Origin of the sequence: Stenotrophomonas sp. HITSZ_GD, assembly GCF_029543105.1 — a bacterium.
In the GTDB taxonomy this organism is placed as follows: Bacteria; Pseudomonadota; Gammaproteobacteria; order Xanthomonadales; family Xanthomonadaceae; genus Stenotrophomonas_A.
Genome location: NZ_JARQXB010000011.1, coordinates 55,803 through 157,983, shown reverse-complemented (window position 1 = coordinate 157,983; position 102,181 = coordinate 55,803). Strand labels below are relative to the sequence as shown.

Genomic DNA, 102,181 nt, shown 5'->3' with positions numbered 1-102,181 from the left:
TCATCGCCAGGGGCTTTATCCCCAAACCCCCAGCCAATCGGCTGGGGGTTTGTCTTTTGCGGCTCAGAAAAGTGCGGCGTAGCAAACACAGGCGCCGAAAGGAACTCAGCCAGCGAGCCGACTGGCGCGTGTCTCGCTATCGGCAAAAGGCGGCAAAAAGCCTGGGCCACGCGATCCTAGATCGCATGGCCTCGAGAAAACACTGAGGGGTATGCCCCGGCAAAATCACAGGGAAGAATGGCGCGCCCGGAGGGATTCGAACCCCCGACCAATGGCTTCGGAAGCCACTACTCTATCCGGCTGAGCTACGGGCGCGTTGGCCGGTTATTATGCCAGAGCTTCTCTCCGTGCGGGCGATTCGGTGGCAGTGGCGGAGAGTAAAGCGCCTGCGCCACCGCTAGCGCGCGCATCCGCTCATGGCTGGAGTACCGCGCGTCCTCGGATACGCCCATGCCGCAATCGATCATAGACATCGACCGCCTGCTCCAGCGGAAAGACTTCCACATCAGCATGGATGCGTCCTTCTTGAGCGAGCGCGATGACTTCCATCAGTTCGGTGCGAGAGCCCCAGTACGGAATGCTCACTTCGCATCCGTAGGGCGGATTGTTTGCAGAGTAGGCCAGCGTACCGCCGCCCAACCCCACCACGGTGAGGCGGCTCGCGCGCCCCACCACCTTCTGACATAGATCCATCGTGGCCTGTGCGCCCACAAAGTCGAGCGCGACCGTGGCACCGCGTGGGCCCACAAACGAAGCGATCTCCTCGGCGGCCGCCTTGCCATCCCGAGTATTGACGGTGTGTTTGACGCCCAGCTCTCGCGCGTGCGTCAGCTTGTCATCGTCAATGTCGCCGGCGATCAACTTGGCGGGCGTCAAAGCCTGCAACAACTGAACCGCCATATGTCCCAGCCCGCCGATGCCCAGCACAACCACCGTGGCCTCCGGGGTAAGCAGGGGGAGCGCGGCCTTGATCGCGTGGTAAGGCGTCAAGGCCGCATCGCTCAGCGGAGCGGCCTTGACCGGATCGAGCTTGCCCAACGGAACCAGCAGGCGAGGTGATGGCACGATCATGTACTCGGCCATGCCGCCGTCAGAACCCAAGCCACCGCCATAGGTGGGGATGCTGGCGTGGTTCTCGCAATAGTTCTCCGCCGACTGTTGGCAGGCGTGGCATCGTCCGCAGCCCCATGGACCGTATACCGCGACGGGGTCACCCTCTCGCCAGCCTTCGACGCCTTCGCCAAGCGCATCGATCCAGCCGGTATTCTCATGTCCCAGCGTGAAAGGGCCCGGGATACCGATGCCCTCGTCCAGCACGTGCAGGTCGGAGTGACAGACGCCAGCCCCGGCGACGCGAATCCGGATTTGGCCGGGGCCCGCCTCGGGCTTCGGCACGTCGACAATCTCCGGTGGGCGGCCCGTCTCGATGTAACGCACTGCTTTCATCGCATATCTCCCGCGGAAATGGAGCTGCAGTCAGCGTAGTGCGCTGGCGTTTAAACTTGCGTGACAGGCGCATGCGTTGGTTCGCCCGCGCGCGTGCTGCTACGCTTTACGGATGAGTTACGAACGTTTCGGACCCCGCCCCGTAGCACCCGCACCGTCCCGCTGGCGCGAGCGCCTGGGCCAGTATTGGAAGCTGGTCCGTGGCGACCGCCCGATCGGAACCCTTCTCCTACTGTGGCCTACCTGGTGGGCGTTGTGGCTTGCAACGGGGGGCGTGCCCTCCTGGTGGATATTGTTCGTCTTCACCGCCGGGGTGTGGCTCACGCGGTCGGCCGGATGCGTTATCAACGACTACGCTGATCGCTGGCTGGATCCCTATGTCGAACGTACCCGGCAACGCCCGTTGGCAACCGGCGCGGTGTCCGGACGCGAAGCGTTGATCGTCTTTGCCGTGCTGATGCTGATCGCGTTCGCACTTGTGCTGACCTTGAATGCATTGACCATCGGGCTAAGCGTCATCGGCCTGTTCCTCGCCGCGAGCTATCCCTACCTCAAGCGCTACACGCACCTGCCGCAGGTCTACCTCGGGATGGCATTCGGGTGGGGGATCCCGATGGCCTTCGCCGCCGTGCAGGGCGAAGTCCCGGCAATAGGCTGGGTGCTTTATCTGGCCAACATCCTGTGGTCCACCGCCTACGACACCTGGTATGCGATGGTGGATCGGGAGGACGATATCAAGATGGGGTCGCACTCCACGGCGATCCTGTTCGGAGACATGGACCTCGTTGCACAAGGCATTCTGTATGCGTTGACGTTTGCGGCCCTGGCAATGGTCGGCGTGCGGGCCCATCTCGGCGAGCTCTACTGGGCAGGCCTTGCGACTGCGGCGGTTCTGGTCTCCTACGAATTCGTGATTGCCCGCCGTCGCGAGCGAGGCCCATGCTTCCGCGCATTCCTGCACAACAACTGGGTTGGCCTGGCGATCTTCGCGGGCATCGCCGGAGACCTGGCTCTGCGCCCCCACGGCTAGGCACGGGTGGGCGGGCACCCGGAAAGGATGCCCGCCACGGTTCTAGAGTCTGAGCTGATTCAAGCGACGTACCTTGAACGCCGCAATGATCTGCAGCACGCCGTAGACGATGGCGGCCGCGCCGATCCAGATCGTCGTGACCGCGAGCCCGGCGACCGGGTTGAGGACGTAAAGCACGCCGAGCACGATCGCCAGCAAGCCGCTGAGCGCGATCAGCCATTCGCCTTCGATTTCCTTCCGGACCCGGATGGCGAACACGATGCGATAGACGCCAGCCACGATCAGCCAGGCCGCCAGGAACAACAGCAGGATGCCGGCCGTCGCGACCGGGTTGAACACCGTGAGCAGGCCGAACACGATCGAGACGACGGCGTACAGCGCCAGCCAACCTTTCGAAATGGCTACTTGCTTGTCGAACAAGGCCAGCAGGCTCACCAGGCCTTCGGCCAGCGCCATCACGCCTAGCGCCCAAGCCAACGCTGCGGCGGCGGCCACCGGGCGTGTCACCGCGATCAGCCCGAACAGCACACCCAGCAGGCCGTACAGCAACAGGACCCACCAGCTGCGGCCCAGTGACGAAAGCACCCCGACGACGCCGTAGCGTTCTTGCGTGCCCATACGAGTTCTCCTTGATCGCCCGGCCTATCCGCGGGCCATACCGTTCCTTCTGGTGATGCTACGCCGGTGGTATGGACCCGATTTTCACCTGGCCTTCATGGCACCCGGGCGCACACCCAGGCGTCCACACGTGTCGCACCCGCCCGGCGCAACGCGTGCGCCGCGGCCCGGAGCGTCGCGCCGGTCGTCATCACGTCGTCGACGAGTACGACGTGATCGGCGACCGGCGCGACACATTCAAAGGCCCCGCGCACATTGCGCCGGCGGGCCGACGCTTCCAGCGAGGACTGCGCGGCCGTGGCCACGCGGCGGCTCAGGGCGAGTTGGCATCGCAGTCCCATGGACCTGGCGAGTGGGCGAGCCAGTTCCGCCGCCTGGTCATAGCCGCGCTGCCGCAAACGCGTCGCATGCAGGGGCACGGGCACCAGCATGGCGCCCGCATTCGAAACGGCCGCGAGGCGCCCGCGCATCAGCTGCGCCAACACCCGGCCGGCGGCGAGGTCGCCGTGGAACTTGAAGCGGCGCAGGAGGGTGTCGACCGGCCATTGATAGAGGAATGCGGCGCGCGCGGAAGCCAACGGATCGCGATCGCCGTTGCATGCTCCGCACCGCAGGCCCAGGTTTCCATCGGCCAAGGGCAGCGCGCAGTGGATACAGGCGATATCCAGCCAGGGCAGGGCGTCATGGCATGCCGCGCACAGGTCGACGCTGCCGAGCCCCGGCTCCTCGCACAACAGGCAGCGGGAAGGGAGCAGCCACCCCTGCACGAGGTCGAACGTGGCGCGAAGCGGTAGCAGCGTTAGTGGAGACAAGTTCATGCCTCCATGCTGGGCCACCGGCTGGGCGAGCACGATCAGTCGTTCACCTGCGAAGCTGCCCCGTGCCGCCTGCCTGCGTGTCCGAAAACACTGTGTGCCATGGGTCGGCGGCTCCTCTGGTCTATCCTTGACCTATCACGGAATCGGGAGCACGAGGCAGATGATCCGGATCATCCTGTTGCAGGGCGGCGGCCGTTACCAGCGCGAACAGCGCGATGACGCGCCCGACCTGCTCGATTACGACGGCGTCACCTATTCGCTGCGCGCCGGCCCCCGGACGCCGCAGCCCACCGATCATCCCTGGGAAGCCGTCGCCGTGTATGCGCCGGATGAACTCAACGAGGAGGAGTTCCAGGAGATGTACGAGACGGCGCGCCATCAGGTTGAAGAGCTCGGCCTGAAGTACTGATCCGGGGATGCGTCTTTTTTGGCGCACGTGGAGGGCGCCAACGGTCCGCTGCCGTACTATTCGGGGACCGCGCCGCCGCGCCCCATCCGCGTCCCTCGTGTATCCACCTCGCAAGTTTCCCGCCCTCTCCGCCTGGTTGTGCCGGTTCTGGCTGGCCTGCTGCCTTGGCTTGTTGACCGGTGCGGCCTGGGCCCAGGCCCAGCCCGATACGTCGCTGGCTGACGCGCAGAAGGTGCTCGACGGCGCCGAGGATCGGCTGGCCGAGGTCAACAAGCAGCTTCCTGCTACCGAGGCGGTGGAAGATTTCATCCGCCTCAATGAGCAGTTGGCATCCGTCCAGCGCGATACGCAATCGGCCGCGCAAGCGCTGGATGCGCCGCTTGCCGACGTCAAGGCACGCCTGGATCAACTCGGTCCGGTACCCACCGGGACCCGCGAATCCCCGGATATCGCCAGCCAGCGTCGCGAGCTGACGGCCCGTCAGGCCAAGCTCGACGACGCCCGCAAACGCGCGGAGCTGCTGAGCCTGGACGCCAGCCAGGCGGCCGCCAACCTCGAGCGCGCGCGCTCGCAGAAGTTCAACCAGAGCCTGTCCACCCGCACCGCTTCTCCCTTGTCGCCGGCGCTGTGGCGCAACCTGGGCAAGGCGTCGCCCAACGATGCCGACGCGCTACGGGGCGTGGCATCCGGCGCCTGGACCGGTCTGCGGTCGGCGTTGGCCCGCGAAGGCTCCGGCGCCCTCATCGGGAGCCTCGCGATCGCGCTGCTGCTGGCCTTCCCGGTGCGCATCGTGCTTCGCCGTCTCGGGCGTCGCCTCGTTACCTCGCGCGGCCCGGGTGGGCGCCTGCGGCGTTCCGCATTGGCCGTCTGGTTGCTGCTGGTGGGGACCCTGTCGATCGGCCTGGCGGCCTCGGCGCTGATCGGCACGCTGCAATCGATAGGTGCTGTGCCCGACGATCTGCTGCCCCTGGCGGAGAACTTTGTCCGCGCGAGCTTCTTCGCCGCTTTCATCAGCGCACTCAGCGGCGCGTTGATGTCGCGCGGGCAAGCATCGTGGCGGCTGTTCAAGCTGGACGATGCCACTGCCCGCAGGCTGCTCTGGCACTGCCACGCCGCCGCGTGGCTGGTGTGGCTGCATTACCTGGCCATCGAAATCCTGAAGGTCGCGGGCACGAGTGATGCGCTGACCCAGGCGGTCGACGCGCTCAGTGCCCTGCTTTACGTCGCCCTGATCCTGTCCGCGCTGGCCGGCCTCACCCGCTCGCTGCGCCGTACCGAACACGATCCAGCGGCGGATGCCGCCGGCGCTTCCACCGAGGACGATCCGAAAGCCGTCACCAGTACGGCCAAGGCACCGCCGCGGGCCCTCAGCACGCGCGGTGGCGGCGTGGTCGCGCTGGCCCGCATGCTGGGCTATTGCGCGGTACTGCTCGCTTTGCTCGCCACGTTGGTCGGTTACCTCAACATCGCCGTCTTCATCACCCGGCAGATCGTCTGGGTGGCGCTGATCTGGGGCGCGATCGCGTTGATGCTCGCCTTCATCGACGACCTCTGCACGTGGCTCGTGCGCCCGGAAAACCGGCTCAGTCGCGCCCTGGTGGGCATCGGCGTCAGGCCCAGCCTGCTGGCGCAGGCCGGTGCGCTGGTCTCGGCGGGGCTGCGGGTGTGCGTGCTGGTCAGCGGCGTGGCCGCGCTGCTGATGCCTTACGGCTCCAACCTGTCGCTGTTCGGCAATCTCTTCTCCGCCCTTTCGACGGGCCTGAAACTGGGCAACGTGCGTTTCGCGCCGGCAGAAATCTTCGGCGCGCTGGCGACGCTCGCGATCGGCTGGACGCTGCTGCAGGGTGCACAGCAATGGCTCAACAAGACCTACCTGCCGAAGACTGACCTGGACGTCGGCACCCGTGCTTCGGTCAGCGCGGTCGTGCGCTATGTGGGCATCGTGGTGGTGATCCTGTGGGCCCTGGCTGCGTTGGGCATCACCGCCGCCAACCTGGCCCTGGTCGCCAGCGCCCTGTCGGTGGGCATCGGTTTCGGCCTGCAGGCGATCACGCAGAACTTCATTTCCGGCCTGATCCTGATGGCGGAGCGGCCGGTGCGCGTGGGCGACTGGATCCGCCTCGGCGACCAGGAAGGCGACGTCAAGCGAATCAACGTGCGCGCCACCGAGATCCAGATCGGCGACCGCTCCACGCTGATCGTGCCGAACTCCGAGCTCATCACCAAGAGCGTGCGCAACATGACCCTGTCCAATCCACTGGGCCGGGTACAACTGCAGTTCGCCGTTCCCATCGGCACGGACATGGCACGCGTACGCGAACTGCTGCTCACGCTGTATGCCGCGCATCCCAAGGTGCTGTCCACGCCCGCGCCGTCGGTGTTCATCGACGGAATCGCCAATGGGCAGGCCAACTTCAACAGCTTCCTCTACGTCGGCAGCCCGCGCGACGCGTATGGCGTGCGCAGCGAGTTGTTCTTCGGGCTGTTGGCCCGCATGGCGGAAGAGGGCATCGCGCTGAACTCGCCCCAGGACATCCGCGTCGTGGCCGCGCCCGGCCAGCCGACGGCGAGGCCGGACGAGGACGCAGCCCAGTCCCCCGGATAGGCGGGCGGTAGGTGCCGCAAACAAAAAGCCCCGCACGAAGTGCAGGGCTTTTCGGTCTCGTCTATGGTGGCTATGGGTGGACTCGAACCACCGACCCCAGCATTATGAGTGCTGTGCTCTAACCGGCTGAGCTACATAGCCATAGTGAGCCGCAAATTTTCGCGGCATCTGGTCCGGCTGTCAATCTTTTCGTTCTTGGCTTGTGGCCTGGCGGTCGCCATGGCAGAGTCCGGGACAGTAGATTTTTTCAGGAGTCCGCATCGTGATCGATCCGGACGGCTACCGACCGAATGTCGGCATCGTGCTGATGCGGCAGGACGGCCAGGTGTTCTGGGCCCGCAGGGTGCGCCGGGATGGCTGGCAGTTTCCGCAGGGGGGCATGAATTCCGACGAGACCCCGGTCGAAGCCATGTATCGCGAGTTGCGCGAAGAGACCGGGTTGCTGCCCGAGCATGTCGAGCTGCTGGGGGCGACCCCGGGCTGGCTGCGCTATCGGCTGCCCAGCCGGGCCGTGCGGCGGAACGAGCGCCAAGTCTGCATCGGCCAGAAGCAGGTCTGGTTCCTGCTGCGCCTGACCGGCGACGAAACTCATGTTGATCTCACGCTTACTGAGACGCCAGAGTTCGACCACTGGCGCTGGGTCGATTTCTGGTATCCGGTCCAGCACGTGGTGGTGTTCAAGCGCGGTGTCTACGCGCGGGCGTTGCGCCACTTGGCGCCGCTGGCCCGTGGCATCGCGGGCGAAGCGGTCGGTGCCATGCCGGCGAACGCCCAGGAAGCCTGGCTCCCTGGCAGCGCGGCCGGGCACGACCGGCCGCGGAAACGTTCGCGCGGCCGGGGCGGGAGCCGGCGTTCACGCACGGGCAGCGCGGATTAATGAAACAGAATTGACAACAATTCGCATTTGCGATGGAATACATAGGCCCCGACTTGGGGTGTTCCAGACCTTCCGCCTGTGTACGTCTGCATCTGCAACGGTGTTACCGACCATCAGATCCGCGAAGCCGCTGCCAGCGGCTGCACCAGCGTGTCCGAACTGACGATGCGCACCGGCTGCGGTTCCAACTGCGGCTCGTGCCTGGACATGGCCGCCGGTCTGCTCGAACAGGCGCGCATGGCGCGTGATCTGCCGTTGCCAGTGCTCGGCCTGGCCGTCGCCGCCTGATTCGTCGCGCTCACAAAGCGCCAGCCCCGCCCAACTGAACACGATTCGCGTTCCTTCACGGAAGGTACGAAGACGCTAAAGTGCGCCCGCTCAACCAGGGAGACATCGGCATGAAGGGCGACAGCAAGGTCATCGAGTACCTCAACAAGGCGCTCTACAACGAACTGACCGCCATCAACCAGTACTTCCTGCACGCCAAGATGCTGAAGAACTGGGGCCTGAAGGAACTGGCCGAGCACGAGTACAAGGAATCCATCGACGAGATGAAGCATGCCGACAAGCTGTCGGACCGCATCCTCTTCCTCGAAGGCCTTCCGAACTTCCAAGCGCTCGGCAAGCTGCGTATCGGCGAGAACCCGACCGAGATGTTCCGCTGCGACCTGGCACTGGAGCGCGAAGCGGTGGTGCTGCTGCGCGAGGCCATCGCCTACGCCGACTCCATCCACGACTACGTCAGCCGCCAGCTGTTCGTGGACATCCTGGAATCGGAAGAAGAGCACATCGACTGGCTGGAAACGCAGCTCGACCTGGTCGCGCGCATCGGCGAGCCGAACTACCTGCTCACCAAGCTCGAAGACTGATTACTCGCCCGCGGCCAGCGGGCGCTGCAGCCGCGCGATCTGGCCCGTCAGTGCCAGGCGCGCGCGCGCATATTCGGCGATCACCAGCGCGACCATCACCGCCGGCCGTTCGATCGGCCCGGCACGCGCGGCCAGTTCGATGCGCCGTGCCGCATTGGCCAGCGCGATCGCGCCGACATTCGCGCTGGAAGACTTCAACGTGTGGCTGGCCTGGCGCAGCTCCTCGTTGTCGCGCGTGCCCGAGGCGGCTTCCAGGCGTGCGATCAACCGCGGCGCGTCTTCCAGGAACAGGCGGACGATGCTGGCCGTTTCCGCGCCGGCCACCTCGTGCAGCTCATCCAGTACCTCGGTATCGAGGATCGGCAACGCGGCGGACTGCATCGCGGGCGTGGCGATCTCGGCCTGCGGCGCGGCGGCCTGGGCCGTCGGCGGCACGGCATGAGGGCGCGGCAACCAGCGCGCCAGGCAGCTTTCCAACTGCTCGCGCGAGACCGGCTTGGGCAGGTAATCGTCCATGCCCGCTTCCAGGCATCGCTCGCGGTCGCCCGCCATCGCGTTGGCGGTCATGGCCACGATCGGCAGGCGCGGGGCGCCGGTGTCGGCTTCCAGCGCGCGCCACTGCCGCGTGGCCTCGTAGCCATCCAGCACCGGCATCTGGCAATCCATGAACACCAGGTCGTGGTGATGCTGGCGCAGCGAATCCAGCGCGGCCTGGCCATGGGTAGCCACTTCGGCCTCGTAGCCAAGCGTGGCCAGCATCTTCTGCGCGACGATCAGATTCACCGGGTTGTCTTCGACCAACAGGATGCGCGGTTCGGAAGTCTCGGTCTCGCCCGCCGGCGCGGGCAGCGGCTGGCGCGGTGGAATCGCGCTGCCGGCATCCTCGGTCTCGGCAGGTACACGGCGCTCGGGTACCAGCGCGGCGCGTAGTTCCGCATCGCTGGCGTGGCGCGGCAGCCGGTCGAGGTGGCCGTCCAGTTCGTCCGGCAACGGTTCATCGCCCACCAGCCAGATCAGGCGCGTGCCGGCATGCTCCGGTGCGCGCGCGATGCCGCGGTGCAGGGCGCGCGCGCTGTAACGCAGCTGCTCGTGGTCGGCGATGATCACATCGAACGCGGCCGCGCCCATGCGTTGCCCGGCGCTGGCGCGCATGCGCTCCAGCGCTTCCTGCGTGCTGTCCACGCAGTGCAGCCCGATGCCCCAGTTGCGCATCAACAACTGCATGCGCTGGCGCAGCCGGTCGTCGGCGGACACCAGCAGGACGCGCATCGCCTCGCGCAACGCGTGGCCCTGCTGCAGGTCACCGATCACCTTGAGCAGCGGTATCTCGAACCAGAAGGTCGCACCCGCGCCCGGCGAGGATTCCACGCCGATGCGCCCGCCCATCAGGTCGATGATGCGCTTGCAGATCACCAATCCCAGCCCGGTGCCGCCGTACAGGCGGGTGGTCGAGGCATCGGCCTGGGTGAAGGCCCGGAACAGGCGGGCTTGCTGCTCCGGCGCGATGCCGATGCCGCTATCGCGCACCTGGAAGCGCAGCAGGTGCTGCGCCTTGGTCTCGCCGAGCCGGCGCACGCTCACGTCGATGCCGCCGCGCTCAGTGAACTTCAACGCGTTGCCGATCAGGTTGCCCAGCACTTGGCGCAGGCGCACCGGGTCGCCGCGTACCGACAGCCGCACCGCCGGGTCGATCGCCACCTCCAGGCGCAGGTGCTTGTCCTCGGCGGCTCGCTGCATCAGCTGCACCACGCCATCCATCAGTTCGCGCAGGTTGAAGGTGGTGATCTCCAGCTCGAGCTTGTCCGCTTCGAGCTTGGAGTAATCCAGGATGTCGTCCACGATGCGCAGCAGCTGCAGCGAGCTGGCCGTGGCCGTCTGCAGCATCTCGCGCTGGTCCGCCGCCAACGCGCCGCGCGAGACGAGGTCGAGCATCGGGATGATGCCGTTGAGCGGCGTGCGGATCTCGTGGCTCATCGTGGCGAGGAACTCGCCCTTGGCCAGCACGGCGGCTTCGGCCGCCTGCTTGGCCTGCAGCAGCTGCTGTTCGAGTTGGTCGTGGCGCAGCAGGTCCTGGCGCAGGCCTTCGATCTCGCGCCGCGCGCCCTCCAGCCGTTCGCGCAGCAGGGCCTGCTGGCGTCGCGCTTCGGCCAGGCGGCGTCCCTTCACGCCCGCGAAGACCCACGCGGCCAGGCACGCCGCCGCAAGCGCCAGCCAGAGCCACACGCCATGGCCGGACGCCCAGGTCATCTCCCTACAGCACCGCGCTATGGAAGTCGAAATCCAGTTCCTTGCCCACCGACTGCACCAGGTTGCCCTGGATCAGGTCCACGCCGCCCATCCACATCGCCGCGGCGGCCTGCGCGTCCTCGATCTGCTGGCCGATGATCAGCAGGCCATGGCGGTGCGCCAGGTTGATGGCATCGCGCAGCGCGTCGCGCAGTGCCGGGTCGGCGTGTGCCGCCGCATAGCGGCTGTGCATGCGCACGAAGCCCAGCGGCAACTGGCTGAGCAAGGCATTGTTTTCCTCGCTCGGCTCGAACTGGCTCAGGCAGAACTGCACGCCGCTGGCCATCATCCGCTTGCAGAACTGCTGCAGGGTCACGGTGTGGATCAGCGCGTCGTCCAGGCGCACGTCGATCACCAGCGCCGTGCCTGCCACGCCGCGCTGCGCCAGCGATTGTTCGAGCCAGTCGGCGAACGCCTCGCGTGCCAGCGTGCGCGGCGATTGCGACACGAACAGGCGCAGCGGCGGCGTGGCGTGCTGGTAGTGCTGCAGCAGCCCGAGCGCGTGGTCCAGCACCTGCTGGTCGAGGTCGGCGATGCGGCCGGCGGCCTCGGCGGCCGGGATCACCTGGCCGGCTTGCAGCAACGTGCCGTCCGGGCGGCGCAAGCGCAGCAGCACCTGGTACTGCGCCGTATCGCCGCCGGCGACGGCGACGATCGGCTGGTAGGCCAGTTCCAGCTGGCCGTCCACCAGCTCCAGGTGGGCATCGTCCGGCGCGTCGCTGGGCACGTGCATGCGCACGCCGTCCAGATCGAGCCGGGCCTGCAGGGCCGTGCGTTCGGCGGCTTCCAGCGCGCTGCCGGCCTCGCCGAAGCCATGCTCCAGCGTGGCCACGCCGATGGCGCAGCGCAGGTGCACCGACTCGCCTTCGCGGATCTCGAACGCCTGCGCCGAAAGCTGGCGGCGCATCTCCACCGCGAGCTGGTGCTGGGCGGCCGCATCCAGGCCCTCGGCCAGCAGCAGGAAGCTGTTGTCGTTCAACCGGGCCAGCGGAAAGGGAACCCCGGCGCGCGCCAGCCGATGGCCGGCCTGGGTCATCAGCCGCTCGAACGCCGCGTAGCCATAGCGCTCGCGCAGGCCCAGCGCGCTGGCGATCTCGATGAAGAGAATGCCCGCGTCGGCGCGGCCCAGCACGCCGCCCAGCATGTGCATCAGGTGCGCGCGGGTGGGCAGGCCGGTCTCCGGGTTGCTGCGCGCGCTGTCCTCGCCCACCGCAAGCTGCGCCTGCTGGCGCGCGCGGCGGATGCGGTTGGACACCGCGGCGATCAGGTGGCGCGGGCGGATCGGCTTGTTGAGGAAATCGTCGGCACCGCTGTCGAGCACTTCGAACTGGCGCTCCGGGTCCGGGTCGCCGGTGAGGAACACGATCGGCAGCAGTTGGTGCTGCGGATGCTGGCGGATCAGCGTGGTCAGGCGGATGCCGTCCAGGTCCGGCATGTGCAGGTCCATCAGGATCAGGTCCGGCCGGTAATCGGCGATGGACTGCGGCACGGCCGCCGCGCTCATCTCCACCTGCGCGTGCATGCCCGCGCCGTGCAGCACGCTCTGCGCGAACAGTGCCTGCGAACGGTCGTCTTCCACGATGAGGATGCGATACGGGCTGTCGGTGGGGCGCAGCAGCGGTTCGTCGCCTTGCGCGGCCGCGGCCGAAGCCGCGCCGCCGGCCGCGGGCGCACCCTCGGGCGCCGGCGTGGCGGTGCCGCTCGCCGTGGCGGCGCATGCGACGGCGTCCACGATCACGGAAGCGGGCACGGCCGGCGCACTCGTCGGCGCGGGCGTGGCGGCTTGCCTGTCCTCGAACTGCGGACGCGCGCCGCCGATCTGCTCGGGGATATCGTCCCAGCGGCGCCAGTAGTCGGCCGGTGGCGTTTCCGCGCGCACGCCGCGGGCGCGACCGCGTGCGTCGTCGCGGACGTTGGATGCCGGTTGTCGAGCGACCATGGTGACTCCCCTGTCAGCGCCCCTGATTATGCGATGAACTCCGCAGCAGCGGCGACTATCGCGAGGGCAACGGCCCGCCCGGCGGGCGCAGGGGGGCGACCAGGCGCTTCATGCCCCGCCACAGCGTCCGCCACACCCACCACACCAGCAGCGCGCCCAGCACGCTGGCGCCGACCACCACCAGCAGGGCCAGCCAGGGATGGGCCAGGGCCAGCGCGAGCGTGGCGGTCACCACCGCGTCCTCGGCGATGGAGGCCACCCAGTTGCTGGCCGGCTCGGGCGAGGTGTTGAGCAGGGCGCGCGAGCCGGCCTTGAGCACATGGCTGGTGAGCGCCACGCCGGCCCCCGCCGCCAGGGCGCCGGTGCCCAGCTGCCCGTCCGGCGAGAGGGTGGCGGCGGCGAGGAACGCGCCGGCCGGCACGCGGGCCAGGGTCTGCAGCAGGTCCCATACCGAATCCACGCCGGGAATCTTGTCGGCGAAGAATTCGGCCACCGCCAGCGCGCCGGAGGTTCCCAGCACCCACCACGACGTGGTGGCGTGCAGCGCCGGCGGCAGGTCCACCCAGCCGAGCGCACCGGCCAGGCCGATGCCGAACACGGTGAGGTAGACCCGGATGCCGGCCAGCCAGGCCAGCAGGATGCCGATGACGAACAGGTGGGCCTCGTTCATGCCGGGTGCTCCGCGGGAATCGCGGCCACTATCGGCCAAGCGCGCCGGCCGCGCCAGCGCCGCGGCGGCACCATCTGGCACACTAGCCAACCGTTCCCACTGGACGTCCGCGCCGGCCGACGAGGCCACGGCGCATCCTTCCGATGAATCGACCGGTACCCCGCATCCAGATCGTCCGCCACGGTGCTTCCTCGCCAGGCCGCGTGCCGTGGGTCGCGGTGGCGGTAGTCGGCGTGCTGTGGCTGCTGTCGCTGGGCGGCATGTGGCTGCTTGCCAGCCGGCTGGCGGCCCCGGAGCTGGGGCAGGCCCAGACCGAGCTGCGGGCCAGCCAGCGCCAGGTGGCCGAGCTGCAGCGGCAGATCCAGGCCCTGAAGCAGCGCCAGGTCAACCTGGCCGTTTCCGACCAGATCAGCCGCGCCGCCAACAACGAAGTGCAGGCCTCGCTGGCCGAGCGCGACGAGCAGATCGCCGCGCTGCGCGCCGACGTGGCCTTCTACGAGCGGCTGGTCGGGGCGACCAGCCAGCGCAAGGGCTTGAACGCCCACTCCATCGAGTTCTCGCCGGAGGCCGGCGGCACCTGGGCCTACACGGTGGTGCTCACGCAGAACCTCAATCGTGGCGCCATCAGCGAAGGCCAGCTGCGCTTTGCGGTGGAAGGCGTGCGCGCCGGCAAGCTGACCAGCGTCAGCTGGAACGAGCTGCACCAGAAGCCGGACGTGCCGGGGCAGCCCTATTCATTCAGGTATTTCCAGCAATTGACCGGCAGCGTGATCCTGCCCAAGGATTTCACACCGCAACGTGTGCGAATCTCACTGACCGGCGGTGGGGCGCCGGTCAACCAGACATTCGATTGGAAGAGCGCCGCGACCGCGGCCTCAGGGGAGTAGGCATGTTCGGCAATAAATCCAACCGGGGCGACCAGACCGTGGTCGACACCCTGATCGGCCCGCAGGTGGTGATCCGCGGCGACCTGGTCTTCAGTGGCGGGCTGTACATCGAAGGCCGCATCCACGGCAAGGTGATCGCCGAGGACGGCAGCCCGGCCATCGTGACGCTGGCCGAGCAGGGCCGCATCGAGGGCGAAGTGCGCGCCCCGGTGGTCATCATCAACGGCCAGCTGGATGGCGACGTGCATGCCACCGAACGCGTCGAACTGGCGGCCAAGGCGCGCGTGCAGGGCAACGTGCATTACCAGGTGGTGGAGATGAGCGCCGGCGCCCAGCTCACCGGCCGCCTGATCCACGCCACCGCCGCGGCCGCGCTGCCGGCGCCGGGCGAGGAGATCGGCCCGCGCGGCGTCGCGCTGGCGGCCGTCAACGGCTGAACTGGGCGCGGCCGGGGTCGCGGCGTCGAACGCTGCGTCCGGCCGGTCGCCTTGAATCGCGGGCCCGCGGGCCCCATTCTGCGCGCATGACCACGCTTGTCTCCCTTCCGGGCGCCGCGCCCGCCCCGGATTACCAGTCGCTGGACCGGCCGCTGAACTTCACCGGCGCCGCCGCGGCCAAGGTGCGCGAACTGATCCAGGACGAGGGCAACGCCGAGCTGGCGCTGCGCGTGTACATCCAGGGTGGGGGCTGCTCCGGCTTCCAGTATGGCTTCGAGTTCGACGAGAACCGCGCCGAGGACGACCTGGCGGTGGCGACCGACGGCGTCACCCTGCTGGTCGACCCGCTCAGCCTGCAGTACCTGATGGGCGCCGAAGTGGACTACACCGAGAGCCTGACCGGTGCGCAATTCGTGATCCGCAACCCCAACGCCAAGACCACCTGCGGCTGCGGCAGCAGCTTCAGCGTCTGAGCGGGCTGCGCGCGCACCCGCACCCGCACGGGGCCGGCATCGCCGGCCCTTCGTTTTTCCGGCGCGCGCGGTTGCGGTGAAACGGCTTTGGCGGCACGCTTGCGCAGATGCCTGCATCGATTCCTCCCTTTTCCGGTTTCGCCTTCATCGACCAGCCCCTGGACCGCGCCGATCCGCTGCGCGACGACGACCAGGCGCTCGCCCAGCGATGGGCCCAGGCCCGCGTGTTGGTGCTCGATGCCGACGGCCAGGCCTTCACCGACGCGCAGGGCCAGCCGGCCGCATTGACCGGTGCGGATATCGGCCCGGGCCCGGGCACGGCGATCTTCCTGGGCATGGACGGCGAGCAGGCGTGGTTCTGCATCGACGCCGCCCAGGTCACCGTGAGCGCGCCCGGGCGTATCGACTTGCGCCGCGCCGGTGCCGAGTGGCCCGGCGCGTGGTCCACCGCCTTCGCTTATGCACGCGGGATGTCGTGGTGGCAGGCGCGCACGCGCTTTTGCGGTGTCTGCGGCGGTCCCATCGCGTTCCGCCGCGGCGGCTTCATCGGCCATTGCGCGCAATGCGGCAACGACCATTACCCGCGCGTGGACCCGGCGGTGATCGTCGCCGTCAGCGATGGCGCGCGCCTGCTGCTCGGGCGACAGGCCAGCTGGGCGCCGCGCCGGTATTCGGTGATCGCCGGCTTCGTCGAGCCGGGTGAATCGCTGGAGCAGACCGTGGCGCGTGAAGTCCACGAGGAAACCCAGGTCCGCATCCGCGGGTGCCAATACATGGGCGCGCAGCCGTGGCCGTTTCCCGGCGCGCTGATGCTGGGCTTCCGCGCGGACGCCGAGGGTTCGCAGCAGCCGCAGGTCGATGGCGAGCTGGAGGACGCGCGCTGGTTCACCCGCGAGGAGATCGGCGCCGCCCTGGCGCGCGATGGCCAGGACGACGGCACGGGCCTGCTGCTGGCGCCCTCGATCTCCATCGCCCGCGCGCTGATCGAAGACTGGTACCACCGAAGCTGACGCCGGCGGCGCCTTGCCGCATCATCGGCCCAGCCGCACCGGCAGCTCGCTCCAGGAGACCCCCGCCCATGTTCACCGCTCTGGTTGCCGTGATCGTCGCGCTGGCGCTGGGCCACATCGCCCCGCTCCAGGTGGCGCGCCTGCGCCACTTCGGCTGGTTCGAGCACTGGCTGGACTGGCTGGCCGCCGCCTCGCGCGGCAGCGGGCTCTGGCACGGCCGCTATGGGGTGGTGCTGGTGTTGCTGCCGCCGCTGCTGCCGGTGGTGCTGTTGCAGGGGTTGCTGCGCGGCCACGCCTACGGGTTGCTCTCGCTGCTGTATGGCGTGCTGGTGCTGGCCTGGACCTGGGGCCCGCGCGACCTGGACCGCGACGTGGAAGCGGTGATCGACGCCGACGATCCGCCCTCGCGCCGGGCCGCGGTCTCGCACCTGCAGGCCGCCGGCGGCAGCCTGCACGAAGATGCGCCCTCGCTGGTCGAGGCGGTCGTGCTCAACGGCCTGCGGCGCTGGTTCGGCGTGCTGTTCTGGTTCCTGCTGCTCGGCCCGTTCGGTGCGGTGCTCTACCGGCTGCTGGTGCTGATGGTCGAAGGTCCGCTCGCCGGCAAGCTGCCGCCGGCGCACGAACGGGGCGCGCACACGCTGCTGGCGGCGCTGGAGTGGCCGGTAGCGCAGCTGATCGTGCTGTCGATGGCGCTGGTCGGCAATTTCGACACCGTGTACCGCGCGTGGCGCGACGCGCAGGGCAACCGCTGGGCGCTGGAGCCCGCGTTCCTCGGCGCGGTGGCGCGGGCGAGCGTGCGCGCCGAGCTACGCGAGGAAGCCCACGATTACACCGACGCCGGCCTGGTACCGGTCTGGCGCCGCCTGCCCGAGGTGCGCGACGCCATGAGCCTGGTGTGGCGCGTGCTGCTGTTGTGGATGGTGGCGCTGGCGCTGCTCGTCATCGCCGGCTGGGTGGGCTGAGCCGGGCTCAGCCGGGCGCCAGCGCGGTGAACGGGAACCAGGGCAGGTTGCGGGCGATCCAGTAGGCCGGCAGCAGGACCAGCCAGAAGTTCGGGCGCGAGACCACCGCCACCACCGGCGCGAACCAGCGCGCGCGCCAGCCATGCTTCCACGCGACCAGCCCGGGCACCAGCGTCAGGCCGGTCATCACCAGCGGGTTCATGGCGAACGCACGGCCGATATCCAGGTGTACCAGTGCGTGCAGCGCGCGGGTCAGGCCGCAGCCGGGGCAATAGAAGCCGGTCAGCAGGCGGAAGATGCACGGCGGGAATGGATTGCCGGCCACGTTCGGGTCGTAGCGCAGCAGCATCCACACGCCGAAGGCGGCCACCGGGGTGGCCGCCATCAGCATCCATCCGTAACGGGATGGCAGGGCCGTCACGACATCTGCTGCATCTGCTGCATCGCGTCCAGGTAGCCCTGCGCGCCGCCCACCGCCAGCCAGACGACGTTGATCACCAGGCCGATGATGGCCAGCGCGGTGGCGACCCAGCACCAGGTCTTGGCGTTGGCCGAAGCGCGACGGGCGCCGTCCAGGTCGCCGGCGGCCAGCGCGTTGTTGACCTTGGAGGCATACACGATCGCGACGATGCCCAGCAGGCCGATCGGGCAGCACAGGCAGGTCGCCAGGACGGTCGAGATGATCGACCAGGCGAGATAGTTGGGGATCGGCTGCGCCGGGGCCGGCGGCGGGGCGATGGGCGGAACTGCACTCATGGGACGACTCCTTCGGGTGGTGGTGGTTCAGCGCCGGACGGGCCGGCGAGGGCCGGGGAGCGAACCTGCGAGTCCACCGGGAAGGCCTATCCCAGCAGGCGTCCTGCATGCCGCTCCCCTCAAGCGGCTTCCTTTCGACGGCCGCCATGGCGCCCGCACGTGGCCCAAGCGTAGCGGCGCGGCCATGGCTTGGAAAGCGCGAGACGTCGTGCTCACGCCAACTCGCCCCGCAATGCGCGCACCTGCGCCTCGAGCGCCTGCGCGTCCACACCCTGCGGGTCCCGCGGCGGCGCGGCGGCCACCTGCACGTGCGCGCGGAAGCGCCGCGGCACGCGCATGCGCCCCAGGCGCGTATCGCGACGGCTCCACATGCTGCTCCACATGCCGCGCAGCGCCATCGGCACCACCGGCACCGGGCGGCGCTCCAGGATCTTCTCCACGCCGCTCTTGAACGGTGCGATCTCGCCGTCGCGCGTCAGCGCGCCCTCCGGGAAGATGCACACCAGCTCGCCCTCGGCCAGCGCCGCGTCGATCTCGTCGAACGCGCGCTGCATCAGCGCCGGGTCCTCGCGCGCGCCGGCGATCGGGATCGCCTTGGCGGTGCGGAAGATCCAGCGCATCACCGGGATGTTGAAGATCTTGTAGTACATGACGAAGCGCACCGGCCGCGGCACCGTCGCCGCCAGGATCAGCGCGTCCATGTAGCTGACGTGGTTGCACACGATCAGCGCGGCGCCCTCGTCGGGCACGTTCTTCTCGATGCCGTGCAGCTCCAGCCGGTACAGCGTGCGCACCAGCAGCCAGCTGAGGAAGCGCATCAGGAACTCGGGCACGATGGTGAAGATGTAGATCGCCACGATCGTGTTGGCGATCGCCAGCGCCAGGAACACCTGCGGAATCGTCCAGCCCAGCCAGCGCTGCACCGCGATGCCCACCACCGCCGCCACCACGATGAACAGCGAGTTCTGGATGTTGAGCCCGGCGATCACCCGCGAAAGCTCCGCGCGCGGCGTGCGGCTCTGGATCAGCGCGAACAGCGGCACCACGAAGAAGCCGGTGAACACGCCGATGCCGACCAGGTCGAGCATGATGCGCACGCTGCCGGGCTGGTGGACGAAGCCAAGCACGTCCAGCCCGGCCGCCAGCGCCTGGCCGGGCCGTGCGAAATACAGGTCGAGCATGAAGGCGCTGATGCCGAATGCGCCCAGCGGTACCAGGCCGATTTCCACCGTGCGCCCGGAAAGCCGCTCGCACAGCAGCGAACCGCTGCCGGTGCCGATGGAGAACAGCGCCAGGGCGAACACGTACAGCTCCGGCCGCCCGCCCAGGTTGAGCTCGGCATAGCCCGGCAGCTGCGCGGTGATCACGGTGCCGATGAACCAGAACCAGGACACGCCCAGGATCGCGTTGCTCACCGCCAGCTGGCGGCGGGTCAGGCGCATGATCGCCAGCGACTCGGGGATCGGGTTCCAGTTGATCTTCAGGTCCGGCGCGCCGGCTTCCACGCGCGGCACGCGGCGCGCCACCAGGTTGCCGGTCACCGCCAGCGCGATCACCGCCACCGCCGCCACCACCGTGCCGTTCGCGCCGGCGAAGGTGAAGATCAGCCCGCCAAAGATCATGCCGCACAGGATGGAGATCGAGGTGCCCATCTCGACCAGGCCGTTGCCGCCGGTCAGTTCCTCCGGCTTGAGCACCGAGGGCAGGATCGAGTACTTCACCGGCCCGAACAACGTCGATTGCACGCCGGTGCAGAACAGCGCCACCAGCAGCACGACCATGTTCTGGATAAGGAAGCCGACCGCCGCCAGCGACATCACCACGATCTCCATGGTCGTGGTGATCACGATCAGCCGCTGCTTCTCCAGCTTCTCGGCGATCTGCCCGGCGATGGCCGAGAACAGGAAGTAGGGCAGGATGAACAGTGCCGGCGCCAGGTTGGTGTAGATCAGCCGTTGCGACTGCTCCACCGCCAGGTAGCCGAGCAGGCCGATGATGGCCTGCCGGTAGACGTTGTCGTTGAAGGCGCCCAGCGCCTGCACGGTAAAGAAGGGGAGGAAGCGTCGCTGCTTCAACAGCGCGAACTGGCTGTGGCCCGATGACATGCACGACTCCTTGGCGGTCGCGCGCAGCCTAGCAGGCCGATACGCGGCGAAGAAACCTCGACGGCTGCCTCGCGCCCCGCTGCATCCCGGCCGCGGCGGCGACGCTGCCATGTCGCGCGGGCATACTGTGCGCCCCCCGCGCAGGTACCCCCCATGTCCACCGCCACGCACTACCCCCGGATCAAGCACCGCCTGGTGCTGCTGATGGCCGTGGCCACCGGCCTGGCCGTGGCGAGCAACTACTATGCCCAGCCGCTGTTGCAGACCCTCGCCCAGACCTTCGGCGTGGACGCGCGCAGCGCCGGCATGGTGGTTACCGTGGCCCAGCTCTCCTACGCGGCCGGCCTGTTGTTGATCGTGCCGCTGGGCGACCGCCTGGAACGCCGCGGGCTGATCGTGGGCCTGTACGTGGCCTGCGCCGGCGGCCTGCTGATCAGCGCGTTCTCCTCCAGCTTCCCGATGCTGCTGGCCGGCACGTGGGTGACCGGCCTGTGCTCGGTCTCGGCGCAGCTGCTGGTGCCGTATGCCGCCACGCTGGCCGCGCCGCACGAACGCGGGCGGGTGGTCGGCACGGTGATGAGCGGCCTGCTGCTGGGCATCCTGCTGGCGCGCACGATCTCCGGCCTGCTCGCCGGTGCTGGCGGGTGGCATACCGTGTACTGGGTGGCCTCCGGGCTGATGCTGGTCGTCGCCGCGCTGCTGTATCGCGGCCTGCCGCGGCACGACGGCGATCGCACGCTGTCCTATCCGCGCCTGATCGTCTCGGTGCTGACCCTGCTGCGCGACGAGCCGGTACTGCGCGGCCGCGCGGTCCTGGGCGGGTTGATCTTCGCCGGCTTCAGCGTGTTCTGGACCACGCTCGCGTTCCTGCTCGCCGGCCCGGACTACGGCTACGGCACCAGCCTGATCGGCCTGTTCGGGCTGATCGGCGCGGCCGGTGCGCTGGCCGCGAACTTGTCGGGCAAGTTGTCCGACCACGGCCACGGCACGCTGGCCAGCTGGGGTGGCCTGGCGATGCTGGTGGTGTCGTGGGCGCTGCTGTGGGCCGCGCCGCACTCGCTGTGGCTGCTGATCGTCGGCGTGCTGCTGCTCGATATCGCCGTGCAGGGCGTGCACATCAACAACCAGAGCGTGATCTACCAGCTGGACGCCGCCGCGCGCAATCGCATCACCTCGGCCTACATGACCTGCTACTTCATCGGCGGCGCGCTCGGTTCCAGCCTGGGCACCGCCGCCTACGCGCGCGCCGGGTGGGCGGGCGTGGTGATCGCCGGTGCCGCGCTCGCGCTGGCGGCGCTGGCATGGATGGCCATCGGCACGCGCACGCGCATCGCGCGCTGATGTCAGCGCCATTGACCTTTTTCGCAGTGCCAGCCCGGCGCTACATCATCGCGGTTCGTGGGATATATCAAATGGGCCGTTGTTAGCGGCTCTGACACCTTGTGCCTCGCCGCAATTCCGCGGCGATCCACAAGGAAGCGACCATGCGTGAACTCACCCCGCAGGAAATCGAACAGGTAGACGGCGGCTACGTCGAACAGTGCCGCGTGCCCTTCAGCTGGAGCGTTCGCTACGCGATCGACGGCTGGTTCCGGTCCTGGGAACGCGATTTCTGATCGTGCCCGGAGCGCCTCGTCGCGAGGCGCTCCGCTTGTCCCGATGCCATCCGCATCCGCCCGCGCGCTGCTCCGGCGCGCCTCGTCTTTTGGTGGGCTGACACTGCTGTCGCGCTGCACGGGCGTGCTGCGCGACATGGCCATGGCCACCGCGTTCGGCGCAGGCACCGCCTCCGATGCCTTCGTGCTGGCATTCCGCATTCCCAACGCGCTGCGCCGCCTGTTCGCCGAAGGTGCGCTGTCGGCTGCCTTCGTGCCGCTGCTGGTGCGCGAGACCGACGCCGGTGCGCCCGCACTGGCCGGCCTCATCGCGCGCCTGGCCGGCACGCTGGCCGTGGTGGTCACCGGCGTGGCGGCGCTGGGCATGGCGCTTGCCCCGCCGCTGGCGCTGCTCTTCGCGCCGGGCATGGCCCACGCGGGCGAAGGCGCCGGCTTGCTGGTGCCGCTGTTGCGAATCCTGTTTCCTTTCCTGGCCTGCGTTTCGCTGAGCGCGTTGGCCGGCGCCGTGCTGATGAGCCAGGGCCATTTCGCGCGCTGGGCGCTGGCCCCGGCGCTGCTCAATCTCGCCATGGCGGCGAGCGCATGGGCCTGGGCGCCGCACTGGCGGATTCCCATCCTCGCGCTGGCCTGGGCCGTGGTGGTGGGCGGCGTGTTGCAGCTGCTGTGGTGCTGGCGGGGCGTGGCGAAGCTGGGCCTGCTGCGCTGGCCCCGTTGGGGCGCCGGCGATGCGCGCGTGCGCGAGGCGGCGCGGCGGATGCTGCCCACGCTGGCGGGCGCGTCGGTGGCGCAGGTGAACCTGTTGGTCGCCAGCGCGGCGGCCTCGCTGCTGGCCACCGGTTCGCAGACCTGGCTGTTCCAGGCCGATCGCTTCCTCGAACTGCCGCTGGCCCTGTTCGGCGCCTCGCTGGGCATCGTGCTGTTGCCGACGCTGTCGCGCGAATTCGCCGCGCGCGACGACCGCGCCCTGCATACCTTGGCCTGGGCATTGCGCGGGGTCACGCTGTCCAGCGTGCCCGCCACCGTCGGCCTGGTCGTGCTGGCCGAACCGCTGATGCTGACGTTCTTCCACTACGGCCACTACCGCGCCGACGACGCGCGCCTGTCGGCCAGCGCGCTGGCGTGCATGAGCCTGGGCCTGCCCGCGCTGGCCGCGCTGAAGGTGATGCTGCCGGCCTGCTACGCGCGCGGCGACCTCGCCTTGCCGGTGCGCGCGGCCTGCATCGCGCTGGCCTGCAATATCGGGTGCGCGTTGCTGCTGTTTGGCGGCGCGCGCCTGCTGGTGCAAGGGGACGCACGCGGGTGGCTGGCGCGGCCCGGCCTGCACGCGCTGCTGGCCTTGGCCGGCGCGTTGGCCAGCGCCTGCAACGCGTTGGTGCTGTGGCGTGGCCTGCATCGCGCGGGGCTGGTGGGCGTCCACCCGGCCGCGTGGCGGCCGTGGGCGCAGGTGGCGCTGGCCAGCGGCGTCATGGCGCTGGTGCTGGCGTGGCTGCGCACGCACATGGATTTCCGCGCCGCGGAGGCCGCACCGCGCGTCGCGATGCTGGCCGGCCTGCTCGCCGCCGGCGCCGGTGCGTTCGCGAGCGCGTGGTACCTGGCAGGCGGGCGCTTGTCGCGGCTGCGGAGGGCCGGCTAGGCACGCCGCGCCGCTCGCTTTACGCGGGTTGCTCGGCCGGCGCCGGCGCGCTTCGCTGCATCACCACTTCCTGCGCGGCCGCGCGCAGGCGAGGCAGCAGCCGCAGCACCAGCGCCAGTTGGGTGCGCAGCAGGCGCTGCTTGGGCATGGCGTCGGCGGCGTAATCCTCCAGCGCCTCGGCCATCGCCGCTTCCTGGCTTTCGTCCACCGCCGGCAGCGGCTGGCGCCGCGCCAGGTGCTCGGCGATGGCGGCGAGCGCGCGTTGCAGGTAGTCGCCCGCGTCGCGCGTCTGCGTGTCCAGGTCGAGTTTCTCGCGGTGCGCGCCAAGCGCGGAGAGGTAGCCGAGCAGCACGTTGGACAACGCCAGGAAGCGGAAGCCCGCATCCAGGTTGCGGCGCACGTAGCCCGGCTCACGCAGCATGTTCGACAGCGCCATCGACAGCGCCGCGTCGGCGTTGTGCATGTCGCGCCGGGCGATGCGGTAGTTGAGGTCGTCGCGCTGCCCCTCGGTGTACTGGCCCAGCACTTCGCGCAGGTAGCGCGAGGCACTGCCCAGCACGTTGGCGATCACCTGGTGCAGGCGCCGCCCTTGCCAGTCCGGCAGGACCAGGAACGAGGCCAGCGCGGCGATCACGCAGCCCAGCAGCGTGTCCACCAGGCGCGGCCACAGCAGCACGAAGCCATCGCCCAGCAGGTTGAAGCACAGCAGCGCCATCACCGTGATGGCCGCGGTGGCGAGCAGGTAGCGGTCGGTACGGGTGACGAAGAACAGCAGGGCGGCCAGCAACGCCAGCAATAGCTGCATCTCGATGCCAGTGAACAGCTGCATCAGGGCCCAGGTCGCGCCCAGGCCCACCAGCGTGCCGGCGATGCGCTGCACCAGCCGCAGCCGCGTGGCGCCGTAGTGGGGGCGGCACACGAACGCGGTGGTGAGCAGGATCCAGAAGCCGTTGTGCGCATGCATCAGCTTCATCACGCCGTAGCCGGCGAGCAAGGCCACCGCCATGCGCACGCCATGGCGGAACAGCACCGAGCCGGGCGTGAGCTGCGCCAGCAGGCGTTGCCCCATTTCGCGCAGCGTGTGCGGGGAGGAATCGCGCAGGCGGGTGTCGATGCCGTCCAGCGGCGTATCGGACAACGACGATTCGGACAGCCGCCGCTCGATGCCCTGCAGGTTGCTCGCCAGCAGCTCCAGCGAGCCGAGCAGGCGGGCCTGCGCCGGGTCGGCGCGCGCGTGCAGGAAATCGAGCGATTGCCGCAGGTCGTCGGTGGCCTGGCGGCTGCTGTCGCCGTACACGAACGGCTGGCGCAGCCGCAGCGCCTGCCCCAGCGCCACGCACGCCGCGCCTTGCAACGCCAGCAGCCGGCGGCAGCGGTAGAGCACGTCGCTGTGGAAGAAGGCTTCGGTCAGCGCGTCGTAGGGGTAGTGCGAGGAGCTGGCGCGCTCGTGGAAATCCTGCGCCAGGTAATACAGGCGGAAGTACAGGCCCGACTGCACCCCCGGCCGGCCGGAACGACCGAAGCGGCTGAGGATCGCCGCCTTGGCCGCGTTGAGCGCGGCCACCACCTGCGCGTTCTGCTCGGCCAGCGCCAGGCGGCGCGCGTGCAGCCCTTCGCCGCGCACCGGTTCGAACAGGTCCGCCTTGCGCCGCAGGTACTCGCCCAGCACCTCGAACAGCCGCGCCAGCCGCTCGCGCACCGGGCGGTTGGCGAACAGCGCCGACCACAGGATCGACAGCAGGCCGTACCAGGCCGCGCCGATCAGCAGCAACACCGTGCCATGCCAGGCCGCGGCGGGATCGCCGCCGGCGGCATGGTGCTGGTCCAGCCCGATCATCGTGTAGATCGCCAGCGCCACGGTGGCCTGCGCGATGGAGGCATAGCGCTCGCCGAGCGCGCCCAGCAGGGTCAGCGCGAAGGTGGACAGCGCCAGCCCGGTCACGAATGCCCACGGATGCGGGAACAGCCACACCACCGCGGCCGAGGCCAGCGCGAAGCACAGCAGCGACAGCAGGACCGATTTCGTGCGGCCGAGCCAGTTGTCGTCGGTCTCGGCGATGGCGCTGGCGATGATGCCCAGGAAGATCGCCGGCAGCGCGGTCAGTTGGCCGCCGTACCAGCACCCGCCCATCGCCACGCCCAGCGCGATCAGCACCCGCAGCCCGTAACTGGCTTTCTCATGGGCCCACAGGCGGCCCAGGCGGGATTCGAGTGACGGTTTGGGCACGAAGGCGGAGGCGGACGGGGTCCTCGCCATTATGGGCATGCCGTCGTGATCGTGGTGGCGAAAAGCGACGGGCCTCGGCCCCGCCGACGATGCGCCGCCCGCGTGCGGGCGCACGCGGGCGCGTGGCAGCGACGCGTCAGCGCCGCCGGGCGGACGTCGTGGACGCCCTCAAAGGCCTTCTTCGCGCGCGATCGCCCGCCAGCCGATATCGCGGCGATGGAACTCGTGCGTCCAGTGGATGCGGTCCACCGCGCGGTAGGCGCGCTGCTGCGCATCGCGCACGCTGTCACCCAGCGCGGCCACGCACAGCACGCGGCCGCCGGCGCTGAGCACGTGGCCGTGGGCATCGAGCACGGTCCCGGCATGGAACACCACGGCATCGTCGGGCACGGACGCGAGACCCTCGATGACCTCGCCGCTCACCGGCGTGTCGGGGTAGGGGCGCGATGCCATCACCACTCCCAGCGAGGGACGCGGGTCCCACTGCGCCTGCACGGTATCCAGGCGTTCGTCGAGCGCCGCTTCCACCAGGTCCACCAGGTCGGACTGCAGGCGCAGCATCACCGGCTGGGTTTCCGGGTCGCCGAAGCGCACGTTGAACTCGATCACCTTCGGCGCGCCGCTGGCGTCGATCATCAGGCCTGCATAGAGGAAACCCGTGAAGGGAATGCCATCGGCGGCCATGCCGCGCACGGTCGGCTCGACCACCTCGCGCATCACCCGCGCGTGGACCTCGGCGGTGACCACCGGCGCGGGCGAATAGGCGCCCATGCCGCCCGTGTTCGGGCCGGTATCGCCGTCGCCGACGCGCTTGTGGTCCTGGCTGGTGGCCATCGGCAGCGCGGTGGTGCCATCGACCATCGAGATGAAGCTGGCTTCCTCGCCTTCCAGGAACTCCTCGATCACCACGCGCGCGCCGGCGTCGCCGAACGCGTTGCCCGAGAGCATGTCGCGCACCGCCGCCTCGGCCTCGGCCTGGGTCATCGCCACGATCACGCCCTTGCCCGCGGCCAGGCCGTCGGCCTTGACCACGATCGGCGCGCCCTTCTCGCGCACATAGGCCAGCGCGGCGCCGACCTCGTGGTGCACGGCGTAGAACGCGGTGGGAATCTTGTGGCGGGCGAGGAAATCCTTGGCGTAGGCCTTGCTGCCTTCCAACTGCGCGGCCGCGGCGGTGGGCCCGAAGATGCGCAGGCCGGCGGCGCGGAAGCGGTCCACCACGCCGGCCACCAGCGGCACTTCCGGGCCGACCACGGTGAGCGCCACGCCTTCTTCCTGCGCGATCTGCAGCAGGCGCTCGATGTCGCCCACCTTGGCCGCGACGTTGCGGCACTTGGCCTCGGTGGCGGTGCCGGCGTTGCCCGGGGCGACCAGCACTTCGTCCACGCGCGCGGACTGGGCCAGCTTCCAGGCCAGCGCGTGCTCGCGGCCACCGGAACCAATGACGAGGATCTTCATGCGGTAAGGGCTCCTGCGCGGCCGCGACGGCTACGCGATGAAAAAGGCGGGGGAATAGTGGACCCGTGCGTGCGGCGCGTCGCCGTCGCCGATCAGCAGGGCCTGGAAGTGACTGGCCGGCGCGCCGTCCAGGCGCAGCGAGGCGACCGGGCGGAAACCGAAGCGCGCGTACCAGCCGGGCTCGCCGAGCACCACGCAGCCGCGCGCGCCCAGCGCCGGCAGTTCGGCCAGCGCCGCGCGCACCAGCGCGCTGCCCACGCCGCGGCCCTGGTCGGCCGGATCGACCGCGACCGGGCCCAGCCCGAACCAACCGGTGCTGCCGTCATCCAGCCGCACCGGCGAGAGGGCGACGTAGCCGGCGATGCGCCCGTCGATGTCGGCCACGCGCGACACGCGCAGCGCACCGTCGGCACGCAGCGCGGCGACGATGCGCGCCTCGTGGCTGCCCGCGTGTTCGGCCGCGGCGAAGGCGGCGTCGACCACGCGGGCGATCGCGGCGTGGTCGGATGCGTTTTCCTCGCGAATCCACATGGCGCGCCTCGCGTGCGGGGAAGGGGGATCAGTGACGGAAGTGGCGCACGCCGGTGAACACCATCGCCAGGCCGTGCTCGTCGGCGGCGGCGATCACCTCGGCATCGCGCATCGAACCGCCCGGCTGGATCACCGCGGCGATGCCCGCCTCGGCGGCGGCGTCGATGCCGTCGCGGAACGGGAAGAACGCATCGGAGGCCATCACCGAGCCCGGCACCACCAGGTGCGCGTCGGCGGCCTTGATGCCGGCGATGCGCGCCGAGTACACGCGGCTCATCTGCCCGGCGCCGACGCCGATGGTGCGGTTGTCCTTCGCATACACGATCGCGTTGGACTTGACGTACTTGGCCACGCGCCAGGCGAACAGCAGGTCGCGCAACTGCGCCTCGGTCGGGGCCACCTTGGTGACGACCTTCAGCTCCTGCGCGGTCATGCCGCGGTTGTCCGAGGACTGCAACAGCAGGCCCGAGCCGATGCGCTTGCTGTCGTAGTTGTTCAGGCCGGCGCCGTGCGGGATCTGCAGCACGCGCACGTTGGCCTTCTTGGTGGCGTAGTCCAGCGCGCCGGGCTCGTAGTCGGGCGCGATCAGCACCTCGACGAACTGGCGGTCCAGGATCGCCTTGGCGGTGGCCGCGTCCAGCGTGCGGTTGAAGGCGATGATGCCGCCGAACGCGCTGGTCGGGTCGGTGGCATAGGCCAGCTCGTAGGCATCGCCGCACGCCACGCCCACCGCCACGCCGCACGGGTTGGCGTGCTTGACGATCACGCAGGCCGGCGCGTCGAACTGGCGCACGCATTCCCACGCGGCGTCGGCGTCGGCCAGGTTGTTGAAGCTCAGTTCCTTGCCCTGCAGCTGGCGGAACGTGGCCAGCGTGCCCGGCACCGGGTAGAGGTCGCGGTAGAACGCGCCGCTCTGGTGCGGGTTCTCGCCGTAGCGCAGGTCCATCACCTTCACGAAGGTGGAGTTCATTTGCGCCGGGTATTCGGCGCGCTGCGGCACGGCCTGCGTGGCATCGGCCACGGCCGAGAGGTAGTTGCTGATCGCCGCGTCGTACTGCGCCACGCGGTTGAACGCGGCCACCGACAGTGCGAAACGCTGCGCGGCCGAGAGCTGGCCGTCATGTGCGTCCAGCTCGGCGATCAGCGCGGCGTACTGCGAAGGATCGGTCGCCACGGCCACGCGCGCGAAGTTCTTCGCCGCCGAGCGCAGCATCGCCGGGCCGCCGATGTCGATGTTCTCCACCGCGTCGGCCAGCGTGCAATCGGCCTTGGCGGTCACCGATTCGAACGGATACAGGTTCAGCACCAGCAGGTCGATCGGCGCGATGCCGTGTTCGGCCATCACCGCATCGTCGGTGCCGGCGCGGCCGAGCAGGCCGCCGTGGACCATCGGGTGCAGGGTCTTGACGCGCCCGTCCATCATTTCCGGGAAGCCGGTGACGTCGGAGACGTCCTTCACCGGCAGGCCGGCCTCGCGGATGGCCTTGGCGGTGCCGCCGGTGGACAGCAGGTCGACGCCGCGCGCGGCGAGGGCACGGGCCAGGTCGATCAGGCCGGTCTTGTCGGAAACGGAAAGCAGGGCCCGGCGGACGGGCAGCAGGTCGGAGGACATGGAAGCGGGGTGGGGATGCGGAGCGGGCCGATATTGTAAACGGCCTGCCTCCCGCGCGTTTCCCGCGGCCGCCGGCGGCGCGGCGGCAAAGGCTCAGGAGAGCCCGTATTCCTTGAGCTTCTTGCGCAGGGTGGCGCGATGGATGCCCAGCATGGCGGCCGCGCGGCTCTGGTTGCCTTCGCAGTGGTTGAGCACTTCCACGAACAGCGGAATCTCCATCTCGCGCAGGACGATCACGTACATGTCGTCGGCGTCGCTGCCATCCAGGTCACGCAGGTAGCGGCGCACGGACTGCGCAACGTGCTCGCGCAATGGCGACTTGGGAGCACCGCGACTGGCGTCGGGACGGGTAGTGGCAGCGTTCAAGGACATCCCCGGGATGAAGAAGCCGGCGGAGCGGCCGCCGGCGAGGGGGAGTGAGTCTAGCGCGTGCGCCGGGCGCCTGCCATCGGCGGCGGCGGCCTCAATGGAAGTCGAAGGTGAATGCCGACGTGCCGGCGGCGGGCTCGCGCACGCGGAAGTCGATCCGCCCGCTCTGGCCCGGCGCGAGCGTCTCGCCGGCGGGCGGGGCGTGGCCCAGGTACTCGGCCGGCGCGAACACGCGGCTGCCGATCACCCGGCCATCGGCGTCGGAAAGCGACAGCTGCAGGTACGGCCACGCCTGGTCCCAGCGCGCGTCGTTGCGGAAGCTGGCCTGGATGCGCAGCACGCCGGGTTGGTCGGCGGCCGGGCGCACGTCGCGGTCGAGCATGGTGAATGCCGACGGCTCGTGCCACACCGGCAGATCGCAACGCAACGCGCCGCACAGCGTGGAGAGCAGCGGGCGCCAGCGCGCATCGGTGGCCAGCCGCGCGCGGTCGGCCAGCAGGATCTGCACGACCAGCAGCACGGCCAGCACGCACAACGCGACCCACTGCCAGGCCGGCGCGCGCGGCGTGGGGACTTTTGCGCGCGGCTGGGCGAAGGTCGGCGCAGGCGGCGCGGCGATGGGCAACGTGGCCGCGCGCCAGTCGGGCGCCGGTTCGGTGGGCGGTGTCGGCGTCGTGGCCTCTTCGGCCTCGACCTCGTGCGCAAGCGGCGGCGCGCCATCCGCCGCGGTGGGGGGCGTGTCGCCCGCGGGTGGCGCGAGTGCGTCGAGCGGCTCGGCGGGCGCCGCCGGCAGCGGCGATGCCTGCGTCGGTTCGCCCGCCGCGTCCCCGGTCAGCGGCGGCGGGCCGGCGTCCTGCGGCGCGGGCGCATCCGGCACGGCCGGCGGCGCCTCGCCCGGGGTGGGGCGACGCAGGAAAGTGGCCAGGGCGCGACGCGGCGGCGGGGTTTCGGTCATCGGAGACAGCGGCGTCAGGAGATTCCCTATTCAAGCATGCGGAGTGCGCCGGCCGGAACCGCCGCCGTTTCGCGCTTGTCCGGCGCGGCGCCCCGCGCAAGCATGGCTGGCATGGATCGCAGGGAAAGCAGCACTGTCCGGGCCGGCGCGGCCCCTTCCAAGGCGGCGGCGTCAGCGCCGGCCAGGTCGTCGCGCTGGCGCGTGGATCAGCTCGAGCAGGCCGGTTCGCTGGCGCGGCCGCAGCTGTTCGAAGCCGGCCAGCAACTGACGTTGCTGCTCGCTGAGCGGGTGGTAGCTGGCCTCTTCCTCGGTGATCGCCTCGGGCGGGCCGAAGCTCACCTCGCCACGGCCGGTGGCCAGGTACTCGAAGGCCAGGCCGCTGCGCTTGGCCAGCGCAATGAGGTTCTCCACCGAGGGCGCGGTGCCTTCGCTCATCTCCCACTGGGCCACCGCGCTGCGCGAGATGCCCAATTCCGCCGCCAACGTCTCCTGTGTCATCCCGGTCAGGCGCCGGGCCTCGCGAATCCTTTCGTAGAGCTTGCTCACCACATATCCAATCAACGCACTCACAGGTGCGCACATATAGCGTCCAGGGTCGAGGGGCGGGCTCGCTCGCCTGATCGGCCCTTCGGTGTCAGCAATTCTGACCTTGACGGAAAGCTGCAGTACAGCTGCAGGAGAAACGATCGATGCACATAGTGACCGCCGTCGCTTTGGCGCGCCGTCCCGCCGATGTCCCGGGCGTGCGGCGTTATCGCGTGTGGTGGCTGGAAGGCTGCGCGGAAGTCGTGCCCGCCTGCCCGCTCGTCGCCACGCCGTCGCGTGCGGCGTGGCTCGCGGCGCTCGCGTGGGCCGTGGGTATCGGCGGCGCGGGCCTGCCTGCGCATGCCGCCGCGCTGGCGTTCGCCGCCGGCGCCGCGCGTGCGCTGTGGCTGCGCCACCGGGCGCGACAGCTGCGCCGGCGCGGCGCGCGGCCGGGGCCGTGGGTGTGGGCCATCGATGCCGAATCGGCGGCGTGCACGGCGCGCATCCGTGCCGCCGCGCGCATGCCGCGCGCTTAGGCGCGGCGCACGCCCTCGATACGCATCCAGTCGCCGTCCTGCTCGCAGCGCAGGTGGTCGAACCACGCCGCATAGCGTTCCAGCAATTCGCCTTCCTGCCCCTGCAGGATGCCCGACAGCGCGATGCGCCCGCCCGGCGCCACGCGTTCGGCCAGCGTGGCGGCGAGCGCTTCCAGCGCCGAGGCGAGGATGTTGGCCACGACCACCGGATAGGTGCCGGCCGGTTCGTCTTCCGGCAGGTACACCGCGAAACGCGCGCCCACCTCGTTGCGCTCGGCGTTGTCGTGGCTGGCCACCAGCGCCTGCGGATCGTTGTCCACGCCCACCGCCTCGCCAGCGCCGAGCTTCAGGGCGGCCAGCGCCAGGATGCCCGAGCCGCAACCGAAATCCAGCACGCGGCGGCCCTGCAGCAGGCCCTCGCCGGCGAGCGCATCGAGCCAGCGCAGGCACAGCGCGGTGGTGGGGTGGGTGCCGGAGCCGAATGCCAGGCCCGGGTCCAGCCGCACCACCGCCGCCTCCGGCGCGCGCGCCGGCTCGGGCAGCTCGTGGTTCCAGGGCACGATGAAGGTGCGTTCGCCGAACTGCATCGGCTGGAACTGGTCCAGCCAGGCGCGCTCCCAATCCTCGTCGGCCACCTGGCGGAAGGTCACCTGCGCCCAGTCCAGCCCGGGGTCGAAGGCCTCCAGCGCGGCCAGCAGGGCCAGCGCGTCGGTGTCCTCCGGGAACAGGGCAGTCAGCACCAGGCTGTCCCACAGCGGGGTCTGGCCGACGCCGGGTTCGAGGATCGCCTGCTCGTTGGACGTATCGGCATCGGCGTCCAGCAGCGTCACCGCGACCGCGCCCACGTCCTCCAGCGCGTTCTCGTAGCGGGGCTGGGTGGCTTCGGTGCAGCGCATGGTCAATTCGAGGAACGGCATGGGGGCGGCTCATGGGGCGACAGGGCGGGCATCGTAGACCACCCGGGCGGCCCCTGCCCCCCGCGGGTGCCGCCGCGGTGCTTGGGTTAGACTGCGCGCGCCCGCGTGCCTCACGCGCGCCGGACCTCCACAGACCCCATGCCCCAGACCCGCCACCGCATGCTGTTGATCCTGCTCGCGCCTGCCGCGCTGCTGGCAGCCGTGTGGGCGTACCGCATGGGCGGCAAGCCGATCGCCGCGTCCTGGCCGGCCGGCGCGCCGGCGGCCACCGTGGCGGCCAGCGCGCCGCCGCTGCCCCGCCAACTGCAGCGCCCGCAGGCCGAGGCGCGCGCCCAGGTGGCCGCGGGCCTGCCGGTGAACCGCCGCGCCGCCTTCGAAGGCGAGACCGACCTGTACCGCTATGCGCAGCAGCTGGCCGAGGCCGCGCGAGGCGGCGATGCCGAAGCGAGCTGGATGCTCAGCCGCGTGTACGACTACTGCGCCGCCTATGCGCAGAACCCGGCCGGCTATGCCGCCGACAACACCACGCTGGCCCGCCACGCCAACCCGGCGGTGGCGGCGATGATCGATGCCCGCCAGCACCTGCAGACGCGCTGCACGGGCTTCGTCGCCAGCGACGGCCTGACTGCCGCCAGCATCCTGGCCCAGCGCACCCAGGCCGCGCACGCCGGCAACCTCGCCGCCGAGGCCGCGTTGCTCTCGCTGGGCCAGCCGCTCAACGCCACCGCTGCCTACCGGCGCGAGCTGGTGCAGCGCGTGCTGGCCTCGCGCGACCCGGAGGCCTACCTGGCCCTGTCCGGTGCGATGGGCGTATCCGCGCGCGGCGACGACGCCTACCGCGGCTACGTGGCCGGCGACCAGTTCTCGCAGCTTGCCTGGCAGCTGGCCGCGTGCCGGCTCGGGCTGGCCTGCGGTGCGGAGAGCAACCTGATGACGAGCTACTGCGCCAATGGCGGCATCTGCTCGGCCGATGCCTCCCAGGATTTCCCTTCCTTTGTATACGACGCCGCGGTGCCGCGGCAAAGTGCGGACAAGATGGACGAAATGGTCGATACCCTGGTGCGCGGCATGGGAGTGACGTCATGAATTACCGTCGCTTGCTGATCGGTGCGCGTTTCTGGTTCTGGGTGGTGGCGTTTGTCGCCTACTCGGCGGCGGCAGTGGGCATCGTGATGATCGATACCGCCGACATCCGCTACCAGAACCTCTCGCAGGTGCACCTGACGTCGGTGAAGTCCGACGAACAGGCCCGGCGCATGGGCGCGGCGCAGGTCGCGGCGCTGTACCGCGCGCGCAGCGGCATGCCCTTCGACGCGCTGCCGCCGGGCGCGACCTTCCAGATCGTGTGGCCGGATGGCTCCACCGAGACCGTCACCGTGGTGGACCCGACCTCCAGCACCGGCAACGACCTGCAGGCCGGCTCCCAGCAGGACGCGCCCGCCCGCCGCGCGCAGTAACCGCGCCGCGCGCGCAAAGAAAAAGGCGGGGAAATCCCCGCCTTTTTCATGCCTGCCGTTTCGCGCCGTCAGACCAGCGCGATCGACTGGTTCTTGCGCTCGGCCAGCCGCTTCTCCAGGTAGTGGATGTTCTGCCCACCGCCCTGGAAGCCCTTGTCGCGCATGATGCGCTGCTGCAGCGGGATATTGGTCTTGATGCCGTCCACGACCATCTCGCTCAGCGCCACGCGCATGCGCGCGATCGCGGTCTCGCGGTCCGGGCCGTGCACGATCAGCTTGCCGATCATCGAATCGTAGTTCGGCGGGACCTTGTAGCCGCTGTAGATGTGCGTATCCACGCGCACGCCCGGGCCGCCCGGCGGATGGAACGCAGTGATCAGGCCCGGGTTGGGCATGAACGTTTCCGGGTCCTCGGCGTTGATGCGGCACTCGATGGCATGGCCACGCAGCACGATGTCGCTCTGCTTGATGGTCAGCTTCTGGCCGGCAGCGATGCGCAGCTGCTCGCACACCAGGTCGATGCCGGTGATGCGCTCGGTCACCGGATGCTCCACCTGGATGCGGGTGTTCATCTCGATGAAGTAGAAGCGGCCGTTCTCGAACAGGAACTCGAACGTGCCCGCACCGCGATAACCGATGCGCAGGCAGGCTTCCACGCACACCTTGCCGATCTCGTTGCGCAGTTCCTCGGTGATGCCCGGCGCCGGCGCTTCCTCCACCACCTTCTGGTGGCGGCGCTGCATCGAGCAGTCGCGCTCGCCCAGGTGGATCGCGTTGCCCTGGCCATCGGCCAGCACCTGGATCTCGATGTGGCGCGGGTTCTCCAGGAATTTCTCCATGTAGACCTGGTCGTTGCCGAACGCCGCCTTGGCCTCCGACTTCGTGGTCTCGATGGCGGCCTTCAGCGCGCCCTCGGCATGCACCACGCGCATGCCACGCCCGCCGCCGCCGCCGGCGGCCTTGATGATCACCGGGAAGCCGATCTCGCGGGCGATCTTCGTGTTGGCCACGATGTCCTCGCCCAGCGGGCCGCCCGAGCCGGGCACGCACGGCACGCCGGCGGCCTTCATCGCGCGGATCGCTTCCACCTTGTCGCCCATCAGGCGGATGGTGTCGGCCTTGGGACCGATGAAGATGAAACCGGACTGCTCCACGCGCTCGGCGAAGTTGGCGTTCTCCGAGAGGAAGCCGTAGCCCGGGTGGATGGCCTGGGCGTCGGTGACCTCGGCCGCGGCGATCAGCGCCGGGATGTTGAGGTAGCTGTCGGCCGAGGCGGCCGGGCCGATGCAGACCGACTCGTCGGCCATGGCCACGTGCTTGAGGTTGCGGTCGACGGTGGAATGCACCGCGACCGTGCGGATGCCGAGGGTGTGGCACGCGCGCAGGATGCGCAGCGCGATCTCACCCCGGTTGGCAATGACGACTTTATCGAGCATGCGCTGCTCCTCAGCCGATCACGAACAGGGGCTGGTCGAATTCCACGGGCTGGCCGCTTTCGCCGAGGATCGCCACGATCGTGCCCGACACGTCGGCCTCGATCGGGTTGAACATCTTCATCGCCTCGATGATCGCCAGCGTCTCGCCGGCCTTCACCGTCTGGCCCACGCTGACGAACGCCGGCTTGTCCGGCGCCGGGGAGGTGTAGAAGGTGCCGACCATCGGCGCGCGCAGCACGTGGCCTTCCGGCAGCGCGTTGCCCGGCTTGGCGGTACCGCCGGTGGAAGCCTCGGTCGGCGAATGCATCGGCATGGCGGGCGCGGGCGCGGCGGCCGGCGCGGCCATCATCACCGGGGCCGGCGCGGGTGCGGCGTAGCCGCCCTTGGGCGCGCGCGCCAGGCGGACGCTTTCCTCGCCTTCCTTGATTTCGATTTCGGCGAGGTTCGACTCTTCGAGCAGGTCGATCAGCTTCTTGATTTTGCGCAGATCCATGGTGGCCTCTTGGGTAAACGTGGAGGGGCGGCGCGCGGCCGCCGGGTACGGAGAAAGGGGTCAGGCCGGCCCGAGGCGGGCCAGGGCGGCGTCCAGCGCCAGCCTGTAGCTGTCCGCGCCGAAGCCGACGATCACGCCCACCGCCTTGTCGCTGAGGTAGCTGTGGTGGCGGAACGGCTCGCGCGCGTGCGGGTTGGACAGGTGCAGCTCGATGAACGGGATCGCCACGCCCAGCAGCGCGTCGCGCAGCGCGACGGAGGTGTGGGTGAACGCGCCGGCGTTGATCAGGATGAAGGCCACGCCCTCGTCGCGCGCGGCATGGATGCGGTTGACCAGCTCGTGCTCGGCGTTGGACTGGAAGAACGCCAGTTCATGGCCGCTGGCCTGGGTCTTGGCCATCAGGCGGTGGTGGATGTCCGCCAGGGTGTCGTGCCCGTAGATCTCCGGCTCGCGGGTGCCGAGCAGGTTCAAGTTGGGGCCGTGCAACAGCAGCAGTCGGGCCATGGCGCAGACGGAAACCGGAAAGGCCGGAAGTCTGCGCGATGCCGCCGATACTGTCCAGATGGGCGAAGTTGCCGCTGTTTTAAGTGGTCGTTTGAAACTGGCCGCAAACCCGCGCCAGCGCTGGCATCAGGGCGTGGGCGCGCGCTGGGCCTGCACGTACCGGGTCAGGGCGAGGAAGGTATCCACCCAGTACACGTCCCGGTGGGCGGCCAGGTAGCGCAGCAGTTCTTCGTGGGCCTCGCGGGAGACGCTCAGGTAGTCGCCGCCCACGCCATGGAAGGTGAAATTGACCATGGTGCCGCGCCGGCCCGCTTTTTCGACCCGGGCGATCAGCTGCGCCCCGGTCACGCCGACCGGCGCTTCCACCGGCACGGCGTGCAGGTCGAGCGTGGCCATGTCCGGCACCACGGCGCCCTCGCCCAGCTTGATCGCCACGAACTGCGCGGCGACCTGCCGGACATAGTCCTCGCCCTCGGCCATGACATCGCCGCACGGTACCGTCATCGTGCGTTGCTGCTGGCCGTCCAGCGCCTGCAGCATCGTGTTGGCCAGCAGCACCTGGTCGCGCATCTGCGCCGCGCTGGTGTGGTCGAGGTCACGGGCCGGCTCCACCCACTCGTGCCCCTTGGCCGAGCCCGAGCACTGGTGGAACAAGGTGTGGTTGCCGAGTTCGTGCCCGCGGCGGGCGGCCGCGCGCCACGCTTCCATGCGCCGTGCCACGGGTTCGCGCGAGAGCTGCAGGTAGAAGCTGCCCTTGAACCCGTACTGGTCCAGCTGCGGGAGGGCGATGTCGAGCTGGGAGTCCAGCGCATCGTCGTAGGCCAGGCTCACCGCCGCCTTGTGCCCGTCGGGCCAATGGAAAGGCGCCGGCCCGGCGGCCTGCGCGCCGAAGGTGGCCAGCAGCCACAGGCATCCCCACACGCACGTCAGCCTGGTCATCGTGTTCGTCACCTTCCCGGCGCCACGCAAGGGCGTGGCGCATCTTGACGCGAAATCCGCGCGCGGTGGGCGAACCCGGTCACGGGATGCGCGCGGCCGCGCTCAGCGGGCCGCGCGCAGCAGGGCGTCCTCGACGATGGCCTGCGTCAGCACGGTCGGCAGCACGGTCGGCGGGGCGCCGGGGCCGTAGACCACGTACAGCGGCACGCCCACGGCCTGGTGCTGCTTGAGGAAGGCGCTGATGGCCGGGTCCTCGTTGGTCCAGTCGCCGGTCATGTACACCGCATCGACCCGGCGTAGCGTGTCGCGGAATTCGCCGCTGCCCAGCACGTGGCGCTCGTTGGCCTTGCAGGTGACGCACCAGTCGGCGGTCATGTTGACGAACACCACGCGGTTGTCGGCACGCAGGCGGTCCAGCAGCTGCGCCGAGTAGGCCACCTCGCCGGCCTCGGCGGCGGCCGCGCGCGGCGGTGCCAGCCGGGTCACGCCCCAGACCGGCAGCAAGGCCAGCACCAGCATCGCGCTGGATAGTGTCAGCCCCAGGCGGTGGCTGCGCCAGCGGCTGCGCTCGAACCACCACAGGCCCAGCGCCAGCAGCGTCGCGCCCACCAGCACCAGCGCCAGCGCGTCCACGCCGCGCTGCTTGCCCAGTACCCACAGCAGCCAGATCGCGGTGAGGTACATCGGGAACGCCAGCACCTGCTTGAGCGTCTCCATCCACGGCCCCGGCGTGGGCAGGCGCCGCGCCAGCGAGGGCACGAAGCCGATCAGCAGGAACGGCAGCGCCAGGCCCAGGCCCAGCACCACGAACACCAGCATCGCCGGCAGCGCCGGCGCGGCGAAGGCATAAGCCAGCGCGGTACCCATGAACGGCGCGATGCACGGGCTGGCGACCACGCAGGCCAGCACGCCGGTAAAGAAGTCGCCCACCGGGCCGTTGCGCGAGGCCAGCGACTGGCCCAGCCCGCCGGCGCCGCCCAGGGTGAACAGCCCCGACAGGCTCAGGCCGATGGCGAACATCAGGTAGGCCAGCATGGCCACGAACCACGGCTGCTGCAGCTGGAAGCCCCAGCCGGCGGCCTGCCCGGCGGCGCGCAGGCCGATCACCAGCGCACCGATGGCCGAGAACGAGACCAGTACGCCCAGCGAATACCACAGCGCGTGGCTGCGGGCCCGCGCGCGGCTTTCGCCGCTGTGCGCCAGCCCCAGCACCTTGAGCGACAGGATCGGCAGCACACAGGGCATCAGGTTGAGCACCAGCCCGCCGGCCAGCGCGGCGATCAGCACCCACAGCAGGTTCTGTCGCTGCGGCGGCGGCACGCTGCGGTTGTCGTTGTCGGCCGAGGCATCCGGATAGGCCGGCGCCCTGGCGGCCGGCGCTGGCCGCGCGTTGCCGGGAAGCGGCTGGATCGGCAGCGGCGCGGCGCTGGCCTGCTCGGGCGGGGTGAGCTTGCCGGCCGGCAGGGACAGCTTCACCCGCCGGGTCATCGGCGGATAGCAGATGCCATCGGTCTGGCAGCCCTGGAAGGTCGCCACCAGTGTGATGTCCGCCGGCGCGGTCTGCCGGCGCAGCAGCGGCAGGCTGACCTCGGCCTGGTCGAAGTACACGACCACGTCGCCGAAGTGCTCGTCATGGTGCGAACGGCCCGGCGGCCAGCGCGGCACGCCGGTGGCGATGTCCTTGCTGCCTTCCAGCGCCAGCGAGGTGCGGTCGCGATAGAGGTAGTAGCCCGGCGCCGGGGTGAAGCGCAGCAGCAGGGTGTTGCCATCGCCGACGATGGCCTCGAACGCGAACGCCTGCTCGGCCGGCAACGGCAGGGCGTCCAGGCCGCTGCCCGGCAGCCCGGGCAGGCCCGGCCCGGCGCCCGGCAATCCGGCCGGGCGGGGCAGGCCGCCGGTCTTCGCCACGGCGGGGGCGGCCTCGTCGGGCAGCGCCACCTCGATGCGGCGCTTCTGCGGCGGGTAGCACACGCCGGCATCGGCGCAGCCCTGGTAACGCACTTCCAGGGCGACCTCGCGCGCGCCCGGGTCGGCCTCTCCGGCAAGCACCGCGCGCAGCTGGCCGCGATACGTCTCCACGTTGCCGAAGAACTCGTCGTGCTTCTTGTGGCCGTCCGGCAGGGTCAGCGGCCCCGGCGCAAACCCCGGGCCGACCGGGGTGACCGCGATGCGGTGCCGGTACAGGTAGTAGCCCTCGGCGATCTTCCATTGCAGCTCGATGCCGTCGCGGCCATCGGCGCGCGCGCTGAGCGCGAACGCCTGGTCCACCGGCAGCAGGTCGGCTTCGGTGAACGCCAAGGCGGGCAGCGAGGACAACGACAACGCGCACAGCGCGAGGAAACGGTGCAGCCACTTCATCAATCAGGAATCCTCGAAGGTTTGCGCCCGCACCCAGTCCAGATAGGCGGGCAGGCCGGCACTGGCCGGGATCGCCACCGCTTCGGGCAGGTCGTACGGGTGCAGTTCGCACAGCCGGGCGATGGTCGCATCCAGGCGCGCCTGGCGGGTCTTGATCAGCAGCTGGACTTCCTCGGCGCTCTCCACCGCGCCGTTCCAGCGATAGACCGAGTGTGCCCCGGGCAGCCGGGTCACGCACGCCGCCAGCCCCTCGCCGACCAGCGCGCGGGCGATCGCCTCGGCGCTCTCCGCGTCGGGGCAGGTGCTCAGCAGCAGGTGGACCGGGTCGGCGGCGGCAGGCATCGCGCCAGTATAGGCGGCCGCTCCCCCGTGGCGTCCGGTGGCGGCGGAACGGTGTCGTGCGCCCGTGCCGGGCGCGGCCCTCCCCGCCGACCGCCACGGCGAAAAATTTTCCTCCGCCCGGGCCTTGAAAGCCCGCTTCGCAGCTCCATTACTGCCCCGTCCCGCGCTGCGGGTGTTTTTGTGCCGCGTGTTGGCACTCGTCACCGGCGAGTGCTAATATCGCCAGCCTTTTCCAGACCAATCAATCACTTAAGAGGGTCTTTCAATGAGCATCAAGCCGCTTCACGACCGCGTCGTGGTCAAGCCGATCGAAGCCGACGAAATCTCCGCCGGCGGCATCGTGATCCCGGATTCGGCCAAGGAGAAGTCCACCAAGGGTGAAGTCGTGGCCGTGGGCACCGGCAAGCCTCTGGACAACGGCAACGTGCGCGCGCCGGCCGTCAAGGTGGGCGACAAGGTCATCTACGGCCAGTACGCCGGCAGCAGCTACAAGTCCGAAGGCGTCGAGTACAAGGTGCTCCGCGAGGACGACATCCTGGCGATCGTCGGCTGATCGCCGCGCTTCGCATTCCCCCGAATTCCACGAAATCACTGAGGTACTAGCTAATGGCTGCCAAGGATATCCGTTTCGGTGAAGACGCCCGCTCGCGCATGGTGCGCGGCGTGAACGTGCTCGCCAATGCCGTCAAGGCCACCCTGGGCCCGAAGGGCCGCAACGTCGTGCTCGAGAAGAGCTTCGGCGCCCCGACCATCACCAAGGACGGCGTCTCCGTCGCCAAGGAAATCGAACTGGCCGACAAGTTCGAGAACATGGGCGCGCAGATGGTCAAGGAAGTCGCTTCCAAGACCTCCGACAACGCCGGTGACGGCACCACCACCGCGACCGTGCTGGCCCAGGCCTTCATCCGCGAGGGCATGAAGGCGGTGGCCGCCGGCATGAACCCGATGGACCTCAAGCGCGGCATCGACAAGGCGGTCACCGCCGCCGTCGCCGAGCTGAAGAACCTGTCCAAGCCGACCGCCGACGACAACGCCATCGCGCAGGTCGGCACCATCTCGGCCAACTCGGACGAGTCGATCGGCAACATCATCGCCGAGGCGATGAAGAAGGTCGGCAAGGAAGGCGTGATCACCGTCGAGGAAGGCTCGGGCCTGGACAACGAGCTGGACGTGGTCGAGGGCATGCAGTTCGACCGCGGCTACCTGTCGCCGTACTTCATCAACAACCAGCAGAGCCAGTCGGCCGACCTGGACGACCCGTTCATCCTGCTGCACGACAAGAAGATCTCCAACGTGCGTGACCTGCTGCCCGTCCTCGAAGGCGTGGCCAAGGCCGGCAAGCCGCTGCTGATCGTGGCCGAGGAAGTCGAGGGCGAAGCCCTGGCGACCCTGGTCGTCAACACCATCCGCGGCATCGTCAAGGTCGTGGCCGTGAAGGCCCCGGGCTTCGGCGACCGTCGCAAGGCGATGCTGGAAGACATGGCCGTGCTGACCGGCGGCACCGTGATCTCCGAGGAAGTGGGCCTGTCGCTGGAGAAGGCCACCATCAAGGATCTCGGCCGCGCCAAGAAGGTGCAGGTCACCAAGGAAAACAGCACCGTGATCGACGGCGCCGGCGATGCCGATGCCATCCAGGCGCGCATCAAGCAGATCAAGGCGCAGATCGAAGAGACCTCTTCGGACTACGACCGCGAGAAGCTGCAGGAGCGCGTGGCCAAGCTGGCCGGCGGCGTGGCCGTCATCAAGGTCGGCGCTGCCACCGAAGTGGAAATGAAGGAAAAGAAGGCGCGCGTCGAAGACGCCCTGCACGCCACCCGTGCGGCGGTCGAGGAAGGCGTGGTCCCGGGCGGCGGCGTGGCCCTGATCCGTGCGAAGTCGGCGGTTGAAGGCCTGAAGGGCATCAACGAAGACCAGAACCACGGCATCGAGATCGCCCTGCGCGCGATGGAAGCCCCGCTGCGCGAGATCGTCACCAACGCCGGCGAAGAGCCGTCGGTGATCGTCAACAAGGTGAAGGAAGGCTCGGGCAACTACGGCTACAACGCCGCCAACGGCGAGTTCGGCGACATGGTGCAGTTCGGCATCCTGGACCCGACCAAGGTCACCCGCACCGCGCTGCAGAACGCCGCGTCGATCGCCGGCCTGATGATCACCACCGAAGCGATGGTGGCCGAGGCGCCGAAGAAGGACGAGCCGGCCATGCCGGCCGGTGGCATGGGCGGCATGGGCGGCATGGACTTCTAAGTCCGCCGCGGCTCGCGCCGTCACGCATTACCCGAAAACCCCGCCGCGAGGCGGGGTTTTCTTTTTGCGCGGCCCGGGCTGTTGCCAATGAAACGGTTGGCGCGCCGCAAAACCCGTGTTATCAATGATGCCCATGAACGCAAACCGCAGCCGCTTTTACTTTTGGTACTACGGTTTTCCGATGCCGCTGGCGGAGGAAGGATTGCGCTCACCCTGAAGGAACCTTCAGACGCATCCCGAAAGCCGCCAGCATCCCTGGCGGCTTTTTTGTTGCCGCCACGCTGGGGCCCCAAGTACTCGAACCCCCCGGAGAACGCCATGCCCCCCCTCACCGACGACCTGCGCATCCGCAAGATCGAACCGCTGGTCACCCCCGCCGAGCTGATCGGCGAGCTGCCGTGCGACGAAGCCGCCTCGGAAACCGTCGCCCGTTCGCGCAGCGCGCTGCACGCGATCCTGCAAGGCCGCGACGACCGCCTGGCCGTGGTGATCGGCCCGTGCTCGATCCACGACCCCCAGGCCGCGCTGGAGTACGCCGCGCGCCTGCGCCCGCTGCGCGACACGCTGGGCGATGCGCTGGAGATCGTCATGCGCGTGTACTTCGAAAAGCCGCGCACCACGGTGGGCTGGAAGGGGCTCATCAACGACCCGGACCTGGACGGCAGCTTCCAGATCAACAAGGGCTTGGCGGTGGCGCGTGGGCTGCTGCGCGACATCAACCGGCTCGGCCTGCCGGCCGGCGTGGAGTTCCTCGACACGATCTCGCCGCAGTACATCGCCGACCTCGTCGCCTGGGGCGCGATCGGTGCGCGCACCACCGAGAGCCAGGTGCATCGTGAGATGGCTTCGGGGCTGTCGTGCCCGATCGGCTTCAAGAACGGCACCAGCGGCGATGTGAAGATTGCCGCCGACGCGGTGAGCGCCGCGGCGCATCCGCACCATTTCCTGGCCGTGACCAAGCATGGCCAGTCGGCCATCGCGGCGACCGCCGGCAACCCGGATTGCCACGTGATCCTGCGGGGCGGCGCGCAGCCGAACTACGACGCGGCCAGCGTGCAGGCCGCCGGCATGGTGCTGCAGAAGGCGGGGCTGGCGCAGCGGCTGATGATCGACGCCAGCCACGCCAACAGTGGCAAGAACCCGGACAACCAGCCGCGGGTGATCGCCGATATCGCCGCGCAGCTGGCGGCGGGCGAGACGCGCATCGTCGGCGCGATGGTGGAGAGCCATCTGGTAGGCGGCCGGCAGGAACTGGTGGCTGGCCAGCCGCTGGTCTACGGGCAGAGCATCACCGACGGCTGCATCGACTGGGCGACATCGGTGGGCGTGCTGGAACAGTTGGCCGATGCGGTGCGCGTGCGTCGGGCGCGGGTGGCTGCGGCGGCCTGAGGGAATTGGGGCGTAATGCCCCACAGGCTCAGCCTTCCCGCATCGTTCCGGTATCCAGCCAGCGCTGGTGCCAGGACAGCGCTTCCGGCAGCAGGTGCGGCGTGTGCTTGCCGTAGGCATCGCGGCAGGCGCGCGCGAAATAATCCTCCAGCTGCGCCCGGTAGTCCGGGTGCACGCAGCGGTCGATCACCACGCGCGCGCGCTGCTTGGGCGTCAGGCCGCGCAGATCGGCCAGGCCCTGCTCGGTGACCACCACCGCCACGTCGTGCTCGGTGTGGTCCACGTGGCTGACCATCGGCACGATCGAGGAGATCGTGCCGTGCTTCGCCGTCGAAGGGCTCAGGAACGCGGACAGGAACCCGTTGCGCGCGAAGTCGCCCGAGCCGCCGATGCCGTTCATGATCCGCGAACCCATCACGTGGGTGGAGTTGACGTTGCCGTACAGGTCGGCCTCGATCATGCCGTTCATGCCGATGCAGCCCAGCCGGCGCACCAGTTCCGGATGGTTGGAAATCTCCTGCGTGCGCATCACGATGCGCTCGCGGTAGAAGTCGATGTTGTGCTTGAACTCCTCGTTCGCCACCGGGCTCAGCGCAAAGCCGGTGCAGGAGGCATAACGCAGCACGCCGGATTTGAGCAGGTCGAGCATGCCGTCCTGGATCACCTCGGTGAACGCCTCCAGGTCGCGGAAGCCGCTGCTCGCCAGCCCGGCCAGCACCGCATTGGGGATGTTGCCCACGCCCGATTGCAGCGGCAGCAGGTTCGCCGGCAGGCGGCCGCGCGCCACTTCGTGCTTGAGGAATTCGATCAGGTGCCCGGCGATGCGCTCGCTGGTCTCGTCGGCCGGGGTGAACGGGCTGTTGCGGTCCGGGCCGTTGGTGCGCACCACCGCGACCACCTTGTCCAGGTCGCAGTTGAGCGTGGTCTGGCCGATGCGGTCGTCGCCGTGCACCAGCGGGATGGGCTTGCGGTGCGGCGGCAGCGCGGTGCCGTAGTAGATGTCGTGCATGCCGTCGATGCCCGCCGGCTGCCACTCGTTGACCTCGATGATGATCTTCTTCGCCAGGTCCAGCCACGTCTTGTTGTTGCCCACCGAGGTGGAAGGCACCAGGCTGCCGTCCTCGCGGATCGCCGTGACCTCGATCACCGCGGTGTCGATCTCGCCGTAGAAGCCGAACCACACATGCTGGGCCACGTGGCTGAGGTGGATGTCGATGTAGTCCAGCTTGCCGGCGTTGATGCGCGCGCGCGCGTCCGGGTCGGTCTGGAACGGCATGCGCAGGGCGATGCCGTCGGCCTTGGCGAGCGCGCCGTCGAGTTCCGGGGCGGTGGACGCGCCGGTCATCAGCTTGATCTGGAACGGCTGGCCGGCCTGGTGCGCCGCCTCGATCTGCTGCGCCAGCGCGATCGGCACCGCCTTCGGGTAGCCCGAGCCGGTGAAGCCGCTCATGGCCACGGTCTCGCCAGGGGCGATCCAGGCGGCGGCGGCTTCGGCGGACACCACGCGGTCGCGCAGGCGGGGATGAAGGATGCGTTCGGCGGTCATGGCGGGTACGGCTACGGCGTCGGGGGCCTCCATTATCGATCACCCCACGGCGCGCCCGCTTGCGACGAAGGTGGGATGGTGCGCGCGTGGCCGATATGTCCCAGCGCGCATTTCGCGCGCGCCTGCCGCCCGCCGCGGGTAGCATGGGGTGTCCTGCATGCTCATGGAGTCATCGGCCGATGGAATCGCCGCGTTCCTTCTCGCTGCGCGCTTGGTGGGGCGCCCGGCCGCGCTGGCTGCGGCGCATGGGAGGGACGCTGGTGGGGATCTACGCCGCTTACCTGCTGCTGGCCAACCTGTTCCTCAACACGCCGCTCGGTCCGTGGGCGGCCAACCGCAAGCCGGAGAAATTCACCGCGCAGTGGGGGCTGGCGCTGAGCGCCTGGCCGGGCCACGTGCGGGCGTGGGACGTGCATCTGAAGGGCCACGTCATGCATACGCGCTGGGAAGTGCGCGCCGCGCGCGTGCGGGGCCATGTCGCGCTGATGCCGTTGTTCCATCGCCAGGTGCGCGTGCCGCTCGTGGTGGCCGAAGAGGTCAGCGGTGGCGCGCTGCGCGATCCGGGCGTGCCGGTGTTGCCGCCGCGCTACGACCCGAAGGCGCCGCCGGGCTGGACGCTGCGCTTTGACCGCATCGCCAGCGACAGCGTCCGCGACGGCTATTTCGGCGACTTGCGGCTGCAGGGACAGGGGCGCGCGGAAGTGGGCTTCAGCAAGCAGATGCGCGGCGGTGCGATGGCCTTGATGCCTTCGCACGCCTCATTCACCGGCGCCACGCTGCGCCAGCGCGGGCAGGTGCTGTTGCATGACGCACGCCTGGAGGCCAACTTCAGCCTGGACCCGCACCGCCGCGACCAGGCCGCCGGGCTGGACAAGCTGCTCAAGCTCGATGCGCGTTTGCGCCTGCAGGGCAGCACCGCCGCGCTGTCGCTGGCGCGCGACGCCCAGGGCCGGCCCGTACTGCGTGCCGCGCCGGGGCAGGGGACGGCCGATATCGACCTGCATTGGCTGCGTGGCGAACTCGCACCGGCTGGCCGCCTGGCCTGGCGCGCGCCGCTGGCTGGCACGCGGCTCGATGGCCAGCCACTGCAGGGCGAGGTTCGCGTGGACCTCGCCGTGGATCGCGACATCGTTGTGCACGCGCTGATGCCCGAGCAGCCCGGCGCCAACCTCAAGCTGGATGCCGACCTGCGCCTGCAAGGGCGGCGCGTGCCGCTGCGCGACTTCACCACGCTGGTGCCGCGCGCCAACGGCCACGTGTTGATGCAGTGGCGCTTTCCTTCGCTGGGCTGGATCACCGCGATGTTCCCGCAAGCGCAGTGGCTGCAGCTGCGCGGCGAGGGGCAGGTCGATGCGGACGTGCAGGTGCGCGGCGGCCAGCTGGCGCCCGGTAGCCGCGTGAGCGTGCCCCAGGCCAGCGCCAGCGCCGAGGTGATGGGCCACCATATCGAGGGCCAGGCCCAGGCCGAGCTGCGCGTGGAAGGCGAGGCCGGTGCGCTGGTGCCGGCGCTCGACCTGCAGATGCAGCGCTTCGTCATTGCCGATGAAGCGCGGCGCCCGTTCGTGGAGGGCGAGCAACTGCGGCTGGAGGTGCGGGCCGGCGCGGGCGAGCGGACGGCGGCCGGGCTGCGCCAGAGCGCCGCCGCGCGCCTGGTGTTCCGCAACGCGCGCGTGCCCGACCTGCGCGCCTACAACCGCTTCCTCCCCGCGGCCCAACTGCGCTTTGAAGGCGGCGGTGGCACCTTGAGCGGCGACCTCGCGGTGGCGCCCGGCGGCACGATCGCCGAAGGCCGCCTGCAGGTGGCCGCGCGCGGCGCGCGGGCGCATGCGGCGGGCATCGCGCTCAGCACCGACCTGGACGCCGACCTGCGCCTGCGCCAGGCAGACCTGCGCGGGCAGAACTTCACCCTCGACGCGAGCACGGTGGCGCTGCGCAACGTCCGCTTCACCGGGCCGGACGGCCAGCCACGCAGCGGCTGGTGGGCGACGATCGCCCTCCCGCGCGCGCGCATGGATTGGACACGCCCGATCCGCCTGGATGCCGATGCGCGGGTGAAGGTGCGCGACCTCGGCTTCCTGCTGGCGTTGTACTCGCAGAAGCGCGATTTCCCGAGCTGGGTCGGCAAGGTCGTCGATGCCGGGCAGACGCAGGTGAGCGGGCGGGTGTTCTGGCACGCCGACCAGCTGGTGCTCGATCGCGTGCAGGCGGGCAACGATCGCTTCACCGTGCTGGCGCGGTTGAAGCTGCAGGGCAGCCGCCGGGAAGGCGACCTGTTCGCCAACTGGGGCGTGCTCAGCGCCGCGCTGGAAACCGAAGGCGGGCAGCGCAACTGGCACTTGATCCGTGCCCGGCAGTGGTACGACGCGCAGCCTGCGCTGTTGCGGTAAGGGCGCGCTCGCCAGGCGGGCACTGACACCAGCACCACGGCCTGCTCCCTAGCATCTCTGTCCACGCCCTCGTCGATGGACCGCCCGCGCATGACCCTCCGCCCCCTGCGGCCCCGATGGAACGCCCTGCCGCGCTGGCTGCGCGGCTCCCTGCTGGCCGTAGTCAGCCTGTACCTGCTCTACCTGCTCGCCGCCAACCTCTTCCTCAACACGGGCCTGGCGCCGTGGGCGATCAACCGCAAGCCCGAGCGCTTCACCCTGCACTGGGACCGCGCGGTCAGCTGGTGGCCCGGCCGCGTGGACGTGCACGGCGTGCGCCTGCGCGGCCACGTCATGCACGTGCGCTGGCACATCGACGCGGCGCGCGCGCGCGGACAGATCGCATTGCTGCCGCTGCTGCGCCGCGAAGTGCACATGCCGACCATCGAGGCCGATGAAGTCACCGGCGGCACCCGGCGCGACGACGGCCCGCCCATCGAGCCGCAGGCGCCGATTCCCGGCCACCCGGGCTGGCTGCTGCGCTTCGACCGCATCCACAGCGACAGCGTGCGCGGCGGGCAGTTCGGCGACCTGCGCCTGGATGGCAGCGGCAGCGCGCAGTTCGGCTTCTACAAGCGCCTGCGCAGCGGGCCGATGCGCATCTATCCCTCGTGGGGCCACATCGGGCAGGTTCGCCTGCGCATGGGCGAGCACGAATGGCTGCGCGAGGGCCGGCTCGATGCCGATTTCTCCATGGACCCGCATACGCGCGCGCAGGCGCAGGGTGTGCAGAAGCTCGACAAGACGTTGATCCGCCTGCGGCTGCTCGGCAATACCACCGGCCTGGCGCTGCAGCGCGACAGCCGCGGCCGCCCGGTGTTCCGCGCCGCCACCGGCACGGGCAAGGCGGATATCGACGCGCGCTGGGTGCGTGGCGAGCTCGCACCCGGCAGCCGGGCGCAATGGACCGCGCCTCTGCTCGGCGTGGACCCCACCGGCCAGCCGCTGCCCGGCGAACTGGACGTGCGCCTGAATGTCGACCAGGACCTGCACGTGCAGGCCAAGGTGCCGGGTGCGGCGCCCGACGCCCTGTGGCTGGATGCGGACCTGCGTTTCGCGGGCCGGCGCGTGCCCGTGCGCGATTTCGCCAGCCTGGTGCCGCGCGCCTCCGGCCATGTGCAGGGCCGCTGGCGCTTCGCCTCGCTGGACTGGATCACCGGCCTGTTCCCGCGCGCGAAGTGGCTTCAACTGCGCGGCGAAGGCACGGTCGATGCCGACGTGCAGGTGCGCGCGGGCCAGCTCGCCGCCGGCAGCCACGTGCGCGTGCCCGACGTGGCCGCGAGCGCGCAGGTGATGGCCACGCGCTTCCAGGGCAGCGCCAGCGCCGACCTGCACGTCGAAGCGGCCGAGGACGGCACGCAACTGCCCACGCTGGCGATGCAGATGCAGCGCTTCGTGCTCGCCGCGCTCGATGCGCCGGACAAGCCTTACGTCGAGGGCAACGACCTGCGCCTGACGCTGCGCACCTTGCCCGGCAAGCCGAGCGCGGCGCACCTGCGCCAGACCACGCAGGGCCACCTGGTGTTTCGCGACGCGCGCGTGCCCGACCTGCGCGCCTACAACCGCTACCTGCCGCAGCAGCAGCTGCGTTTCGAAGGCGGCAGCGGACGTGCCAGCGGCGACCTCCAGCTGCTGCCCGGCGGCGACATCGGCGAAGGCCGCGTACAGGTGCAAGCGCAGGCCGCGCAGCTCAGCGCGGCCGGCATCGCGTTCCGCGGTGACGTGGCGGCCGACCTGCAGCTGCGACACGGCGAGTTGAAGGAGCGCAATTTCAGCCTCGATACGAGCGTGATCGAGCTGCGCAACGTCAGCTTCACCGGCAACGACGGACGCGAGCGCGGCGGCTGGTGGGCGCGCGCGGTCATCGATCGCGGCCGTACCGATTGGACGCCGCCGGTGCTGTTCGATGCCGACGTGCGGCTGGACATGCGCGATGTCGGCTTCGTGATGGCGCTGTACGCGCAGAAGCGCGATTTCCCCAAGTGGATCGACAACCTCGTCGATGCCGGCGAGACGAAGATGGCCGGCCGCGTGCACTGGCAGGACGACCAGCTGCTGCTGGACAACTTCAAGGCCAGCAACGACCGCTTCGACGTGCTGGCCCGCCTGCGCCTGCACGACAAGCGCCAGGACGGCAGCCTCTACGCGAAGTGGGGCCTGCTCAGCGCCGCGCTGGAGCTGCGCGACGGCCAGCGCCAGTGGCACCTGCTGAAGGCTCGCCAGTGGTACGACGAACAGCCGCCCCTGCTGGAGGCCGCACCGAAGTGACGGCGGCAAGCTGAATACGGCATTCCCTGTACCGCCAAGTATTGTTTTGCACTGCAGCGTGCATGCCGGAAAATATCTGCGCACTATGGCCCCGCATCCCGACGTGGGGGAGGGAGCAAAGCCCGCTGGCAGTTCGCTGCAAGCGGGCTTTTTTATTGCCTGCGCGGCGGGAATGCCACAATCGGCGCATGCCGCTGCCCGACTCGATATCCCCCGCGCTTCACGCCCACCTCGAACGTTCCCTGGCCCGCCTGCGCGCCGCATGGCCGGCGCACACGCCCTGGCCGCAGGAAGGATTCGAGGACCGCCTGGCCCGCGTCGCCCTGGCCAGCGATTTCTTCGTCGATACCGCCGTGCGCCAGCCGGCGCTGCTGCATCACCTGGCAACCTCGGCCGACCCGGGCGCGATGCCGGCGCCCGCGCTGTCGCCCGAATCGCCCGACGAATGGCCCGCGCTGCTGCGCCGTTATCGCACGGCCGAATCGGCGCGGTTGGTCTGGCGCGACGTGCTGGGGCTCGATGCGGTGGAGGCGACGCTGGCCGGCAGCACCGCGTTAGCCGAGCGCTGCCTGGATCTGGCGCTGGGCGCGCTGGCGCAGCAGTTCGTGCAGCGGCATGGCGAAGTGCGCGCGGCCGATGGCAGCGTGCAGCGCCTGGTCGTCTTCGGGCTGGGCAAGCTCGGCGGCGGCGAGCTGAATTTCTCTTCCGACATCGACCTGGTCTACGCCTATCCGCAGGCCGGCGAGTCCGATGGCGCGCGTCCCCTCGCCGCCGAAACCTATTTCGCGCGGCTCGGCCAGCAGCTGGCGCGCCTGCTCGACGACACCACCGCAGACGGTTTCAGCCATCGCGTGGACCTGCGCCTGCGCCCGTTCGGCAACGCCGGCCGGGTGGCGCTCTCCTTCGCCGGCATGGACCAGTACTTCCAGCGCGAGGGTCGCGATTGGGAGCGCTATGCGTGGCTGAAGGCGCGCGCCGTGGCCGGCGATGTCGAGGCCGGCGAAGCCTGGCTGCAGACGCTGCGCCCGTTCGTCTACCGGCGCTACCTGGATTTCACCGCGCTCGATGGCCTGCGCGAGATGAAAGCGGCAATCACCGCGGAAGTGGCGCGGCACGATCGCCTGGATGACATCAAGCGCGGGCCGGGCGGCATCCGCGAGATCGAATTCCTCGTGCAATCGCTGCAGTTGATTCGCGGTGGGCGCGAGGACGCCTTGCGCGAGCGCCGCCTGCTGCCGGCGCTGAACGCGTTGATCGCCCTCGGCCAGATCGATGCCGGCGACGGCGCCGCGCTCGCCGACGCCTACCGTTACCTGCGCCGGCTGGAGAACCGCCTGCAGATGCTGCGCGACGCGCAGACCCACGCCTTGCCGGAGGATGCGCTCGACCGCGAGCGCATCGCGCGCGGGCTGGGCCATGCGGGCTGGGACGCGCTGTACGCCGAGCTGCAGCAGCAGCGCGACCGCGTGTCGGCCGAGTTCGCTGAACTGCTCGCGCCGCGCCGGCGCGATGCCACGCCCGATGCCGCCGCCGCTTACTGGCGCGCGCTGCCCGACGCGGGCGACGCCGCCGTGCTCGCTGGCCTGGGCTTTGCCGACGCCGGCGGCGCGGACCAGTCGTTGCGCGATTTCGCCCAGTCGGCCGGCGTGCGCGCGCTTTCGGATGCGGCGCGCGCGCGGTTGGACCGCGTGATGCCGGCGCTGCTCAATGCCGCCGGGCAATCCAGCCAGCCCGATGCGGCGCTGCGGCGCCTGTTCGGCCTGCTGCAATCCATCCTGCGGCGCACCAGCTATCTCGCGTTGCTCGACGAGCAGCCGAGCGCACTGGCCCGGCTGGTCAACGTGTTCTCGCGCAGCGCGCTGCTGGCCGAGCGGCTGGCGGCCTTTCCGCTGCTGCTGGACGAGCTGTTGGACACGCGCATTGTCGGCCCGCTGCCGGATGCGGCGGCGATGCGCGCGATGTGCCTGTCCACGCTGGAGATCGACGATCCCGAAGCGGCGCTGCGCGAACTCAACGAGCGCCGCCTCGCGTTGAGCTTCCGCATCGCGCTGGCCACGCTGGACGCGCGCCAGCCCGCCGGCGACAGCACGCGGCAGCTGGCCGAGCTGGCCGAAGCGGTGGTGCTCACGGTGGAAGCGATGGCGCGGCAGCAGCTGCGCGAAGCGCACGGCGAAGTACCAGGTGGCGCGTTCGCGATCATCGGCTACGGCAGCCTCGGCGGCGCGGAGCTGGGATTTGGTTCGGACCTGGACCTGGTGTTCCTCTACGACCATCCGCGCGAGGCCGAGGTGTCGAACGGCGCGCGGCCGCTGGAGTCCGGGCGCTGGTTCGCGCGCATGGCGCAGAAGGTCATCGCGTTGCTCGGCGCACAGACCGGCGCCGGCCGGCTGTTCGACACCGACGTGCGCCTGCGCCCGGATGGCGGCAAGGGCGCGCTGGTGTCGTCGCTGGCGAGCTATGACGAATACCAGCGCGAGCGCGCCTGGACCTGGGAGCACCAGGCCTTGGTGCGCGCCCGCGCGGTGGCCGGCGATGCCCGCCTGTGCGCGCAGTTCGACGCCGTGCGTGCCGCCACGCTGGGCCGCCCGCGCGATGCCGCGCTGCTGCGCGAGGACGTGTTGAAGATGCGCGCGCGCATGCGCGGCGAACTGGACCGCAGCGACGCGGCGCGCTTCGACCTCAAGCAGGGCGAGGGCGGGCTGGTGGACCTGGAGTTCCTGCTGCAGGCCGGCGTGCTCGCCGAGGCGGCGACGCAGGCCGGCTTACTCGCCCCGCGCGATACGCCGGGTTTGATCGACGCGCTGGCACGCATCGGCTGGCTGGAGGCGACCACGGCCGCGTCGCTGCACGCCGCGCACGCCGCGCTGCTGGAAGCCGGCCTGGCCTGCACGCTGGATCGCCGCCCGCGCCTGACCGCGCCGACGCCGGCCATCGCCCAGGCACGCACGGCCATCCGCGAGGCGGCGCAGGCGAAGGGCCTGGCATTCGCGCAAGGCCGTTGAGGGCGCGTGGAGCGGCGGGACGAGTCAAACGCTCGGCAGGGTGCGGTCTGCCCGCGCCGCGACCGGCGCCATCCGCCACAGCAGCGCGCGGAACGGCGCCAGCAGGCACAGGCCCATCGCCAGTTTCACCAGCAGATCGCCCGTGCCCCAGCTGATCCACGGCAGCGCGGAGCCCGCGAACGCGACCGACCAGAAGATCGCCGTATCCAGCGTCGCGCTGCACAGCGTGGCGACGAACGGCGCGCGCCACCAGTTGCCACGGCGCAGGCGGTCGAACACGTGGATATCCAGCAGCTGCGCGGCGATGAAGGCCGAGCACGACGCGACGGCGATGCGCGGCGTCGCGACCCAGATCGACATCACCACCGCCAGTGCGAAGCCGCACCATGCTACCCGCCGCGCCGCGCGCGGGCCGAAGCGGCGGTTCACCAGGTTGCTCACCAGGAACGCCACGGGGTACGAGAACGCGCCCCAGGTCAGCCAGTCGTTGAGGGGGTACTGCACCAGAACGTTGGACAGCAGCACCACCGCGCCCATCGCGAGGACGGCGAGCAACAGGGCGCGGGGCGTGGCCGGCGCGAATTCCGGCGAAGCGGGGCGAGACATGGGCAAGGAAATGGCGAAAAAGTCGCCAATTATCGCCCGGCGCGCGGGCTAGGCCAAACCGGCACCGTTCAGCGCGCCGGCCAGCCCAGCCGTTCGGCCAGCTGCGCGGCGACGCGCGCGGTTTCGCGCAGCGGCGTGGCGGTGTGGCCCGGCATCCAGTCCGCCAGCGTCGATAGCCGCCCGCGTGCGGACAGCGCCGCCAGCAGCTGCGCGGCCCGGCCTTGCGCGTGCCGGGCGAACAGCGGCAGCACCGGCACCGGCGTCGCGCAGGCTTCCGAAAGCAGGTTGCTCGAATCGGCGGTGCACGCCACCGCATCCGCCCAGCCGAGCATGCCCGCATAGGGATTGGGCCCTTCCTCGAGTGCGCCAGACCACGACCGCAGCGGCAGGGACCGCAGCCAGGCCGTGACGGCGGGCGGCGTGCGGCGCGATGTCGTGGCCATCAACGTGCCGCCGTGCTGCGCGGCCCATCGCCGCAGCGCCTCGACCTCGCTGCGCAGCGCCGCCTCGTCCCACGGCACGCGCGCCGTCGGCCCGCCGATCAGCAGGGCGATGCGCGGGCCCGGCAAGGCCCCCAGCGCGGGAAACGCGCGCCGTCCTTCGGCCAGCCATGCGTCGTCCACCGGGTGCAGGCTGCCCAGCAGGGTGATGACGTTTCCGCCGCGCAGGCGGTCATGCTCCGGGACGATCACCTGGTCCCAATGCCGCGCATCGATGCGCGGGTCGAGGATCTGCACCGCCGCCGCGCCGTGGGCGCGCGCCAGGCGTGTCGCCAGGGCCGCCTGCCGGCCACAGCCGAGCGCAAGCGCGGGCGGCGCCTGCAACGCCGCGGCGAAGTCGCGGCCGAAGGCCTGCCCGTCGCCGGGCAACCGGCGCGGCGCGAACCAGCGCCAGGGCGCCGCCGGCCGCAAGGGCGGCTCGCACGGGGAGGTCTCCCCCAGCGCCCGGGCGAGGGCGAGCACCTGACGCGCATTGCCGGCATGGCCGTCGTGAATCGCCCAGATTCGGGCCGATCGTTGCGCGTCAGACATAGATTCGTTGCAGATTTGGCTGTGTGTTCCAGCAGTGGTGCCACTCTACACTGGCGCCTTCCTTCACACCGGCGCCTCGCCGTCCCACCGGAGTCCCCATGGCCGAAGTCCTCCACGATGCCGCGCTCGACCAGCTGTTCCGCACCGCGCGTACCCAGAATGCCTTCCTCGACAAGCCGGTCGAAGACAGCCAGCTGCGTGCCCTGTACGACCTGCTGAAGTGGGGCCCGACCGCGGCCAACGCCACGCCGGCCCGCATCGTCTTCGTGAAGTCGAAGGAGGCCAAGGCCAAGCTCGCCCCGGCGCTCTCGGAAGGCAACCTGGCCAAGACGCTGGCCGCGCCGGTCACCGCGATCATCGGTTTCGACCAGGATTTCCACGAGAAGCTGCCGTACCTGTTCCCGCATGCCGACGCCAAGAGCTGGTTCGATGGCCCGCGCGAAGGTCGCCACGAATCGGCTTTCCGCAACGGCAGCCTGCAGGGCGCCTATCTGATCCTGGCCGCGCGCGCGCTGGGCCTGGATGCCGGCCCGATGTCCGGCTTCGATGCGGCCAAGGTGGATGAAGCCTTCTTCGCCGGCACCCACATCAAGACCAATTTCCTGGTCAACCTCGGCTATGGCGATCCGGCCGGCCTGTTCCCGCGCCTGCCGCGCCTGAGCTTCGACGAAGCCGCGCGCATCGTGTGATGCGGTAACCGCCCTGCTTCGCTATCTTCCCCCCCGTCGTTTCATCCTCGTCCCACCCAACGAAAGGACACACGCACCCATGAATACCGCCACCAAGCTGTTGCTCCCGCTCGCGCTCACCGCCGCCCTGGCCGCTTGCAGCAAGCCGGCCGAACAGGCCGCCGCGCCGGCCGCCGCCGAAACCCCCGCCGCGACCGCCCCGGCCGAAGCTCCGGCTGCCCCGGCCGCCGAAGCCGCCACCCCGATCCAGGTGGCCTCGGGCACCTATAAGCTCGACCCGTCGCACACCGACGTGCTGGTCCAGTGGAACCACATGGGCTTCTCCAATCCGACCGCGCACTTCGGCAATGCCGACGGCACGCTGGTGTTCGACGCCGCCGACCCGACCAAGTCGAGCGTGCAGGTGACCCTGCCGCTGTCGGGCCTGAACAGCTTCACCGCCAAGTTCGACGAGCACCTGAAGAGCGGCGATTTCTTCGACGCCGCCAAGTTCCCGACCGCGACCTTCAAGAGCACCAAGGTCGAGGCGGCCGGCACCAACAAGTTCACCGTCACCGGTGACCTGACCATCAAGGACCAGACCAAGCCAGTCGTGCTGGACGTCACCCTCAACGGTGCCGGCGAGCATCCGATGCTGAAGGTGCCGGCGGTGGGCTTCGATGCCACCACCACGATCAAGCGCAGCGATTTCGGCGTGGGCGCCTACGTGCCGGCGGTGAGCGACGAGGTCAAGGTCCGCATCACCACCGAGGCGGAAGTGCAGAAGGACGAGGCGGCCAAGCAGTAAGCCGCAGCGTTTCGCTTCACAAAAAAGCCCGTCTTCCGGCGGGCTTTTTCTTTTTCGCGCAAGCGGCTTCGGCCGCGACCGCCCGCGCTGCCGGCCACGCTTACGCCGGTTCGTCCGCTTCCGGCTCCGCCTGCCAGTACCCCGTGGCGCGGATCGAATCGCCCGGCACGCCCAGCTGCCCCTCGACGAACTTGCGCATCATCCGCGCGCGCCGCGACTCGGTGGCAATCCAGAAGAACGTATCGCCGTCCTCCAACTCGTAATCGCGCAGTGCTTCCTCCAGCAGGCGGCTGTCGGCCGCGCCCACGCCGTTGCGCTCCAGCCAGTGCACGCGCACGTCGGCGTCGCTCTCCAGCACCTGCCGCTCGCTTTCGGCCGCGATTTCCACGAACACCTCGGCCAGCTGGCCTTCCCGCATTTCGGCCAGCCAGCGGCCGATCGCGGGCAGCGCGGTTTCGTCGCCGAACAGCACGTACTGGTCGTAGTCGTCGGCGACCACGAACGAGCCGCGCGGCCCGCCCACGACCAGCGTGTCGCCCACGCGCGCGCGTTCGGCCCAGGTCGAGGCCGGGCCATCGCCGTGCAGCACGAAATCGATCGCCAGCTCGCCCGCGTCGGCGTCGTGCCAGCGCGGGGTGTAGTCGCGCATCGGCGAGCGCTCCGCGCCTTCGGGCCACTGCGGGCCTTCCGGCGTCATCGTCGGCGTGACGAACGCCCCCTGGCGGTTCGGAAACGCCAGCTTGACGTGGTCGTCCGGCGCGGCGCTGTGGAAACCGGCCAGTGCCTCGCCGCCGAGCACGATGCGCCGCATGTGCGGGGTCACCGTCTCCACGCGCAGCACCTCCAACGCGCGGAACTGGACCGGATGCCGCAACCGCTGATGGACGTGCTGGCTCATTCGCCTTCCTCCATGCCGTCCGCTGCCTGGTTCAGCAGCACGGCGACGCGGGCGATCTCTTCCTCGCTCCACTGGCCGTGGCGCCTGAGCACCGCATGCTTGATGCGCCCGAACGCTTCGCGCACTGCGGGCGGAATCTGCTGTTTGGCGAATTCGCGCGCGCTGCGGTGCGTGCGCAGGCGCGCCGCCTCGATCGCCTCGTGCGCCGCTTGCATGTGCGCGCGGCCTTCCTCGGTGATCGCGTAGCGCTTGCGGCCTTCCTCGGCAGTGGCGGCGATCAGGCCCATGTCCTCCAGCTGCGCCAGGGTGGGGTAGATCGCGCCGGCGCTCGGCGTGTAGGCGCCATGGAACAGCTCTTCGATCAGACGGATCAGCTCGTAGCCATGGCGCGGCTGTTCGGCGATGAGGTGCAGCATCAGGTGGCGCAGGTCGCCATGGCCGAGCGCACGCGGGCCGCGTCCGCCGCGCCCGCGGCCATCGCGCAGGTCGTCGAAATCGCCGCCGCCGCGTCCGCCGCGCGGACCGAAGCCGCCGGGGCCGCGCCCCGGGCCGCCGCGTCCGCCATGGGGCTCATGGCAGTGCGCTTCCTCGTGCCGGGGATCGACACCGAAGCGAAACCCGCGATGGCCGTGCGGGCCATGGCGCTCGCCGTGGCGGGGATCGTCGTGGTGGTGGTGAGGGGCGTGGTGGCCGTGGGAGCCGAAGAAGGGGGGGCGGCCGCGCGGGGCCTGGGCGTCGCCATCGCGACGGCCGACACGGAAGAAGGGCGTATGCATGGTTTTAGATATATCGTTTTGTGGTGCGGAAAAGATATATCGAAATATTCGCGATGTGCAAGTGTCGCGCTGTTGCAACCCTTTGGGCGCCGCGTGCATCCAAGCCGTGTTGGTCGACACGCCGGCAAGGACGCGCCCCGCCGCGAGGGGTGACGGGGCCGCCGGCACCCACCGCCAGGAGGCTTTGCGATGCCCGTGCCCGCCCGTTCCCTGCCGCTGCTGCTCGGCCTGCTGGCGTGCGGCTGCCCGGTCTCGGCGATGGCCACCTGGTCCATCGTGGCCTGCGACCCGGATGGCAGCTGCGGGGTCGCCGTGGCAACCCACCAGCTGGCGGTGGGAGCGTCGGTACCCGCCGCGCAGGCGAGGGTCGGTGCGCTGGCCAGCCAGTTCGAAACCCGCCCGACCCACGGTCCCCAGGGATTGGCGGCGCTGGCGCGCGGGCAGTCGCCCACGGCGGTGCTGCACACGCTGGTGGATACGGACGATGGCGAGGACGGCGATGCACGGGATCGGCAGATCGGCGTGGTCGCGGCGAGCGGGGCGAGCGCGGCCTACACCGGCAGCCACGCACAGGCGGCGGACTGGGCCGGCGCATTGCAGGGCGAAGGGTTCAGCGTGCAAGGCAACGGGCTGGCCGGCCCGCGAGTGCTGGAAGCGATGCGCGCGCGGTTCCTGGCTACGCCGGGCGCGCTGGAGGTGCGCCTGATGGCGGCGCTGGAAGCGGGGCAGGCCGCCGGCGGGCAACGGATCGGCGCGATGTCGGCCGCGCTGCTCGTGCGCACGCCGCAGGGCGGCTGGGCGGACGTGGACCTGCGAGTGGATGCCTCGCGCGATCCGGTGGGCGACCTGCGCGCGTTGCTCGATCGCCGGCAGGCCCACCAGGGAATGATCCGCGCCGAACGGTTGCTGGCGCGCGGAGATCGCGCCGGCGCGGATCGCGCGGTCGCCACGGCGCTCGCGCAGAGCCGCGACTGGGACCGCATCTGGCGCCGCGCGGCGCGGCTGGCGATGCAGGAGGGCGAGCGCGCCCTGGCGGTCGAGCGCCTGTCGGTGTTCCAGCAACTCAACCCGGTGTGGGCGCGCGAGGAACTGCGCGACCCGCTGTATGCCGCGCTGGCCGACGAGCCACGCGTGGCCGCATGGCGTTAGGAGGGGGAGAGGGGGAAGGGAGGGGAGGTAAACGCGCCGCCGAGCCTTCCTTCTCCCTCTTTTTTCTGTGCCGCATCCCGCCTGCCGTCAGGCCGGCGGGGCGCTGGCGCCGGCCGTCACAGGGCAGCGGCGTCGCCCTCGATCACCTTGCGCTGCATGGCCTCCAGGTAGGCATCCAGTTCCTGCGTCGAGGTGAAGATTTCGCCGAGCGGCACTGCCTTCACCACGTCGAACACCTTGCGGATCTGCGGCTGCGGGTGCGTCACCAGCACCTTGCCGTTGCGCGGCGCCAGCGCCTTGCGCGCCTTGAAGATGGAGCGGATGCCGGCGCTGGAGATGTACTCCAGCTCGCTCAAGTCCAGCACGAGCGTCTGCACGGTCGTGGCCAGCAGCGGCGAGAGCGCCTCGTCCAGCGCCTGGTAGGTGTGCGTATCCAACCGCCCGCTGAGGATCACGCGTTGGCGGTTGTCCTGCGGGGGGTCGATCTGGATGCTCAAGGTGGTCACGGCACATCCTCCAAATCCGCAGAAAAGGGACGCAGCAAGGTGACACGGACAATGTTGGTGTCGCCTTCACGCCGGTAATCCAGCGCGTCGGCCAGTTGCTGCACCAGGAACAGGCCCAGCCCGCCCACCGGCCGCTCCTCGATGCCCGCCGCCAGCGCCGGCATCGGTGCGCGCGCGGGGTCGAACGCGCGCCCGTGTTCGCGTAGTTCCAGCACCAGGGCATGGTGGTCCACCGATACGCGCAAGCGCAGCGGCAAGCCCCGCGCGGCGCATTCGCCATGATGCAGCGCATTGCTGGCCAGCTCCTCGACGATCAGCCGCACCTGGCCGACGCGCTCGGCCGCCACGCCCCGGCGCAGCAACGAATCCTCCAACTGGTCGTTCAGGCCCGCCAGCGCGTCCAGCGACGGCGCCATGTCCAGGTCCATCGTCATGCCCCCTGTGCCTCCCCAGGCTCCCGGCGCAAGCGTATCGCCAGCAGCGTGATGTCGTCGAACGGCTCGGCCTGGCCGGTGAAATGGTGCAGGTCCGCCACCACCGCGGCGCATTGCTCGGCGGCGCTGCGCCCGGGCCGCAGCGCCGCGTGCAGGCGCGCCAGTCCGTAGGCCTGCGCATGCTCGTCGAGCGCGTCGGTGACGCCGTCGGTATAGCCGAACAACGTCTGCCCCGGCTCCAGGCGGCCACGCAGCATCGGGTAGTACGCCTGTTCCTCGATGCCCAGCGGCGGTCCCGATTCCAGCGGCAACGTCTGCACACCATCGCGCGCGTCCAGCAGCAGTGGGCGCTCGTGCCCCGCGCTGGCCAGCCAGTAGTCGCCGCTGTCCACGTTGATCAACCCGCACAGCACGGTGGCGAACATGCAGGTCTCGTTGTTCTCCGCCAACCGGCGCGAGGCCGCGATGAGGATGCCATCCGGCCGCGTGTGCCGCCGCGCGGCCACTTCCAGCATGCTCACCGTGCGTGCCATGAACAGCGCCGCCGGCACGCCCTTGTCCGACACATCGCCGATCACGAACCACAGCTGCCCCGGTGCCGGCTCGAAGAAATGGTAGAAATCGCCGCCCACCATCTTCGCCGGCTCCAGCCGCGCGCAGGTTTCCAGGTGCGAGCTGGCGGTATCGAAGGTGCGGCCGGAAGGCAGCATCGCCAGCTGGATGTCGCGGGCGATCTGCAGCTCGCTCTGCATGCGTTCGCGCGCGGCGGTCATCTGGCCGATCTCGTCCAATTGCTGGCGGATCGAGCCGCGCGCGATATCGAACGCGCGCGCCATCACGCCCACCTCGTCGTGCCGTTGCACATGCGGCAGGGTGAACTCGAAATCGCCGCGGCGGAAATGCGCGGCCGCCTCGGTGAGATCCTCGATGGGGCGGGTGAGCCGCGAGGCGAAGCGCCGCATCAGCAGCCACCACAGCGCCAGTGCCGCCACCGCGCCCAGCGCCACCCACAGGGCCAGGCGGTTCAGGCCGGCCAGCACGTAGCCGCGCGAAGCCGAGAGCACGAACGTCCAGCCGCTCTTGCCCACCGCCGCGCTGCGGGTGAAGTACACCTGCCCGTCGGGCGCACGATGCTCGAACGCCGCCGTCTGCCCGGCCGCCATCGCCTGCACCAGCGGCGCCAGGTCCGGGCGCGCGCGCTGCACCTGTTGGGCCAGCGTGCGGCGCAGGTTCAAGGCCGGATCCGGGTTGAGCACGAACAGGCCCTCGGGCGAGAGCAGCGTGGCCTGCACGCCGAAGTTGTCCGGCAGCTCGCGCACGATGTCGCGCAGCCGGCGCACCGGCACATCCACGCTGACCATGCCGATCGGCTCGGCGCCGGGCCCATCGCCCGGCCGGGTGACCGGCAGGTTGTAGGTGGTGAACAGCTCACCGCCGGTCGCCGCGTTGGCGTAGGGCTCGGACCACCACGCCTGCCGGGTGGTCATCGTGCGCTGGTACCAGGGCATCACACGATAGTCGTAGCCCAGGTCCTGGGCGGACTGCTCCACCAGCCGGTCGCCATCGCGGCGGATATACCAGACGAAGCCCGGGTCGTCGGCCTGCCTGCCGCTGCGCGGGCGCAGCACGATCATCGCCCCGGCGGTGTCGCTGTCGCCGGTGAGGGTGGCTTCGAGCAGGGCGCGCAGGTTGAACGGTTGCGTGCCCACCGCGCCGGCGCCGGCGGCCAGGGTGCGGCCGCTGACCTGCACCGAGTCGAGCGTGGCGGCCAGGCTGCGCGCGCTTTGCTGGGTGAGGCCATCGACCTCCTTGCGCGCGGCGGTGACCAGTTCGGCGCGCGCGCCCAGGTAGAACAGCGTGCCGAGCAGCCCGAGCAGCGCGGCCAGGCTGAGAACGGCGCCGACGAGCATGCGGGTGCGCAGGCTGTGGCGCCAATGCACCTGGGGCTGGGGCGGCTGCGAAGGGCTGTCCATGCGGGCGGCTTCCGGTGCCGGCGGAGCTGGGATCATGGCCCCGGCACGGGCAGTGCGCCAGCCGGCCGCAGCACAGTTCCGGCATCCGGCGGCCGAGGGGGCCTTGCCTTCGAAGGCAACGCCGCCCCCGACCGCCGGCATCCGCCGCCGCGGCCCTATTCCCGTCCCCGGGGCTGGCTATTCCTTCGCCGCATCCTTGTCCTGCGGGACAGCCCCGGACACCCATGGAACGCTGCTTTTCCCGCCACTCCATACGCACCCGTAGCGAGGAATGCGGCAATACACGTGGGTTACACTTCGTGGTTCACGAAAACATTGCACGGCGGCCCCCGCGCGCCGTCACCGGGAGCGTTATGAACTGGTTGAACGAAGTACTGCAGAACGATCCGAACCCGCTCGAGACCCAGGAGTGGCTCGAATCGCTCAAAGCGGTCATCGATGTCGAAGGCCCGGAGCGCGCCCACCAGTTGCTGGAAGGCATGGTCGAGCAGACCCGCCGCGCCGGTGCCTACCTGCCGTTCTCGCCGACCACCGAGTACGTCAACACCATTTCCCCGGCCAACGAAGCCAAGAGCCCGGGCGATGCGGCGATGGAGTGGAAGATCCGCTCGATCATCCGCTGGAACGCCATGGCCACCGTCGTGCGCGCCAACCGCAAGCCGGGTGACCTGGGTGGCCACATCGCCTCGTTCGCCTCGGCCGCCACGCTGTACGACGTGGGCTTCAACCACTTCTGGCGCGCGCCTTCGGACAAGCACCCCGGCGACCTGCTTTACATCCAGGGCCACAGCGCCCCGGGCATCTACGCCCGCGCATTCCTGGAAGGCCGCATCACCGAAGCCCAGCTGGACAACTTCCGCATGGAAGTGGACGGCCAGGGCATTTCCTCCTACCCGCACCCGTGGCTGATGCCGGAGTTCTGGCAGACCCCGACCGTCTCGATGGGCCTGGGCCCGCTCGGCGCGATCTACCAGGCGCAGTTCATGAAGTATCTGGAGAACCGCGGCCTGATCGAGAAGTCCGACCGCAAGGTGTGGTGCTTCATTGGCGATGGCGAGTCGGACGAGCCGGAAACCCTCGGCGCCATCGCGCTGGCCGGCCGCGAAGGCCTGGATAACCTGATCTTCGTGGTGAACTGCAACCTGCAGCGCCTGGACGGCCCGGTGCGCGGCAACGGCAAGATCATCCAGGAGCTGGAAGGCGTGTTCCGCGGTGGCGGCTGGAACGTCATCAAGTTGCTGTGGGGCGGTTACTGGGATGCCCTGCTGGCCAAGGACACCAACGGCGTCCTGAAGAAGCTGATGATGGAAACCGTCGACGGCGAATACCAGAACTGCAAGGCCTTCGGCGGCGCGTATACCCGCGAGCATTTCTTCGGCAAGTACCCGGAGACCGCCGCGATGGTGGCCGGCCTGTCCGACGACGACATCTGGCGCCTCAACCGCGGTGGCCACGACCCGCACAAGGTGTACGCCGCCTACCACCAGGCCGTGAACACCACCGGCATGCCGACGGTGATCCTGGCCAAGACGGTCAAGGGCTACGGCATGGGTTCGGCGGGTGAATCGCTCAACCCGACCCACCAGACCAAGAAGCTGGACGACGAAGCCGTCAAGCATTTCCGCGACCGCTTCAACATCCCGGTGAGCGACGCCCAGCTGGCCGACGGCCAGGTGCCGTTCTACCACCCGGGCGAGGATTCGCCGGAAGTGCAGTACCTCAAGGCGCGCCGCGCCGAGCTTGGCGGCTACCTGCCGCAGCGCCGCCCGAAGGCGACGCAGTCGTTCGTGGCGCCGACGCTGGACAAGTTCGAGCGCCTGCTCAAGGACAGCGGCGAGCGCACCTACAGCTCGACCATGGCCTTCGTGCAGACGCTGAACATCGCGCTGCGCGACAAGGAAATCGGCCCGCGCATCGTGCCGATCGTGGCCGACGAGGCCCGCACCTTCGGCATGGAAGGCATGTTCCGCCAGATCGGCATCTACGCGCCGTTCGGCCAGAAGTACAAGCCGGTCGACGCCGACCAGCTGATGTACTACCGCGAAGACCAGGGCGGCCAGGTGCTGCAGCAGGGCATCAGCGAGCCGGGCGCGATCGCCTCGTGGATGGCGGCGGGCACGAGCTACTCGGTGTCCGACGTGCCGATGCTGCCTTTCTACATCTACTACTCGATGTTCGGCTTCCAGCGCGTGGGCGACATCGCCTGGCAGGCGGCGGACATGCGCACCCGTGGCTTCCTGCTCGGCGGCACCGCCGGCCGCACCACGCTCAACGGCGAAGGCCTGCAGCACGAGGACGGACACAGCCACCTGCTGGCCGGTGCCATCCCGAACGTGCGCACGTACGACCCGACCTTCGGCTATGAAGTCACCGTCATCATGCAGCACGGCATGAAGGCGATGATGGAAGACCAGGTGGATGAGTACTACTACATCACCCTGATGAACGAAAACTACGCGCACCCGGAAATGCCGGCCGGCGCGCAGGAAGGCATCATCAAGGGCATGTACCTGCTGAAGGACGCCGGCAAGCCGAAGAAGGGCGAGCTGCGCGTGCAGCTGTTGGGCAGCGGCACGATCCTGCGCGAGGCGATTGCCGCGGCCGAGCTGCTGGACAAGGACTTCGGCGTGACCGCCGACATCTGGTCCTGCCCGAGCTTCAACGAGCTGCGCAAGGATGGCTTCGACGCCGAGCGTTGGAACCGCCTGCATCCGGAAGCGGAGCAGAAGAAGGCGTTCGTGACCCAGCAGCTGGAAGGCCGCCAGGGCCCGGCGATTGCGGCGACCGACTACGTGCGGCTGTTCGCCGACCAGATCCGCTCGTTCGTGCCGATGAGCTATACGGTGCTGGGCACCGATGGCTTCGGCCGCTCGGATACGCGCGCGAACCTGCGTAGGTTCTTCGAGGTGGATCGGTACTACATCGCCCATGCCGCGATTGCGGCGCTGGCGAAGGAAGGCAAGATGACCGGCAAGGATGTGGCGCGGGCTATCAAGCAGTACAAGATTGATCCGGAGAAGGCGAATCCTGTAGGGGTTTGAGCTCTGGTCCGATGCTCAAAGTAAAGAAGGGCGGCTTAAGCCGCCCTTCTTTTATTTTGTAAAGCGCTTGAAAAGCGAAGTGGCCTGCCCGAGCCTATAAGCCGGAAGCGGCAATCCTCGACGGCGCCCGCACGCCGCCAGCGGTGAACCCCGCCTGAGGCAAAAAAAGCGGTAGCACCGCGCGGTACTACACGCATTAGCCGGCTACTGACGGTGTGTGGTGGCCGGAAGGCTAGTGCACGAGCCTGGCTTGGTGGCGCAAGCCTCAGCCCGGTTATCACGTAGCGCGAGCGCACCCATCTATCTGGCCATCCAGTGGATCGCGACGGCAGCTAGCGGAAGAACTAACGGAAGAGACCGGAACAAGACAAGCATAAGGCGACTTCCCTCCGCGAGACGAGGCGCATTCAATGCGCTATGCAGCCCAAGGGTAAAGGCCGCGGAGCAATAGCTCAGCATGGTGGGACCGAACAGGCCGCCTTTCGAGAAGGGCATCGATAGCAGACCGATGGCGTAGAGCACGCAGGCGAGTCGGAGGAACATCGGGGAGCACTCCTGGAAGCGGCGTGCCGCGGACGGCACGCCGCATGACTGTTACATGTAGTTTCTGTAGATGGCTACCCCAACCATGGCGCCGATGATGGCGCCACCGAAGGCACCGGCGGCGCCACCCGCCATGCCCAGGCGAGCGCCCCATGCGGAGCCGCGGACAATTGCCCAGCCGAGAGTTCCACCGGCCGCGGCGCCACCCACGGCGGCATCGCCACGGTCTCCACCGCTCACGGACATCACTTCATACGTCAATTCACGCATTTGGCTCACTCCAGGTTCGAGAGTTGAATGCATGCTGGCCGCCCGAAGTTGGGCAGGCAGAGATTCGAACGACGGGCGCCCACTTGATATGCGACCAATCCATGGCGGCGCGAAGTTGTCAGAACTGCTGACAAAGTCACGAGTATCAGCTTGTGTCTGTCCTAGGTCTCAAGTGGGCAGCTAGCTGCAATACGAATGGAAAGCCCGAAGGAAGCGCGGGGAACAGCAAATCTCGCCTTCGAGTAAAAGCGGATGTCGATTCCGCATTGATCACTCACCTAGAGTATTGAAGCATCTGCATGCACGCTTTCGCGGATCGGCGTGCGCGGCTTCGCATGAGACTTGTGGCGGGATCGCTAGATTGAGTCCTCATCAATTTTTGTTGCAGGAGCAGTTTGCTATGTATGAGTTGACATCGGATCAGATAGCCGAAGTGTCCGGCGGCGTTCTGCCGTTGTTTGGTGTCCTGGCATTCGTCTACTACGAACGCCAAGAGATTTCGGATTTCTTTGGCGGCGTAATGGATGGATTCAATGGAACCTCGCACATGGAGCCCTGATTAGGAGAGTCATCATGAGAGAGTTGACCGAAAATGAGATCGTCCAAGTTGCCGGCGGAGACCGCCAGACCTACAACTGGGGCAGGATGGTTGGCGGGGCTGCCAGAACCTTCTGGCGCGCGATGAAGGACTATGCCGTTTCAAGCGACTCGTCGACCGACGTTATCGTTTGAGGTCATCGGCCTCACCAAAGGGGTGCCAAGTCGAAACTTGGCATCCCTCACCCTCTAATGAGGATTGTTCGGTGAAAAATGCTGAGAGCGGAAATGCGAGTGCGGGTGCGTACTACATCCTCCGGATCAGGAAGCGCGACGCGAAACTTGCCAGCGTCATTCTGTTCCTCTGGTTTATATGGAGCCAGGCAGCTGATCTAAGCGCCCTGTTCCGCGGGCTATTTGATTCACTGGGCTGACAGCGGCGCCACTGCGTCCGGGAGATGCGGAGAACGGACTGCTGCGGGTGCGGTCAGCCAGTCTTTGGCATCGATATGACAACACTCAGGCGAGCGACATCATCGGGCTGGGTGCGGTGGTACGGGGTGGCGGCAGAGGCCGTCCGTTGCGGCGCGCGCAGGCGGGAATAAGTTGATGGAGGCGGTGATTGATACGAAACGTTGAGTCGCACTCACCCACCCGGCAGCATCACCCGCGCCCGCGCTTAGGCTTCGTCGATCTCGGCCAGCAGCGCGCTGATCCGCTAGGGCTTGGCGGGAAGTCCACCTGCGGTGGCAACGCGCCGAGCGCGCCGCGCGGAAAACCGGAGGTGAGCACCAGGCCGACGTGTGGCGACGTCGCGGCGACGCGGTGGCAGACTTCCATGCCGAGCAGGCCGTTGGGCATGGCCGCGTCGAAGCCGCCGTTTACTGGATCCGCGTCATCGCCTCGCGGCCATCTACCACGGTGACCCGATGGGTGGGCGAAAAGGCCCGGGCCGAGGTCTCACATGTAATACAACGCGCCACCAGCAACGCGAGGCCACTGGCCGGAGTCGTTGTCGTCAGCCCTTTGAATCCGGGCCGCCGGATACGCTGTCCTTCCTTGGGAGCAGTCCGTGCCGCCTCAGGCATTGGTTGATCTGCCCGTTGTCGGACAAGGTGCTCATGGCTATCCAGAACATGGCGCCGAAGCCGAGTGAGGGAATGATCAGGCTGCGGACTTCAAAGGTGCCGGTGATAAGCCCCTTCACCGTTGACACCTCGATCAACATCAATGCGGCGGCTGCGGAGGCCATCCGCCACGGTGTACGTCTGGTGATCCTTCTAAGCATTTGAATGTTCACTGGATGAATTGAGGCGGAAAAAAGCTGTCTCCGATCGAATCACCGACAAAAAAACCTACGCCAGCGCCGCCCAGCCCATCGCTTGATCTCCTCTACGATTGGCCGCGAATAAGCGGCGACGCAAGTTTCCAAGGTATGCGGCCAGCCCAACATGCGAATAGCCATCTGACAACACACGTTGCCATCCCTGCTGACATAGACATCGTTCGGTCATAGGCCAGAACAGTCCGGCGGCGGCGGAAGCGCACCTGGACATCGAGGCGCTGAAGTCGGCTTCGGGGCAATGCGCTGGCCCCGCAATGCAAGCGCGAGGCAATCCGACGCATGTGCGAGCTGAGTTTGACCAGCGAGCCCAAGGCTTGCCGGCTTGTGGGCTTGTCCAGCGATGGTTTCCGCCATGAGCCCGCCGTCGCTTGCTACCCAGGCGTTGTCGGCACGGCTGAGGCAGGTCAAGAGAGGCGCAGTGTTGGTCAAGGCGTTGCCGCCGCGGCCGCTTGAGGAACTGTTGGTGCTAAACCGCCTGCCAGAGACAGAGCCAAAGTGCCCTGGCAACCATCGCTGGCATCGCGGACGCGGGATCCATAGAAGGCCCACGGAGCAGTCGAAGAGGCCTCCAGCTAGTTTTGAACGGGAGCTCCGAGTGAGCGCCGATTCAGAGCCATCAGGGAGTCCGTCGCCCGGACCAACTCCGCTGCTGAAACGGGCTCGTTGGCGACAGGCCGCAGAAAATGCTGGCGCACGTACTGCCAATAGATTGCCTGCCTGCCCATTTCGGTCTCGATCATGGAGAACATGCGCATCGTCGATCTATAGTCGAAAACAAGCGGGTCGAAGTCGCCCCCGTTTTGGGCTGGCGGCTCAATCGGATTGGTGAAACGACAGCACATCTGTCCACTGCGCTCGCAGACCCCAGCTACAACGGGCTGCACGACAGCCCCGCTTCTGCGCGCAAGCGAGGCCGTGCCCAACATGAGGTCGATGGGCCTCCCCAGGAACCTAAACTCAAGAGTGTCGCTCCTGTCGAGATAGGCGTCCGGAAGGGTGATGAGCACGCTACCGCGTCGAAGCGAGTCCAAGCACCTGCGCAGGTCTCTCTTGCCGGTGTGGACGAACTCGACGTTGTATCTGGGTGCGGGCCACAGCGCACCGCAGACACCGACGAACAGCTGGTTGCTTGGGTGGAAAGCAGGATCACCGTACATGATTACGACGGGCCGGATCAGCCTCGCGCGCTCGACCAACGAGATCACTGCCGCAATGTAGTGCCCGTGATGGGGGATCGCCAGCACGATTCCGCGCCCCACGCTGGTTCGCAACTGCTCATCGAAGCCGCGATAGTCAGTCCGGTCCAGGCATGAGACGCACCGCAGGATGTAGTTGCGATTAGGGCTACGGAGAACCCTCGCAAAGAGCAACTTTACTAAGTACCACCGATAGAACAAAGCCACAGCTCGCTCGGGCCGTGAATGCGCTGTTGATCGCAGTCTCCTCTTGATCGCTGAGCGGGGCCTTCAAGAGCAGTTCTACGGCAGGCGATCTATTCCTGATCCATGGTACCAATACGCCTGAGGCCTTCCAGGCCGCCAGCCATGTCAAACGTCGTACTGATGCTGCCACCTGGAAATATCCTTCTCGTGCGCACGAAGAGCTTTGAATGATTCAGCGAGCTTTGGAGAAATCTCCGATTTCGTTGAGAGCTCACGGAGAATAGACGACTTCAGCTGGCGAACCCGGTCTCTCGCCGCTTTCGCACGCCAATCTGGAGTTCGTTCAATTTGGATTGCACGGGGCAACCATTCGTCGCCGAGGCCATCGCAATCGCGAAGGTACCGGGCGAGCCCCTGTGTCACCTCTTCCTGCGTTGGACGACAACTCAGGCATCTCGTGCCGCTCGGCGACCAGATACTGATCTTGTAACCGTGCCGAGCTGAGAGGAAGAACTCGATAGGCGATACAAACTTCCACACATTGAAATCGCGAGCCGCAACGATCGCATCGACTGGACTTGTAAGTTGGTCTGAGAAGGAGACGACGACGGCGGGTAGTCGTGGCCTTGAAAGCAGCTGCGACGGCGAAAGGCCCGGAGAATGACGGGAGCCGACGACACACAGATCGTTGCCTCTGCGGATCACGCGCTCGGCTAATCGCAACGTCCTTGGCGTGGTGGGCAGTACGAGAACCCGTGGCGGTCCTGCGCGCATATGTACTCTCCTATCGAGCGCCCCGAAGTCGGGGCGCTCATTGGGTTTAATCGAGATTCGGATCCGGGGGTGGCGGGGCGCAGTCGTTACCGTTGCTGCCACAGCAATCACTGCACATTGCGCTTGGACTTGGCAGTCCCGCTTGGTCGGCTAGATGGGTGGCAATCAGATCAAGATTCCCGCCCATTCGGATCGCCGTCTCTAGAAATTCGATACTTGCTAGGTCCACGAACTACTCCATTCGTTGCCGACGGAAATGTCTGGCATCACGATGGAGCCGCAATACGCGCGCCAATGAAACGACTTGAGTGCATGAATGCGAGAGGCACGCGAAACTTCTCACTCGGTGACGCAGCCTCGGCGTTGCATCGTCAGGAGTATGGACTCTGCGCTGCCGGGGTCTGACTGTAGCCTGGCGCGCAGCTCTTGGCAGTCCTGGCGTCTCGCCAGGCGCTGCCACCGTGCGGCGATGGAGTTGTCGCGCACTTTGACATTGGGAAGGACGCGGTCGCTGGCTAAAGAGATATCATCCCTGCGGCGCATGATGCTTGGCTCGAACGTCTTGTCGCCAGCAAGCAGTTGCCAGTCGTCCCGCGTCACATGGTCGGTTGGTGGACTGACATCGGCCATATTGTCGATATCCGGACGAGTTGAGGGCGTCGGGATGCGATTGCGCTGACTCTTACGTTGGACGGCGTGACTGGGGGTTGGATCAGCAGGACTGGGCGGTTGAATTGGCAACTTCGCCTTCGGTGCTTGGGGATTTCCATCGACTGAGCGGATCTTTTTGGCGTCGATGAACTCAACTTCCAAGCGAACAAATGCAGGAGATGGGTTCCTGAGTGGGGGAGCTCGGACATCGAGTTGAGTCCAGATCAATCCGAGGATGACGACAGACAACGCCGAAGCGACCAGTGAATCCAAGCGCCTGGTGATATGAACAGAAGAGTGGCGTTCCATCGGAATGCGAAGTGGCGTCCCTCCACGCTCGCTCATTAGTTCATGCGGAACACTTCGTGGGATGTCCAAGGATCGCTCGCACGGTCAGCTGGGGAATCCTTGTCTCCTGGCCGCGGCGAGGCTATTTAAAAATTCCTATCAATGACTGCTCTACATGCCCCGAGTAATGCAGATGCCAAGTGCCTCCAGCCCGATTTCGACGGCTGCATCGATCAGCGCCACAAGCTCGGAACGGGGGCTAGATCATCAGTGCAATCCGGCGCAATGCCAGAACGCAGACGGGCAGAAGGGCAGGCAATGCCCTGCACCCGAACATCAGAGCACGATTGCTGCCGGAGATTCTTCGAGCATGCAATGCCGAGTAAATGCCGATAGAGAAGACTGCGGCACAGTAGAAGCCGGTGGAAACGGTGAGCCAGCCTTCCGGCGATCGAGAGGGAGTCATCACTGCTAATGCATAGAAGATGACGGCCGCGCGGAAGAAGTTTGAGTTGCGCAGCCTGGGTGGGCCCTCCGAATCTTGCGGGCTCGTCATCGTCCAGTATCCATTGTCCGTCATGGGCATTCGGATCAGACTAGACCAGTCATCAGCTACCAGAAGCGAGTAATTGGCTCAATCAAACTCTATTGCGATTTCTCTTACAGCTAGGCCCGCGTCCCAGGGGCGTGGAAGGGGGCGTTAACCCCGATTATTCCAATGACAAATCGGAAATCACGCCTTGGGGGGCCACCGCTTGCTTGTCACCACGAAACCGCAGCGTCAGCCCCTTAAGGAAATTCCGCAGAATCTGATCCCCACAAGGCCGGTAGTGCTTATGCCCCGGTTGCCGGAACAGCGCGGTCATCTCCGGCTTGGTCAGCGGAAACCCCGCAGCCTGCATGATCTCGTGCATATCCACGTCCTTGAGCTGGAACGCCACGCGCAGCTTCTTCAGCACCAGGTTGTTGGTGATGCGCGATTCCACGGGGCGTGGCGCCTGGGTATCGCTGGGCCCACGGAAGTACAGGATCAGGCCGTCGAGGAAGTTGGCCAGCAGGCGGTCGCTGCAAGCCACCGCGCCGTCCTCGTCGTCCTTCTTCAGCAGGGCCGGGATGTCGGCCTTCTCGATCGGGAAATCGGGATCGACTAGATGCGTGATCTCCACGACCTTGGCATCGCTGAGGTCCAGCATGAAGCGGATGCTGCGCAGTACGTCGTTGTTGATCATGGCAGGGTCGCTCGACGGTCGAGCCAGGCTGGCGCCCGAGCTCGGGGGCGGCGGATCAGTATAGCCTCCACAGCAGGGCCACTACGCCAAAGATCAATGGTAGAACGCTAGGGACGCCGCCACTTACCACCAGCGATTCCCGACGGCATGGTAACTGCCCTACCGCAACGCCATTACGCTACTGCAGAACGCGTTGGACATCAGAGGCATCGGCCTCGAGAACAAAGCTGATATGGCCGCGATGAGCAAGGCGGTCAAAGACGAAACCGAAGCCCATCAGCCAGCGCCCGAATCGTTTGCCGCGCTCACCGTATGCTCATCTGTCCAGTCACCCGTGCCCCTGCGCACCATTGGGGAATCGTCCGAAGGACACCCAGTACCCGCATTTCGTCTACGCCGAATTGGCGGCTCGGAGCCGCTGGTCCCAATCCGTTAAATCCCCTATCGCCATGCTGACGACGTCCTGAAACTCGGCCAGCGGAAAGGTCATGTCTACGGGCTTGTTTAGGTAGACGTCCTGGAGGAACGTCACCTCGGTTGCGTTCCCGCCAACAAGGCGGAGCACGCAAAGCCGCTGTCCCAGAAACTGGATCTCCGCAGCGGGCGAGGTCTCCGGCCCCTCGGTGATGAAGATGATCTCGAATCGCATGGCTGTACGGCTCCCTCTGTGGCGGGTACTTCAATCCCGATCGTCCAAATCCCGCTGCGTCAAATACAACCGCAGATCAAACTCCAGCTGGTGATACTCCGGCTCCATATGCCGGCACAGCTGGTAAAAGGCCTTGTTATGTTCGGCCTCCTTAATATGCGCCAGCTCGTGCACCACGATCATCCGCAGGAAATCCGCCGGCGCATCGCGGAACACCGTGGCGATGCGGATCTCCCGGCTGGCCTTCAACTTCCCGCCATGCACGCGTGAAATCGCCGTATGCGTGCCCAGCGCATGCTTCATCACCTGCAGCTTGCCGTCGTACAGCACCTTGCCCAGCGGCACCGAGCGGCGCAGATGCTGCTCCTTGAGCGCCTGCACGTAGTCATACAGCTGCCCGTCGTTGCGGACCGCATGGGCGTCCCGGTACTTCTCGGCCAGCATCGGCCTCAGCCGGCCCTGGTCGATCAGCTGGCGCACCCGGTCCAGCAGGGGCGGGGGATAGCCGGTGAGGTATTTCAGGGTTTCCATCGGGCGTTATCATGGGGCCTGAATCCCCAGCAAGAAAGCAGTGTCATGGCAAAGGCGAATCCCCTCCAGGAACAGCTGCTCAAGGCGGGGCTGGTCAAGAAATCCAAGGTGGCCGAGGTCGCGCGCGAGCAGAACAAGGCTCGCCACGCCAAGGGCCCGGCCGGTCCCAGCGAAATCCAGATCGAGGCCGAGCGCGCGCGCGCCGAGAAGGCCGAGCGCGACCGTGCCCTCGAAGCCGAGCGCAAGGCGCAGGCCCGCATGGCCGAGATGCGCGCGCAGGCACGGCAGATCATCGCCGACAAGAAAGTGCCGCGGGCCGGCGAAAGCGAATATCGGTTCACCGTCGATGGTGTCATCCGCACGCTGCTGGTCAACGACGACCTGCGCAAGAAGCTTTCCGCCGGCGTGCTGGTCATCGCCCGGGTGGACGACCGCTTCGAACTGCTGCCGCGCCCGGCCGCCGACAAGGTGCGCGAGCGTGACGCCAGCATGATCGTGCTCGACCACGGGCAGGCACAGGACAGCGCGGCCGATGCCACGGCTTCCGATGACGATGCGTACTACGCGCAGTTCAAGGTGCCAGACGACCTGGTGTGGTAACGAGGCGGCGCGGCTGTCGCCGCTCCGCCGCGTTACGATGGCCCCCACCTCCCGGCCTGGCCTCCCGGCATGTCCGACTTCACCGTGCACCTGTTGCTGCAGACCTCGCTGGTGCAGGTCCGGGACGTGGTCTGCGCCGGCACCTGCCGTCACCTGGGCGAGATAGAGCGTTCCCGCCGCACTGAACTCGTCTTCCCGTATCGCGGCACCTACGTGCGCCACCTGGAAGACGACCTCGTCGTGGCCGATGCCAGCCAGGTCATCTTCTTCAATGCGGACGAGCCCTACCGCATCAGCCATCCGCATGCCGGCGGTGATGCCAGCCTGGCGCTCACCATCGACGAAACCTTGCTGCGGGAAATCGCCCCGGCCCCGCTGCTGCACGAAGGTACGCCGCCGCGCTTCCGCGTGCCGCGCCTGCGCATCGACCCGCGCACCCAGGTGCTGGTCGCGATGCTGCGCCATAGCCTGCACGAGGGCATTGCCGATCCGCTGGAAGGGGAGAGCCTGGCCCTGGTGCTGGCGCAGCGTGCTATCGGCCCGCGCACCGCGCATGCGGCCGGCGCCAGCGCGGGCAAGCGCCGCTTGGTGGACCGCGCCAAGGTGGTGCTGATGGGCGACGTGACGCGGCGCTGGACGCTGGCCGATGTCGCCGCCGAGGTGGGCGTTTCGCCCGTCTACCTGACCCAGAGCTTCCGCGAGGTCGAGGGCGTGCCACTGTATCGCTACCAGATGCGCCTGCGGCTGGCCCGTGCGCTCGATCTGCTGGGGGAGTACGAGGACCTCAGCCGTCTCGGCCAGGACCTGGGCTTCTCCAGCCACAGCCATTTCAGCGCGGCGTTCCAGCAGGCCTACGGCCGCAGCCCCAGCGAGTTCCGTCAACTCGCGCTGCACGCCGCACCTCCCCGCGGCGAGCGCTAAATTTCTTGATAGCGGCCCGTACTCGCGCGGGCGCCTACTGTACGTGCCCGATCCGGGCAACCCACGGGAGAACGACATGAGCGAGAAGACCTGCGCCGCCTGCGATTGCGAACTCGACGAGAACGCCATCCAGGTCAAGCTCGGCGGCAAGGTGGTGGAAGTCTGCTGCGAGGAATGCGCCACGCAGCTGCGCGAAGCCTACGCCTCCGCCGCCAACGGCTGAGCCGCCGGAGTTCCCGGGTCGCGCGGCGCGCGACGGCGATCCGGGTTTTCCACGCTTTTTGACCGCATCGCCCCGAGGCATGCGCGCGGCCGGCGGTCCACCCCTCCACGATCCCTCTCCGCCCGCGATCCGCCGGGCGGCATGAAGCGCTGCGCGCCTTCGCGCCGCAGCCAACGGAGAACCCCATGTTGAACCGCAGGCAATTCCTGGCCGCCACCGGCTGGGCCGGCGCTTCGCTGGCCTTGTCCGGCCTCGTCACCGTCGGCGGTGACGTGCACGCGCCCGATCCGTCGCTGGATGCGGATACCTTCCACGGTCTGCGCCGTTATGCGCGCACACAGTTTGGCGACATCGCGTATGTGGAACAGGGCAGCGGGGAGGCCGCATTGTTCCTGCACGGCTTTCCCCTCAACGGCTTCCAGTGGCGCGGCGCGCTGCCACGCCTGGCGCCCTATCGGCGTTGCATCGCGCCGGATTTCCTCGGCATGGGCTACACGCGCGTGGCGCAAGGGCAGGCGGTGGGACCGGACGACCAGGTCGCCATGCTGCTGGCGTTGATGGATACCTTGGGCATCGCCAGTACCGACCTCGTGGCGAACGACAGCGGCGGCGCGGTGGCCCAGTTGATGCTGGCGCACCATCCGAAACGTGTGCGCACGGTGTTGCTCACCAACTGCGATACCGAAATCGACAGTCCGCCGGCGGCCCTGATGCTGGTGATCGAACTCGCACGCCAAGGCCGCTTCGTGGACGAATGGCTGGGCCGCTGGCACGCGGATCGCGCCCTCGCGCGCAGTGCCGAAGGCATCGGCGGAATGTGCTACGCCGATGCCGCGCACCCCACCGACGAGGCGATCGACATGTACTTCGGCCCGCTACTTTCCACCCAGCACCGCACCGACCTGGCGCATGCCTACGCCATCGCTCTTTCGCGCAACGCACTGGCAGGAACAGCCGCTGCATTGCGCCGGGCGCGCGCACCGGTGTGGGTGGTGTGGGGCACGGCCGATGACATCTTCGAGATGCGCAACGCCGATCACCTCGAACATGCCTTTGGCCATTCGCGCGGCGTGCGCCGGCTATCGGGATACAAGCTGTTCTGGCCGGAGGAGCGGCCGGACGTGATAGCCGAGGAAGCCCGGGCGTTGTGGAACGCATGGATACCCGCCGTGACGCGGCGTTGATCCAGCGATGAAGCATTCAGTACGTCACTGCGAACAACACACCCGCGTCACTCCTCGCGGCGCACCGTCGGGTGGCGGTAATTCCCACCGCAGAGGAATGCAGACATGACCCAGCAGAACCCGCAGCGCCAGCAGGGCGACGATGACAGCCAGCAGGCTGACGAATCCCAGCGCCGCCAGCAGCAACAGCAGCAACAGCAGCAGCCGCAGAACGACCAGGACGAAGAAGAGTAAGTCCAGGTCGGAAGGCAGGCATTCCGAGGGCCGCGTTCGCGCGGCCCTCTATTTTTGTGCACGCGGACTTCTCGAACGCATCTCGCGTCTTTCACGGTCCGGCGCGCAGCCTCCCGTCTCGCCAACCGTTGGCGCATGGATTCGGAGAACCAATGCAATGAGCATCCCAGGCGATCGCTATATCCCTCCTTCCGCGGTCGAGACGGTCGCCGTCGTCGCCGCCGCGGATCCCGTCGTTGCCCCCGTTGAAAGCGCGGTGTCGTGGGGCGCGATCCTGGCCGGCGCAGCGGCTGCCGCGGCGTTGTCCCTCATCCTGGTGATCCTCGGCGTCGGCCTCGGGCTGTCGTCGGTGTCGCCTTGGTCGTTCGAAGGCGTGAGCGCCGAGACGTTCGGCTGGTCGAGCATCGCCTGGATCACCTTCACCGCCATCGTGGCCTCCGGGCTGGGCGGCTACATCGCCGGCCGCCTGCGCACGAAGTGGACGCGCCTGCACGGGGACGAAACCTACTTCCGCGATACCGCGCACGGCTTCCTCTCCTGGGCGATCGCCACGCTGTTGGCCGCCGGCCTGCTGACCAGCGCGATCAGCGGCATCCTCGGTGCCGGCGTCAAGGCGGCCGGTGCCACCGCCGGTGCCGCCAGCGGCGCGGCGGGCGGCCTGGCCACGCTCGGTGCGGCCGCCAGCGTGCCGGGCACCCAGGACGGCGATCTGCAGTACTGGGTCGATTCGCTGTTCCGCCGCACTACGCCCACCGCCACGTCGGCGCCGGGCACCCCCGTCGAGCCGATGCCGGCCACGGCCGGCGCGGTCCCGCCGCCGCCGGCGCGCGCACCGGCCGGTGTGGAGCCGATGCCGGGTACCGTGCCGCCGCCGCCGGGGCAGGGTCCGGCGGCCGACCGTCCGGGCGCGCGCGCCGAAGTGGCCCGCATCGTGTTGAACAGCCTGCAGTCGCCCACCATGGACGCCGCGGACGCCCAATACCTCGCCCAGCTCGTCTCCGCGCAGACCGGCATGAGCCAGGCCGAAGCGCAGGCGCGCGTCACCGACATGCAGACCCGTCTGCGCGCGGCCATCGACAAGGCCAAGCAGCAGGCCAAGCAGGCGGCCGACGATGCGCGCAAGGCCACCGCCTATGCCGCGCTGTGGCTGTTCATCACGCTACTGGTGGGTGCCTTCTGCGCCAGCCTGTTCGCCACCTGGGGCGGCCGTCGCCGCGACCTGTACTGACCGCTTACCCGTCGAAGGGAGAATGACCATGAAATACATGCTGCTGTGGCTGCTCGGCGTGCCGATTCCGATCCTGCTGCTGATCGCGCTGCTGCGTTGAGCTCGAGGCGTTGAACTGGAAAGGCTGCCGAAAGGCAGCCTTTCTTTATGGGCGCATATGGCCGATACCTGCGCGCAGTGAGGCGCCGCTTCACCCTGTTTATACGGCGAGGCATTGCATGATGCATCGACCGCGGCGGTGTTGGGCATGCATGGGCATGCCACGCCGCAGGCGGTATCTCTTCCTCACGAGGTGACAGGCCATGACCGAGCGCATCGAAGCGGGCCAGCTGGTATTCGTGGCCGATGGCGAGATTGGCGTGGCCGGCGTGCGCGAGGTGCGTCCGCATGAGGATACTTTCGTCATCAACGTGCAGAACGGCGGCGACTTCGTGCTGCCGATGAGCGCGGTCAAGGACGTGCACTCCGGCAAGGTGATCCTGGCCGTCGACAAGCTGCCGGAAGACGTGCGCGAGGCGCTGCGCCATCCGCACGCGGCGGAGATCCACAATCCCAGCTACGCCGCCACCGATCCGGAAGAAGGCGCGCTGAAGGACTAAGCCGTTTGCCTGAGCGCAACGGCGTCGGCCAATCCCGTTACGCGCTTGGCCGTGGGCTGAAAGGGTTGAAGCGAATCCGAGGGGCCGCAGGTGGTCCTGATCGCACCTGCGCGGCGAACTGATGGGCGCAGCGCGAAGCGCAGCCACGAATCTCAGGCGGCGCCAACTTCCAACAAATTGCTTGCGCCAAGTACACGCGCAAAAAAAGGGCCCCGCGAACGCGGGGCCTTTTCTTCATCGAGGCTTGCCCAGATCAGGAAGCCATCTTCAGCGCATGCTTGCGGTTGCGCATGACGTCATGGCACTCGCGCACGCTCGGCAGCAGCGCCTGCACCTCGGCGCGAACCGCCGCCGGCGTGTCGCTGTCGCTCAGCGTGTCCTGGAAAGCGTGCAGCAGGCGATCCTCGGACTGCTCCAGCTCGGCGACGTAGCCGTAATCGGTGTCGCCCAGCATGGCGCGGACGCGGCCATACATCTGCTGCATCGAGCCGACCATCGTGCCGTGCTCGGCCGGCTTGCCGCCCGCGGCGGCCACGGTCGCGCTCAGGCGGGTGACGATGTCGCTCTTGACGCCCGCGATGCGGGTGAACAGGCCGGAGAGCTCGGGATTCTCCACCTTGCCGGCGGCTTCGGTATAGAAGTCCTTGCCGTCGCGGGCGATCTCGATCAGGTCGTTGAGGCTATGCTCGATCTTGCTCTGGGTGCTCATTCAGTGGCTCCTTGGTGATGCGGAAGGCGGTGATTCGCCGTGCGCCCCCAAGATCGCCAAACCGCTATAAATTCCCTGTGACTTCGCGTGACGGGCGCCGCGACGTTGCTGAGTGGCCGGCAGGGAATGCATCGGCTGCGTGAAGCAAAGCTTCAACGCACGCGGTCGTACCAGGCGCGGACGTGCGCAGGGAGATGGGGTCGCGGGTCGATGCCGAGCGCCACGTGCGCGTCAAGCCAATCGCGCAGTGCCCGCAGCGCTGGCGAATCGACCGTCCTCTCTTCCTCGCCCGGCGGCAGTTGTGCCTCGCTCCAGCTGTAGAGCCGGTCCAGGCGTGCATGCAGGGCCGCCTGTAGCCAACGCCCGAGCGGATAGCTGCGATATCCCTGTTCGCCGAGGCGGCTGACCGCATCGGAGACCTGCCGCTGGGCGCCGCGCACCCACTCGGTCTTGCCGCCCGCACTTACCGGGATGGTGAGTGGCGCGGGCGCGCGATGCGCCTTCAAGGGGCGCCGCAAGGCCAGCTCGAGGTCGCGCGCATCGCGCTCGGACTCCGCCTCCACCAGCACCCCGGTCGCCAGGTCGAAGAACTCGAACCAGCGCGGATGCAAGGTGCGGATGCGGCCCAGCGGGTCGCGCGAGAAGCCAATCTTGCAGAAATCTTCCCACGCACAGGGCAGCACGTAGGTGTAGCAGCGGCCGTCGAGGCGGATAGCGTCCAGCTCGGGAAGCTCGATGGGCATGTCACCACTGTGGCACGGCGTGCTGAAACGCACCGTTCATACGGCCGCCGAGCCCTCGTAGAGTCGGCAGGCAGTGCGAGGCTGCCATCGGACATCCGTGCCCGTCGCCGGGCCGGGGCGCCGCTCACCCCCGCCGCGCCGCCTCGATCTTGGCCACGTCGATCTTGCGCATCTCCATCATCGCGGCGAACACCCGCTGTGCCACGGCGGGGTCAGGGTCGGTAACGCCCTCGGACAATACACGCGGCGTGATCTGCCACGAGATGCCCCACTTGTCCTTGCACCAGCCGCAGGCGCTCTCCTGCCCGCCATGGCCGACGATGGCGTTCCACAGCCGGTCGGTCTCTTCCTGGTCCTCGGTAGCCACCTGGAACGAGAAAGCCTCGTCCGGCTTGAAGGCCGACCCGCCATTGAGGCCGATGCAGGGAATCCCCATCACGGTGAACTCCACCGTCAGCACGTCGCCCTTCTTGCCAGACGGGAAGTCGCCCGGCGCGTGATGGATCGCGTCGACCGAGCTGTCGGGGAATGTCTTGGCGTAGAACTCCGCCGCCTCCAGCGCCGTGCCGTCGTACCACAGGCAAATCGTGTTCTTGTGCTTGCTGCTCATGCCGCCCTCCTGGATGAAGTGACGCTAGCGGTGCCCGCGCTCCTCGCGTGCCCGTGCGCGGCGGTCGAACAGCACCGCGCTGGCCACGATACCCAGCCCGAGGAAAACCGCCAGCAGGAACAGGACCAGCGCGATGGCCGGGTAGCCCCACAGCTTGAACGGCGTGTCGATGCGCATCATCTGCGAGGACGCCAGGATCAGCGCGGCGGTGACGATGCCCGCGGCGACCCGGTTGGCGATCTTCTGCAGATTCTCCATCAGGTGCGACTCCTCCAGCCCGGTCACCTTCATCTGCATCCGGTTCTCGGCCAGCAGCGAAAGGATGTCGGACAGGCGGCGCGGGCTCTCGCGCAGCAGCGTCTGCACTTCCATCGCCTCGCTGGCGAGGTTGGCGGCCGACAGCGACTTGCGCAGCCGCGCGCGCATCACGCTCTGCAGGTGCTGCTCGACCACCCGGCGGATATCCAGCGCCGGCGAGAGCGTGCGGCATACCGATTCCAGGTTGAGCAGCGTCTTGCCGAGCAGGCTCAGTTCCGGCGGCGTGCGCAAGCCGGTCGCGGTGGCGATGCGCACCAACTCCAGCACCACCTGGCCTTCGGTGGTGGTGTCGTGCGCGGCATAGCGGGCGATCATCTGCCCCACCTCGCGCAGATAGCGCTCCTCGTCGTAGTCCTCCAGGCGCGTGCTCAAGGCGATGGTCTCGTCGGCCACCTCCTCGCCGCGGCCATCCACCGCCGCGAACAGCAGTTTGAGCAGGCGCTCGCGCAGGCGCGGCGGCACGTGCGCCACCATGCCCAGGTCGAAGATCGCCAGGCGGCAATCGTCGGTGACGCGCAGGTTGCCCGGGTGCGGATCGGCATGGATTTCGCCGTGCACGAAGATCTGGTCCAGGTAGCCGCGGATCAGCGCACTGGCCACCGGGGCCATGTCCTGCTCGGTACGCCGCACCGGCGGGATCGCGTCCACGCGCACGCCGCGCGCCAGTTCCATGGTCAGCACGCGGCGGCCGGTGAAGTCCCACACCGGCTGCGGTATCCACAGTTCCGGGAACGGGGCCAGGTGCTGGCCGAAGCGCACCAGGTTCTCCGCCTCGGCCTCGTAGTTGAGTTCGGCGATCAGGGTCTTGGCGAACTCGTTGAGCCAATCGGCAAAGCGGACTCGGCGGCCCAGGCCGGTGAGGCGATCGGCGGCGTTGGCGAAGCTGCGCAGCACGTCCAGGTCCGAGCGTACCTGGGCGGCAACCTCCGGCTTTTGCACCTTCACCGCCACCTCGCGCCCGTCGCGCAGCGTGGCGCGATGCACCTGCGCCAGCGATGCGCAGCCCAGCGGCGTTTCCTCGAAGCTTGAAAAAGCCTTGCTGACCGATACGCCGATCTCTTCCTCGAAGATCTCGCACACGCGCGCCACCGGAATCGGCGCCACCTGCTCCTGCATGCGCTCCAGCGCGCTGGCGAACTCCGGCGGCACCAGGTCCGGCCGGGTGGACAGCATCTGCCCGAGCTTGACGAAGGTCGGCCCGAGCGCTTCGAGGTCGCGCACGAACTGCTCGGGATTGCTCTCGGCGGCCACGTCGGCCTGCACCGCCGGGTCGAGGTTGAGGCCGGAGAACACGCCGGAGTTCCGGTAGCGCAGCAGCAGGCGCAGGATTTGCGTGCGGCGGCTCATGCCGCCGACCAGCGCCGGGTCGCCCGTGCGCGTGGGCGGGGCGGTCGGCGTGGCGGACGGGGCGCCGGGCGAGGGGACGGGCAGGGTGTCGCTGTGGCCGGACAAGGCGGTTCTCCGCATCGGATGGCGCCAGTGTCCGCAGGGGCCGGTCGTCGCGCGGTGAATCCGCCGTTCCCCGCCGTGGCCGCGATCGGCGAGAATCGGGCTCGACCTCTCCGAATGGAATCCCCATGGCCGGCGCCAGCCTGTTCACCCTGCTCGACGACATCGCCACGCTGCTGGACGACGTGTCCATCCTCACCAAGGTCGCGGCGAAGAAGACCGCCGGCGTCCTGGGCGACGACCTGGCGCTCAACGCCCAGCAGGTGACCGGCGTGCGCGCCGAGCGCGAGCTGCCGGTGGTGTGGGCGGTGGCGAAGGGCTCGCTGGTCAACAAGGCGATCCTGGTGCCCGCGGCGCTGGCCATCAGCGCGCTGGAGGGGTGGCTGCGCGCGCGCGGCTACCCGATCCCGCTGGTGGTGCCGCTGATGATGATCGGCGGCGGCTACCTGTGCTTCGAGGGCGTGGAGAAACTCGCCCACAAATGGCTGCATCGCGAGGAAGAGCCCGAGCAGCAGCATGCCGAGCGGCTGCAGAAGCTGGCCGATGCCTCGGTGGACGTGGTGGCGATGGAGAAGGACAAGATCAGGGGCGCGATCCGTACCGATTTCATCCTCTCGGCCGAGATCATCGTGCTCTCGCTGGGCGTGGTGAGCGGGCGGCCGTTCGGCCAGCAGATCCTGGTGCTGATCGCCATCGCGCTGGCGATGACCGCCGGCGTGTACGGGCTGGTGGGCGGCATCGTCAAGCTCGACGACCTCGGCCTGTGGCTGAGCCGCAAGGGCGCGGGGCTGGCGGCGATCGGCCGCGGCATCCTGCGCGCGGCGCCGTGGCTGATGAAGACGCTCTCGGTGGTCGGCACGCTGGCGATGTTCCTCGTCGGTGGCGGCATCCTCGTGCACAACGTGCCGGCGCTGCACCACTTCGTCGTCGGCCTGGGGCCGCAGACCGGCTGGGGCGCCACGCTGGTGTCCACGCTCGGCAACATGGTGGTCGGCGTGATCGCCGGCGCGCTGGTGCTGGGCGTGGTCACCGCCTGGCAGAAGCTGCGCGGCGCCCCCGCGGCGCACTGAACCGGATAACCAAGGAGAACCGCATGACCCGCATCACCCTGGGCGCGCTGGCGCTGTGGATTGGCATGGCGGCATCCCCGGCGCAGGCCGCCGATGCCACGCAGGTGACGGTGGACGGTGGCCGCGTTCAAGGCCACGCCACCGAAGGACTGCTGGTATTCAAGGGCATTCCCTATGCCGCTGCGCCGGTGGGCGCGTTGCGCTGGCGCGCGCCGCAACCGGTACCGCGCTGGAACGGCGTGCGCCCGGCCCGCGCCTACGGCCCGGATTGCATGCAGCGCCCGTTCGCCACCGACGACGCGCCGTTGACCACCGACCCTTCCGAGGATTGCCTCTACGCCAACGTGTGGCGCCCGGCGCAGGCGCAAGGCCCGCTGCCGGTGCTGGTATGGGTCCACGGCGGCGGTTTCGTCAACGGCGGCGGTTCGCCGCCGAGCTACGCCGGCGCGGCGCTCGCGCGCCAGGGCGTGCTGGTCTTCAGCTTCAACTACCGCCTCGGGCGCTTCGGCACCTTCGCGCATCCGGCACTGGCGAAGGCGAACGCCGACGGCGGCCGCACGGTGAACTACGGCATCCTCGACCAGGTGGCCGCACTGGAATGGGTGAAGCGCAACATCGCCGCGTTCGGCGGCGATCCGCGCAACGTCACCGTGATGGGCGAGAGCGCGGGCGGCATGTCGGTGCATGCGTTGTTGACCTCGCCGCTCGCGCAGGGCCTGTTCCAGAAGGCGGTGATCCAGTCCGGCGGCGAGCCGGATGGGCGCGGCACGCTGGCCGATGCCACGCGCGCCGGCGTGCGCTTCGCGCAGGCGCAGGGCATCGAGGGCGAGGACGCCCAGGCGCTGGCCAAGCTGCGCGCGCTGCCGGCCGAGGCCGTGCTGGGCGATCTCAACCTCACCACGCTGGACCGCAGCCTGGGTGAAGCCGGCACCTATGTCTTCCCCGTGGCGGACGGCCAGGTGGTCGCCGACCTGGCCACGGCCTATCGCGAGGGCAAGTACAACCGCGTGCCGCTGGTGGTGGGCGCCACGGCCGACGACATCGGCGGGCCGGACGGCTACATGGTGGCCGGCGCCAGGCACACGGCGGACGTCTTCGCGCGCGCGGGCCTTCCGACCTGGCATTACCAGTTCGCCTATGTGGCCCAGGCCACCCGTGCGGTGCACCCGAAGGGCGCCGCGCATGCCAGCGAGATTCCTTATTTCTTCGGCACCGTGGGCGTGCGCTACGGCGGCGATACCAAGCCCGGCGACCTGGCGCTTTCGTCCAAGGCGAGCGGCTACCTGTTGAACTTCGTGCGTGGCGGCAACCCGAACGGTGAGGGCTTGCCGGCGTGGCAGCCGTACACGGCCGGGCAAGGCGCCACGCAGGTGTTTGGCCTGACCGGCGAGGTGGGGCCGGCGCGGTGAGGTGAAGCGAGGCTTGCCGGCCGCGGCTGACGTCGCGGCTCGGGGAAACTACTCGGCGTCGATCACGCGGTTCTTGCCTGCCTGCTTGGCCGCGTACATCGCGCGATCGGCGCGCCTGACCACCGATTCGGCGCTCTCGCCCGGCTGGCATACGGCCACGCCCGCGCTGAAGGTCACGAACACGCGCAGGCTTTCGTGCAGCAGGGCGCGCTGGGCCAGCGCGCGTTGCAGCCGCACCACCGCCGCGTGCGCCTCGAAGGCGGTGGCGTCCGGCAGCAGCAGCACGAATTCCTCGCCGCCGAAACGCGCGATGGCATCGCTGGCGCGCAGCACGGTGCGCGCGGTGACCACCAGGTGGCGCAGCGCCGCGTCGCCGCCGGCGTGGCCGTGGGTCTGGTTGAGCAGGCGGAAGTCGTCCAGGTCGATCAACGCCACGCACAGCGGCTGCCCGCCGCGCTGCGTGCGCGACTGCTCGCGCGCGAACAGTTCCTCGAACCCGCGCCGGTTCAGCGCGCCGGTCAATTGGTCCTCGCGCACGAGGTCGGACATGTCGCGCAGTTCCTGCTCCAGCGCGTGGATGCGCTGTTCGGCCTCGTCCACCTGCTGCTTGGCCTCCACCAGCTCGTCGCGCGCGCGCAGCGCCTGCGCCTGCACGCCGGCGGTATCGGCCAGGATGTCCTGCAACAGCCGGCCCAGCTCGGAAATGCTGCGCGCGCGGGCAATGGCCTGGGAGTAGCCGGCCACGCGGTCGTGGTACTCGCCGGTGCTGGCGGCCATGCCGTCCAGGCGGTCGACGAAGGACACCATCATGCCGCGCATCGCGTCCTTGGATTCGGCGATGCCCTGCTTGAGCAGGCCTTGCTTGTACATCACCTCGCGCAGGCTGCCGCGCGCCTGTTCGAGCGTGTTCTTGTCCAACGGGCCGGCGATCAGCTGGCGGATGGCCCCGATCTGCCCCTGCAGCCAGCTGCGGTCGTCCAGCAGCTCGCCCACGTTTTCCAGCAACAGGTCGAACAGGCCCAGCAGCAGGTTCTGCTGCTCGTGCGCGTCCTCCGCGCGCAGGCCGATCTGGTGGCTCAACTCGCGCAACCGGTGCTCGAAGCCGGTGACCGGCTGGCCCGGCCGCCACGCGCGCAGGTCGTTGCCGAGGGTTTGCGATTCCTCGCTGAGCAGGCGGTCGCGCTGCAACGCGGTGGCCAGCGCGTTGCCCAGCGCCTGCCGCAGCAGGTCGCGCCATTGCTCGGCCTCGCTGCGCCCGTCGCCCAGCAGCTCCACGTCCACCGTGCGGATGTATTTGTCGATCAGCTGGCGCAGGGCGCGCCCATAGGCCTCCCAGTCGCCTGCCTCGTAGGCGTTGCGCAGGCGCGCGCCCATGTCGGCCAACTCGCCGTGCAGGGTGCACATGCCCTCGGCGAACGCCCACAGCAAGGCCGGCGGCTGGCGGGCGGGGGCGAACAGGCGCTGCAGGGCAGCCGTGGCGGCGGCGCGATCCTGCGGTGGAGGCGCCGCGCCCGGCAGCCACTCGCCGTCGAGGGCGGTACCCGGCGCGGGCGCCACGGTCGCGTCTCCGCCGCCGCGCGGCCACCAGCGGCGCAGCGCGCCGAGGCGAGGAGAGGGCGGGTCGCGGGGGTCGGACATGGAGGCGTGGCGCCGGAGGCTTCGATGCCGGGTTATCGGCGCGGCGCGCGCGGGCTTGAATGGTTCATCGCATGACCCACCGCATTTCGGGGCGTTTGCACCGCAAAGGGGAAATGAATGCGCGCACGCGATGAGCACAGCACGTTTCGTCATCAAAACAACGCGCGCGCTTCACGTGCTTTTTATCGCCGCTTGCCGAGTATCACTCCAGGCGCTCGTGGAGGACTCGCGAGCGCCACGGCTCGATTTCCCTGCTTCGACATCGCCCAGCTGGCTTGGGGCGATGGGTGTCTCTTTTCCTGTTTTTCCGTCCTCCCCCCCCACTGACGGATGTAGTGATGACCGCCTTGCTCTCGCTGGATGCACCCATCGCGCCGCCGCGCGATGTCCCCCCGCCGTCGCCCGGGCAGATGCCGCTGGTGCGCACGCGCGCACCGCGCTACCGCGATGCGCGCGGCCGCTTCACCCGCCACCACGAATGGCAGCACGACATCGCGCCGGTGCGCGACAGCGCGCTGTTCGTGGTGCCGGAGATGGCCGACTTCGTGAAGGCCGGCGGCCTGGGCGACGTGGCGGCCGCGCTGCCGCGCGCGCTGCGGCGCCGCTACGACGTGCGCGTGCTCATCCCGGGCTATCGCGACGTGCTGGACCGCGCCGGGGCGATCGAGGTGGTCGGGCGGATTCCCTCCCACGCCAGCCTGCCGGCCTGCGACATCGGCCGCATCGAACAGGCCGATGGCCTGCCGGTGTACGTGCTGCTGTGCCCGGCGCTGTTCGAACGCGACGGCACGCCCTACGTGGACGCCGACGGCCACGAGTGGCCGGACAACGCGCTGCGCTTCGCCACCCTGTCCTCGGCCGCGGCGGAAATCGCCGCCGGCCGCGCCGGCCTGGACTGGCGCCCGCAGTTGCTGCACCTCAACGACTGGCCCTGCGCGCTGGCGGCCGCCTACGTGCGCTGGCGCGGCGGCAAGACGCCGTGCCTGCTGACCATCCACAACCTGGCCTACCAGGGCGTGTTCCCCGAAGCGCTGGCGCCCTCGCTCGGCGTGCCCGCCGCGCATACCGGCGAGCTGGCGTTCCACGGGCAGCTCTCGTTCCTGCGTGCCGGCATCGTCAACGCGCGCCAGGTGAACACGGTCAGCCATAGCTACGCCAACCAGATCGTCGCGCCGGACGATGGCTGCGGCCTAGACGAACTGCTGGCCGAGCGCGCCTCGCTCGGCGCGCTCAGCGGCATCGTCAACGGCATCGACGCCAGCTGGGATCCGCGTACCGACGCCCACCTGCCGGCGCGCTTCAGCGTCACCCAGTGGCAGGGCCGCGAGGAGAACGCCGCGCACGTGCGCCGCGCCTTCGGGCTGCCGCCGAGCCGTGGCCCGCTGTTCGCGGTGGTCTCGCGCCTGGTGCACCAGAAGGGCCTGGACCTGACCTGCGAGGTGGCGCCGCAGATCGTCGCCGCCGGTGGGCAGATCGTGGTGATCGGCGGTGGCGAGCCGCAGATCGAGCAGCAGGTGGCCGAGCTGGCGCGGCGCTATCCCGGCCATGTCGGCGCCTACATCGGCTTCGACGAGGCGCTGGCACGGGCGATGTTCGCCGGCGCCGACTTCCTGCTCATGCCCTCGCGCTTCGAGCCGTGCGGCCTGAGCCAGATGTACGCCCAGCGCTTCGGTTGCCTGCCGGTCGCGCATGCCACCGGCGGGCTGATCGACACGGTGGATGACGGCGTCACCGGCTTCCTGTTCCAGGGCGCCAGTGCCGATGCGCTGCGCCGCTGCCTGCAGCGCGTGTTCCGCACCTTCCGCCTGCCGGGGCTGCTGGCGGCGATGCGCCGCGCGGCGATGCTGCGGCCGAGCGGCTGGGACGTGGCCGGCAACGAATACCTCGCGCTCTACCAGCGCACCGCGCTGGAGTTGCCATGAACGAACGCGCTGGGGAGCGTAGCGAGGCCGCCGCGGCCGACACCTCTGAATACCACGCAGCCGAAACCCCGGAGGCCTGCGCCGCGCTGATGTCGCTGGCGCGCGGCGAGCCGGGCGACGCGTTCGCGTGGCTGGGGCCGCATCGGCTGCCCGACGGGCGCCAGCGCGTGCGCGCGCTGCTGCCCGGCGCGCGCGCAGTCACCCTGATCGACCTGCAAGGCAAGCCGCTGGCCTCGATGCGTCCGGTGGGCGAGGGCGTGTTCGAAGGCGACCTGCCGTCGAACACGGGCTACCAGCTGCGCGTCGATTGGCCGTTGGGCCAGGAAGAGATCGGCGACGCCTATGCCTTTGGCCCCCAGTTGGACGAAGACGTGCTGCATCGCCTGCATGAAGGCGACGGCGAGGCCGCGCGCGGCGCCTTGGGCGCGCACCACGTGCGCTGCGGCGACGTACCGGGCGTGCGTTTCGCGGTGTGGGCGCCCAACGCGACGCGCGTAGCCGTGGTGGGCGACTTCAACGGCTGGGACGGCCGCCGCCATCCGATGCGCCTGCGCCATACCGCGGGTGTGTGGGAGATCTTCATCCCCCGCCTGCAGGCCGGGGAGCGCTACAAGTACGAGATCACCGCGGCCGACGGCACGCGCCTGCCGCACAAGGCCGATCCGCTCGCCCGCTGGGCCGAGCTGCCGCCGGCCACCGCCTCGCGCGTGCCGCCGGCGGCGGCGTTCGCCTGGCAAGACCAGGACTGGATGCAGCGGCGGGGCGTGGCGACCGCGCCGGCGCCGCTGTCCATCTACGAGCTGCATGCCGCATCGTGGCGTCGCGACGAACACGGCGAATTGCTGGACTGGGATGCGCTCGCCGCCGAGCTGATTCCCTATGTGCGCGGCCTCGGTTTCACCCATATCGAACTGCTTCCGGTCACCGAGTATCCGTTCGGCGGCTCGTGGGGCTACCAGCCGCTGGGCATGTACGCACCCACCGCACGGCACGGCGACCCGCACGCTTTCGCGCGCTTCGTGGACAGCTGCCATCGTGCCGGGATCGGCGTGATCCTCGACTGGGTCAGCGCGCATTTCCCCGGCGACGAGCACGGCCTGCAGCGCTTCGATGGCACCGCGCTGTACGAGCATGCCGACCCGCGCGAAGGCTTCCATCGCGACTGGAACACGCTCATCTACAACTATGGCCGGCGCGAAGTGGCCGGCTACCTGATCGGCAGCGCACTGGAGTGGATCGAGCGCTTCCACATCGACGGCCTGCGCGTGGACGCGGTCGCCTCGATGCTCTACCGCGATTACAGCCGCCAGGCCGGCGAGTGGATTCCCAACGCCCATGGCGGCCGCGAGAACCTGGAGGCCATCGCCTTCCTGCGCCGGCTCAATGCCGAAGTGGATGCACGCTTCCCGGACGTGCTGATGATCGCCGAGGAATCCACCGCGTGGCCGGGCGTCACCGCGCCGGTGGCGCATGGCGGGCTCGGTTTCACCCACAAGTGGAACATGGGCTGGATGCACGACACGCTGGAGTACCTCAAACGCGACCCGATCCATCGCGCGCACCACCATGGCCAGATGACCTTCGGCCTGGTCTACGCGTTCTCCGAGCGCTTCGTGCTGCCGCTTTCGCATGACGAGGTCGTACACGGCAAGGGCTCGCTGCTGGCGCGCATGCCGGGCGACGACTGGCAGCGCCGCGCGAACCTGCGGGCCTATTTCGCCTTCATGTGGGCCCACCCGGGCGCGAAGCTGCTCTTCATGGGCGGCGAATTCGGCCAGCCGGGCGAATGGGATCACGACAGCGCGCTGGACTGGGCGCGTGCGCGCACACCCGAACATGCCGGGCTGGCCCATCTGCTCGGCGACCTCAACGCGCAGCTGCGCGCGCAGCCGGCGCTGTGGCGGGGCGACCATGGCCCGGAAGGCTTCGACTGGAGCGTGGGCGACGATGTGCAGAACAGCGTGTTCGCCTTCGTCCGCCACGACCCGCAAGGTGCCCCGCCGATCCTGGCGGTGAGCAACTTCACGCCGGTCGTGCGCCATGGCTACCGGGTGGGCGTGCCGCGCGCCGGGTTGTGGCGCGAGGTGCTCAACACCGACAGCCGCCACTACGGCGGCGGCGACATCGGCAATGCCGGCGGCTTGCTGGCCAGCGCCGAGCCCATGCACGGGCACGCGCAATCGCTCTGCCTGACCCTGCCGCCGCTGGCCACGCTGTACCTGCAGGCCGCGTCATGAGCGCGCCGCCCGCGCCGGTCCCGCCGCCCGGTCCGCTAGGCGCCTGGGCCACGCGGGCAGGTCACACCGGTTTCCGGCTGTGGGCGCCGCACGCGCGGGACGTGGCGCTGGTGTTGGAGGGCGTGGACGTGACGATGCACGCCGAGGCCGGCGGCAGCTTCTTCGTCGAACTGGCGGTGGCCGAAGGAACGCGCTATCGCTTCCGCGTCGACGACGGCGAGCCGGTGCCCGATCCCGCCTCGCGCTGGCAGCCCGACGGCGTGCATGGCCCCAGCGCCGTGCTGTTCGCCGATTACGACTGGCAACACCCCGCGTGGATGGGCAGGCCGTGGCCCGAGGCGGTGCTGTACGAAGTGCACGTGGGTGCGTGCGGCGGCTACGCCGGCGTGCAGGCGCAGTTGCCCGCGCTGGCGGCGATGGGCATCACCGCGCTGGAGCTCATGCCCGTGGCGCAGTTCGCCGGCACGCGCAACTGGGGCTACGACGGCGTGCTGCCGTATGCGCCCGCCGCCGCCTACGGCGAACCGCGCGCGCTCAAGGCGCTGGTGGATGCCGCGCACGCGCAGGGCCTGATGGTGCTGCTGGACGTGGTGTACAACCACTTCGGGCCGGACGGCAATTACCTGCATGCCTATGCGCCGGGCTTCTTCCGCGAGGACGCGCCCACCCCCTGGGGGGCGGCCATCGACTTCCGCCAGCCCGCCGTGCAGCGCTACTTTATCGACAACGCGCTGATGTGGCTGCGCGAATACCGCTTCGACGGGCTGCGCCTGGACGCGGTGCACGCCATCGTGCCCACCGAGTTCCTCGACCAGCTGCGCGACGCCATCGCCGATGCGCTGCCGGCCGGGCGGCACGTCCACCTGGTGCTGGAAAACGAGCGCAACCAGGCCTCGCTGCTTGCGCGCGGCTACACCGCGCAGTGGAACGACGACTTCCACAACGCGCTGCACGTGCTGCTCACCGGCGAAACCGAAGGGTATTACGGTGCCTTCGCCGACGACCCGCTCGCCCACCTGGCGCGCGTGCTGGGCGAAGGCTTTGCCTTCCAGGGCGAGGCCACCGCGGCCGGCCACGCGCGTGGCGAACCGTCCGGCACATTGTCGCCGGACCACTTCGTGGTGTTCGCCCAGAACCACGACCAGATCGGCAACCGCGCCATGGGCGAGCGACTGAGTACGCTGTTGCCGGCGCCGCGGCTGCGGGCCGCGCTGGCACTCACCGCGTTGACGCCGATGATTCCGCTGTTCTTCATGGGCGAGCCTTGGGGCGCCCGCCAACCCTTCCTGTTCTTCACCGATTTCGCGCCTCCCCTGGACGAGGCGGTGCGCGAGGGCCGGCGCCGCGAGTTCGCGCACTTCGCCGCGTTCGCCGACGCGCAGGCACGCGCGCGCATTCCCGATCCCAACGCCGCCAGCACGTTCACCGCCTCGCAGGCCCCCATCGAGGAGGCCGCCCACGGGGAGGGCGCGCGGTGGACCGGGTGGTTCACGCAATTGATGGCCCTGCGGCGCCGCTGGCTGGTGCCGGGCCTGCAGCAGGCGCGCGCGCTGCCGGTTCGCCGGCTGGGGCCGGGCGCGCTCGCCGCCGGCTGGCAGTTGCCCCACGGCCAGTGGCACGTGGCCTTCAACTTCGGCCCGGCCGCGGTGCCGATGCCGGCCGGCGCGCAGTGCCTGTTGCTGGCCGAGCACGTGGATACCGGGCGGCCGATGTTGCCGGTCGACAGCTTCATCGCCTGGCGCGAGGCGTTGGCATGAGTACCTCGCCGCTGCATGCACTGGCCGACGCCTGCGGCCTGTTGGTGGATTGGGTGGACGTGGCCGGGCAGCCGCGCGTGGTCGAGCCCGATACCTTGCGCGCGCTGTTGGCCGGCCTGGGCCTGCGCGCCGATGACGAGCGCCAGTGCCGCGACAGCCTGCGCGCGCTCGCCGCACAGCCGGCGCATGCGCCGCTGCGCACGGCGCGCATCGGCGAATGGCTCGTGCTGCCCGCCGCGCCCGGCACCGCCTGCGAGTGGCAGGACGAGGACGGCCGGCGGCTGGCCGCGCGCGTCGATGCGGACACGCGCGTGCAGGCGCCGGCCGAGCCGGGCTACTGGCAGTTGTCGTGGGGCGGCGACCGGCTCGCCGTCGCGGTCGCGCCGCAGCGTTGCTGGAGCGTGGCCGATGCCTGCCGCACCTCCGACCCGCACGCCTGGGGCCTGGCGCTGCAGGTGTACTCGGCGGGCAGCGAGGACGACGCCGGCATCGGCGACGCCGCCGGCGCCTCGGAGTGGCTGCGCCTGGTGGCCCACGCCGGTGCCGACGCACTGGCGCTCAGCCCGCTGCATGCGCCGCGCGCGCGCCATGGCGGTGTGTACAGCCCGTATTCGCCGAGCGACCGGCGGTTCCTCGATCCGCTGCAAGCCGCGCCGACCCATGTACTGGGGCCCGGCGCCAGCGCCGCGTTGATGGCCCTGCCATCGCTGCGTGAGCGCTTCGCGCAGCTGCAGGCGCAGCCGTTGATCGATTGGAACGCCAGCGGCGCGGCCAAGTGGCAGTGGCTGCGCACGTTGCACGACCGTTTCGATGGCACGGACGATGGCTTGCACGCCGATTTCCTGCGCTTCCGCGAGGAGGGCGGCACCGCGTTGGCCGACTACGCGCGCTTCGCTGCGCGCGACCATGGCGACGACGATCCCGGCCTGCACCTGTTCGCGCAGTGGCTGGCGCAGCGCAGCTGGTCGGGCCTGCAGCGCGAAGCGCGTGAGCGCGGCATGGGCATCGGCCTGATCGCCGACCTCGCCGTCGGGTTCGACCCCGCCGGCGCGGAGGCCGTCGCGTGGCCGCAGGCCGCGCTGCACGGGCTGGTGCTCGGCGCGCCGCCGGACGCGTTCAATCCCGACGGGCAGGTCTGGGGCATCGCGAGCTATTCGCCGCGCGGCCTGCGCGAGACGGGCTATGCGCCGTTCGTGCAGTTGCTGCGCGCGGTACTGCGCGACCGCGGCGGCCTGCGCATCGACCACATCCTGGGCCTGTTGCGCCTGTGGCTGGTGCCGGCAGGTGCCGCGCCCGGCGAAGGCGGCTACCTGCGCTATCCGCTGCACGACCTGCTCAACCTGCTGGCGCTGGAATCGTGGCGGCACCGCGCCATCGTCATCGGCGAAGATCTGGGCGTGGTACCGCCCGGCCTGCGCGAGGATCTTGCTTCGCGCGGCGTACTCGGCACCGACGTGCTGCTGTTCTCCCGCGACGAGGACGGCCGCTTCCTGCCGCCGGGCCGCTGGCGCCGGGACGCCGTGGCGACTTCCAGCACGCACGACCTGCCGACGCTGTGCGGCTGGCGCGCCGCGCGCGACCTGGATTGGCGCGAACGCCTGGGCCTGGGCACGCCGGCGCAGCTGCGCCAGGAGCGCACGGCGCGCCGGGCGGCGGTGGTGCAGCTGCGTGCGGCCTGTGGCAGCGAAGGCGTGGCCGAAGGCGATCCCTGGCTGGATGCCCTGCGTTACACCGCCCGCGCGCCCGGCGCACTCGCGCTGCTGCCGGCCGAGGATGCCCTCGCGCTGGGCGAGCAACCGAACCTGCCCGGCACCGTCGCCACGCATCCGAACTGGCGCCGGCGCCTGCCGCAGCCGTTGCCGGTGGAGCCGTTGCAGCAGTCGCTGCTGGCCTTTGCCGATGCGCGCCACGGCGCCCGCACGGAGCCGCTGGCATGATCGCGCCACGCGCCACGGTGCGCCTGCAGCTGCATGCGGGCTTCGACCTGCACGCCGCCACCGCGCAGCTGCCGTACTTCGCCGCGCTCGGCGTGAGCCACCTGTACCTGTCGCCGATCGCCACCGCCGTGCCCGGCTCCCCCCATGGCTACGACGGCATCGACCCGACCCGCATCAATCCCGAGCTCGGCGGCGAGGACGCATTCCTCGCGCTCTCGCATCGCGCCCGCGCGCTGGGCATCGGCCTGATCCTGGATCTGGTGCCCAACCACCTCGCCACCCATCCCGGCAACGCCTGGTGGTGGGACGTGCTGCGCCACGGCCGGCGCAGTCGCCACGCCGGCTGGTTCGATATCGACTGGCGCGCGCCCGGACATGACGGCCAGCTGTGGTTGCCGGTGCTCGACCGGCCATGCGCGCAGGCCGTGGCCGAGGGATTGCTGCAGCTGGAGTTCGACCCGGAAGGGCAGGTGCAGCTGCGCCATCACGACCAGCCTTATCCGCTGCGCCCGCAGACCTTGCCATCGCTCTCGCCGGCGGCGCTGCGCGCCTGGGTGGCCGAACTCAATGCGCAGGCGCGCGAAGGCGATCCGCGCCTGCAGCGGCTGATCGATCGCCAGCCTTATCGACTCGCGTGGTGGCGCGTGGGCAACGACATGATCAATTACCGCCGCTTCTTCGACATCACCTCGCTGGCGGGGTTGCGGGTGGAACTGCCGGCGGTGTTCGACGCCGTGCATGCGTTGCCGCTGCGGCTGGTGGCCGAAGGGCATGTGGATGGCGTGCGGATCGACCACATCGACGGCCTGGCCGATCCGGCCGGCTACCTGCGCAAGCTGCGCGCGCGGCTGGACCAGGCCGGGCGCCGCCGTGGCCTGGCTCCGGGCGCGCTGGCCTTGTACGTGGAGAAGATCCTGGCGCCGGGCGAGACCCTGCCGCCGGATTGGGCCTGCGACGGCACCACCGGCTACGACTTCATGGACCAGGTGAGCGGCGTGCTGCACGCGCGCGGCGGGCGCACACCGCTGCGCCAGCTGTGGCGTGCCGAGAGCGGGCGCAGTGGCGATTTTGGCCAGGAACAGCGGCAGGCACGCGAGGAGATCCTGCGCGGGCCGCTGCAGGCGGAGTTCATCCGCACGGTGCGCGCGCAGATGGCCTTGGCACGGCTGGACCCGGCCACGCGCGAGTTCAGCCCGCAGATGCTGGCGCGCGCGCTGGCCTGCCTGTTGCGCGAGTACCCAGTGTACCGCAGCTACGCCGGCGCCGACGGGCTGGATGCGGCCGGCCGGGCCCACCTCGCCGGCGCGTTGGCGCGTGCGCGGGTAGGCCAGCCGCAGGCCAGCGTGGCGGCGCTGGAAGCGCTGGCGCGCTGGCTGGGCGAAGACCGCGATGCCGGCCGCAGCCAGGTGGCCTTGCGCCGCATCCTGCGCCGCCGCTTCGAGCAACTCTCCGCGCCGCTCAACGCCAAGGCGGTGGAAGACACCGCCTTCTACCGCCACGGCGTGCTGCTCTCGCGCAACGAGGTGGGCAGCGAGCCGGATCATTTCGCGCTGACCACCGCGCAGTTCCACGAGACCTGCCGCCAGCGTGCGCGCAGCTATCCGCGCGCGCTGCTCGCCACCGCCACCCACGACCACAAGCGCGGCGAGGACGTGCGCGCGCGGCTGGCGGTGCTGTCCGAATGGCCGACATGGTGGCGCGAGCAGGTGCGCGGCTTCGACGCGATCGCCGGCGACCTGCCGGCCGCGATGCCCGACCCGGGCGACGCGGCGATGCTGTGGCAGATGATCGTCGGCGCGTGGCCGCTGGCACTGGGCGTGGACGATCACGATGGCCTGCGCGATTACGCCACGCGCCTGTGGCAGTGGCAGTGCAAGGCGTTGCGCGAGGCCAAGCTGCGTAGCAGCTGGCTCGATCCGCAGGCCGATTACGAGGACCGCGTGCAGGCCTTCATCGACGCCACGCTGTGCTCGCGCGCCGGCCTGCCGCTGCGCCGCGCGCTGTGCCGCGCGGCACGCCGCATCGCCGTGCCCGGCGCACGCAACGGCCTGGCCCAGGCCTGCCTGCGCCTGACCGTGCCCGGCGTGCCCGATCTCTACCAGGGCACCGAGGGCTGGGATCTTTCGCTGGTGGACCCGGACAACCGGCGCCCGGTGGACTACCCGCAGCGCCAGCGCTGGCTCGACGATCCGCGCGACTGGCCGACGTTGCTGCACGACTGGGCCGATGGAGCGGTGAAAGCGCAGCTGATCGCACGGCTGCTGCGCGTGCGCGCCGAATATCCCGACCTGTTCGCCCGCGGCCGCTACCAGCCGCTGTCCGGCGCGGGCGAACGCGTCCTGGCGTTCCTGCGCGACGACGGCGAGCGCCAGTTGCTGGTGGCCGTCGCGCGCCTGGGTGCGGATGAGGCCGCGCACGGGCTGGCACTGCCGCCGCGCACCTGGGGGCAGGCGGCATTGCCGTGCGCGCCGGGGCGTTATCGCGACGTGCTGGAACAGCGCGATGTCGTGCAGCGCGGCCGCCGCGTCGCGCTCTCGACGCTGCTTGCACGTAGCCCGGTGGCAGTGTGGTTGTCCGCCACGGATTGACCGCATGAACCCGACAGAGCGCGAAACGCGTATCCGCGAGCTGGCCCGCGAGATTTGGGAGGCTGAAGGCCGCCCGGACGGCCAGCAGGAACGGCACTGGGGCATGGCCGAACGGCTGGTGGATGCGGAAATCCGCGCCGCCGCCGAGGACGCGCCATCCCACGGTGCCACGCCATGACCCTTGCCACGGAGCGTGCATGCCCCCCCGCAAACTGACCCAGCGCTCGCGCATCCGCGAGGGCCGTCCCTTTCCACTCGGCGCCACCTGGGATGGACTGGGCGTCAACTTCTCGCTGTATTCGGCCAACGCCACCAAGGTCGAGCTGTGCCTGTTCGACGAACGCAACCGCGAGACCGAACGCATCGAGCTGCCCGAATACACCGACGAGGTGTGGCACGGCTACCTGCCTGATGCCCGCCCCGGGCAGCGCTACGGCTACCGCGTCCACGGCCCCTACGCGCCGGACGCCGGGCACCGCTTCAACCCGAACAAGCTGTTGCTGGACCCGTATGCCAAGCAGATCGTCGGCCAGTTGAAGTGGGCGCCGCAGCTGTTCGGCTACACGATCGGCCACAAGGACAAGGACCTCAGCTTCGACCGCCGCGACAGTGCCGCCTTCATGCCGCGTTGCGCGGTGGTGGACCCGGCGTTCACCTGGGGCGAGGACCGCCGCCCGCAGGTGCCCTGGCAGCACACCGTCATCTACGAAGCGCACGTGCGCGGCCTGAGCATGCGCCACCCCGAGGTGCCGGAAGAGGAGCGCGGCACGTTCTCCGCGCTGCGCAACGATGCGCTGGTGGAGCACATCAAGGGGCTGGGCGTGACCTCGGTGGAACTGCTGCCGGTGCACGCGTATGTCGATGATTCGCAACTGCTGGACCGCGGCCTGCGCAACTACTGGGGCTACAACACCATCGGCTTCTTCGCGCCGCAGCCGCGCTACATGGCCACGCGCACGGTGGCCGAGTTCAAGCAGATGGTGGCGCGCCTGCACAGCGCCGGGCTGGAAGTGATCCTGGACGTGGTCTACAACCACACCGCCGAAGGCAACGAGCTGGGGCCGACGCTCTCGTTCAAGGGCATCGACAACGCCAGCTACTACCGCCTGGCCGACGACCGCCGCTACTACATCAACGACACCGGCACCGGAAACACCTTCGACCTGACCAACGCCGGCGCGCTGCGCATGGTGCTCGATTCGCTGCGCTACTGGGTGCTGGAGATGCATGTCGACGGCTTCCGCTTCGACCTGGCCACCATCCTCGGCCGCGAGCGCTACGGCTTCGACCCGAGCGGCAGCTTCCTGGACGCCGTGCGCCAGGACCCGGTGCTCAGCCAGACCAAGCTGATCGCCGAGCCGTGGGACGTGGGCCCGGGCGGCTACCAGGTGGGTGGCTTCCCGCCTGGCTGGGCGGAGTGGAACGACCACTTCCGCGACAACGTGCGCGCGTTCTGGCGAGGCGACGCCGGCCAGCTGGCCGAGCTGGCCACGCGTCTGACCGGCTCGGCCGACCTGTTCCGGCACAAGGGCCGCCGCCCGCATGCCTCGGTGAACTTCATCACCGCGCACGACGGTTTCACCCTCAACGACCTGGTCACCTACGACAACAAGCACAACGAGGCCAACGGCGAGGACAACCGCGACGGCAGCGACAACAACATCTCGGCCAACTATGGTGCCGAGGGCCCGACCGACGACGTGGGCATCATCGGCACGCGCCGCCAGCAGATGCGCAACCTGCTGGCCACGCTGCTGCTGTCGCAGGGCACGCCGATGCTGTTGGCGGGCGACGAGTTCGGCCATAGCCAGGGCGGCAACAACAATGCCTACTGCCAGGACAACGAGACCACCTGGATCGACTGGGAAGCCGCCGCGCTGGCGCCGGCCGCCGACCAGGCGCGCTTCGTGCGCCGCCTGCTGTCGCTGCGCCGTCGCTACCCGCTGCTGCACCGCAGCCGCTTCTTCGATGGTGAGTACGACGAGGCGCTGGGCTTCCGCGATGTGACCTGGCTGGCGCCCCATGGCGAGGAAATGACGCCGGAGCAATGGCAGGACCCCAACGCCCACGCGCTGATGATGCGCCTGGACGGGCGCGCCCCGGCCAGTGGCCTGCGCCAGGTGGCGGCCAACGTCACCTTGCTGATGCTGCTCAATGCCGATCCGGTGAATACGGTCGAATTCCATCTGCCGCCGATGCACGACGAGCACTGGCGGGTGCTGATCGACACCGCGCGCCATGGCGGGCGCGCCGTGCCGGGCGGCACCCCGTGGACGGCGCCCCCGCGTTCGCTGGCGTTGCTGGCGGTGGAGCGCGACCGGCTTGCCGGCGGTGCGAAGGCGGGCCCGGAAGGCGGGATGCAGCCGCAGTAGGCGGCCCGCATAGAATGGCGGCATGCCACATGGATGCCGCTCATGCTGAAGATCTGGGGTCGCCACAATTCGAGCAATGTGCGCAAGGTGTTGTGGTGCGCGGAGGAGATCGGGCTGCCGTACGAGTCCATCCAGGTCGGCGGCGCGTTCGGCCAGGTGGACACCCCCGAATACCGCGCGCTGAACCCCAATGGGCTGGTACCGATGATCGAGGATCACGGCCTGCCGCTGTGGGAATCGAACACGATCGTGCGCTATCTCAGTGCGCGGTATGCGCTCGATACGCTGTATCCGGCGGACCCGGCAGTGCGCGCGGCGGGCGAGAAATGGATGGACTGGACCACCTCCAGCTTCGCCGCGCCGTTCCGCGACGTGTTCTGGGGCACGCTGCGCACCGCGCCGGAATTGCGCGACGCCGCGAAGATCGAGGCGGGCCGCCAGCGCTGTGGCGAACTGCTGGCGATGGCGGATGCCGCGCTGGCCCAGGCGCCGTGGTTGTCCGGGTCGCGGTTCGCGATGGGCGATATTCCGCTGGGGTCCTTCATCTACGCATGGTTCGAGATGCCCATCGAGCGGCCGGCCCTGCCGCACCTGGCGGCCTGGTACGAGCGGCTGAAGGCGCGGCCGGCCTATCGCAAGGCGGTGATGACGGCGCTGACGTGAACCGCCGCCGGGCGCGCCGCCTCGGTCCCCGGCCCGCATACTGCCGCGCCTGAAGCCGCGCCGGCAGGCGCGCTATGCTGCCCGCAAACGGAGATCTGCCATGCGCATCCTGCTCGCCGGCGCCACCGGCCTGGTCGGCTCCCACGCCTTGCCGATACTGCTCGACGATCCGCGCTGTACGCGGGTCATCGCGCCTACGCGGCGCCCGCTGCCGCTGCGGCACGCCAAGCTCGACAATCCCGTGCTCGACTTCGACGGCGTGGGCGCGGCCGCCCGGCACTGGCAGGTCGATGCGGCGATCTGCGCGCTTGGCACCACGATGAAGCAGGCCGGTTCGCGCGAGGCGTTCCGGCGTGTCGATCATGACTACCCGCTGGCACTGGCGCAGTCGCTGCGCGAGGAAGGCACGGAGGTCTTCGTGCTCAACTCCGCGATGGGCGCCGACGTGGGCTCGCGCTTCTTCTACAGCCGGGTCAAGGGCGAACTGGAGCGCGACCTGCGCGCGTTGCGCTTCGGCAGCCTGGTGCTCGTGCGCCCGGGCCTGATCGGAGGCGAGCGCGCGGGCCCGCCGCGCGCGGGCGAACGCATCGGCATGGCCGTCCTCGGCGTGCTGGGCCCCGTGCTGCCGCGCGCGTGGCGGATCAACCCCGCCGAGTCCATCGCCCGGGCGATGGTGGGGACTGCCCTGCAACCGCCGCCCGGCGAACACGTGATCGATTCGGCGCAGCTCGCCGGCTGAGGCTCAGCCGCGCGCGCTGGTGATCACCGCGCCCTCGCGCATCACGAGCGTGACCGGCGTGCGGCTGACCACGTCCAGCAGCTTCTCCCACTGCGCCTCGTCCAGCGCGCCAGTGGCATGCAGCACGCGGTGCACATGCAGCTTGCCGTCCTCGTCGCGGCGCGAGCTGAGTTCGGCGCGGAATTCGCCCAGGTCCCAGCCTTTCTTTTCCGCGTACATGCGCAGGGTGATGGCCGTGCAGGCGGCCAGCGAGGACAGGTAGAGGTCGAACGGCGCCATGCCGGCATCCTGCCCGCCGAGCGCGGCCGGCTCGTCGGCGGTCAGTTCGTGGCGGCCGCTGGTGATGCGGTGGGCGTAGTGCGGGCCGAGGGAGGTGATCTTGGCGTGGGACATGGGGGCTCCGGGAGAAGGCGGGCGGCACAGCGTGGCGGGTGCGCGCGGCGTGGGAAAGGATCCGCGTGCGCTCAGGGGCCCAGGTGCTGGCCGCCGTCCACGGCCAGCACCTGCCCGGTGATCCAGCGTGCCTGCGGCGAGGCGAGGAACAGCGCCGCGTGGGCCACGTCTTCCACCGCGCCGAAGCCGCCGAACGGGATGTTGTCGCGGATGCGCGCGTACAGCGCCGGCTCCGCCTCGCGGCGGCGGTCCCACAGCCCGCCGGGAAATTCGATGGAGCCCGGCGCGACGGCGTTGACGCGAATGCGCTCGGTCGCCAGTTCGCTCGCCAGCGTCACCGTGTAGTAGTTCAGCGCCGCCTTCGCGGTGGAGTACGCCGCTGCGCGCGGGGTGGGGCGCAGCGCGTTGATCGAGCTGATGTTGATGATCCACGGCGTGGCGCTGCGGCGCAGCCACGGCAGCGCGGCGCGATTGGTGCGCACGGCGGCCATCAGGTCGATGTCGAAGCCGGCCTGCCAGCTCGCATCGTCGTTGGCGTTGCCGTAGCCCGATGCGTTGTTGACCACCCCGTCGATGCCGCCCATCGCCTCGACGGCCGCGGCGATCCAGCCTTCGATCTGCGCCGGGTCGGCGAGGTCGCAGCGCTGGCAGTGCACGCGGCTCCCGTGGCGCAGCAGCTGCTCGCCGGCGTCGGCCAGCGCTTGCGGGTCGCGACCGCAGATCGAGAGCGCCGCGCCGGCGCGGGAGAACGCCTCGGCGATGCCCAGGCCGATGCCGCGGCTGCCGCCGGCCAGGAGGATGCGCTGCCCGCGCAGGGAAAGTTCGGTCATGGAGGGCTCCGGCAAGGTCGCCGCATTATCCGCCGTTCGGCGCGCCACGCCTGGCTTATCTCCAAGCGCTATCAGCTCATGCCGGTTCGTGGTCGCGCATCTAACCCTTCCTTTACATCCCGCGGCGCCGGCACAGGCACAAAAGGACGGTCAACGGGATGGGGACGAAGCAGTCATGGGCAAGCACATCACCCTCATCGGCGCCGGCTTCTGCGGTGCCGCGCTGGTTCGTGAGCTGGCGTATCGCGCCGATGCCTCGACCCGCATCACGCTGGTCGGCATGGCCGACAGTTTCGGCAGCGGCGTGGCCTACGGCGCGGCGCGGCCGGAACATCTGCTCAACGTGCGCGCGCGCGACCTGGGAATCGACCCCGACGAGCCGGGCGGCTTTGCCGATGCGCTCCACCTGGGGCAGTCCGGCCGGCAGGCCTTCCTGCCGCGGCTGGCCTATGCCGACTACCTGCGCGGCGAGCTGAGCGCGGCGATGGCGTCCGCGGCGGCGCATATCGTGTGCAAGCCGCAGGAGGCCATCGCCGCCGAACGCACGCAGCGCGGCTATCGCATCTTCCTCGCCAACGGCGAAGCCTTCGACAGCGACCAGCTCGTGTTGGCGGTCGGCGCGCTCGCGCCGCAGGCGCTGCCGGGCATCGGCCCGCGCCTGAGCGTGCACCCGCGTTACATCGGCTGGCCGTGGCAGCCCGGCGCGCTGGATGGCATCGCGCCAGATGCACGCGTGTTG

General features: G+C 69.3%; 95 protein-coding genes, 2 tRNA genes and 1 pseudogene (1 of these 98 running past the window's edge). 50 read left to right on the top strand and 48 right to left on the bottom strand.

The window, feature by feature from the left end; all coding sequences use genetic code 11:
* Positions 1-238: 238 nt before the first annotated feature.
* Both P6166_RS12470 and P6166_RS12465 read right to left on the bottom strand, forming a co-directional pair.
* Positions 239-315 (bottom strand) — tRNA-Arg (locus P6166_RS12470).
* 99 nt (positions 316-414) lie between these two features.
* Positions 415-1,446, bottom strand: a complete 1,032-nt coding sequence (locus P6166_RS12465; RefSeq protein WP_277764778.1) for an NAD(P)-dependent alcohol dehydrogenase — start codon at positions 1,444-1,446, stop codon at positions 415-417.
* 112 nt (positions 1,447-1,558) lie between these two features.
* Here P6166_RS12465 and ubiA point away from each other — a divergent pair, with 112 nt between their 5' ends.
* Positions 1,559-2,476 (top strand): 4-hydroxybenzoate octaprenyltransferase, encoded by a 918-nt coding sequence (ubiA, locus tag P6166_RS12460; RefSeq protein ID WP_277764777.1) that lies wholly within the window; start codon positions 1,559-1,561, stop codon positions 2,474-2,476.
* Positions 2,477-2,518: 42 nt separating this feature from the next.
* Here ubiA and P6166_RS12455 read toward each other — a convergent pair whose 3' ends face one another.
* On the bottom strand, positions 2,519-3,094 hold the full coding sequence (locus P6166_RS12455) for a DUF308 domain-containing protein (protein ID WP_277764776.1): 576 nt from the start codon (positions 3,092-3,094) through the stop codon (positions 2,519-2,521).
* Positions 3,095-3,189: 95 nt separating this feature from the next.
* Positions 3,190-3,912, bottom strand: coding sequence for a ComF family protein (locus tag P6166_RS12450; RefSeq protein WP_277764775.1), 723 nt, complete (start codon positions 3,910-3,912; stop codon positions 3,190-3,192).
* Between the two features lie 160 nt (positions 3,913-4,072).
* Here P6166_RS12450 and P6166_RS12445 point away from each other — a divergent pair, with 160 nt between their 5' ends.
* Complete coding sequence (locus tag P6166_RS12445) at positions 4,073-4,321, top strand: hypothetical protein (protein ID WP_277764774.1); 249 nt, start codon at positions 4,073-4,075, stop codon at positions 4,319-4,321.
* Between the two features lie 7 nt (positions 4,322-4,328).
* On the top strand, positions 4,329-6,926 hold the full coding sequence (locus P6166_RS12440) for a DUF3772 domain-containing protein (RefSeq protein WP_277764773.1): 2,598 nt from the start codon (positions 4,329-4,331) through the stop codon (positions 6,924-6,926).
* A 64-nt stretch (positions 6,927-6,990) separates the two neighbouring features.
* Here P6166_RS12440 and P6166_RS12435 read toward each other — a convergent pair.
* Positions 6,991-7,067, bottom strand: a tRNA-Met gene (locus P6166_RS12435).
* Between the two features lie 121 nt (positions 7,068-7,188).
* Here P6166_RS12435 and P6166_RS12430 point away from each other — a divergent pair.
* The 3 genes from P6166_RS12430 (at position 7,189) to bfr (ending at position 8,672) form a co-directional block, all read left to right on the top strand.
* Positions 7,189-7,803 (top strand): RNA pyrophosphohydrolase, encoded by a 615-nt coding sequence (locus P6166_RS12430; RefSeq protein WP_277764772.1) that lies wholly within the window; start codon positions 7,189-7,191, stop codon positions 7,801-7,803.
* A gap of 78 nt (positions 7,804-7,881) precedes the next feature.
* Entirely contained in the window at positions 7,882-8,091 is a 210-nt protein-coding gene (locus tag P6166_RS12425; RefSeq protein ID WP_277764771.1) for a bacterioferritin-associated ferredoxin, read from the top strand.
* A gap of 110 nt (positions 8,092-8,201) precedes the next feature.
* Entirely contained in the window at positions 8,202-8,672 is a 471-nt protein-coding gene (bfr, locus tag P6166_RS12420; protein WP_277764785.1) for a bacterioferritin, read from the top strand.
* Here the strand turns inward: bfr and P6166_RS12415 are convergent, their stop codons facing one another.
* Genes P6166_RS12415 through P6166_RS12405 form a run of 3 tightly spaced genes read right to left on the bottom strand, consistent with a single transcriptional unit; the run spans position 8,673 to position 13,567 of the window.
* Positions 8,673-10,919 (bottom strand): ATP-binding protein, encoded by a 2,247-nt coding sequence (locus P6166_RS12415; protein WP_277764770.1) that lies wholly within the window; start codon positions 10,917-10,919, stop codon positions 8,673-8,675. It abuts the gene before it with no gap.
* Between the two features lie 4 nt (positions 10,920-10,923).
* Entirely contained in the window at positions 10,924-12,897 is a 1,974-nt protein-coding gene (locus P6166_RS12410) for an EAL domain-containing response regulator (protein WP_277764769.1), read from the bottom strand.
* Positions 12,898-12,952: 55 nt separating this feature from the next.
* Entirely contained in the window at positions 12,953-13,567 is a 615-nt protein-coding gene (locus tag P6166_RS12405) for a DUF4126 domain-containing protein (RefSeq protein WP_277764768.1), read from the bottom strand.
* A 143-nt stretch (positions 13,568-13,710) separates the two neighbouring features.
* Here P6166_RS12405 and P6166_RS12400 point away from each other — a divergent pair, with 143 nt between their 5' ends.
* The 5 genes from P6166_RS12400 to P6166_RS12380 all read left to right on the top strand — a co-directional run bounded on the left by P6166_RS12400 (position 13,711) and on the right by P6166_RS12380 (position 17,336).
* A complete protein-coding gene (locus P6166_RS12400) occupies positions 13,711-14,454 on the top strand; it encodes a DUF6776 family protein (protein ID WP_277764767.1) in 744 nt (247 codons plus the stop codon).
* A gap of 2 nt (positions 14,455-14,456) precedes the next feature.
* A complete protein-coding gene (locus tag P6166_RS12395; RefSeq protein WP_277764766.1) occupies positions 14,457-14,891 on the top strand; it encodes a polymer-forming cytoskeletal protein in 435 nt (144 codons plus the stop codon).
* Positions 14,892-14,977: 86 nt separating this feature from the next.
* The gene (gene erpA, locus P6166_RS12390; RefSeq protein WP_277764765.1) at positions 14,978-15,364 is read left to right on the top strand and encodes an iron-sulfur cluster insertion protein ErpA; all 387 of its coding nucleotides are present in this window, start codon (positions 14,978-14,980) and stop codon (positions 15,362-15,364) included.
* A gap of 107 nt (positions 15,365-15,471) precedes the next feature.
* Positions 15,472-16,374 carry an NAD(+) diphosphatase gene (gene nudC, locus P6166_RS12385; protein WP_277764764.1) on the top strand — a complete coding sequence of 301 codons (903 nt, stop codon included), beginning with the start codon at positions 15,472-15,474 and terminating at the stop codon, positions 16,372-16,374.
* A gap of 68 nt (positions 16,375-16,442) precedes the next feature.
* Positions 16,443-17,336: a cobalamin biosynthesis protein gene (locus P6166_RS12380; RefSeq protein ID WP_277764763.1), complete on the top strand. Its 894-nt coding sequence runs from the start codon at positions 16,443-16,445 to the stop codon at positions 17,334-17,336.
* A gap of 7 nt (positions 17,337-17,343) precedes the next feature.
* Here P6166_RS12380 and P6166_RS12375 read toward each other — a convergent pair whose 3' ends face one another.
* From P6166_RS12375 to P6166_RS12365, 3 genes are all read right to left on the bottom strand, one after another.
* Positions 17,344-17,727 carry a DUF2752 domain-containing protein gene (locus P6166_RS12375; RefSeq protein WP_277764784.1) on the bottom strand — a complete coding sequence of 128 codons (384 nt, stop codon included), beginning with the start codon at positions 17,725-17,727 and terminating at the stop codon, positions 17,344-17,346.
* Positions 17,728-17,753: 26 nt separating this feature from the next.
* A complete protein-coding gene (locus P6166_RS12370) occupies positions 17,754-18,092 on the bottom strand; it encodes a CD225/dispanin family protein (RefSeq protein WP_277764762.1) in 339 nt (112 codons plus the stop codon).
* Positions 18,093-18,304: 212 nt separating this feature from the next.
* A complete protein-coding gene (locus P6166_RS12365; RefSeq protein ID WP_277764761.1) occupies positions 18,305-20,197 on the bottom strand; it encodes an MFS transporter in 1,893 nt (630 codons plus the stop codon).
* 153 nt (positions 20,198-20,350) lie between these two features.
* On the opposite strand from P6166_RS12365, the gene P6166_RS12360 reads away from it, so the two are divergent.
* From P6166_RS12360 to murJ, 3 genes are all read left to right on the top strand, one after another.
* Entirely contained in the window at positions 20,351-21,538 is a 1,188-nt protein-coding gene (locus P6166_RS12360) for an MFS transporter (protein WP_277764760.1), read from the top strand.
* Between the two features lie 143 nt (positions 21,539-21,681).
* Entirely contained in the window at positions 21,682-21,813 is a 132-nt protein-coding gene (locus tag P6166_RS12355) for a hypothetical protein (protein WP_277764759.1), read from the top strand.
* Between the two features lie 43 nt (positions 21,814-21,856).
* Positions 21,857-23,446, top strand: a complete 1,590-nt coding sequence (murJ, locus tag P6166_RS12350; RefSeq protein WP_277764758.1) for a murein biosynthesis integral membrane protein MurJ — start codon at positions 21,857-21,859, stop codon at positions 23,444-23,446.
* Positions 23,447-23,465: 19 nt separating this feature from the next.
* Here murJ and yccS read toward each other — a convergent pair whose 3' ends face one another.
* The 7 genes from yccS to P6166_RS12315 all read right to left on the bottom strand — a co-directional run bounded on the left by yccS (position 23,466) and on the right by P6166_RS12315 (position 31,144).
* A complete protein-coding gene (yccS, locus tag P6166_RS12345) occupies positions 23,466-25,673 on the bottom strand; it encodes a YccS family putative transporter (RefSeq protein ID WP_277764757.1) in 2,208 nt (735 codons plus the stop codon).
* 168 nt (positions 25,674-25,841) lie between these two features.
* Entirely contained in the window at positions 25,842-27,131 is a 1,290-nt protein-coding gene (gene purD / locus P6166_RS12340; RefSeq protein ID WP_277764756.1) for a phosphoribosylamine--glycine ligase, read from the bottom strand.
* Between the two features lie 30 nt (positions 27,132-27,161).
* A complete protein-coding gene (locus P6166_RS12335; protein ID WP_277764755.1) occupies positions 27,162-27,662 on the bottom strand; it encodes an N-acetyltransferase in 501 nt (166 codons plus the stop codon).
* 28 nt (positions 27,663-27,690) lie between these two features.
* The gene (gene purH / locus P6166_RS12330) at positions 27,691-29,274 is read right to left on the bottom strand and encodes a bifunctional phosphoribosylaminoimidazolecarboxamide formyltransferase/IMP cyclohydrolase (RefSeq protein ID WP_277764754.1); all 1,584 of its coding nucleotides are present in this window, start codon (positions 29,272-29,274) and stop codon (positions 27,691-27,693) included.
* Between the two features lie 93 nt (positions 29,275-29,367).
* Positions 29,368-29,640, bottom strand: coding sequence for a DNA-binding transcriptional regulator Fis (gene fis / locus P6166_RS12325; RefSeq protein WP_057649168.1), 273 nt, complete (start codon positions 29,638-29,640; stop codon positions 29,368-29,370).
* Between the two features lie 97 nt (positions 29,641-29,737).
* Positions 29,738-30,598 (bottom strand): DUF3426 domain-containing protein, encoded by an 861-nt coding sequence (locus P6166_RS12320; protein ID WP_277764753.1) that lies wholly within the window; start codon positions 30,596-30,598, stop codon positions 29,738-29,740.
* A 171-nt stretch (positions 30,599-30,769) separates the two neighbouring features.
* Positions 30,770-31,144 carry a helix-turn-helix transcriptional regulator gene (locus P6166_RS12315; protein ID WP_165392129.1) on the bottom strand — a complete coding sequence of 125 codons (375 nt, stop codon included), beginning with the start codon at positions 31,142-31,144 and terminating at the stop codon, positions 30,770-30,772.
* A 143-nt stretch (positions 31,145-31,287) separates the two neighbouring features.
* Between P6166_RS12315 and P6166_RS12310 the strand changes: the two genes are divergently transcribed.
* Positions 31,288-31,659, top strand: a complete 372-nt coding sequence (locus tag P6166_RS12310; RefSeq protein WP_277764752.1) for a hypothetical protein — start codon at positions 31,288-31,290, stop codon at positions 31,657-31,659.
* Here the strand turns inward: P6166_RS12310 and prmA are convergent.
* Complete coding sequence (gene prmA, locus P6166_RS12305; RefSeq protein WP_277764751.1) at positions 31,656-32,576, bottom strand: 50S ribosomal protein L11 methyltransferase; 921 nt, start codon at positions 32,574-32,576, stop codon at positions 31,656-31,658. The genes P6166_RS12310 and prmA overlap by 4 nt on opposite strands.
* A 138-nt stretch (positions 32,577-32,714) precedes the next feature.
* On the opposite strand from prmA, the gene P6166_RS12300 reads away from it, so the two are divergent.
* Both P6166_RS12300 and P6166_RS12295 read left to right on the top strand, forming a co-directional pair.
* The gene (locus tag P6166_RS12300) at positions 32,715-33,662 is read left to right on the top strand and encodes a hypothetical protein (protein WP_277764750.1); all 948 of its coding nucleotides are present in this window, start codon (positions 32,715-32,717) and stop codon (positions 33,660-33,662) included.
* Complete coding sequence (locus P6166_RS12295; protein ID WP_277764749.1) at positions 33,659-34,033, top strand: hypothetical protein; 375 nt, start codon at positions 33,659-33,661, stop codon at positions 34,031-34,033. The genes P6166_RS12300 and P6166_RS12295 overlap by 4 nt, the downstream gene beginning before the upstream one ends.
* 68 nt (positions 34,034-34,101) lie before the next feature.
* Here the strand turns inward: P6166_RS12295 and accC are convergent, their stop codons facing one another.
* The 6 genes from accC to cutA form a co-directional block, all read right to left on the bottom strand.
* The gene (accC, locus tag P6166_RS12290; RefSeq protein ID WP_277764748.1) at positions 34,102-35,469 is read right to left on the bottom strand and encodes an acetyl-CoA carboxylase biotin carboxylase subunit; all 1,368 of its coding nucleotides are present in this window, start codon (positions 35,467-35,469) and stop codon (positions 34,102-34,104) included.
* A gap of 10 nt (positions 35,470-35,479) precedes the next feature.
* Positions 35,480-35,962, bottom strand: a complete 483-nt coding sequence (gene accB, locus P6166_RS12285) for an acetyl-CoA carboxylase biotin carboxyl carrier protein (protein ID WP_277764747.1) — start codon at positions 35,960-35,962, stop codon at positions 35,480-35,482.
* A 60-nt stretch (positions 35,963-36,022) separates the two neighbouring features.
* Complete coding sequence (gene aroQ / locus P6166_RS12280) at positions 36,023-36,466, bottom strand: type II 3-dehydroquinate dehydratase (protein WP_277764746.1); 444 nt, start codon at positions 36,464-36,466, stop codon at positions 36,023-36,025.
* Positions 36,467-36,592: 126 nt separating this feature from the next.
* Positions 36,593-37,405, bottom strand: a complete 813-nt coding sequence (locus tag P6166_RS12275) for a polysaccharide deacetylase family protein (RefSeq protein WP_277764745.1) — start codon at positions 37,403-37,405, stop codon at positions 36,593-36,595.
* A 102-nt stretch (positions 37,406-37,507) separates the two neighbouring features.
* Positions 37,508-39,763 carry a protein-disulfide reductase DsbD gene (locus tag P6166_RS12270; protein WP_277764744.1) on the bottom strand — a complete coding sequence of 752 codons (2,256 nt, stop codon included), beginning with the start codon at positions 39,761-39,763 and terminating at the stop codon, positions 37,508-37,510.
* 3 nt (positions 39,764-39,766) lie between these two features.
* Positions 39,767-40,105 (bottom strand): divalent-cation tolerance protein CutA, encoded by a 339-nt coding sequence (gene cutA / locus P6166_RS12265; RefSeq protein WP_277764743.1) that lies wholly within the window; start codon positions 40,103-40,105, stop codon positions 39,767-39,769.
* 265 nt (positions 40,106-40,370) lie between these two features.
* Here cutA and P6166_RS12260 point away from each other — a divergent pair, with 265 nt between their 5' ends.
* From P6166_RS12260 to P6166_RS12250, 3 genes are all read left to right on the top strand, one after another.
* Complete coding sequence (locus P6166_RS12260) at positions 40,371-40,658, top strand: co-chaperone GroES (protein WP_277764742.1); 288 nt, start codon at positions 40,371-40,373, stop codon at positions 40,656-40,658.
* Positions 40,659-40,711: 53 nt separating this feature from the next.
* On the top strand, positions 40,712-42,349 hold the full coding sequence (gene groL / locus P6166_RS12255) for a chaperonin GroEL (protein ID WP_277764741.1): 1,638 nt from the start codon (positions 40,712-40,714) through the stop codon (positions 42,347-42,349).
* 318 nt (positions 42,350-42,667) lie between these two features.
* Positions 42,668-43,738 carry a 3-deoxy-7-phosphoheptulonate synthase gene (locus P6166_RS12250; RefSeq protein ID WP_277764740.1) on the top strand — a complete coding sequence of 357 codons (1,071 nt, stop codon included), beginning with the start codon at positions 42,668-42,670 and terminating at the stop codon, positions 43,736-43,738.
* A 28-nt stretch (positions 43,739-43,766) separates the two neighbouring features.
* On the opposite strand, the gene P6166_RS12245 is transcribed toward P6166_RS12250, so the two are convergent.
* Positions 43,767-45,284 carry an acetyl-CoA hydrolase/transferase family protein gene (locus P6166_RS12245; protein WP_277764739.1) on the bottom strand — a complete coding sequence of 506 codons (1,518 nt, stop codon included), beginning with the start codon at positions 45,282-45,284 and terminating at the stop codon, positions 43,767-43,769.
* Positions 45,285-45,463: 179 nt separating this feature from the next.
* Here P6166_RS12245 and P6166_RS12240 point away from each other — a divergent pair, with 179 nt between their 5' ends.
* The 3 genes from P6166_RS12240 to glnE all read left to right on the top strand — a co-directional run bounded on the left by P6166_RS12240 (position 45,464) and on the right by glnE (position 52,980).
* On the top strand, positions 45,464-47,671 hold the full coding sequence (locus P6166_RS12240; protein ID WP_277764738.1) for a hypothetical protein: 2,208 nt from the start codon (positions 45,464-45,466) through the stop codon (positions 47,669-47,671).
* Between the two features lie 90 nt (positions 47,672-47,761).
* On the top strand, positions 47,762-49,978 hold the full coding sequence (locus P6166_RS12235) for a hypothetical protein (RefSeq protein WP_277764737.1): 2,217 nt from the start codon (positions 47,762-47,764) through the stop codon (positions 49,976-49,978).
* Between the two features lie 188 nt (positions 49,979-50,166).
* Positions 50,167-52,980: a bifunctional [glutamate--ammonia ligase]-adenylyl-L-tyrosine phosphorylase/[glutamate--ammonia-ligase] adenylyltransferase gene (gene glnE, locus P6166_RS12230; protein ID WP_277764736.1), complete on the top strand. Its 2,814-nt coding sequence runs from the start codon at positions 50,167-50,169 to the stop codon at positions 52,978-52,980.
* Positions 52,981-53,004: 24 nt separating this feature from the next.
* Here glnE and P6166_RS12225 read toward each other — a convergent pair whose 3' ends face one another.
* Together P6166_RS12225 and P6166_RS12220 are read right to left on the bottom strand one after the other, a co-directional pair.
* Positions 53,005-53,586, bottom strand: coding sequence for a queuosine precursor transporter (locus P6166_RS12225; RefSeq protein WP_277764735.1), 582 nt, complete (start codon positions 53,584-53,586; stop codon positions 53,005-53,007).
* A 68-nt stretch (positions 53,587-53,654) separates the two neighbouring features.
* A complete protein-coding gene (locus P6166_RS12220; RefSeq protein WP_277764734.1) occupies positions 53,655-54,617 on the bottom strand; it encodes a mitochondrial fission ELM1 family protein in 963 nt (320 codons plus the stop codon).
* Positions 54,618-54,715: 98 nt separating this feature from the next.
* On the opposite strand from P6166_RS12220, the gene P6166_RS12215 reads away from it, so the two are divergent.
* Together P6166_RS12215 and P6166_RS12210 are read left to right on the top strand one after the other, a co-directional pair.
* Positions 54,716-55,306 carry a malonic semialdehyde reductase gene (locus P6166_RS12215; protein ID WP_277764733.1) on the top strand — a complete coding sequence of 197 codons (591 nt, stop codon included), beginning with the start codon at positions 54,716-54,718 and terminating at the stop codon, positions 55,304-55,306.
* A gap of 79 nt (positions 55,307-55,385) precedes the next feature.
* A complete protein-coding gene (locus tag P6166_RS12210) occupies positions 55,386-56,093 on the top strand; it encodes a YceI family protein (protein ID WP_277764732.1) in 708 nt (235 codons plus the stop codon).
* 100 nt (positions 56,094-56,193) lie between these two features.
* On the opposite strand, the gene P6166_RS12205 is transcribed toward P6166_RS12210, so the two are convergent.
* Both P6166_RS12205 and P6166_RS12200 read right to left on the bottom strand, forming a co-directional pair.
* Complete coding sequence (locus tag P6166_RS12205) at positions 56,194-56,991, bottom strand: siderophore-interacting protein (RefSeq protein ID WP_277764731.1); 798 nt, start codon at positions 56,989-56,991, stop codon at positions 56,194-56,196.
* A complete protein-coding gene (locus P6166_RS12200) occupies positions 56,988-57,407 on the bottom strand; it encodes a PadR family transcriptional regulator (RefSeq protein WP_277764730.1) in 420 nt (139 codons plus the stop codon). Before P6166_RS12200 ends, P6166_RS12205 begins: the two co-directional genes overlap by 4 nt.
* On the opposite strand from P6166_RS12200, the gene P6166_RS12195 reads away from it, so the two are divergent.
* Entirely contained in the window at positions 57,375-57,920 is a 546-nt protein-coding gene (locus P6166_RS12195) for a hypothetical protein (protein ID WP_277764729.1), read from the top strand. The two genes, P6166_RS12200 and P6166_RS12195, sit on opposite strands and share 33 nt — an antisense overlap.
* Positions 57,921-57,956: 36 nt before the next feature.
* Positions 57,957-58,916: a DUF1028 domain-containing protein gene (locus tag P6166_RS12190; protein WP_277764728.1), complete on the top strand. Its 960-nt coding sequence runs from the start codon at positions 57,957-57,959 to the stop codon at positions 58,914-58,916.
* Positions 58,917-59,032: 116 nt separating this feature from the next.
* Here the strand turns inward: P6166_RS12190 and P6166_RS12185 are convergent, their stop codons facing one another.
* Genes P6166_RS12185 through P6166_RS12175 form a run of 3 tightly spaced genes read right to left on the bottom strand, consistent with a single transcriptional unit; the run spans position 59,033 to position 61,829 of the window.
* A complete protein-coding gene (locus P6166_RS12185) occupies positions 59,033-59,422 on the bottom strand; it encodes an STAS domain-containing protein (protein ID WP_277764727.1) in 390 nt (129 codons plus the stop codon).
* Positions 59,419-59,856, bottom strand: a complete 438-nt coding sequence (locus P6166_RS12180; RefSeq protein WP_277764726.1) for an ATP-binding protein — start codon at positions 59,854-59,856, stop codon at positions 59,419-59,421. The genes P6166_RS12185 and P6166_RS12180 overlap by 4 nt, the downstream gene beginning before the upstream one ends.
* Positions 59,853-61,829, bottom strand: a complete 1,977-nt coding sequence (locus P6166_RS12175; protein ID WP_277764725.1) for a SpoIIE family protein phosphatase — start codon at positions 61,827-61,829, stop codon at positions 59,853-59,855. The genes P6166_RS12180 and P6166_RS12175 overlap by 4 nt, the downstream gene beginning before the upstream one ends.
* Before the next feature lie 353 nt (positions 61,830-62,182).
* On the opposite strand from P6166_RS12175, the gene aceE reads away from it, so the two are divergent.
* Complete coding sequence (gene aceE, locus P6166_RS12170) at positions 62,183-64,870, top strand: pyruvate dehydrogenase (acetyl-transferring), homodimeric type (RefSeq protein ID WP_277764724.1); 2,688 nt, start codon at positions 62,183-62,185, stop codon at positions 64,868-64,870.
* A 594-nt stretch (positions 64,871-65,464) separates the two neighbouring features.
* Here the strand turns inward: aceE and P6166_RS12165 are convergent.
* Positions 65,465-65,683 (bottom strand): hypothetical protein, encoded by a 219-nt coding sequence (locus tag P6166_RS12165; protein WP_277764723.1) that lies wholly within the window; start codon positions 65,681-65,683, stop codon positions 65,465-65,467.
* Between the two features lie 361 nt (positions 65,684-66,044).
* Between P6166_RS12165 and P6166_RS12160 the strand changes: the two genes are divergently transcribed.
* Complete coding sequence (locus P6166_RS12160; protein ID WP_277764722.1) at positions 66,045-66,242, top strand: hypothetical protein; 198 nt, start codon at positions 66,045-66,047, stop codon at positions 66,240-66,242.
* A 14-nt stretch (positions 66,243-66,256) separates the two neighbouring features.
* On the top strand, positions 66,257-66,415 hold the full coding sequence (locus P6166_RS12155; protein WP_277764721.1) for a hypothetical protein: 159 nt from the start codon (positions 66,257-66,259) through the stop codon (positions 66,413-66,415).
* A gap of 823 nt (positions 66,416-67,238) precedes the next feature.
* Here P6166_RS12155 and P6166_RS12150 read toward each other — a convergent pair.
* Complete coding sequence (locus P6166_RS12150) at positions 67,239-67,448, bottom strand: hypothetical protein (protein ID WP_277764720.1); 210 nt, start codon at positions 67,446-67,448, stop codon at positions 67,239-67,241.
* A 308-nt stretch (positions 67,449-67,756) separates the two neighbouring features.
* On the opposite strand from P6166_RS12150, the pseudogene P6166_RS12145 reads away from it, so the two are divergent.
* Positions 67,757-67,977: pseudogene (locus tag P6166_RS12145) on the top strand (IS3 family transposase); the annotation flags it as partial.
* A gap of 160 nt (positions 67,978-68,137) precedes the next feature.
* Here the strand turns inward: P6166_RS12145 and P6166_RS12140 are convergent.
* The 6 genes from P6166_RS12140 to P6166_RS12115 all read right to left on the bottom strand — a co-directional run bounded on the left by P6166_RS12140 (position 68,138) and on the right by P6166_RS12115 (position 73,069).
* A complete protein-coding gene (locus P6166_RS12140; protein ID WP_277764719.1) occupies positions 68,138-68,968 on the bottom strand; it encodes a hypothetical protein in 831 nt (276 codons plus the stop codon).
* Between the two features lie 1,092 nt (positions 68,969-70,060).
* On the bottom strand, positions 70,061-70,717 hold the full coding sequence (locus P6166_RS12135; protein ID WP_277764718.1) for a hypothetical protein: 657 nt from the start codon (positions 70,715-70,717) through the stop codon (positions 70,061-70,063).
* Positions 70,718-70,919: 202 nt separating this feature from the next.
* Positions 70,920-71,216, bottom strand: a complete 297-nt coding sequence (locus tag P6166_RS12130) for a hypothetical protein (RefSeq protein ID WP_277764717.1) — start codon at positions 71,214-71,216, stop codon at positions 70,920-70,922.
* 154 nt (positions 71,217-71,370) lie between these two features.
* Positions 71,371-71,889, bottom strand: a complete 519-nt coding sequence (locus P6166_RS12125; protein WP_277764716.1) for a DUF1456 family protein — start codon at positions 71,887-71,889, stop codon at positions 71,371-71,373.
* A 391-nt stretch (positions 71,890-72,280) separates the two neighbouring features.
* Positions 72,281-72,538, bottom strand: coding sequence for a hypothetical protein (locus P6166_RS12120; protein ID WP_277764715.1), 258 nt, complete (start codon positions 72,536-72,538; stop codon positions 72,281-72,283).
* Positions 72,539-72,568: 30 nt separating this feature from the next.
* Positions 72,569-73,069, bottom strand: coding sequence for a YgjP-like metallopeptidase domain-containing protein (locus tag P6166_RS12115; RefSeq protein WP_277764714.1), 501 nt, complete (start codon positions 73,067-73,069; stop codon positions 72,569-72,571).
* Positions 73,070-73,114: 45 nt separating this feature from the next.
* On the opposite strand from P6166_RS12115, the gene P6166_RS12110 reads away from it, so the two are divergent.
* The 7 genes from P6166_RS12110 (at position 73,115) to P6166_RS12080 (ending at position 78,058) form a co-directional block, all read left to right on the top strand.
* A complete protein-coding gene (locus P6166_RS12110) occupies positions 73,115-73,669 on the top strand; it encodes a DUF2058 domain-containing protein (RefSeq protein ID WP_277764713.1) in 555 nt (184 codons plus the stop codon).
* Between the two features lie 69 nt (positions 73,670-73,738).
* A complete protein-coding gene (locus P6166_RS12105; protein ID WP_277764712.1) occupies positions 73,739-74,590 on the top strand; it encodes an AraC family transcriptional regulator in 852 nt (283 codons plus the stop codon).
* A gap of 76 nt (positions 74,591-74,666) precedes the next feature.
* Positions 74,667-74,813, top strand: a complete 147-nt coding sequence (locus P6166_RS12100) for a TRASH domain-containing protein (protein WP_277764711.1) — start codon at positions 74,667-74,669, stop codon at positions 74,811-74,813.
* A 185-nt stretch (positions 74,814-74,998) separates the two neighbouring features.
* Positions 74,999-75,997, top strand: a complete 999-nt coding sequence (locus P6166_RS12095) for an alpha/beta fold hydrolase (protein WP_277764710.1) — start codon at positions 74,999-75,001, stop codon at positions 75,995-75,997.
* Between the two features lie 105 nt (positions 75,998-76,102).
* The gene (locus P6166_RS12090; RefSeq protein WP_277764709.1) at positions 76,103-76,231 is read left to right on the top strand and encodes a hypothetical protein; all 129 of its coding nucleotides are present in this window, start codon (positions 76,103-76,105) and stop codon (positions 76,229-76,231) included.
* A 157-nt stretch (positions 76,232-76,388) separates the two neighbouring features.
* Positions 76,389-77,459, top strand: coding sequence for a hypothetical protein (locus P6166_RS12085; RefSeq protein ID WP_277764708.1), 1,071 nt, complete (start codon positions 76,389-76,391; stop codon positions 77,457-77,459).
* Positions 77,460-77,761: 302 nt separating this feature from the next.
* Entirely contained in the window at positions 77,762-78,058 is a 297-nt protein-coding gene (locus tag P6166_RS12080) for a hypothetical protein (RefSeq protein WP_277764707.1), read from the top strand.
* Positions 78,059-78,311: 253 nt separating this feature from the next.
* On the opposite strand, the gene P6166_RS12075 is transcribed toward P6166_RS12080, so the two are convergent.
* From P6166_RS12075 to P6166_RS12060, 4 genes are all read right to left on the bottom strand, one after another.
* Complete coding sequence (locus P6166_RS12075; RefSeq protein ID WP_277764706.1) at positions 78,312-78,767, bottom strand: PA2169 family four-helix-bundle protein; 456 nt, start codon at positions 78,765-78,767, stop codon at positions 78,312-78,314.
* A gap of 152 nt (positions 78,768-78,919) precedes the next feature.
* Positions 78,920-79,510 carry a GIY-YIG nuclease family protein gene (locus tag P6166_RS12070; RefSeq protein ID WP_277764705.1) on the bottom strand — a complete coding sequence of 197 codons (591 nt, stop codon included), beginning with the start codon at positions 79,508-79,510 and terminating at the stop codon, positions 78,920-78,922.
* Between the two features lie 124 nt (positions 79,511-79,634).
* A complete protein-coding gene (locus P6166_RS12065; protein ID WP_277764704.1) occupies positions 79,635-80,120 on the bottom strand; it encodes a VOC family protein in 486 nt (161 codons plus the stop codon).
* 24 nt (positions 80,121-80,144) lie between these two features.
* Positions 80,145-81,869, bottom strand: coding sequence for an AarF/UbiB family protein (locus P6166_RS12060; RefSeq protein WP_345781875.1), 1,725 nt, complete (start codon positions 81,867-81,869; stop codon positions 80,145-80,147).
* Between the two features lie 146 nt (positions 81,870-82,015).
* Between P6166_RS12060 and P6166_RS12055 the strand changes: the two genes are divergently transcribed.
* Together P6166_RS12055 and P6166_RS12050 are read left to right on the top strand one after the other, a co-directional pair.
* Positions 82,016-82,957, top strand: coding sequence for a DUF808 domain-containing protein (locus P6166_RS12055; RefSeq protein ID WP_277764703.1), 942 nt, complete (start codon positions 82,016-82,018; stop codon positions 82,955-82,957).
* A 23-nt stretch (positions 82,958-82,980) separates the two neighbouring features.
* Complete coding sequence (locus P6166_RS12050; RefSeq protein WP_277764702.1) at positions 82,981-84,366, top strand: carboxylesterase family protein; 1,386 nt, start codon at positions 82,981-82,983, stop codon at positions 84,364-84,366.
* A gap of 48 nt (positions 84,367-84,414) precedes the next feature.
* Here P6166_RS12050 and P6166_RS12045 read toward each other — a convergent pair whose 3' ends face one another.
* Positions 84,415-86,004 carry a diguanylate cyclase gene (locus tag P6166_RS12045; protein WP_277764701.1) on the bottom strand — a complete coding sequence of 530 codons (1,590 nt, stop codon included), beginning with the start codon at positions 86,002-86,004 and terminating at the stop codon, positions 84,415-84,417.
* Between the two features lie 410 nt (positions 86,005-86,414).
* Between P6166_RS12045 and glgA the strand changes: the two genes are divergently transcribed.
* The 9 genes from glgA to P6166_RS12000 all read left to right on the top strand — a co-directional run bounded on the left by glgA (position 86,415) and on the right by P6166_RS12000 (position 100,219).
* Positions 86,415-87,926 (top strand): glycogen synthase GlgA, encoded by a 1,512-nt coding sequence (glgA, locus tag P6166_RS12040; RefSeq protein WP_277764782.1) that lies wholly within the window; start codon positions 86,415-86,417, stop codon positions 87,924-87,926.
* Entirely contained in the window at positions 87,923-90,163 is a 2,241-nt protein-coding gene (locus tag P6166_RS12035) for a 1,4-alpha-glucan branching enzyme (RefSeq protein WP_277764700.1), read from the top strand. The genes glgA and P6166_RS12035 overlap by 4 nt, the downstream gene beginning before the upstream one ends.
* Positions 90,160-91,920 carry a malto-oligosyltrehalose trehalohydrolase gene (treZ, locus tag P6166_RS12030; protein WP_345781874.1) on the top strand — a complete coding sequence of 587 codons (1,761 nt, stop codon included), beginning with the start codon at positions 90,160-90,162 and terminating at the stop codon, positions 91,918-91,920. The genes P6166_RS12035 and treZ overlap by 4 nt, the downstream gene beginning before the upstream one ends.
* On the top strand, positions 91,917-93,857 hold the full coding sequence (locus P6166_RS12025; RefSeq protein WP_277764699.1) for a 4-alpha-glucanotransferase: 1,941 nt from the start codon (positions 91,917-91,919) through the stop codon (positions 93,855-93,857). The genes treZ and P6166_RS12025 overlap by 4 nt, the downstream gene beginning before the upstream one ends.
* Positions 93,854-96,445 carry a malto-oligosyltrehalose synthase gene (treY, locus tag P6166_RS12020; RefSeq protein WP_277764698.1) on the top strand — a complete coding sequence of 864 codons (2,592 nt, stop codon included), beginning with the start codon at positions 93,854-93,856 and terminating at the stop codon, positions 96,443-96,445. Before P6166_RS12025 ends, treY begins: the two co-directional genes overlap by 4 nt.
* Positions 96,446-96,449: 4 nt before the next feature.
* Entirely contained in the window at positions 96,450-96,623 is a 174-nt protein-coding gene (locus tag P6166_RS12015) for a DUF2934 domain-containing protein (protein WP_277764697.1), read from the top strand.
* Positions 96,624-96,642: 19 nt separating this feature from the next.
* Positions 96,643-98,817, top strand: coding sequence for a glycogen debranching protein GlgX (glgX, locus tag P6166_RS12010; protein ID WP_277764696.1), 2,175 nt, complete (start codon positions 96,643-96,645; stop codon positions 98,815-98,817).
* A gap of 33 nt (positions 98,818-98,850) precedes the next feature.
* Positions 98,851-99,480, top strand: a complete 630-nt coding sequence (locus P6166_RS12005; protein WP_277764695.1) for a glutathione S-transferase — start codon at positions 98,851-98,853, stop codon at positions 99,478-99,480.
* A gap of 100 nt (positions 99,481-99,580) precedes the next feature.
* Positions 99,581-100,219: an NAD-dependent epimerase/dehydratase family protein gene (locus tag P6166_RS12000; RefSeq protein ID WP_277764694.1), complete on the top strand. Its 639-nt coding sequence runs from the start codon at positions 99,581-99,583 to the stop codon at positions 100,217-100,219.
* 3 nt (positions 100,220-100,222) lie between these two features.
* On the opposite strand, the gene P6166_RS11995 is transcribed toward P6166_RS12000, so the two are convergent.
* Positions 100,223-100,612 (bottom strand): OsmC family protein, encoded by a 390-nt coding sequence (locus tag P6166_RS11995; RefSeq protein ID WP_277764693.1) that lies wholly within the window; start codon positions 100,610-100,612, stop codon positions 100,223-100,225.
* 71 nt (positions 100,613-100,683) lie between these two features.
* Positions 100,684-101,442, bottom strand: coding sequence for an SDR family NAD(P)-dependent oxidoreductase (locus P6166_RS11990; RefSeq protein ID WP_277764692.1), 759 nt, complete (start codon positions 101,440-101,442; stop codon positions 100,684-100,686).
* Between the two features lie 175 nt (positions 101,443-101,617).
* Between P6166_RS11990 and P6166_RS11985 the strand changes: the two genes are divergently transcribed.
* Positions 101,618-102,181 carry the beginning of an FAD/NAD(P)-binding protein gene (locus tag P6166_RS11985; RefSeq protein WP_277764691.1) on the top strand. It continues 831 nt past the right edge of the window, so the window shows 564 of its 1,395 coding nt (coding positions 1-564); the start codon lies at positions 101,618-101,620; its stop codon lies beyond the right edge, outside the window.

What these genes read in the sequence shown, in the direction of transcription:
- P6166_RS12465 (WP_277764778.1), bottom strand. Translation starts at nt 1,446, where the DNA reads ATGAAAGCAGTGCGTTACATCGAGACGGGCCGCCCACCGGAGATTGTC.
- ubiA (WP_277764777.1), top strand. Translation starts at nt 1,559, where the DNA reads ATGAGTTACGAACGTTTCGGACCCCGCCCCGTAGCACCCGCACCGTCC.
- P6166_RS12455 (WP_277764776.1), bottom strand. Translation starts at nt 3,094, where the DNA reads ATGGGCACGCAAGAACGCTACGGCGTCGTCGGGGTGCTTTCGTCACTG.
- P6166_RS12450 (WP_277764775.1), bottom strand. Translation starts at nt 3,912, where the DNA reads ATGAACTTGTCTCCACTAACGCTGCTACCGCTTCGCGCCACGTTCGAC.
- P6166_RS12445 (WP_277764774.1), top strand. Translation starts at nt 4,073, where the DNA reads ATGATCCGGATCATCCTGTTGCAGGGCGGCGGCCGTTACCAGCGCGAA.
- P6166_RS12440 (WP_277764773.1), top strand. Translation starts at nt 4,329, where the DNA reads ATGCGTCTTTTTTGGCGCACGTGGAGGGCGCCAACGGTCCGCTGCCGT.
- bfr (WP_277764785.1), top strand. Translation starts at nt 8,202, where the DNA reads ATGAAGGGCGACAGCAAGGTCATCGAGTACCTCAACAAGGCGCTCTAC.
- P6166_RS12415 (WP_277764770.1), bottom strand. Translation starts at nt 10,919, where the DNA reads ATGACCTGGGCGTCCGGCCATGGCGTGTGGCTCTGGCTGGCGCTTGCG.
- P6166_RS12410 (WP_277764769.1), bottom strand. Translation starts at nt 12,897, where the DNA reads ATGGTCGCTCGACAACCGGCATCCAACGTCCGCGACGACGCACGCGGT.
- P6166_RS12405 (WP_277764768.1), bottom strand. Translation starts at nt 13,567, where the DNA reads ATGAACGAGGCCCACCTGTTCGTCATCGGCATCCTGCTGGCCTGGCTG.
- P6166_RS12400 (WP_277764767.1), top strand. Translation starts at nt 13,711, where the DNA reads ATGAATCGACCGGTACCCCGCATCCAGATCGTCCGCCACGGTGCTTCC.
- P6166_RS12395 (WP_277764766.1), top strand. Translation starts at nt 14,457, where the DNA reads ATGTTCGGCAATAAATCCAACCGGGGCGACCAGACCGTGGTCGACACC.
- erpA (WP_277764765.1), top strand. Translation starts at nt 14,978, where the DNA reads ATGACCACGCTTGTCTCCCTTCCGGGCGCCGCGCCCGCCCCGGATTAC.
- nudC (WP_277764764.1), top strand. Translation starts at nt 15,472, where the DNA reads ATGCCTGCATCGATTCCTCCCTTTTCCGGTTTCGCCTTCATCGACCAG.
- P6166_RS12380 (WP_277764763.1), top strand. Translation starts at nt 16,443, where the DNA reads ATGTTCACCGCTCTGGTTGCCGTGATCGTCGCGCTGGCGCTGGGCCAC.
- P6166_RS12375 (WP_277764784.1), bottom strand. Translation starts at nt 17,727, where the DNA reads ATGCTGATGGCGGCCACCCCGGTGGCCGCCTTCGGCGTGTGGATGCTG.
- P6166_RS12370 (WP_277764762.1), bottom strand. Translation starts at nt 18,092, where the DNA reads ATGAGTGCAGTTCCGCCCATCGCCCCGCCGCCGGCCCCGGCGCAGCCG.
- P6166_RS12365 (WP_277764761.1), bottom strand. Translation starts at nt 20,197, where the DNA reads ATGTCATCGGGCCACAGCCAGTTCGCGCTGTTGAAGCAGCGACGCTTC.
- P6166_RS12360 (WP_277764760.1), top strand. Translation starts at nt 20,351, where the DNA reads ATGTCCACCGCCACGCACTACCCCCGGATCAAGCACCGCCTGGTGCTG.
- P6166_RS12355 (WP_277764759.1), top strand. Translation starts at nt 21,682, where the DNA reads ATGCGTGAACTCACCCCGCAGGAAATCGAACAGGTAGACGGCGGCTAC.
- murJ (WP_277764758.1), top strand. Translation starts at nt 21,857, where the DNA reads ATGCCATCCGCATCCGCCCGCGCGCTGCTCCGGCGCGCCTCGTCTTTT.
- purD (WP_277764756.1), bottom strand. Translation starts at nt 27,131, where the DNA reads ATGAAGATCCTCGTCATTGGTTCCGGTGGCCGCGAGCACGCGCTGGCC.
- P6166_RS12335 (WP_277764755.1), bottom strand. Translation starts at nt 27,662, where the DNA reads ATGTGGATTCGCGAGGAAAACGCATCCGACCACGCCGCGATCGCCCGC.
- purH (WP_277764754.1), bottom strand. Translation starts at nt 29,274, where the DNA reads ATGTCCTCCGACCTGCTGCCCGTCCGCCGGGCCCTGCTTTCCGTTTCC.
- P6166_RS12320 (WP_277764753.1), bottom strand. Translation starts at nt 30,598, where the DNA reads ATGACCGAAACCCCGCCGCCGCGTCGCGCCCTGGCCACTTTCCTGCGT.
- P6166_RS12310 (WP_277764752.1), top strand. Translation starts at nt 31,288, where the DNA reads ATGCACATAGTGACCGCCGTCGCTTTGGCGCGCCGTCCCGCCGATGTC.
- prmA (WP_277764751.1), bottom strand. Translation starts at nt 32,576, where the DNA reads ATGCCGTTCCTCGAATTGACCATGCGCTGCACCGAAGCCACCCAGCCC.
- P6166_RS12300 (WP_277764750.1), top strand. Translation starts at nt 32,715, where the DNA reads ATGCCCCAGACCCGCCACCGCATGCTGTTGATCCTGCTCGCGCCTGCC.
- P6166_RS12295 (WP_277764749.1), top strand. Translation starts at nt 33,659, where the DNA reads ATGAATTACCGTCGCTTGCTGATCGGTGCGCGTTTCTGGTTCTGGGTG.
- accC (WP_277764748.1), bottom strand. Translation starts at nt 35,469, where the DNA reads ATGCTCGATAAAGTCGTCATTGCCAACCGGGGTGAGATCGCGCTGCGC.
- accB (WP_277764747.1), bottom strand. Translation starts at nt 35,962, where the DNA reads ATGGATCTGCGCAAAATCAAGAAGCTGATCGACCTGCTCGAAGAGTCG.
- aroQ (WP_277764746.1), bottom strand. Translation starts at nt 36,466, where the DNA reads ATGGCCCGACTGCTGCTGTTGCACGGCCCCAACTTGAACCTGCTCGGC.
- P6166_RS12275 (WP_277764745.1), bottom strand. Translation starts at nt 37,405, where the DNA reads ATGACCAGGCTGACGTGCGTGTGGGGATGCCTGTGGCTGCTGGCCACC.
- P6166_RS12270 (WP_277764744.1), bottom strand. Translation starts at nt 39,763, where the DNA reads ATGAAGTGGCTGCACCGTTTCCTCGCGCTGTGCGCGTTGTCGTTGTCC.
- cutA (WP_277764743.1), bottom strand. Translation starts at nt 40,105, where the DNA reads ATGCCTGCCGCCGCCGACCCGGTCCACCTGCTGCTGAGCACCTGCCCC.
- P6166_RS12260 (WP_277764742.1), top strand. Translation starts at nt 40,371, where the DNA reads ATGAGCATCAAGCCGCTTCACGACCGCGTCGTGGTCAAGCCGATCGAA.
- groL (WP_277764741.1), top strand. Translation starts at nt 40,712, where the DNA reads ATGGCTGCCAAGGATATCCGTTTCGGTGAAGACGCCCGCTCGCGCATG.
- P6166_RS12250 (WP_277764740.1), top strand. Translation starts at nt 42,668, where the DNA reads ATGCCCCCCCTCACCGACGACCTGCGCATCCGCAAGATCGAACCGCTG.
- P6166_RS12245 (WP_277764739.1), bottom strand. Translation starts at nt 45,284, where the DNA reads ATGACCGCCGAACGCATCCTTCATCCCCGCCTGCGCGACCGCGTGGTG.
- P6166_RS12240 (WP_277764738.1), top strand. Translation starts at nt 45,464, where the DNA reads ATGGAATCGCCGCGTTCCTTCTCGCTGCGCGCTTGGTGGGGCGCCCGG.
- P6166_RS12235 (WP_277764737.1), top strand. Translation starts at nt 47,762, where the DNA reads ATGACCCTCCGCCCCCTGCGGCCCCGATGGAACGCCCTGCCGCGCTGG.
- glnE (WP_277764736.1), top strand. Translation starts at nt 50,167, where the DNA reads ATGCCGCTGCCCGACTCGATATCCCCCGCGCTTCACGCCCACCTCGAA.
- P6166_RS12225 (WP_277764735.1), bottom strand. Translation starts at nt 53,586, where the DNA reads ATGTCTCGCCCCGCTTCGCCGGAATTCGCGCCGGCCACGCCCCGCGCC.
- P6166_RS12220 (WP_277764734.1), bottom strand. Translation starts at nt 54,617, where the DNA reads ATGTCTGACGCGCAACGATCGGCCCGAATCTGGGCGATTCACGACGGC.
- P6166_RS12215 (WP_277764733.1), top strand. Translation starts at nt 54,716, where the DNA reads ATGGCCGAAGTCCTCCACGATGCCGCGCTCGACCAGCTGTTCCGCACC.
- P6166_RS12210 (WP_277764732.1), top strand. Translation starts at nt 55,386, where the DNA reads ATGAATACCGCCACCAAGCTGTTGCTCCCGCTCGCGCTCACCGCCGCC.
- P6166_RS12205 (WP_277764731.1), bottom strand. Translation starts at nt 56,991, where the DNA reads ATGAGCCAGCACGTCCATCAGCGGTTGCGGCATCCGGTCCAGTTCCGC.
- P6166_RS12195 (WP_277764729.1), top strand. Translation starts at nt 57,375, where the DNA reads ATGGCGCGGCTGTTCGGCGATGAGGTGCAGCATCAGGTGGCGCAGGTC.
- P6166_RS12200 (WP_277764730.1), bottom strand. Translation starts at nt 57,407, where the DNA reads ATGCTGCACCTCATCGCCGAACAGCCGCGCCATGGCTACGAGCTGATC.
- P6166_RS12190 (WP_277764728.1), top strand. Translation starts at nt 57,957, where the DNA reads ATGCCCGTGCCCGCCCGTTCCCTGCCGCTGCTGCTCGGCCTGCTGGCG.
- P6166_RS12180 (WP_277764726.1), bottom strand. Translation starts at nt 59,856, where the DNA reads ATGACGATGGACCTGGACATGGCGCCGTCGCTGGACGCGCTGGCGGGC.
- P6166_RS12175 (WP_277764725.1), bottom strand. Translation starts at nt 61,829, where the DNA reads ATGGACAGCCCTTCGCAGCCGCCCCAGCCCCAGGTGCATTGGCGCCAC.
- aceE (WP_277764724.1), top strand. Translation starts at nt 62,183, where the DNA reads ATGAACTGGTTGAACGAAGTACTGCAGAACGATCCGAACCCGCTCGAG.
- P6166_RS12165 (WP_277764723.1), bottom strand. Translation starts at nt 65,683, where the DNA reads ATGCGTGAATTGACGTATGAAGTGATGTCCGTGAGCGGTGGAGACCGT.
- P6166_RS12155 (WP_277764721.1), top strand. Translation starts at nt 66,257, where the DNA reads ATGAGAGAGTTGACCGAAAATGAGATCGTCCAAGTTGCCGGCGGAGAC.
- P6166_RS12150 (WP_277764720.1), bottom strand. Translation starts at nt 67,448, where the DNA reads ATGTTGATCGAGGTGTCAACGGTGAAGGGGCTTATCACCGGCACCTTT.
- P6166_RS12135 (WP_277764718.1), bottom strand. Translation starts at nt 70,717, where the DNA reads ATGAGCGAGCGTGGAGGGACGCCACTTCGCATTCCGATGGAACGCCAC.
- P6166_RS12130 (WP_277764717.1), bottom strand. Translation starts at nt 71,216, where the DNA reads ATGACGAGCCCGCAAGATTCGGAGGGCCCACCCAGGCTGCGCAACTCA.
- P6166_RS12125 (WP_277764716.1), bottom strand. Translation starts at nt 71,889, where the DNA reads ATGATCAACAACGACGTACTGCGCAGCATCCGCTTCATGCTGGACCTC.
- P6166_RS12120 (WP_277764715.1), bottom strand. Translation starts at nt 72,538, where the DNA reads ATGCGATTCGAGATCATCTTCATCACCGAGGGGCCGGAGACCTCGCCC.
- P6166_RS12115 (WP_277764714.1), bottom strand. Translation starts at nt 73,069, where the DNA reads ATGGAAACCCTGAAATACCTCACCGGCTATCCCCCGCCCCTGCTGGAC.
- P6166_RS12110 (WP_277764713.1), top strand. Translation starts at nt 73,115, where the DNA reads ATGGCAAAGGCGAATCCCCTCCAGGAACAGCTGCTCAAGGCGGGGCTG.
- P6166_RS12105 (WP_277764712.1), top strand. Translation starts at nt 73,739, where the DNA reads ATGTCCGACTTCACCGTGCACCTGTTGCTGCAGACCTCGCTGGTGCAG.
- P6166_RS12100 (WP_277764711.1), top strand. Translation starts at nt 74,667, where the DNA reads ATGAGCGAGAAGACCTGCGCCGCCTGCGATTGCGAACTCGACGAGAAC.
- P6166_RS12095 (WP_277764710.1), top strand. Translation starts at nt 74,999, where the DNA reads ATGTTGAACCGCAGGCAATTCCTGGCCGCCACCGGCTGGGCCGGCGCT.
- P6166_RS12090 (WP_277764709.1), top strand. Translation starts at nt 76,103, where the DNA reads ATGACCCAGCAGAACCCGCAGCGCCAGCAGGGCGACGATGACAGCCAG.
- P6166_RS12085 (WP_277764708.1), top strand. Translation starts at nt 76,389, where the DNA reads ATGAGCATCCCAGGCGATCGCTATATCCCTCCTTCCGCGGTCGAGACG.
- P6166_RS12080 (WP_277764707.1), top strand. Translation starts at nt 77,762, where the DNA reads ATGACCGAGCGCATCGAAGCGGGCCAGCTGGTATTCGTGGCCGATGGC.
- P6166_RS12075 (WP_277764706.1), bottom strand. Translation starts at nt 78,767, where the DNA reads ATGAGCACCCAGAGCAAGATCGAGCATAGCCTCAACGACCTGATCGAG.
- P6166_RS12070 (WP_277764705.1), bottom strand. Translation starts at nt 79,510, where the DNA reads ATGCCCATCGAGCTTCCCGAGCTGGACGCTATCCGCCTCGACGGCCGC.
- P6166_RS12065 (WP_277764704.1), bottom strand. Translation starts at nt 80,120, where the DNA reads ATGAGCAGCAAGCACAAGAACACGATTTGCCTGTGGTACGACGGCACG.
- P6166_RS12055 (WP_277764703.1), top strand. Translation starts at nt 82,016, where the DNA reads ATGGCCGGCGCCAGCCTGTTCACCCTGCTCGACGACATCGCCACGCTG.
- P6166_RS12050 (WP_277764702.1), top strand. Translation starts at nt 82,981, where the DNA reads ATGACCCGCATCACCCTGGGCGCGCTGGCGCTGTGGATTGGCATGGCG.
- P6166_RS12045 (WP_277764701.1), bottom strand. Translation starts at nt 86,004, where the DNA reads ATGTCCGACCCCCGCGACCCGCCCTCTCCTCGCCTCGGCGCGCTGCGC.
- glgA (WP_277764782.1), top strand. Translation starts at nt 86,415, where the DNA reads ATGCCGCTGGTGCGCACGCGCGCACCGCGCTACCGCGATGCGCGCGGC.
- P6166_RS12035 (WP_277764700.1), top strand. Translation starts at nt 87,923, where the DNA reads ATGAACGAACGCGCTGGGGAGCGTAGCGAGGCCGCCGCGGCCGACACC.
- treZ (WP_345781874.1), top strand. Translation starts at nt 90,160, where the DNA reads ATGAGCGCGCCGCCCGCGCCGGTCCCGCCGCCCGGTCCGCTAGGCGCC.
- P6166_RS12025 (WP_277764699.1), top strand. Translation starts at nt 91,917, where the DNA reads ATGAGTACCTCGCCGCTGCATGCACTGGCCGACGCCTGCGGCCTGTTG.
- treY (WP_277764698.1), top strand. Translation starts at nt 93,854, where the DNA reads ATGATCGCGCCACGCGCCACGGTGCGCCTGCAGCTGCATGCGGGCTTC.
- P6166_RS12015 (WP_277764697.1), top strand. Translation starts at nt 96,450, where the DNA reads ATGAACCCGACAGAGCGCGAAACGCGTATCCGCGAGCTGGCCCGCGAG.
- glgX (WP_277764696.1), top strand. Translation starts at nt 96,643, where the DNA reads ATGCCCCCCCGCAAACTGACCCAGCGCTCGCGCATCCGCGAGGGCCGT.
- P6166_RS12005 (WP_277764695.1), top strand. Translation starts at nt 98,851, where the DNA reads ATGCCGCTCATGCTGAAGATCTGGGGTCGCCACAATTCGAGCAATGTG.
- P6166_RS12000 (WP_277764694.1), top strand. Translation starts at nt 99,581, where the DNA reads ATGCGCATCCTGCTCGCCGGCGCCACCGGCCTGGTCGGCTCCCACGCC.
- P6166_RS11995 (WP_277764693.1), bottom strand. Translation starts at nt 100,612, where the DNA reads ATGTCCCACGCCAAGATCACCTCCCTCGGCCCGCACTACGCCCACCGC.
- P6166_RS11990 (WP_277764692.1), bottom strand. Translation starts at nt 101,442, where the DNA reads ATGACCGAACTTTCCCTGCGCGGGCAGCGCATCCTCCTGGCCGGCGGC.